Source organism: Sphingobacterium pedocola (genome assembly GCF_015209965.1).
Taxonomy (GTDB): Bacteria; Bacteroidota; Bacteroidia; order Sphingobacteriales; family Sphingobacteriaceae; genus Sphingobacterium; species Sphingobacterium pedocola.
This window is the reverse complement of sequence record NZ_MU158690.1, coordinates 762,857-878,199: the sequence shown is the minus strand read 5'-3', so window position 1 is coordinate 878,199 and position 115,343 is coordinate 762,857. Positions and strand designations below refer to the sequence as shown.

Below are 115,343 nucleotides of genomic sequence, written 5' to 3'. Positions count from 1 at the left end.
TTCAATTTTTGGATCATATTTACGTAGGGCAATTATGTGCTTTTTAGCAATAGACCCCAACCCAATTATTAATACTTTCATATCAATTCAAACGGCAACTTATCATTCTTTAACAAGAAATCCATAAACTCAAAATCTATCGGATGGTCAAGATCAAAGCATATATGAAACATATTGTACACTATTGACTTATCGGTTACAACACCCTTCCAAGATGAATCAAAATAAGCACGACTGTAAATATAAAATGAAGCATTCAGTTCAAAGACCTCTGGAGCTGCTTGACGCGATAATGTTGTGGTATCTCTAATTTTTGAAAGGGAATAATATCCATCCTCATTTACTTCCACCATATTAAAATAAGGATTTTTATTTGCCTTATTTACCGAAAACAATGTTAAAGCCTCACTGTCATTTGTCATTATTTTAAAAGCTTCAATTACGTCGCTAACCGTTCGCAACGGGGAACTCACATCGAGATCTAGTATATAGTCAAATTTTACTTTATAGATATTTTCTGCATATTTTACCACATCACGAATTACATCGACTTTACCTGCGGTATCAGAGGCCAAATGTGCTGGCCTAATGTACTGAGTAGACAGTCCCAACTGATCTGCAACATCTCTTATTTCTTGATCGTCTGTAGATAATTCAATAATTACGTTAGTATAATGCGCTTTTATTTCTTTTGCAAATTGAATACTATAGTCAATTAATGGTCGGCCATTTAATTCTTTTATATTTTTTCGCGGAATGCCCTTAGAACCTCCCCTTGCACATAATGTAATTAAGATATTCATAGCGTCTACAATTTTATGTGTTTAATATCTTCCTGAGCTTTCTTAAAATCTTCATGCTTCCCGATATCCAACCAATACCCATTAATCGGATATGTGATTAGCTTTAGATTCATTTCGAGGATCCGATCCATTAAATCTGTAATATCAAAAAACTGATCCTCAGGTATCATTTTTAATAAGTCTTTCTTTATAAAATAGATACCCGCATTAGAATAATAGGTATACCTCGGCTTCTCCTTTAATGATTTAACGGTATTCTGCTCATTAATTTCTAAAACAGCATAAGGAACATCTACATGATAGGAAGTTGCCGCTACAGCCATATCGGCATTAGTCTCCTTAAAAGTACGATAAAAATCAGCAAAATCAATATTGGTTAACAGGTCTGAATTCATCACAATAATGTCGTCATGTTCAAAATTTTCAACTAAAAGAATTGATCCAATAGTGCCCAGAGGTTTACTTTCTCGAACGTATTGAATATTTAAGTTTCTGCTTTGCCCATCTCCAAAATAATCGACCAACTGTTCGCCGAGATAATTAATACTTAAATTCACATTCTTGACACCTACCTGTTGCAACCTATCCATATTATATTCGATTATAGGCTTTCCGCCTACTTTTAAAAGAGGTTTTGGCGTGGTCTCCGTAAGTGGTCTCAAACGTTTTCCTTCCCCCCCTGCCATCAAAACTGCATCTGCAGGGATAAGAGTTGTCTTAAATTTAAAATCTAAAATGTCGATGATTCGATGCTCTGCATCAACAATGGGCACAATTTTTATTAAATTTTTTCTAAACTGATCTAATTGATCTAAGTCATATTTATTTTCTGTGATAAATACAGGATTAGTTTGTGTAAAATCTAACAAATCATTATCAAAGTCTAATCCTTTTATGAAACCCCTTCGCAAGTCCCCATCAGTTAGAGAACCCAGTAAAACATTATCTTCTCCCACTATAAATAGAATAGATGATGGTGCAATTAAATCTAATTTAATTAAGGCTTCCCGAACTGATTCCGACCGCAGAATCGTGTGTCTTTCAACAATATTCATTATCTATGTTTTATATTGTAAAATTTCTTTGTTTTTAACTGATTAAAGTCTAGTGAAGACAACGCATGCATTATTCGAGCAGCCGTACCACCAGTTCCGTAGGGATTTTCGATCTTAGCTACAGTATCTTGAAACAGTGATTCCTTCGCGCGCTGAAAACTATCAATAATCATCTCCTCTTCAACGGCACAGTTGATGACGCTCCCAGCTTGCGTCCTACCTTTCTGTCGGTCGCCAATATTGATCGTAGCTGTATTCAATGATGGAGCTTCGATAATTCCGCTAGAGCTATTACCTACAATGGCATTACAGATTTTCACAAGAGAAAGAAAACGAATACTTCCCAAAGAACTGTATGCAGCGGATGTTTCTGGATTTTTACTGACGAAATCATCAATTAGCTGGTTTATAATTCTACCGTCCGTGTCCGCATTAGCTTTAGTAAAGACGAAATAGCTATCCTTTTGCTGTGAAATCGCCCGTAATAATATTTCAAACTGCTCTTTGGCTGATTTCCCACCTAATGTCTCTGGGTGGAAAGTCACTTGATAATTATATTTCTTGAATCTAATGCCAAGACTCTGCTCAAGGTCCTCTTTTGTCAAAAGAGGAACATTATAAATATTGTCTAGTCCAATAGCCCCAACATTGAAAACGCGATCAGGTTGTTCACCCATCTGAATGACCCTTTGTCGATATTCTTCTGTAGATGTAAAATGTAAGTGACTAAGTTTTGAAATAGCGTGCCGGATGGCATCATCATACGCACCTTCTGTAATCTCGCCACCATGTAAATGAAATATTGGTATGGTAAAAATTGACGCGACAGAAGCAACAGAGAGCATTTCATATCGATCACCGAGAATAATAACAGCATCGGGATTCAATCTTGAAAAAGCGTCCGCGTAGCCAATCATCCCTAAACCCATTGATTTAACTATTGCATTTGATGTATCAGACGACACAAGCATCTCTACTTTTTCGTTAATGATAAAACCATCTTGCTCAATAAACTTGTAGGTTAATCCAAATTCCGGAGAAAGGTGAGCTCCTGTCGCCAAAACCTGCAATGTAAACTGATCGCTTTTTTCGATTAGCGTCATCAAAGGTTTTAATAAACCATATTCCGCCCTTGTTGCTGTAACAATACAAATTTTCTTCATTATAGACTAATTAAATCATCTACATCAAAGTTTTTACTGGCAATCTGTCCAATTATTTCATCCCATTGCATAGGAGAAATACCCGAACCAGGGCGCTTGACTGTCAAATTTTCTTCAGTAAGAACCTCTCCCTTTACTATTTGTTCTTTTGCCACGATACTTTTCCGGGCAATTACCATATTCTTTAATTCAGAAGGACTAGGTTCCTTTAAACCGGAGCCTGCAGTTGCCAGTTCGATATTTCGAATTGCAGCAACCATTGCCTTCAATTCCCTAGGCTCCAATGATGCTGCGTGATCAGGCCCTTCCATCGTATTGTCTAAAGTAAAATGTTTTTCAATTACCGAAGCACCCAAAGCAACTGCTGCAATAGGAACTTCAATCCCTAACGTATGGTCAGAATATCCGATTTCTGTTGCGAAAGTATCCTTTATCGTATTCATTGCTTTCAAATTTACATCCATCATAGGCGTAGGATATTCTGTATTGCAGTGTAATATCGTAATATTCTTAATATCGATTCCTTCTTTAACAAACACATCGACTGCCAATCGAATATCTTCCAATGTACACATTCCTGTCGATAGGATTACTCTATCGAATAATCCTGCTGCCTTTCTCAAGTAAGGAAGATTCGTTATTTCTCCGGAGGGTATTTTCACTAAATCTAGACCGATATCTTTCAAATACTGTAGTGAATCTAAATCAAACGCGGTAGAAAAAAAACTAATTTTTTTTGAATTACAGTAGTCGATAAGACGCTCATGATCCTCATGAGAGATCTCGAGCTTTTTTAGCATTTCAAACTGCGAATCATTTGCATTCTTTGTATTTGTAATTTGATATTCAGCCTTTTTTGCCGATTTGGCAACTAACTTATCCGCTTTAAATGTTTGAAATTTTATATAATCGACACCAGCATCAACCGCAGCATCAATTAATTTAAATGCGTTTTCTATTGAGCCATTGTGGTTTACACCTGCTTCTGCAATAATTAAAACTTTTTTCATTGTGTACGTATTTTTTTTGCTGGGTTTCCTACTACGATCTGATTGTCTTCCACATCTTTCAGTACTACACTCCCTGCTCCTATAATTACATTTTCACCTATTCTAACACCCTGCTTAATCACGGAATTTGCACCGACAAAACTAAAATTCCCCACTGTTACATTCCCCGCAAGTACAGCGCCGGGAGCAACATGTACCGCGTTGCCTAATTGGCACTCGTGTTCTACAATGCAACCTGTATTTAATATGCAATAATCTCCGATAGTCGCAAAAGCATTAACGCACGCATTGACGTTAACAAAATTTCCATTTCCTATTTTAACAGAACTGCCTATGTTGCTCGCCGGATGAATAACGTTTAATACCCTTCCGTTGTGTTTGTTAATTCGTTGTGCGCTCTTATATCGCGTAGCGTTATCACCTATCCCGAGTATAAAATCGACATCATTATTCCACGAAAAAGCTCCATCACTCTCATTTCCAAAATATTTTAAGGCATGCGGATTAAATACAACTGCAGTAGGTTCACAATAGCCATGGATTTCCAATCCCATAGCAATAGCTGCATCTAACACAACCAATGCGTGCCCTGAATAACCTATTATTACAATCCTATTATCTAACACTACTTGGTATATTTACAATTCTTTCTTCCAAAAATATGGCATTGCTTTGCGCATCGCGTTGACAATGTTCAAACATAGGTAAACGGTACATCAATTGCCAAATTGGTCTCGTCATTACTTTTTGTACATTCGTTTCCTTTAGAAATAAATCGCGTTCTTCTTTGTTATTTAATTCTACACACATTAACCAATAATTGGCTTTGGTATCTGGTAGTTCTTGTCTAAAATTGACACCAATACTATTAAAGAACTTTGCGTAAAGAGATGCTAGTTCTCGTTTATTGTCAACGAACTCATCCAACATTTCCAGTTGCGCACAAGCTAATGCTGCATTGAGATTAGGCATTCTAAAATTGTAACCAATTTCATCATGAAAAAACTCATACGGATGTGGCTTTTTCGCTGTAGTTGTCAAATATTTAGCCTTAGCTCCTAAAGTCAGATCATTCGTCACTATAGCTCCTCCACCTCCGCAGGTGACCGTTTTATTGCCATTAAATGAAAATGCACCTAATAAGCCGAAGGTGCCGGTGTGCTTTCCTTTATAATAAGACCCCAAGGATTCTGCAGAATCCTCTACTAAAGGAATATGCCACTTCTCACATACCGCGATAAGTTCATCAATGTGAACAGGAAAGCCAAAAGTATGCATAGGCATACATGCAGCGATTCGCTTTCCTGTTGACTTATTAAAACAACCTTCTTGTCGAATCTCGCCAAACTCTTCTAAGAAATTATCCATAGCACTTGGCGATAATCCCATAGTATCCAGATCCACATCAACAAAAATCGGAGTAGCTTGGTTATATGCAATGGCATTGGCGGTAGCTATGAATGTAAGTGCTTGTGTTATAACCTCATCACCGGCCACCACTCCAGCAAGACGTAAAGCAACTTGCAATCCGGCCGTCCCATTAACAACTGCAATTGCCTTTTCTGCACTGGTTATTGCCTGCATATCCAATTCGAACCGATCTACGTAAGCTCCTACAGACGAAACAAATGTAGAATCAATTGTATCTAATAGATATTCTTTTTCATTACCTCGGAAACGAGGCTCATGCAAAGGTATAAACTCTTTGGTTTGAAACTGTTCCTGAACAAATGATACGATCTGATTAATGTTCTCCATTTTTTTACATTTTTGCATCTAAATACTTACCTGTTTCTTTATGTCCAAAATCAGGTATCATTTGAAAAAACAAATCAACTATTTCTTGTTTATCCCATTTTTTATTGATTTTAAGACCTGCAATAGTCTCTTCAAAAAGTTCTAACTTAGCAGATTCAATATTCAGATCATTTTTAATAATTCCTAAATTTTCAAATCGTTGCATATCCAAGGTCTCTTTATCTGTAAAAAATTCTTCAAAATCTTTTTCACCTGTAGTATCACTGCTTGTAAACAGACATGGCCATTTCCCTTCTTGAGGTAAACTGCGAACTAAATCACGTGCTTCATCTTCAGTCTCACATAGATGAGGTTCATATCCTAGTTTCCGTAAATATTTTTCTGCAATTTCGGCAAACGTGATCAAATGTAAACTCTCACTTAATTTCGGAAAAAATACATCTCTATTTTCACCAAATATGCACGACATCAAACAAAGCTCACCGGATTCCTTTGGTATAACAAAATAACGTTTAATATCATTAGGTGCTACGATGGGCTGCAATTTCTGAATACGTTGATTAAATCCATGCAACAATGATCCATCTGAAAATGCTACATTGGCAAACCGTGCAGTCGAAATTTTAATATCTGTACTTCTGCGCATCAAAAACATTTCCATTATACGCTTAGATGCACCCATCATATTAACGGGATTTGCAGCTTTATCCGTGGAAACACAGAAATATTTTTTTACACCTTTTGTAATGGATTGTTGGATTGTTTTATCCGTGTTGAAAATGTTCACATCAATCATACGCATTAACGTGTACGGATCTTTTTCACTACGTACATGTTTCAGCGCAGACAGATTTAATACATAATCATATTCGCCATCTGCCTCAAAAAATGCATCGTATTCGATTGAACCAATATCTAATGCAAACGTCTGAAAATCCCCATCTATATAACCGAAAGAACTCCGAATATCGCGCACCAGTTCGACCATATTGTTTTCACTTATATCAACCACATGTAATTTCTTCGGATTTCTTTTAAAAATCTCCTTTGTTGTGGCTTGTCCAATTGAACCCGCGCCACCAATTACTAAAAATCGTGATGTGGAAACAATTTGGTTTAATTCTTTTTCACTACTTTCAATATCTTGTGCAAAAAGCTCCTGTTCACGACCAATTAAATTTAATATATTCATATCATTTATTTGTTACGCCGCAAAAGTCAAGAATGACCTGACTGTTATTAAATTCTAATGTCTTAAACTCATTATGCGCGACCAAAAAAACAACAATATCTGCCTTCTCAACAGCATCTTTATAATTTGTTAATTTAAACACTTTATGCTCTCGAACGTTAGGCTCAACAATATACATATCTGCATCACCTGAATCCTGTAATACGCGTTCTGCAATATGAATGGCAGGCGATTCTCTTAAATCATCAATATTGGGTTTGAATGCCAATCCCATAATAGCAATAGATGGCTCACGACCTTGTTTTAATTCGAATTCTAGTCTTGCTGATTTTACTTTCTCCGCACACCAAAAAGATTTATAATTATTTGTTTCACGTGCTTGGGCAATCATACGAGATTCCATTGGGAAATCCGCTGTTAAGAAGTATGGATCTACCGCAATGCAATGACCACCAACACCGCAACCTGGTTGCAGGATGTTCACGCGGGGATGTTTGTTCGCTAAACGAATTAGATCCCACACATTGATGTTCGCTTTGTCACAGATTAAGGACAACTCATTCGCAAACGCAATTTGCGAATCCCGCGACGCATTTTCAGTTAATTTACACATTTCCGCAGTCCGCGCATTTGTCGGATGTAGCTCGCCTTTTACAAACCGGCGGTAAAATGATAAAGCCTTTTGTGTTGAATCTTCATTTACGCCACCTATCACCCGATCATTATGCACTAACTCGTACATGACATTACCGGGCAATACGCGTTCCGGGCAATATGCGAGATAAATCTTACCTTGTAGTTCTGGTCGCTCTGCAAAGATATAATCCATCATTTTTTCGGTAGTTCCCACAGGTGATGTAGACTCGATAATATAAAGATCCCCCTCTTTCAATAAAGGTAAAATTCCCGTAGTAGCAGCCTTAACATATGAAATGTCTGGTTGATGGTCTCCTTTGAATGGTGTAGGTACAACGACCAAGTAGGTGTCCGCCTCTACCGGTTTCGTGTCCGCCTTTAGATAGCCTTCCTGAACAGCTTCTGCAACAGCCTTATCCAGATCCGGCTCTACAATATGAATCTTGCCAGCGTTGATAGTATCCACAACATGCTGTGAAATATCTACACCGTGTACATGGATTTGATTGTTTGCAATTAAAGCGGACGTTGGCAAACCGATATATCCCAGTCCTATGGTAACAACTTTTGTATTCATATTTTATCTTATCTATTTATAATAAAATTAGCTATTCTCTCACAAGCTCTACCATCTCCATACGGGTTGTGTAAAGCAGACATACTGTTATAACGTTCCTCATCAATTAACAGTGAACGGCATTCACTCACAATCAAATTTTTATCAGTTCCTACTAAAATAACTGTTCCGGCGTCAACGGCTTCTGGACGTTCGGTCGTATCTCGCATTACTAGTACCGGCTTTCCTAGACTAGGCGCTTCTTCTTGCACCCCGCCAGAGTCGGTAATGATTAGATACGATCGGTTCATTAACCAGACAAATGCTGGATACGCCAGCGGATCGATAAGTTGAATATTATCGATACCTGATAATATGGCGTAAACCGGCCCCTTGACATTCGGGTTTAAATGCACGGGGTAAATAATTTGAACATCCGAATTATTAAGCGCGATCTCTTTTAACGCTTCACATATATTGATAAAACCCTGTCCATGATTTTCGCGGCGATGACCTGTTACTAAGATTATTTTTTTAGATGCATCTACGAGTTCTTTTAATTTATTGATTTCTACATTATCCAAATCTTTAACCCGTTCGGAGCTATCAAATAAAGCATCGATAACCGTATTGCCCGTAACTAATATCGTGTCTTTATTCACATTCTCCTGAAGAAGATTTTGTTCCGAAGCCATAGTAGGCGAAAAATGAAAATCCGCAATTCGACCGGTAACCTGCCTATTAATTTCTTCGGGAAATGGTGACCGCTTATTATGAGTACGCAGGCCTGCTTCCACATGACAGACTTGGGCACCGGAATAAAAAGCGGCAATACTTGCCGCCATCGTGGTGCTTGTATCGCCATGCACATAAACATAATCAGGTTGGTACTCCTCCAAGATTGGCTTAAGTCCGGTGAGGATATCTGCAGTGAGGGAGTAGAGGTTCTGATTTGGCTTCATCAAATCCATATCGTAATCGGGCGTGATATCAAAAAATTCCAGCACCTGATCCAACATTTCGCGGTGCTGTGCCGTTACGCAAACTTTGGTATCTAACTCGGGATGCTTTTTGAATTCTTTTACTAAGGGAGCCATTTTAATAGCTTCTGGCCTTGTACCAAAGACAATAAGGTTTTTGCTCATAAATATATTCTTTTTACAATCTTGCGTCTACGTTATTTCGGTCTAAACAACCTTTGATATCAAATACGACACTCGTATCTCTTGTTAATGATTTAATATTATATGTTAAAAATTCATGATGCGCTACAGCCAATATCACCGCTTCATACTTGGTGACTGGTGATTCGCTTAGCAACTTGATGCCGTATTCGTGAGAAACTTCTTCGCGATCCGCCCACGGATCGTAAATATCGACCTCAACACCATATTCAATCAATTCTTTACGGATATCTATTACTTTGGTATTCCGTACATCGGGACAATTCTCTTTAAACGTAATACCTAATATCAATGCTTTTGAATCCTTGACGTTGATACCCTTGCCGATCATTAATTTAACCACTTTGGAAGCGACAAAGCGGGCCATAGAATCATTTACCCGACGACCGGATAGAATCACATCTGGATGATAACCCAGTTGCTCCGCTTTATGCGCTAGATAATACGGATCAACGGATATACAATGTCCACCAACCAAACCGGGTCTATATTTCAAAAAGTTGAATTTGGTACCTGCTGCCTCCAACACATCATTGGTATCAATACCAACACGGTCAAATATCAATGCCAGCTCGTTAACGAACGAGATATTGACGTCGCGTTGGGCATTTTCGATTGCTTTTGACGCCTCCGCTACTTTAATTGAAGGTGCCTTATGCGTGCCAGCCAATATAATTTTTTGATATAATTGATCTATTTCCTCGGCAATTGCGGGTGTGGAACCCGAAGTCACCTTTTTTATGGTTGTCAGCGTATTTACCTTGTCGCCCGGATTGATCCGCTCGGGTGAATAACCAACAAAAAAATCGGTGTTAAAGGTTAATCCGGAGATCTGTTCCAATAGCGGAACACACTCTTCTTCGGTGCAACCCGGATAGACCGTGGATTCGTAAATCACGATATCTCCACATTTAATCACTTCGCCTAACATGGTAGTCGCTTTCAGTAACGGTTGTAAATCCGGCGAGTTGTAACGATCAATAGGCGTGGGTACAGTCACAATAAAAATATGTGCTTCCCGAATGTCATCTAATGAAGAAGAAGCACGATAGCCCTTTACAAAATTGGTATCTCTCGCTGTTTTGATAACCGTCTCCAGCTTGTCTAAATCTGCTTCACGTGTACTATCTTTGGCTTCATTCAATTCCGCAACACGATCTGCATTAATATCAAATCCCACCACTGGAAAATGTGATGCAAATTCAATGGCCAACGGAAGACCTACATATCCTTGCCCGATAATGGCAATTTTTTTAATTTGCGTATTCGCGAATTCGCCTACTACGGAGTTTTGTTTATTCTTTATCGCATCCATGAACTCGCTTCGCTCGGTTTGCATATTATTTTATTTATTTCTAACCCCTAATCTCTAACTCCTAGTCACTAACCCTTTTTTCCATTCTCCTTCTCTGCAACCACCTTTCTTAATCCAGAACTCGAAAAACGGTGATCGCGTGTATTGAAATAAAGCTCTATTCCTTTTTCTTCACAATATGCTCTGCCCGTAAAGTCTCTATCTTTATATTCATCACCTAATATACGCACATCGATTTGAAATGAACGCAAAACATCTTCCAAATCCTGCTCGGTTAAATAAGGTACGATCTCATCGACATGCTTACAACCCGACAGTTGGATATAGCGTTCTACAACGGTCTGGCTGGGTTTATTTTTTTCTGGACGATCTAAGGTAGGATCTACCTGCAAACCACAAATGAGGTAATCGCATTGGCGTTTGGCCTCTTCGAGCATCTTGATATGTCCTGCATGTAACAGGTCGAACGCCGAAAAGGTAATACCAACGCGCATACTATGTCTATCGCTTTTAATGTTTGTGTCCAAGTTTTTACTAGTTTCCGATTTCATAAACTGCTTATTTGCCTAACTGCATATTTGCTTATTTGCTTAACTGCGGATTTGCTTAACTGCATATCTGCGAATCTGCGGATCTGCTTAAAATAATAAATGTACTAATACGGTTGTTTCTCAAAATAAAGTTAACGGATTTTTGTAACATTCCGATGACTTGCCTGCTAACAACAATTTCTATGCCGTATTTCTTGTTTAATTGCACGTTTGCCTATTTGCAGATTCGCATATTCGCGTACTCGCCTATTTATTAAACTTATTATACAAACTATTCAACTGATTCGTAATCTTTTCTGTTTTTTCTCGTAATTTTATATACACTTCATCTGTCAAAAATTCTAAATCGTTTGCCAACACTAAAAAATTGACTACCTCAATAGCTGAACCAAAAGCTTGATTGATAACGTGCTTTATCCTTTTCTGTCCCTCTCGACATACCTTCCGCAATATTAGCGGAAATACTTAGGGCAGCTCGTCTTATTTGTGATATTAAGCCAAACTTTTCTTCCACCGGAAAACTTTTGGTCTCCAAATATAGTTCTTTCACCAAAGCTCTAGATTCTTGCCACACCTCCAATTTTTCGAAATAGAATATTCTCATCTTTTTTTATTTGCGTAGTCGCGAATCTGCGAATTAGCCTATTCGCGTATTTGCTTCTCCTTTATAAAGTATCCCCCTGTCTTGGGCGCTCCTTTAAATATGATTTTATCTTCGTCTCTCAATTGTTTTAGCCAACGCTCCAAAGTACGGTCGGCTACATCAAAATACTGAGCTATTTTTTTTGCATTTATTCCGGGGCTATTCCGAATGATCTCCAACAATTCATTTAAACCGACATTTACACCGACATTTACACCGACATTTAATCCCTCATTTACACCGACAGGCTCTATGCTGGGATTAATTGGAAAACTCATTCTGATAAAATTGGTCGAAAACTGAAAACACTCTTTTGCATAGGCGCGTAAAATTCTCGGCACAGCAGATCCCAACTGTTCTACCAATTCCATATCCCGAAAGATCCGCATACCGTCTTTAGCAATACCAAGATAAATCATCCCACCGCCAAGATAATTCAAGAACGCAACAACCTCCTTTTCGAGATGGTCAGTTAACCTTTCTTTGTGTTCTATGCGGTTAGTTTCTATCATTTTTTCTTTTTGCGTATTTGCGTATTTGCGTATTCGCGAATTTGCCTATCTGCGTATCCGCCTATCCGCCTATTTTTTTAAACAGTATGATCTGATGTACGGCTACGGGCGACTTTTCAAAATAAAGTTTCACGGATTTTTTTAAAAGCTCCGATGACTTATTTGCTAACCGCGATAAGTAATCCGTATCGAGATCATTTCCTAATATACATACTTCTAATGTTCCAGAATCGATGCCTCTTGCGTAATCACCCATCAAACTGATCTGTTCAATGTCGCCCGCCTTTGCAAATATATTATCAATCAGCTCATCCATTCCCAGGTAATCCCGGATCAGTCGCTGAAGAGAATTGAAAAGTGGGTGTTGGTTGTTCGCTTGGTATATCACCTTATTGTCTTGCTGCTCGCGGGTTAGGTAGCCCGCATCTGTCAACTGATTAAGTTCTTTACGGATCGCATTGGTCGATTCATGAAATTCTTCCGCCAAGCCTCGCAAGTAACCCTTGTTGGTAGCATAGACAAAAAACTTAATCAAAAGCTTTAGTCGCGTCTTGGACGTAATCAGGGTTTCTAACATAGCATCAGTAGCATTGAGCAACAAAAGTACTCGGTTTTATTTAAAAAAACAAGACCTCCAAATTAAATATTACGGCTGTCCAATATCACAGCCTTCAGTTTATCAAAATGGAACTGCCTAAACAGAATCATCGGAGGACTTATGGATATTTTACTGCAAATATTTCGCTCACAAAACGAAACTTTTTATATATTTTGTATCTCACTCAGTGAAACTTTTTATAAATTTAGCTTCCTATGAAAGAAACTCTCAAGGAAATATTATCTCAAGGAAATATTATCTGTAAACAAGCTCGAATTACTTAAAAAACCTCTTACACCCCGCGAAATTATATCGGCTGTTTGGAAATATTTACGATACCAATATTTATTATTTTAATGAATCTGGTGAATGTGACTTCCTCATTTATGGCGACGGCCAGGAGCCACTACCCGTGCAGGTAAGCTGGACAATTGCCAACGCTGATACCCGGAGCAGGGAATTAAAAGGGCTCCTAAAAGCTGCAGCATATTGCCACGCACCACAAGCTTGGATTATTACCGCCGAAGAAGAAGAAGAATTCGAAATTGACGGTGTAAAGATATTGGTCATTCCAGCGTGGAAATGGCTGCTCACAACTTAGGTGCTATAACATTGTACTTTAATAAAAAACGAGACGACCATAATAAGTCGTCTCCATTTTACGGATGTAGACATTATAATTAAGATTTAAACATATTAAATATACTTAAAGTTGTAATCATACTTACAACTCTATAAAAATTAAATATGAGATTAAAAACGCACCACTTTTCGCGATGCGTTCTAATTGTGGCTAATACCTATGTTATTTGTCTTACTTCTTTCTACCCTGCAATAGCCGCGTCAGTAGGTAACTCACCAATGTGCCTACGATAGCTAATACCACCGTCTGCAGGAGGTTGTGCCAAGGAATTAAACCCATGATGCTGCAACAGCTTCCGCCCAGCACGGGAAACCAACCACCACCATGACTATTCATCACTTACCTCCTTTTCTGCAGCCGTGTTCGGCCGCACGATATCCGATTGTGCAGAGTAAGCCGCCTGCTCAGTTTCTACACTTGCGTCATCATCAAGGTTCACTTCCGCAGGCGGATGGGCAATGCCGGTTGAAGCGCCATCGTCTCTGCTCTCTTCGCCGCTATGTTCCTGTTTCCCTTTCTGGTCTCGGGTTTCCGATTCCGGCTTCCCATTATCCAGAACGGATTCGATGATGCCTAAACCGACAGCTACGTATTTTAGAATATTCAATGCCTTCCCCGGCAACTTGATTGGAGCAAGTAGTACCACCTGTACCGCTTTGCTGATTTTGTTTATAATGTTACGCATAATAGTATTAAGTATTAAGTATTGAGTATTAAGATGTTATACATTAGATTTTAGATATTAGATGTGAGAACCGGAATCGGGAATCAGAAATCCGATTCCCGTTCTCGGCTACCCGATTCCCGCTCCCCGATCACCTAGCTCCTAACCCCTGATCTCCAAGTAAACTTCTGCTCCCATATCCCACAGCCCGTAAACGAGGGATTTCAGCTCTTTGAGGGCTTTTGCGCTTTCGTCGCCTGTACCTTCACCTGTCAGCGTCGTAACCGGGGCAATGCAGCCTCTTATTTCCGTCGCAGCGTTGTTTGCGGCATGGATCAGGATCGCTTCGCGTCCCTGTACAGATGGAATTCCAACCTGCTCCCCATTTTTGGGATAAACCCTTTTTTCGAGCTTGTAGCGTCCTTCGGGAATACAGCTTTTGTTTGGCGTATTGTCCTGCCAGGGCAGTTCTATCGTGTGGCAGATCGGTTCTCCTAGAAAATAGATCGTGCCGTTACGTTAGTGCCCCGCTCCCCGTATTTCCGCCGGAGATGGAGGGTTATCGTTGTTGTCATTTTGTTAGTATTAAGTATTAAGTATTGAGATCGTAGATGTGAGACTTTAGATGTTAGATGTATGACCGTTACAACGTCATCGCGAACCTGAGGTACGAAGGTGTGGCGATCTTAGTACTTAAAAAGACTGCCGCGTCGTGCCTCCTCGCAGTGACGACAAATACACTCATAGTCACTAGTCTCTAACTCCTAGCCTTCTAAGATTGCCGCGTCGCTATGCTCCTCGCAAAGACGAGAACAACAGTTCTGCCCCCTGGTTTCTAACCCCTAGTCACCAGTCACTAATCACGAGCCCCTAGTCACTAATGCTCCCCCAGATACACAGTTCGTGAAAAATTTTTCTTGTGGCGGCAGTGGGCCATAGCGTACACATGCACAGGCTTATCGACCAGTTGTACAGGCAACACCAGTTCCGTTCTTCCATCGCTTCTTATGGCTGTCGTTTCATTGATACCGGCCACGGCACTTTCGACATGATAAGCGCAAACAATGACACCATCGTCGTGAAAGCACGCGATGCCGTCGGAATCAGGACGCCAGCTGATCTGGATTACACCGTCCTGTCGCAGCGCTACAGCGTCAAGCGGTATGACTGCACTTCCATTGCTAAGCTGCACCAGTTCAGGATTGACCCGGATATCCGGATACGTCCCCTCCATACAGCCCTTTAGGGTATAGGACATTGCTCTTCCCAGCGGAGTTTTCCCACGCTTCTTCGTCGCGAAACCCATGTTGATGAGCCGCGTCAAGGGCGTCAAAAACTGTCGGGCCACCTTAAACCGCAGCCACACTTCCAGGCGACCATCTGTGCCATCACCTGTCTTCTTTTTTGCAAAGTTTGATATACATTCCATCGCTTCTGTATTAAAAAGGGGCTACCGAAATCCGCTAGCTGATCTGCGGCAGCCCCTCTGATTAAACCTCGCCTAGAGTGCCAACTCGCCTAGGTATGAACTCTTGGATACCTTCACATTTTTGCGGTCTGCAAAAAATATCCACACATGTGCCGCAGCACCTAAGAAGTGGTTGGGGAGCGCAATGCTGACCGAACCGTCGCCCCGAGATGGAGGTTCGGGCGCGGTCAAGAATTCGTCGATCGTGGGTTGATAAACGAGGATATAAACCTTATCGTCTTCCCGCGTATCATACAGTGAGCTCAGTGTCGGGTCCCAGGTTACCTCAAGGTTGCCCGCATCAACTAACGCGGTGGGTGCTCCACCTGCCAGAAAAAAGCCATCGCTGATGCGTACCTTGGCGTAATCCAGGGCATAATCCGGATAGTCGCCGGTCAACGCAAGTTGCAGGTTTGCCTGTAGGGCCATATTTCCCGCCGTGGCCTTATCCGCCTTTTTTTGCCCAAATCCAATACGAACCAATGGTGTGGCAGGCAGTAGAAAGCGCATGACCGTCGTGAATTTCGCCTGCTGCATCAGCTGCTCTTCAGTGGCCGGCTTAGTACGCTTTTTGTACAGCCCCTTGATGTATTCAATACTTTTCCAGCTGCTGCCGATTACACTGCCGGCTTTACCTTTGAAGCCGCCGTTGATTCCATTTCTAATTGTTCCCATTTTGTTTTTTTTAACTTGTTAAACCATAATGTGAAGCACTTTTTCATACCGGTATATGTTGCTTTACGAAGACAAACATAGGGGTGTATACAAGCGAAAACAAGGGTTTGAACACGGTTGAAGCGGCATTGAAGCGGGTTTCCCAGTAAATTGAAGCGCAGTTGAAGAGACCTTTTAGTATGGAGTATGGAGTAGTGAGTAGTGAGTAGTGAGTATTAAGTAGTGAGTATGGAGTATGGAGTATGGAGTAGTGAGTATTGAGATGTGAGATGTTAGATATGAGATTTGAGAACTGGAATCGGGAATCAGAAATCCGATTCCGGCTACCCGGTTTCTGATTCCGGCTACCTGATCCCTGACTCCTAACCCCTAGTCACTAGTCACCAATCCCTAACCTTCTTCTGACCAATAGGCGGGCATCTTCGGCCGAGATATTAGGTTTGCCTTAGTCGTATCTTAGTATTATCTTAGGGCTATCCACGAAAAGGTAAGGCAGCCCTAAGATATGGGTAAGGCAGCAGTAACGCACTGGCCGAAAAACGGGCGAAGAACGTCCGAAGAAAGGGAGAAGAAAGCCCCTACAAACCGGGGTTTTCTGTCGCCAGCCCCCAGTAGAGATTTCGGAGGCGCTCGACGGCCGCGTCGGTATAATATTTTTTGCCCCCGCGACCTTCCTTAGCAACGGCAATATTTCCTTTGTTCTGCTCGCGGAGAAGGGTACTCTTGCTGATACCCACCCGTTCAATGGCATAGGCGGCATCGCGGTAAATAATGGCCTCCGCTTTCTTTTCACGGAGCATTTCGCGGATTTCGCGCGATGTAGATAGGCATTCTTCTAATTTTTCTAACAGTTCTTTTTCAAAATTTGTCATGGTCTTGACGTGTTAAGACCAGCCAGTGTACAAGCACAGGAGTTACCTTCCCTCCGCTTCCAGCATAAACATTCCACGTGAAGCGGATTTGACCAAGTCCATACATTTTTTTGGAAAGAAAGCCCATCAGCAGATGGTGTAGTTTATAAAAGTTTAAATCCGGATTCGGTGCTGTGCACGGCGAAACCGGACTTAAGATAGTAAAAAATATTAAAAATATACATTACCCTACCAGCGAGATCGGTGTACGCATAGTGATACGTATCCGAAACCGGTTGCCATTATCTTGTATTTCGACCGTATTGCCTTCGGGATTAAGCAGGTGTAGTCGCTCCCGTAACTGGGTGAGCCCCTTGCCCGAGCGTGTCACTTCGGGCAGCACCTCGCCATCGTATTCGTTTTCCACAAGAATATATACAGCACCATCCGCAAGTCTACTGACGCGGAGATTCGCCGGTCTCAGTGGGTCGGTCAAAATGCCGTATTGGCAGCAGTTTTCCACCGCGTTTAACAGGAGCATCATGGGAATCAAGACATCCTCCAGATCATCCTCCGTGATGTCAATATGAAAAAAAATCGGCCTGCCCTTTCGTATCTGATAGAGCAAAATCAGGCGTGTTATCTGGCTGATTTCTTCCCAAAGGGGTATATTAGATTGCTTTCGGTGCAATAGGTATGTTTTATTGATATCGATAAGGATGGACATCGCTTCGACCGCCTTTTGGGGATCGTGCAGGGCAAGTGTCTTCACGGTAGCCAGTGAATTTCCCAAAAAATGGGGTGGCATTTCCTGTCCTTCGTAATTCAACTGTAGCGTTCGGAATTTCTCTTCTAACCGCTCAAATTTACGCATGGCATCCTTTCTAGCTTCGTCGGCTTCCTCTTTCGCTGTAAGGGCCTCTTCCCTTTCCTCAAGTATAGGCAGCTGCCCTTTCCAGCCATAAAAAGAAATCCCGAGCACATAGGTCAACAGGAGGGGAAACACAGTCTCTGCTAAGTTGCCGAGTTCGATGCTGCCAAAGCCGCCATCCCACTCGGCCCTACCGGCACATAAGCTGATGATCAGGATCAGCATTAAAGGTGTGATTGTCAGGAATGCGCCAGCCGTTATGATCCGGATGGTGATCCAGCGTTCGTGGTGGTAGATCCACGGGCCCAACGATTTGCATACCGTTAGAAAGATGAGGAGTTGTGCGCCGAATAGCACTAGAAAATCGGCAGAGCCGATGAAGGAATCGGGTACTAAGAAAGCCATGTAGTAGTAAAGTAACATGACCATGCAGGCAGCAGTAATGATCTTCTGCCGGATGTAAGCAGCTTTATGTTGATCCAACATCACCGCCTCCTTTCAGGTTGTATCTACGGAGGTATTCTTTAAAATGGGGTTCGCCCAGTGCTTTAATAGAAATCCACTCTTTTCTTCCGGTTAACAAAACCCCTTTTTTTTTCGCATCCGTCCGCACTTTCTGAATGTAATCGACTGCGACAATTTCAGACTGATTCGCATATAGAAAAAGTTCTGTATCCTTTACCCGTTCGTACACTTCACGCATGGTCATGGATACACTGTCTAGCAGTTGCAATTTACCCTCCTTTAATCCGTAAATATTAACCACCGGGCTTTCCATTGCAAATAAACAGATGTCCTGTATCGGTGTTGGTTCCCACTCCATGCGGTTGGGTTTCTTAATGAGAAAATAACGCACGGATTTGTCAGAAGTATTGCCCGCGCGCATATTTGCGACCTTTGTCAATACACGCAGCAGATCACTGCGGCTGGCAGGTTTTACAATATAGTCGGGCACGTTCAGTTTAAAACTTTCTGCAGCGTAATCGCTGTGGGCAGTGCAAAATACCACCATTCGGGCGAGCTGACGCAGATCGGGCAGCGCGTCGATGCCCAGCACATCCGGCATCTGGATATCACAAAAGATCACATCCGGTATATCGGTCATCAACGTGATGCCAGCGGTTGCCTGACCTACAGATTCGTAACAGCCCAGTACTTCAAATACCGGCAAGGTAGCAAGTTCATCTTGCAGGCTACCCATCGTTGACAGCTCGTCATCGATTAAAACAACTTTAACTTTTTCCATAAAATATGTTTTTCAATAAGGTGAATAAGCGTTTAAATTACCCAAAATGATTTTAAACAAGAGAACGAAAATCATTTTTAGCGATATTTTTTTAAAAAATAACCAAGAATTATTACGAAAAGTACCAGAATAAATGATTTTTCTTACAGAATTCGTAAAGGTAACCAAGGTTACAAACCTGTTTTTGGAGCTTCGTGTAACGTTTTAAAAACAGGTATTATGAAAATTATGCAACCAATTTTGGCAGGTTTGGCCGTTACGCTGACCCTGCTCGTAAGTAACAAATCTCAGCACGGGGCAGACCTCTACACCGAAAAAGCAATCGTGATCCCGGCATCCGAGGTTGACTTAGATCTGATCGGCATCAAGAAAAATTTGATTACAAAGACAACCGACGATGTACAGACATTGTCGATTGAGGAGTTCTTGGCCAATTACGAGAACTAGCAGCTGTGATGAGGGGGCAGCATCTTTTTGTACTCACGTTGGTCTTTCTACATTTGGCCATCAGCGTATTAAACAATGTACAACAGCTGTATGCTGCAACGTCGCAGACGGCAGATTCACAAGATACCAATGGCCTTGCCCGGCTGATGCAGCTGCCCCTTCTTTCACATTACGCCCAGTTTACGGGGATACATGGAGGCTACGGATTTTTTGGTCCTTCGGTGGGCAGTACCTTCCATACCCGTATCCAACTTTCCTTCAGCGATTCTGAAGAAATCCACACGCTGTCCGATCCTGGACTACGGAGCCGTGCAGGCAAGCTGCGTTACAGCAGCTTTTTAGACATCAATGAAGTCTTTATCGACTCGGACAGGCGGAAGTCCACATCCGAGCTTAATCTAGCCAAAACCATCAAGCGATCGCTATGTAAGCGTTCGGCCGAAAGATACGGCGCATCCACCGTGCATGTCAGTATTCTAGCGAAATCACCTCCAAGCCTGTCCAGTATCCGCGAAACCGGATCGTTACAGCTACACTATATCCAACTATTTAACCAACACTGTTGCCATGAACCTAGCGAACCTTAACGCCAGCTCACAGGCTGCAGACGCTTTGCGCATCTTCCCGCGCGGCCTCGGCTTGCTATTGGCGATCGAGATGATTCAGCTCTGGGTCGATCTGCCTTTATTGTACGGACCCAGCGGACTGATAGACCCGGCACTGCTGCAGTTACGGCAGCGCGCTATTGGCTGGAGCATTTACGACTTAACAGATGCTATCCCCCATTTACAAACATTGACCTTACCAACCGTCCATCTTTTGGCGGTTCTCTATATTGGCCTGTGCGTTGCACTGGTACTCAATCTGCAGGTTAGGCTAAGTAGCCTGCTGTTACTCTTTTTGCATCACACCCTTTTTATTGCCGACCCCAATTGGGCGTACGGTGTGGATTACCTGGCGCTAACCGGACTATTTTTTTCCTGTTGCTTTTACCCCGGGCGTACGGCATCCGGTACGCAGACGTATTGGGCAACGATCGGGCTGTTCGCCTTACAGGCACAGCTTACCGTGGTGTACCTGTTTGGTGGCTGGAGCAAGCTCATGGGCGGCAGCTGGCAGAATGGTGAAGCCTTGTGGAAAGCCGTACAGCAAGCTTACCTGGGCAGTGCTGTACCCATATCCGTATCATGGGGCAGCTGGCCGTTCATCTGGATAGCGACGGGTTGGGCTGCAATGCTGGTCGAGCTCGCCTATCCACTCGCCTGGTTCGGTAGGCGTACACGCCACGGCATCTGGATCGCGATAAGCGGTTTACATGCTGGTATCGCCCTTACGATGGGGCTCTATCATTTTGCCATGATTATGATCTGGTACAACTGCTGTGCCTGGTACATTCCCTATACGAAATTGACCAAGTCTATTAACCTACCCCTTGAACGTGACGGTTCTGCAATAGCAAGTACAAACGGATCACCGCCACCCTCAATACAAGGAAAGGGGGTGAAAAAATAACCCAAAAAACACCAACTAACCCCTTGTGCATTATGCGCTTTCTTTGTCATCCTGACGAAAGGAAGGATCTAAACCACAACGGGTCAACTAATGAATTTATAAATCAATAGATAACCAAAAATCTAAATGAAAAAAACCTTCTTTCCCGAACTGGACGGCATCTTTGGCCGGCCAATCGATCCGCGTCAATCCAACATGCCCGGTCCTTCATTACGTTTCAGCGATGGGGAGATCGAATTCCGAAAAAAAGAAAACCACAGCTGTACTAAGCAACGGTTTAAGGGCTGGTACGGCTACCTGCAGCATTACGATATGGTGCTCGACGAACCTGTATGTATCCCCATTAACGTCACGCAAAAAGATGTGCATGTATTCTACCTGATGCAAAAACGTGGAACAGTAGCATTATGGGATGACAAGAAACAGTTGGTATGGCAACTGGAGGGACAGCGCGCGGTGTATGTATACTTAACACCCGGCAGTTACGAACTTCGGCTATCTGCGGGAAAGCATCGCCTATTCAGCTTTTATTTTGACACGGGGATATTCCGGTATGGCGCAGACGAGGAGTTCGCGTTCATGCAGCCTCCTTTGCGGGCGCATCTAGAAAATCGCCCCTATCCGGTATGCAGCATAGACTTTGCCGTAGACCCTGTCACCGCAGCCTACATCGAGCATATATGCCGCAACCTCCGGAAAGGAAGTATGGACAATAGTATCCTAATCAGCGAGCAGCTGCGGACGATGCACCACCTATCGCGAGACAGCGTGCTCCGTGGGCAGGGCGGCGACAATCACAAACAGCATCTTGCTATCTCTGCCAAAAAGATTATTGAAATAGAGGTAGCGGACTATGGCATTAAGCTGGAACTGAAAGCTGTAGCCGAAAGGCTGAACATCAGCCTGAGCCAGCTTGGTGACGTATTCAAAGTAGAATGTGGTATTACGATCAACGCGTACAAGAAACATTGCGTGATCGAGAAAGCAAAGAAACTACTCAGGAACCTCCTCACTACAGGGGGCTTGGGCCATACATGGGATATTGCCACCGCCTGCGGCTTTGATGACCGCACAGCGTTTCACCGGTTTTTTAAACGGGAAACGGGAATGACGCCAATGGCTTATACAAAGTCGATGGTATTCGGAAGCGGCCGATAGCTAAGGCATGATTTCAGCAAAAAGGGCAACACCGATTCCGCAAAACGGCAACACTTTCGTGCTTTTTCTGCCTTTTCTTTGTAGTGTAAACTTTGAGATAATAGACGAGCACGATGAAAAGAAAACAATTAAATACAATAGGCTTATTAGGCGGAGGCATCCTAATAGTAGCCGGCTTATTCTATTTAATCCTGCGAACAGAAACCTATGGTTGCGTTATTCAATTTATCGACGCTAATGACACGACAAAGGTATTCACCGTGCGGGGAAAGTGCCGAAACGACAGCAGTACCACCGAGCAAAATAGATGGTTTGAAAACGCACTCTACGATTTGGATACGTTCAGTACTGAATAGAAGTTATATAAAACAAAATTAACACAAACACCATGGACAGGAATCAAAAGAGAAAACGATTAATTCATTGAAAATAACGACAAATCATGAAACTCAAAAACATCAAACGAAAATTTGCATTGTTCCCGGGCGGGCCCGTTACGAAAAGCAACAATGATTCGGCGGCTGCAGCAGTCAAGGGATCGCATTAACAACAAAGATCATAATACAACGCAATTAATGGAAAAGCACCTCACAACAGTAAAAAGCCGTATCAAAGCAGGGACAGAACAGGTCTGCCAGTGGATTATACGTAAAGCCCGCTGGCTATTTCAACAGCGCCATTGGGTAGTTGTCTACGGCTACGCCTTTCTGTACATGTTTACGGGGCATAACAAATTAGTGAATATGGAGACCTTCGTAAAGGGTAACAAACGCATCCCGGTGTTAGGACAATATGCCGAGTTTATCGGCTGGGGTATCCCCCTTCTAGAAATCCTACTGGCGATCGTGTTGGTTTCCCCCTGGCGAAAGATGCAGCGATGGGCGCTGTGGACATCTACGCTACTCATGGGCGTCTTTACACTCTATATTGCCCTGATGCTGCTCTTTGCTGAGAAGCGGCTTTGCCATTGCGGTGGCGTGATCGAAACAATGGGATGGCATACACATCTGGGATTCAATGCAGTTTGGGTTGGGCTAGGTATTTGGGCTATCAAACGACTAAAAAATTATACAATTTAAGTTTACAAAAATGACTTTAATCAAAAAAACAACAAAAACATTGGTGCTGGGAGTAGCACTATTAGGTTTAGCAGTAGGTGCTAGTTCATGGGCGAGTGCAAAAGCAACGTTGGCACAGGATGAAACAATGTGGGGAAGAACACAGGACGGAAACTGGGTGGAACTTCAAACGCCCGAAGAGCAACAAGCGGACTGTAACCCTGATCCAAATATTTGCAAGGCTGTGTATCTTACAGGATTTACGCCAACCAATGGTAGCGCTAGCGAACCAGGCTTTGTGCGGATCGAGCAAAACAATGGCCATATTGATTTACCATAGGCCAGATGTTTTAGATTAGAGGGGATTTTCCCCTCTAGTCTTTTCAACATTCTTAAATATCCGGATTATACATGATCTCCGAGGGCGGAACAGGAAAATGATAGAAGTCGCTAAGCGGTCCAAAAGTAAATACTTCACCGTTATATTCCCGGGTAATAGTTTCAGAAAATTGTGGATCATTTCGTAATCTTCTTAAATCAAACCAGGCCAATCCCCGAAACGGCAACTCTCGCTTTCTTTCCAACAGTACAGCCTCCAATAAATTATCGACGGACAATTCATCTAATGGCTCATAGGGCACCTCTGTACGCCAGCGAGATATTCGAAGCCTATTTATCAATAGCAGCGCGTCTTCAACTTTACCTAAACGAATTTTCGCCTCTGCACAAACCAGGTACATTTCGCTACTGGTTAATCCTGAAAAGGATGTTAACGTTGTGCCGCGATAGGTAGACTTCATCTTATATATATCCGAGTTGGATACGGAATAATAAAGTTCGCGCCGTAGATCACCACTTGTGTACAGGCCAATATGACTCCTGTCGATCATCGCGTTTCGGGTAAGTGTTGCAGCATGTAATATTGGAATCGCATAAAACAAAACTTCTTTGTTGTTATTTTGTAATGGATCCGGAAACCGGCCCGTCAACGCATTATAATCCATAAGTGCGTTATTTTCCGCTAATGAAAGCTCGGCGTACCGTTCTACATTCTGATAATCGTACATGCTCATATAGACGCGAGCTAACAGCGCGTATGCAGCAGCTAGATTTGGTCTTGAGGGTACCGGTACCGTTTTCGGCAATGCAGTGGTAGAGAATTCGAGATCAGCAATAATCTGGCGATAACATTCCGAGATAGAAGATCTCCCTAGTTTTTCATTAATATCAGCTTCCAGTTTAAGTACTATTCCCGGTTCTACTTCTGCGGTTACCGGATTGTACGGGGGGCTGAAAGTGATTAGCAGATGGAACAGGTGCCATGCCCTAAAAAAACTTGCAGAAGCCCTTATCTGTTCGTATCTTTTTACATCAATATTTTGGCCGTCTAATTTTTTAAGTTCTTCCAATACGACGTTGACACGCAGTACCTGTTCGTAAATCCAATCCCAGTCGTAGTTTGATATGGTTGCATATAGATTTCCGCGCTGCCATAGATAGGTATTCGTTACATCCATATTTTCCCGACCTAAACCATTCTCAGCCACTACTATTTCAGGTGCAAACAGTTCTGGAAAGCCCGGAGTCTGATTGATCTGTTGGTTGACGTCATCCAACAGCGCCTGTAGATCATCCAATGTGTGTGGAATAGCCAGTGCCTTATCCGGCTTTGCATCCAAAAAAGCGTCGCTGCAACTTGCTACTAGTATACACAGCATTATCATTAAGGTATTTCTCATAGCTATCATAATTTGATGTTGATTCCAAGGGTAAATATTCGCGGAGGTGCGTAATCCGCGTACGGATAGTCGGGATCGAGATTCACACTGCTTTTTTTCCAGAGGACGCCGACATTATTCACATACAGGTACAAACTCGCTGATCGAATGCGTGCAAGGCCTGTCCAATCGGATGGGAAATTGTAAGCCAGGTTGATATCCTTCAACCGTATATGATCACCGGGCTCTACGAATACGTCAGTATTTGCATAGAAGTTGTCGCGGTTGGCATCGATCACGGCAGGCATTGACGGAATGGCGGTAAAAGCTTCGTCGCCTGGTTGCTGCCACCGCATTTCGTAATCTCCGTGCTGGTCGGATGCTCTAAGGACGGATGCAAAACTAACGGTATTACGCCTGTAGAAATAACCGGTACGGTAGACGATATTGGCAGTTAATACCAGTCCTTTCCACTGTATAGTATTGCGAAAACTACCAAAGGTAGTCGCACGTTCGCTTCCGTGATAGATGATGTTATTTTCATTTATATCCTGCAATATCGCGGCATAATCCTGACTTGGTTCTTCCGCAACAAACCCAACCGGATTGCCGCTTTGCGGATCCAGCCCAGCATGCGGATAAGAAAATACCGCGTACTGTGGACGACCCACGATAGGCGTGGACATGGTTATAAAATTATTCGTGCCACCCAAATAGTGCGTAACCTCGTCTCTTACCAGCGAAAGCATGAAGTCGCTATTCCACTGCACCACGCGACCGATGGTCTTTCCGCTCAGTTGTACATCAAGGCCATGCGTCTTGGTATTTGCGTAATTCTCTGTAAATGTTCCCACTCCCGAAGAAGGGGCGTACGGGATTTCTCCGATCAGATCCAGCCCCTGTTTCCGATATAGCTCTATGTTACCATTGATCCAGTTGTTGCGTGATCTGAATTCAAGCCCGGCATTGTAGACTTTCACCCGCTCCCAACGGAGCTCCGGGTTGGGCGGATTAACAATACGTGCATATGGCAATCCAGTAGAGATTGCTGTGCCCTGATAACGGACGGTGGTGAATGCCGAAATTGATTTGTTAATATTGCCGTTATAGCCATAAGAAGCTTTCAACTTGAGGTAAGGCAGAACTGTTGAACGGTAAAAACTCTCTTCGGACAGAACGTATGCACCACCGACAGACCATAACGGTACCCCCTTTTGATTTGTACGGACGCCGAAAAGATTTGACTGATCAAGGCGCACACTACCGTATGCTATATACCTGTTCCGAAAACTATAAGAAGAATTACCATAGAAGGAGCGGTGCCTATCGATGAGTCCCAGCATCTGTTCATTGTTGGCAATCCGTTCCCTCAATCTTGCATCCACGTAACGGGGATAGGTATTCATCATGTCCACGTTGGAGCCAATCCCCAAGTTGTTGTCATAGCCGTAAAGGAGATTGGAATATGAGTTGCTCTGATTATCCCGTACTTCAAAACCTGCCAATGCCGAGATGCTATGTTCGTCGGCAAGCACGCGATTGTAGTTCAACTGTGATCGGAAGGCGTAGTTCCATACTTCTCCGGTCGTCGTGCCCAATATGCCGCCCAAGGGTATCGGTCTGTTGAACGTACCATCGGGATTCACAGTGGTGAGGTTATTGATCATATTCCGTGTATAATAGGTTTCCTGTGGACGGTGGTTTCGATGACGGCTCAGGTTGTTGCCATATTGAAACAGGACGTCGGCTTCAAGCCCGTCGAGCAGCTTGACCTTTACATCTGCGTTTACCCTGTATAGGGTATTGTGCGTGCCTCTTTTGGTATACGCTATCTCGTCTAAAGGGCGGTAGCTCCAGTCGAGCAGTCCCTGCTGCTGGGCCTGATCAATAAAAGAGAACGGATGGTTGGTGACTAGTCTTGCATGTCCGCCATCATCATTTACAAGGCGCGCATAAGGATAAACCTTGGACTGGCCGCTCATGGTCAAACTATGTACACCTATATTGGGATTGGTAATACGCCGGTTGCTTAGATCCAGTCCGAGCGATGCCCTTATCCGGTCCTTCAGGAAGTATAGGGTATTTCTCGCGTTTATACTTACTCGCTGCAGGCTATTACCTATGAGTTCTTCCCGGTTACGATCATATCCGAGCGACAGGTAGAAACTGTTTCGCTCGCCTCCGCCCTGTATATTCAGCGCGTGCTGTTGATTAACGGCCGGGCGATAGAAATACCGCGAAAGATCATCGCGCACATCTATGCTGGTGAGCCGTTCAATTTCCCGATCTATAGTCACCGCCTGCTCCGGATCATCCCTTTTACGGATTAACAGATCTACAATAGGCGTATAAGGACTCTTTTGAATGGAGTTTTCGGTGGCCGTATAAAAACCGTTTGCAAAAAGCATCTGTTCCAATTCCACGAAACTAGCAGTAGACATCTTCGGCTGGTAGAATAGGTTGGGTGATTCGGCGATGCCGATATTACTTCTCAAGTCTATCTGTAGCGCCTGGTTTCGTTTTCCTTTTATAGTGGTAATGACGATAACCCCATTGGCTGCCTGTGCTCCCCAGATACTTGCCGCTGCCGCGTCCCTGAGCACTGTGATATTTTCCACATCGTTTGGATTGATGTCCATAATATCCCCTTCGTACGGAAAGTTATCGAGTACAATAAGTGGGTTCGAATCCGAGAACAAGGTACTTTGACCACGTAGTGTAATTGCCCGCGTGCTGTTACGATTAAATAACATGCCCGGCACAAGACCATCGATCTTACTTATAATATCAGTTGCTACCACCTTGTCCAAACGCTCACGATCTACTGTAGCATAGGATCCGGTAGTTCTTTCTTTCGGAACGACCTGATAGCCAGTTGAGACGAGCACCTCCTCTATGTTCTCCGTTAATGGAGCCAGCCTAATTGTGTATTGATCCGTAATATCGTCTATCGAAACTGACTGTGTTCTGAAGCCGATATAAGCGATAGTCAATTTGGCACCGGGCAATCGTACGCTGCTGGGAATCGTACATCGCCCCATGGTATCCGTCTTAGCCGACCAGTTCATCGCAGCAACAGCGACACTCGCATTTCCGATTGGATCTCCCGCATTTGTAAGAACAGTCAGTACCATCGCTTGTTGGGTTGGCTGTGCATTCGTAGTAAGGAAAAACCAACAGCAGGCCAACAGTAAAAAATTTCTCATCGTATTCTCGTCTTAAAGATTTCCATTCTGTTTGGCATCACGGATTACCAATACTTCCCTTTCGTAAACTTGCTCTACGATTTGTAGGCCGTAAACACTTAACGCCGTGTTGACACTTTTTAGGTCGCCTAGATCAGCTTTGATTTCCATATTTATCAGAGATGAATAACCCGTCAGATCTATCAGCGGTTTCTTATACCGTTTAAGCCCCTTGTCGTTTAGTTCACGTAAAAGGTACGGTATGGTATAACCTTTGATCGTTCCGCCATAAGGGCCAATGTCCAGTAAGCGCTCATCGCCTAGGTATTTCATTTTTTCAAGTGGCTTTGTCGTGACAAGACATAGGGACGGTAGATCTCTTTTTTCGACCATCGCCGAATATTTCGGAAAATGACGTATCAGGTCGGCCTTCATCACCTCCCATGCCTCATCCGCCCTGTCCTTTGGCAGCAGTAATTCATAACAGAATGCATTTCCCGTTTCCCACCACTTGATCAGTTCGCCTCCGCTGACGAAGCGCTGAAGTTCGTCGGGATTTTTGACGTCCAAAATGGTATTCTCCCAACCAAAGTGTCTGTTTCCATCCGTAAAAGCCAATTGATACAGCTGGGCTATACTGAGATTTCGTGCCGATATGCGTCGGTATACATTTCCGTTTACCAAGGGATCCTCGTCGTTGATGATACTCACAGTCTGTATATATCCACTGCCTACACCTTCAATATATCCGACCAGTGCACTGCTGGCTAGAAGTTCTGCGCCATGAATATTCGCGGTATTAAAAAGAAACGGCCTGGTTTTATCGTATGTCGCGGTAGCAGAGTTTCTCGTTGGCAGGCTAAGCACCTGTTCAGTTATGGCCTTTTGGATATTTTCACCGTTGATTTCTTCCATGCCGGTTATCGCAATAACTTTGCCCCGGCCGTCTATCCAGACATAATGCGGAATGGAAGCATGCGGAAACATCCGTTTCAGTAGTCTGTCTTCTACGACGTAGGTCAGACTGGATTTTTTGCTGTGTACAGCCTGCATCCGGTCCAGAAAGGAACGAACCACTGTTTCTGTTTCGGAAGTAACCGACAGGAACTGTAGTTTATCGCTATATGTACACTGAAGGCTGTCCATCTTGGGCAGCATCGCTATACATGGCGCACACCAGGTGGCCCAAAAATCCAGTATGATTACCTTGCCACTAAATTCGGATAGCCGCGCAGTGGATTGGCCGGTATGCGGATTTATTGTCTTATCCAGTTGGATGTCATACATCAAATCCCCTATTTGAAGGGCTTCAATTCCTTCTTGCCCGTCGGCAGTCGAGCGCACCACTCCTCCGAGGGTACGACCCGACTGCGCCTGGGCATCACTAAACAACACACATATAAGACTTAATACGAAGATAAACAGTGTTCGGCTTCGGTTATTTTTGGATTTGAAAAGATGGGATAGCCGCTTCAAATAGCACAGTCCTCTCCCACCCTTGTAAAAATTCTTCATTTTTTCATGGTTTTAATTGAACCTTAATGGAATGAAAGAGCTCGTTTCACTCGGTTTTAAGGTTTTAGGAGGTGACCTGTTCCTGTTGCGTCGCTAGACTTTATAGCGCTATTAATTTCTACCTAAGCCTAAGGCTCAGGCCACCTATAAATAAATTGATTTAGAACCGGATGCCGAACGCTGTGCATAATAAGGTTTAACGGTTTTCTTCTAGGCATTCACCGATCTTAGAAATGTCCGCAACCACGGACACGCCCTGCCGAGATTACTCGGGGGCCGATATTTTGTTCTTTAAAAGTTGTTTTTTATGGCTCATACTCGTTATAGTTAACGAGTCTTGATGGTCAGTAACTTTGATACATGTGGGGCTACAAACCGTGGCTACTTTTCAGTTCTCAGGCCTTACGTAACACGGATTTACAGTAGCCCCACATCTACCTTATACATGCAAATATAACATAATAAGCATAGACGTGGGTATTTAAACTACTGCCCTGCGTTACGGCCTGAGAAATTGTAGCCGCAAGACTCTTTTTAAACACCTAATCAATTACAAAACAAATGTACATAAAAATTTTTACAAAAGTAAATGTGTGATAATTATTAGCGTAAACTTATCTATCCCTTTGTTGAATGGAACCCAAAAACAGAGAATATCTAATTGCAATAGCAAATAGAATAATAACTATTATGAATATCACGGATTTAGATATTGCTGGATTCGCTGAATTTTTCAAAAAATCTACTTCTCATATTTATGGCATTTTAAATCACACTAGACCTCTTAGTGAAGTATTTGCAACAGAAATTGGAGAAAAGCTAAATTTTGATGGAACTAAAATATTCAACCTTAATACACGCATCCCTTCTTCCATTTCTAAATCAGATATGTTGATAAAATTCAAGGCTGATCATAAACATAATCCAGAATATTTCTTAAGTTCGAAATCTGACAGAAGTGCTAACACATTTGTCACAGAAATCCTGACCAAATCCGACTGTTTTGCTGATGGCTATAAATATCTAAAAGAAATTAAACAATACTGCAAGGCAGAACTAAATAGAGAATTTATTGAGGATCAATTGACCAAAGCACTTCAATATGCTGTTAGAACCAACAAACTAAAATCTACTAAGAAGCCTATTAAACTAAAAAATGGTAAATTTGGAACTCGCGAAGTAGATGTATACTTCTTATAATTATGTATGATGTGCTAAGCTATCGTTTTCCCATTAAATCGCATATAAACAACTTTAAGCAAGAAAACTTTGCAGTTGAGTGATAAAGAACAATAAAGACTAAGCAAGGATCACAGAACTCGGCAGTTTATAAACACGGAATAGTATCCTGTCAAAGAAAAAGGATACTAATTGTCAAGCTACAAGAGAAACTCGACCAGAAAAAAGGTTAACGTATCCTGACAATAGTTTCTTTATATTTCCATAATTTTGTAGTGTATTTAAAGACAAACAAATATAGGGTATTATGGAAACAAATCAAGTTAAACTATTATCAAGCTTGGCCAAAAAGATAAAAGCCGAAAAGAAAGATAAATCTACTGTAATTGTTTCTCTTCAAAATGCTAAAATCTTAACAAAAGAGGGGAATCTGACGGGAAACTATAATAATCTTAAGAGGATTGTCTCCACTGTTAAATAATTTACAGTAAAAGACCAAACCTGACGATTGGATTTCATGGCTGTGATGAAACCGTCAGAAATAAACTGGTCAACTCACCTAATAAAATAAAGAAAAGCGAAGAGAAATTCGATTGGTTGGGCAATGGATTCTATATTTGGGAAAACAATTACAGCAGAGCACTTCAATGGGCGAAAGACAAAAAAGCTCGAGGTACCCTTGAAAACCCATCTGTAGTAGGGGTAATATACCAACTCGAATACTGCCTTGACTTTACAGACTCACAATTTATCGACCTTCTTCCTATATATTTTGATTTGCTTAAAGCTGATTTGCACACTGCTGGAAAAGATTTTCCCCGTAATAAAGATGTAAAAGTAAGAGGCAGCTGGAAATGACACCGGAAACATTTGCACATAAAGCACTGGAAACATTCCAGCGCTAGCTGGGCGAAATAAGCACAAAAAAAGCGCTCCAATCTGGAACACTTGCTATCTATTATAAGCATGAAGCTTTATACTAAATTATTAATTTCTTCGACGGAAAGACCTGTTCCCTTGGCTATGTCAGCTACAGGTATCCCCATTTTTTTGAACTCCAATGCCATCGCTCGTTTCTCGGCTAATTTCTCTGCCTCAGCTTTCGTGCGTTCTTCAAGCTTCCCTTGTTCAAGACCTTGTTTCTTTGCCTTCTCCAGTAAATATTCACGTGTTCCCATTGTAGTGTTCCTCCCTAGTTTTTCTGAATGTGTTTGCCCTATATGGCCATCAAGAGCCCCTTCGGGGGTTTGATTTCTACTTCTTTCTCAAACTTAGTTAAAAATTGTGTAACAAAACAATTTTTAACGTTCTCTCATCGGCCTATGAAAAATTAACTCTTCGATGAAACTTAATAAACATTTCTGGTCTTTTAAAACTCACATACCGTGCCAGAAAGTCGTATATCCCCTGTCGTGTGTCCTTATCCATCTCACGCTTAATCATCTCTTCGTATAGATCGTGCTTGATATCTTTCAGCTGTTCATCTGTAATATTACGATGCAATATCGCCAGCAAAGCCGTAAGCACAACGACCGCAAACGGATTGCTATCTCCACGGAGCACAATCTCATCCTGATCCAAGATCTTATAGCTGTTGAATCTATAGGTTAAACTTGTACCCATAAATTCCTGAACATAGATGCCGGGCCGATAGTTCTTGCTGCCATCTGCAAGGATTGCTAGTGCCGTGACGGGGACTTTATATTTATCAGAAATCCGATAGAAGTACTCAAACATACGCTGGGCAAGGTCACCGTTTCCTTTACTCGATTGCACTTCGACATGCACTAGTACAAACTGCTCACTTCCATCTCGCAGCTGGAAATGACACCGGAAACATTTGCTCTGAGGCTAATTTGTAAGCAGCACATAAAGCACTGGAAACATTCCAGCGCTAGCTGGGGGACGGGGAGCGGCCGGTAGTGGGAATAGAAGTTTAATCTTGCTTGCATTAAACAAATTGCTTACCTTTGCGTCTAACATTGTAAACGACAATTTATTATGGCTATTGCAATAAAGAACATTCCTGTGCTCAAAGAAGATGCTGCTATTACATTCGACAGCAATGCAAAGGCTGCTATTGCAAAAAAAGCATCCGTTAAATTTACAAAACAATTAGCTGTCTCTGCCAAAATTTTAGCAAAAGCTAAAATCTAACAATCTCTACATTGGGATTTCTATACGACAAATGCACATTAAGGGCATACGATGAAAATATTCTTCGTGATTGTAAACCCTTTGATTGCGGAAATGCCGATTTAAATGAATTTTTCGCAAAAGATGTCCTGAATTACACCTCACAATTATTAGGAAAAAGTTATTGTTTCACTTTCGATGAGGATGACTCTCAGATAGTTGCTGCGTTTACAATTTCTAATGACAGCATAAAAACATATACTTTACCAAATGCTAGAAAGAAAAAAGTAATTGCTGATATTCCAAGACCTAAGCAGATGCGAAGTTATCCTGCTGTTTTGATAGGTAGGTTAGGCGTAAATATAAATTTCAGAAAAATTGACACAGAAGAAAAATCCATTGGAGACCAACTGATGGACTTTATAAAATCATGGTTCGTCGATAAGGCCAATAAAACAGGCTGTAGATTTATAGTTGTGGATTCTTACAATTCCATTGCACCTCTTAAATATTATAAAAGAAATGAGTTTATAGAACTGTTTAGTTCTGAACAACAAGAAAAGGAATTCACTGGCCTACCTCTAGATAACAACCTGAATACAAGATTATTATATTTTGACCTTATCCTTTTAACTGAATAAACAGCTTATATCTCAAGTCGGTTCACAAAAATACTATAGACCCATTGCTGGCGCTGGTTTGTAACCAGTGCCATAGCTTCTCGTTCTTAAAGATCTGCCAGTTCCAAAAAACCTTTTCCTCCACTATAGTCAAGGGCGCTACTATACTTCCAATAATATGGTTTGATCGATTACATCAACACTCCAAAGCTCAATCGGCTTGTTGTGCTGCTGCCAAAATTGATAGTCCTGTCCGATTTTCCTACCCAATCGACCCATCATGCAAAGAATCCATTGTTTTCTGCTCTCTTGTGTATTTTCCCGAATGGCTGACAATAGACGCTTAGCTGTAAAACGCTTAAAATCCTGCAATAGCTTCTGAGGTTCATTGCTCCTTGACCTAAATATCAAATGTACATGGCTTGGCATCACACACCATTAAAAGTAAGAGGCAGCTGGAAATGAGGGAAGAAACATAAAGCACTGGAAACATTCCAGCGCTAGCCTTTAGATTTTTAAACTGTCAGGTTTTTATGCGATTGTCGGCATTTTTCGTTCCCCAACTCGACATCAGAACGAGTATATTCTCTAAAGTCTTTCCCTTATCCGACAGTTCATACTCCACTCGTGGTGGAACCTCAGGATGCGCAATCCGGTTGATCAGGCCATCCTTCTCAAGTTCCTTTAGCTGATTAATTAACATCTTTTCAGATATCCCAATCAGCTTTCTTTTCAGTTCACCGTATCTTAGTTTACCGTTATCTAGCAAAAACCCCCAAATACTTTGCTTCCATCTTCCCGACAATACCGAAATGGCATAAGCCATACCGCAATTAGTTTCTAAATTGTTTTTGTTAATCGTATTGCTGGAGGTTTGTTTTCGCATTTCTAACTTTTTTGTTAGTACCTGATTATTTGGTAGGTACTTGTCTATTATAAAAGTACACAATACTTTAGCAAAAAAAAGATTATGATTATACAAATTATTCACTGGACCGCATTTACTTATTATGTATACCTATTCGGTTACGCAAGTCTTTTCAAAGTTTTTAAGAAACAAAGCATGATGGATGGGATGAAAGATTTAGGGTTCAATGAAAGTTGGACTTTACTTATTGGCTATGCCGAACTTTTAGGTGTGGTAGCTTTAATCATTGGCATATTTCATCATGAATTAAAAAATGCTGCTGTAATATGGTTATTCCTTTTTGCTGTGGGAGCCTTAATGGTTCACTTTGCACATCATGATTACCAATATTATTACAGTTCATTGTTCGGGTGTATCGCCGCTGTAGTAATATTATATACCGACAAACATTTTACGTTAGTTTTATAATGAAGCTCCATTTATATTTATCCGCGGGCGTATTGAAATTCTTTTTAATTGTTATTTTTAGGACAGCGTCATATTGCATGTAAATTAGAACGCTTATTTAATCTTCTCCCTAATGCAGACGGAAGCGTATCCAAGCGATCTTCAAATTGAAACACTATTTATTCGCCCCAGCATTCCATCAGTTGCGAAGTCACGGATTCATAAGTATCTTCTGCCTCCGGAATAGTTTGGTAAATCCAAGAATCTACTCCAGAATTATCTACAATTGTATGGATGAGCATCAAAAGGCGCTGATGCTTATTTTGCAGTTTATAAACCCTAAAATGGAGTAAAAATTGCAGTATTGAAACGGCAATTTTTACATATATTTGCAGTATACAAACAACAATATGCAAACATTACTCCATTTCCAAGATATTTTATTACGAAGTGTAACTAACGAGTTCAGACGATACCTCCATGATAAAATCAACTGGAACCAGCATATGATTGGCATTAAGGGTCCTAGGGGGGCGGGTAAGACAACGCTGTTATTGCAGCATCTCAAATACGGACTAGGCCCTATCAAAGAAAATGCTTTGTATATTACGGCGGATCATACTTGGTTTTATAACCACACATTGCTTGATACGGCAATGGAGTGGTATCAACAGGGAGGGCTGGTACTCCTGATCGATGAAGTACATAAATACCCAAACTGGTCGAGAGAACTAAAAAACATTTATGATGGCATCCCTCAGTTGAAGGTTATATTCTCCGCTTCTTCGGCACTGGATATTTATCGCGGGCAGGCAGATCTTAGCCGCCGGGTAATTAGCTACACACTCGCAGGCCTTTCTTTGAGAGAGTATCTGATGTTTACCGGTACTGCTAATTTTCCGGCCATATCGCTTCAAGATATAAAAAATCATCACCGTGAAATCACACTGGACATTACCTCGAAAATGAGACCCCTTCCTCTTTTTGCCAAGTATCTCCAGATAGGATACCTCCCTATTTTCACAGAAGGGGAAAGTGAATATTTACCAAAGCTGGAACAAGTAATAAATGCGGTGGTGGATACAGACTTAGCTTATATTGCATCTTACAATTCGGGAACAGCAGCGAAGGTAAAAAAGCTGTTGGGCGTCATAGCTGAATCGGCTCCTTTCAAACCTAACATCTCTGCCCTAGCGGGAAAACTTGATATTTCCAGAGATCGAATTTTAGAGTACGTATATCAGCTTTCTGACGCCCGTTTATTGAATGTACTTTCCGTACAAGGAAAAGGTGTATCAAGGTTGCAGAAACCGGATAAAATATTCCTCGAAAACACCAATCTCTCTTACGCTATACATACACAGCCTGACCCAGGAAATATACGGGAAACTTTTATGCTGAATCAGTTAATCAATGCCGAATTGCAGGTATCCGAACCGGAGACGGGTGATTTTCTCGTTAATGATATTAATGTTGAAGTGGGCGGTAAAAACAAGACTTCAAAACAGGTACGGAATACAGACACTTATCTCATAGCCGCCGACGATATTGAGACAGGCTTCGGTACAAAGGTGCCGTTATGGCTGTTCGGGTTTTTGTATTAATGTTCCAAGATATGAGCTACTTACGAATATTCGTCAACGTCAAATTTTACACCTACAGATAGTCCAGATGCTTAGACCTTGGGATCTTCAAATCATCATAAACACAAATTGCTATAGAGCGGTGTATATTCAGATTGCTGATGCAATTATTCATGCTATAAAGAACGGAAAGCTTAGTAGTGGAGATGCTTTACCCGGCAGCAGGCAATTAGCTGCCAAATTAAAAGTAAACCGCAATACGATTATTGATGCGCTAGATATACTACTGGCGGAAGGATGGTTGGACTCTAAGCTGTTTCTATATGACAAAGTTTACATTCATTAGATGTGATTGTTTAATCCTGCTGCCCCTTTGAAGCCAGGTAACGTGCCCCCACTCGGTAGACGACAGACTCCACGACATGATCTTCTACAAGGATATCAAAATGCATAATCTGTCCGTCTCTTTTAGTTACATATGTATCCCAGACTGCTACTTTCATTTCGTTTTTGATTGAAGAGGACAGACCTCGGTTGCGCCTATCCCCGGTTCGTTAAATTTAATAATACTATCCTTTTACGTCTGATAAAGAGGCTCCGAAGTTAATGTGCAATACATTTCCGTTGGGCGTTACCAAAGCAGGAACAGATTTTACTCCTGAATTTTCAGCATCGTTGATACGATTTTTATCTTCGCCCAGGTGAACTACTTCCACATTAGATTCACCGATTAAACGAACAATATCTTGTTCTGCGCTCACACAAACAGGACATCCTGCGTGATAAAAAATTGATTTTTCCATTGTTGAATTGATTACGTTTGCTGACCCTATTGTCAATACAAACTTAGCGAGCGTGATCTGCTATTGACTGATCCAGATTTTTGATATATTGGTTTAAACTGGAGTAGATGAAAACTTAGACAAGTTTAATTTACATTTGTGCAATAGCAAAATGGAATGGGGACCGAATAAGAAACTCAGCGGTTTACGGTTCTTATTCGCTATTTAAAGGCAAGCTAAACCAGAATGTACTGCCACGACCGAGTACGCTATCGACCCAAATTCTACCCTGATGTCGGGTTATAATTTCGTGGGATAAAAATAATCCCATCCCCAGTCCGGAAATATTCTGGGTGTTTTCTTCTATACGGTAAAAGCGGGAGAAGATCGTATCCTGCTTGTCAATGGGAATGCCGATACCGAAGTCTTTCACACCGACTAAGACTTCACTGTCGCTGATAAGGAGCGACACCTCGATCTCCGTCTTTCCGGGGGCATATTTGATGGCATTAGTCAATAGATTGAGCATAACCTGCTCAATACGGTGGCTATCGGCCTTAACCACACACGACTCAGCCACTGTTTTGAACGTGATATGATGCTTGTTGCTATTTAGAGCGACCAAATCTATAGCTTCCTTAATCGTATTGAGTAGATCGAAATCAACTAAGGTTAATTTTAGTTTTCCGGCTTCAATCTTCGAAACATCGAGTAGGTCGTCGACTAACATGGCTAGCTTTTTAACCTGCAAAGTAGCTCGCTTTAAAAACAAATGATGTTGTTCATTTTGGTTAGATCGCTCTAAAATCTGAAGGTAGCCATTTATACTAGTAAGCGGGGTCTTCAGTTCGTGACTAGCCAAGCCGATAAATTCATCTTTCTTATCGTTCAGACTTTTCACTTTTTCATAGAGTTGTGCATTATCTAATCCGACCGCAGCATGTGCTGCAATGGAAATAACGAGACTTTCATGGTCTGAACTAAAGCGTTCTGGATCAGGGTGTCCAAAAAACAATCCGCCGATAACTTCCCCCGATCGGGATACAACGGGGACCGCAAGATAACTGGAAACGTGAAAATCTACGGATGGCATGCCGAAAAGATATTTGTGCAACTGATAACGGGGGTCCTCGTCGGTGTTTGCCACGCGATTCACTTGCAAATCGGTAAATACCCCGGAGAAGAAAGCTTGGCTTGCCGCAATATCAGAAGGGGTGAATGAAACAGTGCCCACGGAAGAAGTAGCATACACAAGATCCACCTTCCCATCTATATCTTTTTTGGCATAAAAGAAGCTTCCAAATGCTGCGCCAGTAAGTTCGCAGGTGGCAGCGATCACTTTTTGCAGGATACGATCCAGATCCAATTCCTCAGCAACCGTTTGAATCATCTTGTTGAGCACCTCCAATCGCATGGTATAACGACGAGCTGCCTTCTCCGCTGCCTTCTGCACGCTGATATCCCGGGCAATCTTGGAGGAACCTATGACCTGACCTTTCCCGTCTAAAACAGGCGATACCGTAATCGAGAGCTGCTTCTCATTCCCTTCTTTATCCAAGCGAACTGTCTCAAAGTTAACAACCTGCTGACCTTCGCTGACCAGGGAAGCCAGATAGGTCGCTTCTTCAAAGCGTGATGAGGGATGGATAAGGGATATGTGCTTCCCGACAGCCTCTTCCGTCGAATAGCCTAAGTGGCGCTCGGCGGCTCGATTCCAGCTAGTAATATATCCCCCCAGTGTTTGGCCAATGATAATGTCGTCGGTAGAATCTATGATTGCCGCTAGTCGGCCATGTTTTTCCGCATTCTCTTCTATCCGGATTTCATGGAGTTTTTGGTCGGTGATATCCAGCACAGAACCAATCAACCGTAGCGGCTTAGCATCTTTGTCGAAGTAGGCTTTGCCTTGGGCCTTTATCCAACGTTCTTGCCGATTAGCACCCGTAATGGTACGGTACACTGTGGAATATATGCCACCGGAGCGCTCTTCATCCATTGCCCTCGATATTGCCCAGAAAACACGATCCACATCGTCGGGATGTAGCGCTTCTTTAAAATCTTTTTCTAAGGTTACAGGACGATCGTGAGTCACCCCAAAAAGCTCCCTACATCTCCTATCCCACTCGAGTATACCGGTTAAAACATTAAAATCGAAGGTACCCAAGGAAGCAGCTTCCTTGGCTAGACGCGACTGCTCGTAGACCCGCTCGAGTTCTAAGCGAGCTGTAACCTGCTCGGTGACGTTAACCGAAATAGCCAATACGCCAAGAATAGATCCATCTGCATTATAATAAGGCTGGTATACAAAGCTTTGATATACAACATCAGGTACCCCGTGACGGATAAGAGACACTGGCTGCTCTATAGCCTGATAAGGTATACCCGTATTATACACCTGCGCCATAACTTCTTCCAACCCCTGCTTCCGCGCATCGGGCAATGCTTCGAAAAGCGGGCGGTGCAACACCTCGGTTCTGGCTTTGCCCCATATATCGATCATGGCATCATTGACCAGTGCAACGGTATGCTCGGGTCCCAGAAGTAAACACATGGCGACTGGAGCTTGTTGTATCATATTGTAAAAATTCCGTTCGCTCTGTTCGACCTTTTGTTTGGCCTGATAAAGGTCAGTCACATCGGCTGCCGTATTCATGACTCCGTATATCTGGCCTTCATGATTGCGTAGCGGCGTAAAACTATAATTAAAATAGAAATCCTGAGGTCTGCCCTCGATATGCAGGACGACGAGCTGATTGCGTGTATGAAATGGAATACCAGTTGAATAGACGCTATCAAGCTGCGGATAGATTTCTTGGTCTGCCAGTTCGGGCAACACTTCTGCGTACATTTTCCCTACAACCTCGTCACCTTTTCCCCAGACATCTTTGATTGCCTGGTTCGCGTGGGTTATACGCATTTCCTTGCCAATATATACGCCGATTGGAAAAGGAGCCCGTTCTACCATTTCGCGCATCTGATGTTCGCTTTCCGTGAGCCTTTCTAACGATATATGTAACTTACGTTGGGTAAATTCCAAGTCTTCATTGGTAGTGATTAGTTCTTCGTTAGCGGAAGCTATTTCTTCGTTGATGGCCGCCATTTCCTCGTTCGTCTGTTCCAACACTTGTTGTGCAGTGGATTTTGCGGTTACATCGATAGCAACAATCATAAGACCGATAATTTGTCCTCCTGTGTCACGAAGCGGCTCATACACGAAATCAACGTAAACAGTTTCGGGTATGCCGTTACGAATGAGGGTAACCCGGTGCTCTTTGGCCTGATAGCTTTGACCCGTCTGAATTACGCGAAGCGAGATAGGTTCGTACACGTCCCTGATTTCAGCATTGACGTCCCAATACGGAAGGCGAAAGAAATCTTCACGTTGCTTGCCGGTGATTTCCACGAATGCGTCGTTCACCTCGATCGTGCGTAAAGGTGTCCCAATAACAATACAGATACCTACGGGAGCCTGGTGAATCATTAAGTCAACATTCTGCTTATAGGACCGCAGTGTCTTGAGTTCCTGTACCGCCGGCGTGCGATCGGCAAATGTAACACCTACACCCTGTACTTTACCAAGCTCGTCTCTTATAGGGGTAAAAGATATATCAAAATAGCAGTCGGCTAGCGCGTCGTGTTTGCCTTTCTTTACTTTGTACTGATTCCATTCGCTGGCCTCGCCCTGCAAAGCCTTCGTAAAAAGAGGACTGAAGGCATGCCAATCGGAACGAAACGTCTGCTCGGCCGGAATGCCTAAAATAGGCGCCTGTAGAAAGTAGTGATCTAATATAAACTCAAAGTGTGCATTGTACAATTGTATCAAGGAACTGCCCCAACACAGAAGGGTTGGAACGTTGCTGCTTAGCATCGTAGCCGTTGCTTGCTTTAATGCGGGTGGCCAGTTAGCTATGGCACCAAGCTCGGTACGCTCCCAGTCAAGGCTTGTTAGGTGACGTGCACATTCTCCACTGCCTCGTAAAAAAAGTAAAAATCCATTCGGCTGATCTGAAGCCCCTGTTTTTTGTTGTGAAGAGATCATAAACTATGCTACATTTTGTGGATTACACCCGAATTTATTTAACAGCTTATCGTCCGATTTGTTTACAATATCCGATTAATTGTATTACTACTCCATGCTTAAAATTGAGTGAGAAGAGACTTCAAGCGGGTATTTTTTCACCACAAACCTAAATAAACGCTTCGAATTTACAAACTGCTCTATGCTATGTTTTATTAGGGGAAAAACACCAGCCTTTTTGTTGCTAACAAACTTGCTTATTTCAAGGCCGCGTCAAGTTGTTCCACGTCTAATTGATTCTCCCATTTCGCAACGACAACAGTCGCCACTGCGTTACCGACTAAATTAGTAAGTGCCCGACATTCGGACATAAACTTATCTATACCTAATATCAGCGTCATACCGGCTATGGGGACTTCAGGCACTACAGCTAATGTAGCCGCCAGCGTGATAAAGCCTGCTCCAGATACTCCTGCGGCTCCTTTGGAACTCAGCATCGCAACTAACAACAACAGGATCTGTTGTTCGAGGCTGAGATCAATATTACATGCCTGTGCAATAAACAATGCGGCAAGCGTCATATAGATGTTCGTTCCATCCAGATTAAAGGAGTAGCCTGTAGGAACGACCAGCCCTACAACGGGCTTCGCACAGCCCGCTTTTTCCATTTTCTGCATGAGTGACGGAAGGGCCGATTCTGAAGAGCTAGTCGCCAAAACTAACAATAGCTCGTCTTTGAGGTATCTTAATAGTTTAAAAATTGAAAATCCGTTGTACCGCGCTACGGCCCCTAATACAAAAGCTATAAAGAAGGCCGAGGTCATATAAAATGTAGCGACCAACATCACCAGATTACTCATAGAACTTAACCCATATTTGCCGATGGTAAAGGCCATTGCGCCGAACGCACCAATTGGAGCCAACTTCATTAAAATACTAACAACTTTAAATATTGGATACGCAAGCGCATGTAAAAAATCGAGAACAGGTTTGCTTTTATCTAATGTTAACGAAATGCCTACACCAAATAAGATCGCGGTAAACAATACCTGCAATATATTGGTACCAGTTAAGGGGCTTATGAGTGTTTGCGGAATTATATTTAACACAAAATTCAGCAGACTCGAGTCTCTTGCATTGGTCACATAATCCGAAACACTGTTGAAGTCTAATGTAGCGGGATCTATATTCAATCCCTTACCGGGCTGCACTAGGTTGCTTACAATTAGTCCCAGTATCAGTGCCAATGTAGAAAACGTGATAAAGTAAATAAAAGATTTGCCCGCGACACGACCTATTTTTTTCATATCACTCATCGATGCAATACCTGTTGAGACAGTGATAAAGATAACCGGAGCAATAATCATTTTAATCAATTGTATAAAACCATCACCAAGCGGCTTCATTTGTTCTCCCAAAGCTGGATAAAAATGCCCCAGTGACACACCGACCACTATTGCAAATAAGACTTGGACATAAAGCAGTTGATAAAATTTAGGTTTCTTTTTGAACTTTGCGGGTGTTGAACTTTCGTTGTCAATTATCATACGGGTTATGCCGTTTAAAGTGTTAAGGAACTAATCATTTTGGTTACGACTCCTTTCATTATGGATGTTGGTTAATCTTAAACGTGTACTTTCCGGATCCAAGCTGTAATTTATATTGTACACCTACTTGTTCAACTGAAGATGCCCATTCACTTAGCCCGAGTACTTTTCCATTGATATATATATCCTCCAAAGAACGAGCCTCGATATAGAAGTAAGCAGTGGTATTTACCGGTATCTCCAGCTCATGGATCCGAACATTATCCTCATATCGCCATGCGGCCTGAATGCGACCTGCAATAGAGTGGTATGTACCTTTTACACTTTTTAATGGGATATTTTTCGGCGGTAATTCGGGTTTGATCGTAAAAGAGCGAAAACCACGATCAATAGGTTTGATACCTATCATATACTCAAAGATCCATTCGTTGATCGCACCAAAAGCATAATGGCTGAAGGAGTTCATCGCTGCGTTATGTACAAAGCCTTGATCTTTTGTATAGCTATCCCAGCGCTCCCAAATAGAAGTAGCTCCATTCACAACCTCATATCCCAACGACGGGTATTCGGTACTGAGCAGGAGTTTGTACGCTTTATCTGATGAGTTGGTACGCGACAACGCTGGCAATAAAGGCTTAAAACCTAAAAAGCCCGTAGTCAGTTTATCATCGTTTTCTTCCACTAGCTGTCGCAAAAGTCTACCAGCATATTCCAGATCTTCCTCTTCTAATATAAGCATGTAAATAGCGTTTGCATAGGCCGTTTGCGTATGTCCTGAAAACCCGTTTTGCCCTTCGACGTATCCTGCTCCGTCACCGTATCGAGCGGAGTCTGTCTTAAATTTACCGGCATCTGTATAGTGAGCTAGGAATCCACTGTGAATGATTTCCGCAGTTTTACCGTAACGTTGCGTAAGTTCGTCTTCTTGGATCGCTTCACACATTTCTTTCATGAGCTTCGCACAATAGAAATAGTAGAGTGTGGCCAACAAATCCGGGCTTGTTTTTTTACCGATCGACAGCCAGTCACCAAAGCCTCCATTGGGTTCAATCTCTTCGAAGATCCCCTCCGGCAAAACACCCAGATTGTTCGCTTTAGTAGCTAAAAAATCCATGAACTTCACCATGTAGGGCAATGAACGCTTTACCATTCGAAGGTCGTTATACGCGCGGAATATTTCATAGGTGCAAATGACACCTGCCTCCGACCAACCTGGAGAATAGGTATCTGAACTTCGTATGGCGGGTATCCCCGCTTTGTTAACAGGCATTGGGGCATAAATAGGAAACGCCCCATTAGGCCATTGCGCATCATTTAAATCTTGTATCCATTTGGTGTGGAAAGCAGCAATGTTGTTATTGTAAACTGCAGAACGAATATATACCTGCGCATCCCCGGTCCATGCCAAACGCTCATCACGCTGTGGGCAATCGGTAGGAATATCCAAATAATTTGCCCGTTGAGTCCAGACGATATTACGATAGAGCTTATTCAACAGCTCATTATCTGATTCAAAATAACCTGCTGTTTCGAGATCCGAACTAAGTGCTAGTCCCACTAAAAAATCTGCAGCCGGGGCCTCTTTTAATCCTGTAATTTCTACGTATTGGAATCCGTGGTAGGTGAATCGCGGACTCCATACTTCGCCCTCCGGATTCCCTTTTAAGATGTAGGTGTCTGTCGCCCGCGCACTGCGCAGGTTTTCGGTCACCAAGGTACCATCAAGGTGCAGCATCTCTCCATAACGGAATACCAGGGTGTCATGGGCTTGACCGAGCATACGTGCGCGTATAATACCCGCAAAATTCTGACCAAAGTCCACTATATATTTACCATTATCCAAACGCCTTATCGACTTTATAGGCAGTTCCTCGACGACCCTTACCGGCTCTCCAGGATAAAGTTGTATTTTCCTTGTGCTGTTATCTTCCATCACCTGAGCCGGCCTCCAATCTGTATCATCAAATCTGGGCCGATCCCATCCCGCCATTTCTTTGGTAGCGTCATATGTTTCGCCTTGGAGAAAATCTGACTCCATCAGCGCACCAGCAGATGCCTTCCATTGCTCATCGGTCGAAATAATATCGCTACTTCCATCGGAATACTGGATCTCAACCTGTGCTTTCAACAACGGAAAATCTCCATAGAATGCACGGACTTGTGGACTTCCTACAAATAGCGCGTACCCGAGATAACCGGCATACCAACCGTTAGAAAGTACGGCGCCAAACGTGTTGCCCCCCTGTTGCAGGTGTTTTGTAACGTCATAAACCTGATAGTACACCCGCATATCGTAATCTGTCCAGCCCGATCCGAAATAGTCCCTACCTACTTTATCGCCATTGATATAGAACTCGTGAAGACCTAAAGAACTGATATATAGACGCGCGACCCGGACTTCTTTTTGAACGCGAACTTCTTTGCGCAGGTAGGGTGACGGCGGCAAATGATACGTTCCGCCTTTTGCAAGGTGGTTTAAATCATAACCAATCCACTTTGCGTGCCAATCGGACTGATTAAGCAACCCCATCTCCCAGTGATTAACCTCGCTCCATTTACCCTGCCGATTGTTCGCGTCCCACACCTTGACTTTCCACCACACTCTTTGTCTGGAAGACAGTGCAACTCCATCATAGACGATCTGGTTGGTGGCCTGAGACGTTTGCTTGCCGCTATCCCATAAATCTCCTTCGTTTCTTTTCAGTTTCTTTAATGATGACGCTACGATAACCTGATATGCAGATTGAAACTGATTGTGCTTTTTAGCGGTTAGCTCCCAACTGAGGCGAGGCACTCTTTCATCCACAAACGGGCGATCCTTGTATTCTACTCGAAGATTCACCGGCTTTAAATCCGACGCGAAACTTAGCCCTGCTGTATGCAGCAAACAAAACAAAATGATGTATCTCATTGTCTAATTAGCGATGTTTAATTTTTTAGATGTCTTGCTAACAGGCTGAATAACGGTTATGGTATCCGGTTTTTTTACAGCGGCGTGTGCTGCCCTTTGCATGATGGCTAGCTCTTCCGAACCGATTCCTGCCGGACTATATGGATTTCCTATAACATCCTGTCCGGTAAGTTTTTCAAACCACACCGCGGCAGCAATGTAGCGCCCTGTTGAGGGAGATAAATGAAATCCGTCGGTGGTTAAATCGCTTCCCATTACCGATGTTCGTGCATTCTGTATTGCCGTGCCTGCCGGGATAATAGTCTTAATCTTTACCAATTTTGCTGCTTGATTGACCGCCTTAACAATCGCTTTATACATGGTCAACTGATCATTATTGTAGTTTGGAAAACCTGGATGGTTTGAGGTTTCGGCATACGCCCACGTTTGATGAAGAGCAAATTTCACGCCGTCATACTTTATGCTGTCGCGAACATAGTTAACGAGTTTTGGTAGATTCTCGCCAAAGGTTTCATATTTACCGGCATAGTGACTGACTTGTTGAAAGGTAATGTAATCCCACTTCTCGTCTTTCAATGCCATTCCAAATGATGCATTCCTAGTAACCGTCTTCGTTCCGTCCAATACAATCTTCGTATAGAGATATGGGTTAGCAGACGTTTCAAAATTTTTGACGTGAAAATCAAGAGGTGCACCTGGCGCTGCTAGATTACCAATAATAACACGTACCCCGGCTGCTTGCGCAATACCAAAAAAATGTGTTTCCAGCGCGTCGGCAGAAAAACTGTTCCCTATAGCGAGAATATGTATTACCTTTTTTTTCTTTCCTGCGGGCTCTGTTTCAACCAGATCCACAATATGTTTTTTACTTGCTCCGCCCGTCCCATGAGCGTTTATAAAATTCCCGAACATTAAACCCAGTATCAGGATTGCATAAGAACGATACTGTAACAAGCTGTTAATTTGTATTTTCATAAGAACACTTATTTATTCATTAAAGCTATAGTTACCAAAGGTAACTCAAAAACAATTTTTCCGCCTTGGATCTTTTTTCGTGTGATCGCACGTTCTGGAAAATTATGGATTACTCTAACCACCCGGGGTTTTGCCAGTTTTGCCCGGTCAACTGAAACATTTTGTTCACCTCGGCTTGATCAATAGGGTATAATAAATATTTATCGCTGGAGGAATTCCTGTCGGCAAATTTAAACCGATTATAAACAAGTTCCCCATTTTCGATTTCGATCCGCATACCGGTAACAAATTGATCGGTGTCGGCAAGGATTTTCCATCGGCGTACGTCAAAATAGCGATGCTCCTCGAAAGCCATCTCTATCTTACGTTCATTCCTATACCGTATCTCAAATTGTTCGGCAGATAATCCTCCAGGTAAAGGGGGCATTTTGGCGCGCGCACGAACGGCATTAACCGCATCTCGGGCACTGATACCAATATTGGATGCTTGGATAACAACATCAGGCCCGGCAGATTGATACGCAGACTCCGCAAAATTTAAGTACAGTTCCGCCAGGCGAAAAAGGCGGGTGGCACCGTCTGCATTATTATTCTGCCCGGAGCCGGGATTGCTAAATTTGCGAAGATAATAACCTGTCCGCGTATGTCTTCTGTTTGTGGTGGAGATCCCTTCATCGCCGCCTACGTAAGTTTCAACAAACTCATTGGCAGCGTTAAAATATCGGGGAGCACCATTGTAGTAAATAGAAGCATAAAATCGGGGATCCCTTCCCGCATAAGGGTTATTCGGATCATAGCCTGAAGCTGCGTTAATGATTGGAACCATTCGCTGGCTGTCTTCGTATCCTATAATCGGGGGCTCGCCATTTGCCATTTCGTAGCTATCTACCAAACCTTGCGTGGGATTGGGTCCTGCGCGCTCCATCCCCGCAATAGTTGGCAGACCGGCATAACGCCAAACCTGCATTTGGATGCCAAGCTGGTAGATTGTTTCTTTGTCGACTGATCGTTGATCGTTTGAAGAAGTAACAAAATAAAGCCCATAGGGATTTGGCGCCCCGCCGGAAGCGGGCTCTACATTGAACAGCCGATAGTCGTTTGCCAAGCACTGCGACAAAGCTTCTGCATTGATCTGCGTGGCGTCTTCCCAGGTAAATGAACCGTCTGACCACAACGGGCTTACTGCATAGGTGACAGCCTGAGATTTGATTGCATAGGCTACCGCTCGAGTCATCTTTCCAGCCTGGTTATCATAAATTGCCCAGGAGAAGCCGTCTCGCGTATCTGGAATTTTCAATGCTTCATCGCAATCCTGTAGGATGAAACGAACAATATCGGAGAAAGAAGACTTCTTGTCTTGCGAGAAATCGTACCCGACTGGCAACGGCCTGTCAAAAAAAGGAACCGCACCATATCTTTTAATGAGCTGCAGGTAATAGAGTGCCCGCAAGGTATGCGCCTGCGCAATCCACCCGCTTTTTTCCTCTTCAGAAACGTATACTGATCCACCCTTAATATTTTCTAAGAAAACATTGCATTTACGTATCCCCTCATATAATTGTGCCCAAGGGCTACCATCTGCCGAATGGTCTGGAAATGAGGAAACGGTCGTAGCACCTCGGTACCAAAGGTTGTATTTAGAGCCTGGTGTAATATCATCTGCGTCTTGTGACTCGTCGGTAAAAGACGACCGATCCATATACGGTCTTGGTGCATAACCATAACACGAATTAAGATACCCTCGCGTATGGTTATAGTCGTTGAATATCTCGTCTAGGGTGATACGTCCATCCGACGGCAAGTCGAGTTGTTTCTGACAGCCGAAGAAAAGCAGGAGGCTTAACATCGCATGGCAAATAACAATTTTTAATTTTACGTTTGCTTTCATCTTACAGTTTCTTACATAACAATATTAACACCAACACTATACACCCGATAGGCTGGGATCGCGAGGAAGCCGCCGCCCTCAGGCCCGAAATCCTTCGACTTCATTTTGTCCCAGGTTATTAGATTTTGACCACTTAGTGTGAAGCGAATCTCATTCACACTTCCCATCCTCAATTTCTCCTTTCCCAATGTATAGCCAATTTCGACGTTTTTCAACCTTAAATAGGAACGGTTGAAAAGAACAAAATCACTATTTTCATGATTAACAGACTTCGCTAACGACAACGCTGGCCACGTAATTTTCTCCCCGCTTTCATACCGTTCCGCAGTCCACGAATTCTCGTGTAACGATCCGAAAATCCCATCGAATTCGGTTTCCCATATACCGGCTCCAGTGTAGCTTGAAGCATATTTGCCTAACCCCTGAAAGATAAAGTGTACATCAAACGCTCCGTGTGATAGACCTCCTGCAAAAGAATAGTTTATGCGTGGGATAGCCCCGTATCCCAGGGGTGCTTGATCTCGTTCATCAATCGTGCCGTCGCCGTTTAGATCGCGGTATTTTAGATCGCCTACACGAGGTGTTCCAAAGCCATAATCTAAGTTTGATGCTTCAATTTCACTTTGTGAATTAAAAAAACCGTTGCCATTGCTATTATCGACGAGATAGCCGAACGACTGTCCATGCGAGAACCCTTCTACTCTTTTTCTGTAAGCAAAATCATCTGTCCTAAACGCCTCATTGGAGTGAACAATTGTATTTTTATTGTAGGAATATAATCCTTGTATATAGAAAGAAGAACGGGCATTGAGGACGTTCTCATAGCGCAATCCTAGTTCATACCCTTTATTTTCGAAGATCCCTCCGTTAACTTTTGGGTAATTTGACAATGGAACACCTTGATAAGACGGTATCGCTGCTATGGCACCTACCACCATATTTTCCATACGCTCCTTAAAGAAATCTGCCGTAAGGGTAATTGCGTTAAACAATCCTAAATCGATACCTATGTTTGTTTTCGTTGAAACTTCGGCTTGTATCATAGGGTTTCCGATCTGGAGTTCATTGGTAACATATTGCAAATAGCCTAAGGTTCCCCCCCCGCCTACTGTAATATTGTCGAGGTAGGCAAACCGCAACAAATCGCTTTGATCATTCGCTGTTTTCCCCCAGGAACCACGCAGTTTGAGGAGGGAAAGCCATGCACGTTGCTCTTCCAAAAAGCGTTCATTGGAAGCAAGCCAGCTAGCTCCCAGTGCCGGTGTAAAGATAAAGCGGTAGGCACGCGCGTACTGTTCTGATCCAGCATATCCCGTGACGGCCTTAAAGAAATATCGGTTATTATAGTTATAATTGACTTCCGCACCTGTACTCAGCCGTTTGTATGGCAATAATTCAGGGGAAGTGGTGTTACTTTTGCTCAGATCTTGGAACAACATATAGGCTGTCCCATTAATACTGTGTGCTCCGAATCGACGTTGATAGTCAAGTTGGCCTTTATAGGTTAAATTATAGTAATAGGTTTGTCCCTTTTCATATCGTAGCGGTGTGTTTTGTTCTCCACCTTTTTTAGTAAAATCCAGCACATTCCAGTCGTCTTTCCGTTGATATCGTTCAAAATCCTGTAGCGTACGTAAACTTCCCATAGAATGCGTCTGGTAAGCGAAAAGGCCAGATAGGTTAAGTCCTTCCGCTAAGAATCCCATATCGAGGTCTAGACCGAATTGCGAAACAATATTAGTAGTCGTATGGTTGGTATATCCACTACGATTGAGCAACCCATAGGTTGGCGCCCCTACCCTTTCGGTCGTTATAACCTCATTTCCGACGTGCGACACCTCTCCGTTAGTCGGATCTATGACCTCAGGGGTAAGCGGGCCATACATCGTTGATGGTAATTGGAAAATGCTGCTGTAAACGGTCGCACTGGACACATTACCAGGAGTCCTTTCTCTTTTGATATTTCCGCTAAGCCGCACATAACCTTGTAAATAATCGTTAAAGCGCAAATCCACATTCGATCGATAATTGACCCATATGTTTTTAGTGTTTGTGCTATATTCGTCCTGATCGGTCTTGAACTGCCCCCCCTGATGCATAAAGTTCACGTTGGAGTAATAAGATACACGGTCATTCCCTCCTGTTACATTCACGCCTGCACGTTGCATAGTTGCGTAATCTTCTACGTATCGATCATACCAGTTGTTGTTTGGATACAGATCAGGAAGATCGCCTGTTCGAAAGTGTTCTAGCTGTTCTGCGCTAAATTGGCTAAATTCTCCCATTCCATCGTTAAACCCTGCCAGGTTCCTAAGTTCGGCATATTTTGCTGACGAATAGAATATCGGCTTAGTAATTACTTGCTGAAAAGACTGATCTACTCGTCCATTTACTGTGATTGCCCCTTTCTTCCCCCGCTTAGTTTTAACTACAATAACCCCATTAGCCCCCTGTATACCATAGATAGCTTGTGTAGAAGCATCTTTTAACACAGATATAGTTTCAATTTCGCTCGGGGTGATGTGGGTTAACGATTGGCTACTATTGTAAGAAACTGGTAGCCCGTCGATAACAATAAGTGGTTCAGACTGTCTTCCCGCTGAGATACCCCTTACAAATAAGTTGGTATTCGCCCGAGACAGCTCCGATGATATTTCTGGAGACGTTAGCCCTGCTAAACGTCCAGACAACGTTTGGTCGAGATTAGCAACAGGATGTCGTTCCAACACCGTCCCGGAAACGGTCGACACGCTTCCCGTTAGCTCCCCGAGGCTTGTATGGCTATATCCTAAATCTATTCGCTTGTCCACACCGTGGATATCGCGTACCATCACCAATGTGAATATATTGCTTATACCAGTAACAGTTGTGTCTTTTGTACGGTACTGCAGGCTTTCAAATCTTATCCTGGTACTACCATCAGAAATGGACAATTCAAAATTTCCATCACGGTCAGTAGAAGTACCATTTTTGCCGAGCTCCGTGTTGATCACAACGTTATTCAACGGTTGCTGATATTCGTTTATTACCCTTCCCTTGATTGTCACGGCGTCGCTTTGCGCGAATGAGACGGTTGTCATGAGACAGACAACCAGCGGGAGAACGGATGTCTTGAATACAATTTTATAATTTATCATTTTGTATACCTTTTTCTAGTTTTACCATCCTGGATTTTGCCAATTATCTCCTGTTATCGCCCTGAGCCTGTTGGCTTCATTCAATGGAATTGGTAGCCACAGAAATCTGTTGGTATAATTTTGTCTTCCACCTTCTCGCACCAGTCTTCTCTTATACGTAAAAGTACCGTCTTGACCTCTGCTTATTTCCATAGCCGTAATCCATCGATCTGTTTTTTCCAGATCTTCGTTAGGTTTTGTCCACCTTCGCACATCAAAATATCTATTTTCTTCTAAAGCCAATTCCACACGACGCTCATTCCTAACCCGAAGGATAAGTTCTTCTTTACTTAAACCTGTAGGCAACGACGGCATCCCCACACGTTTACGGATCTCGTTCACGGCTGTTCGTGCCTCGTCCAAATGACCTGCTTCCGCCGCTGCTTCGGCAAAATTCAGTATGACCTCTCCTAAGCGAAAAAGCTTGGTTCGTGTACCCCAAACGATTTGATTCGTTCCGGCGGTAGGGTGCAAGAATTTTCGTTGGTAGTAGCCTGTTCTAGTGGCGCTTCTTTTTGTCGGATTGATACCCGTTTGAGGTTCACCCATCCAAGTTGCTATTACCCTAGTTCTGGCGCCTATCGGAGCAGGGAAATTCTCCACAGATCCGGGCGCTTCCGCAAAATTCCAAAACGCATAACGCTTAGAGCCATTATAGTAAATCGAGGCATAGAAGCGCGGATCGCGGTTTGCATAGGGGTCAGCCGGATTATATAGACTATTTTCTGTATTATAGTTTGGTTCAAGATGCTTTTCATCCAAATAAGGACGCTCAAGATTTAACACGGGCTGGCCGTCTATCGTTTCGTATGCATCTACGAGCTCCTGCGAGGGGCATGTGCCAGATTTATAACCATTCTGCGCACCGACGCCATCCAAATGAGCCGTTTGATCATGACTCAAGTAACTTTGATAAATCGTCTCCCTGTCTACAGGGGTTTGCGAGAACTGCATTTCTCGTGTAAAATACTCGTTATAGCGGGACGCATTTTCATCTTTTACCGGGCCAATATGTGACAAATCGGACAAATAGGTTTGTGGAAAATTCACTTTATCGTATAGGACGTAGCCGTTCTGGCGAAGATTTTCCAAGGATTGCTTATTGATCTCGTAGGCTTCAGTCCACAGATCTTGCCCGTCATTGTTCTGTGGGCTTGCAGCAAAGAGGATGACTTTGGATTTAATGGCCTCGCCGGCAGCTTTAGTTATACGATGCGCTTCTGCTGCCATCGTAATCCGCCAAGGGAGTTCAGGTGTTGAAAGGGCTACGTCGCAATCTTCCACTATAAAATCTACCAATTCCTTATACGTCGCTTTCTCAATGAGACTGAAATCGCCGTCAAACGCATAGGGTTCCCGCATAATCGGCAATACAGCACCATACCACTTGAGCAATTCATGGTAGTAATAAGCCCGAAGTAAATGCGCTTCGGCTTTCCAACGCTGCCTATCGGCGGGGTTGCTGACAACAGCATCGTCTATGCGTTGGATAAACTCCGAACAGTTTCGAATCGCTGCCCAATAGCGATCCCAATAGTTCCCGTTACCGCGGCTGTCACTGACGTTTACTATTGGATGATTCGCTGCCGAAGCATTTCCATTATATAGCCTTCCTGCCATGAAAGAGGCCGCGGACTCCGCGTCAGTATCCCAAGCTTCGTCACTCCACACGACGGGGCCTCTGCTAAAAAAGTAATATCCAAAACCCTTCCCGGGAATGTTGCTGTAGCATGAGTTTAAAAACGCAGCTACTTGTTCGCTATCGGCAAAAACATCATCCAGCGAAAGACGACCATCCGGCGCCATCTCCAATGCTTTGTTGCAAGAGGCAAACATGCCTAAACACGTTAAGAGCACGATTAACTTTGTTATATGTTTTTTCATTGTTAATATCATTTCTCGGTTTCTTTAAAAAGTAACATTCAGGCCCATATTCCATGTTTTTGGCACCGGATAACCTAAGGGATCTATATACTCGGGATCTAAATGGTTCATCGGAAGCTTGTCCCAAAGCGCTAGATTATATCCGCTGACATAAGCCCGAAGAGCTTCAACACCAATTGATTGGAGCCATTTTTTTGGCAAGGTATACGCTAATTCAATGTTGCGCAATCGCAAATACGATCTATTCACGACAAAAAAATCGTTATTCGTATGGTTTGTGCTATTTCCTGTACTGAGGGCTGGGTAAGTAATTTGTTCGCCGTTTGCGTAGCGTTCGGGTGTCCATGCGGAGGTATGATAACCGTAATAAGTACCCCCATACAGATATTCATGGACCCCTTGGTTAGCTGTCCATGCTGCAGCGTAGCGCCCTACACCCTGAAAAAAAACGGATACATCAAATCCGCCATAAGCTACCGATAATCCGAAGCCGTACGTTTCGCCTGGTATGGAGCTAAAGCCGAGGGGAACCTGGTCCTTATCATCTACAACGCCGTCCTTATTAAAATCCATGTATTTAAAATCTCCCAAACGTGGGCTACCAAAGCCATAAGTTGTTTCTGCTAAATAACTATCCAACTCTTCTTTCGAGTTGAACATGCCATTTCCATTGCTATAATCTATTTTATAACCCCAGGATTGCCCTAAAGAATATCCTGTTTGCCGGTAGCGATGTATGTATGACTCATCCCGGATAGGCTCATCCATAAACTCAACGATGTTCTCGTTTCGTCCATAATTAGCCATCAAGTTAATCCGGAGTTTTTCGCTTATCGTTTTCTTGTAGTTTAATTCAATCTCGAACCCTTTGTTATTAACGATTCCCATATTCACTCGTGGAATATTCCCTAATGGAACACCTTGTAAAGTCGGTACAGATTGACGTCCAATCAGGATATCACTACGGTTCTCTACAAAATAATCAAGTGCAACATTCAGGCTTTGGAACAGTCCGAAGTCGACCCCGTAGTTTTGCTTCAACGCTACTTCCCAACTGATATTAGGGTTGGCCAGCAGGCCTTGGGTTACGGTCTGCCCCCTACCTAGACTGGGTAACGGACCTCCAGTGGCCATCTGTGTATTGGACATGTATAAAAAGCGATAATTTCCGATACGGTCGTTACCAACTTTTCCGTATGAAGCCCGAAACTTTAATTGATCCAACCAGTTAATAGTTGGCATGAACTTCTCATTTGTTACGACCCAACCCACGGACGCAGCTGGGAAAAAGCCGAACCGGCTACTCGGAGCAAATTGTTCGGAACCGTTGTATCCCACATTGAACTCGGCAAGATAACGATTATCATATGCATAAGTAAAGCGTCCGGCAACACCAATTACATTGAATGGTATTTCGGCTAGCGTGGACTCCCAATAATCCCTTTGTCCTAAAAACATAGCACCTACGTCATGTTTGTCCGCAAATGTTCTGTTATAATTTAAGGATCCTTGCATGTTGATGTTATAACGGGAATCTGTTCTTTTGGATAGACCGAGCATTGTCTCTTCGCCCCGGCTAACCGCGTAGTTTAAGGTATTGGCAACCGGGTCTACCTGCGCAAGATATAATCTTTCCTGTTTACGGGCTTCCATAATGGTAGTCGCACGCGTATCATAGGATATCATTCCTTTAACGCTCAACCCTTTTACAATACTTGCTAACGACACGTCTACACCGAACGACGCGTTTAAATTTGACCTGACTTCATGCTGATAGCCTCTTCTATTCATAACCTCAAAAGGGGAACGGTCGAGATAAGCTGGGTAAACGACTTGTCCCGGTTCCACTCCAAATCCATCAATAGTAAGAGGACCCGGCGTTATGGGGCGCATAGAATGCGCCTGAGATATCAAATCGCGTATCATCCAGTTTGTATCTCCGCCATACACGCCCGCCGACGGCATATTTACACGTTCAATATAGCTACCGATGTTGAGAAATGACTTAACGTATTTGCTCACCTTATAGTCGAGGTTTGAACGAAAGTTATATCGTTGCATATGAGATGAAGGGTCGTAGCCCAAAACAGATTCAGGCTGCGTATTTAAATTACCTCCTTGATGTAAAAAAGCGCCGTTGACAAAATAGCTGAGCTTTTCCGTCCCCCCTAGTGCATTTACATTGACGCGACTTTGCGGTGTGTTTCTAGCAATCAACTGCCGGTAATAGTCATGGTTGGGATACATGTAATTCCGTATTTGGACTTGCTCATCATAATTCGGTGCATTAGGATCTAATCCAGCTAACGGATCGGCATAGCGGGCTATCGTCTCTTCACTATAGGGCAGTGCTGCACCGCTATTTAGGGCGGCTTCATTAGCCAAATTCATGTATTCGAGAGACGTTATACGCTCAGGTTCGCGCGTAAAAGAAGTCCAACTCTGATCAAGACTTGCGTTCAGCTCCATCTTTCCTTCTTGTCCTCTACGGGTGGTGATAAGGATTACACCATTGGCACCACGGACACCAAATACCGCAGTGGCAGATGCATCTTTTAGAACTGTTACCGATTCGACCTCCGTAGCATCTAAGGTTCGGATATTATCACGCGGAACACCGTCTATCAAAATCAACGGTTCTTGGCCATTGAGGGTAGCAGCGCCACGAAGGTACATCGTCGCATCATCCCTGCCGGGTTGTCCTCCGCCTCGTTGCATAGACGAGAGGCCCGGTAATCTACCGGCTAATGCAACAGCTAGACTAGATGAAGGCGTTTTACGCAACTCGCTTGTTCCTACACTGGAAATAGCTCCGGTTACTGAGATCTTTTTCTGCTGCCCATACGCGACCACGACGACTTCGTTCAGATCTGCTTCCAATATAGATAGCTGTACATTTACCTGAGTGCGCGTGCCCACGTTGATTTCCTGAGCAACGTACCCCACGGACGTGAACACCAACACTGTATTTGGTGGCACGGAAAGCGTGTAATTTCCGCTCCCATTCGTAGTCGTCCCTCCCGTCCCTGTCTTCAACGCTACACTGACGCCGGCCATGGGATTATCCTGTTCGTCTGTGACCCGGCCTGTAATTGTCTGTTGTTTCGGCGCTTCAATATCCGCAGCTAAAACGCCGACGGATATGGCTTTTTTTTGAGTCTCGCCCTGCACGATAGCGATGGTCTTGTCCTTCACAAAATAAGAGAGTGATAAGGGCTTCAATATAGTTGTAAGGACTTCTTCCAAAGGCCTATTTTTTGCATGAATAGACACTTTGGCAGTGGGATCTACAAAACGATCATTGTAGATAATATAGTATCCTGATTGTTTTTCTATTGCTTCTAAAATTGCCGCCAAAGGACGGCTCTCGACGCGAAGCGTGATTGTTTGCGAAAGCGAAGCCGCACTTACGTGCAAACTAGAATACAATAACAACAACGAAGTTAGTTTCATAATTCGTAGCAACTGGTTATACATTTTGTGTGTTTTTATCATCTTCCAATGACACAATTCGTAATTTATTATTACGTTTGTACGTTTGGATATTTTATAATCAATTAGTAACGCTGGTTTATAAGAGGCTTTATCTGAACGATTGGGGAAGTGTTGGTAGCGCTTCCCCTTTGCCTATATGGATATATTCCCTAAATTTTGCTAAGTTTTCTTTCTTTCATATTGTTTAGTTTTTAGTTAATAGATACTTTTTAGTTAACGACAACACTTTTTCCTTTTATCTGTACATTCACGCTAGACAAATTCAACAGTTCTAAGACAGTCATCAGCGAAAGGCTTCGGCTCATTTTGCCACTAAAGGTATCCTTAGGAACCTTGCCCTTATATATGACGTCTACGTCGTACCAACGTGAAATCTGCTTCATCATATCCGCAAAGGATGTATTTTTGAAATAAAACAAGTCATCTTTCCAAGCCGTGTACTGGCTTGTATTCACCTGTCTTATGGATCTGCCATTTATACTCACTGCCGATTGGTATCCCGATTTCAGAAGAAACGCATTTGCTGAGGTGTATTCTGGCATGATAGACACACTGCCTTCTACCAAGGTGGTCACCACCTCTCGTTGATCGGTATATGCCGAAACATTGAACTGTGTTCCAAGCACTTCTATTTCCTGTTGACGGGTCTTCACTACGAAGGGATACCTCCGGCCTCCTTTGTTCAAAGAACGGACGGCAAAATAGCCTTCCCCTTTCAATTCTACTGCTCTTGTTGAACCAGCAAATCGTGCAGGATACCGCAACTGAGAAGAAGAATTAAGCCAAACTTCAGTTCCATCTGACAGGACCACCTGATAGACTCCACCTTTGGGTACAGAAACCGAAACGAAATCGGTATCAGCGATACTCACTTCGCCATCCGCGAGCACAGTGCTGCCATCTGCGTAGTGCATAGAACCATTTTCTAGTAGAATGGATCCCTGGTCTTCACGTAAGGTAACCTTCCGGCCATCTGCAAGTGTCAATACCGCCTTTCGTCCTCCTGGCTCTATATCCGTCACAACAGCTGACTGGCTTTCTACTTTACGAACTCCATTGACCTCCCAGACGGCAACTCCTGCTATCAGGATTAGAAAAATCACGGCTGCATATTGTTGCCATCTCATTCGATACAAGCGCGTTTTTTTCGTTGAGCTTGCCTTGTTGATACGCTCCTTTATACGTCGCTTTGTCCGTTTTATCGCCCCGCTTTCATTTTCACCATATACCTCCTCGAAATCTACCAACGCGCTTAACAGCAATTTCGGATCAGAAACCGTGTCCAGCAAATGCCGGTACTCAGGAGATATATTAACCCAATCATCCAGCTCCAGTTGCTCTTCTTCAGTTAATGTTGCCTCTATATGACGACGTAATAAATATACGACACGATCAGTTTTTTTCATGTTTATAAAAGGTGCTCTATATACAATGACAAGGGAAATAATGATATCTTACATGCATTTGTTTTTTTTTGAAAAAAAAAACAGGAAGGGATTAAAGGTGTGCCAGCGTGACTGATCAGAAAAAATAAGATAAAATCTATCAGTGCTTGGACAACAGCATTTGCAATACGACAAGACCCAGCCACATGTTTTTTTCTTTGAAAACAAGGCGTAGACTCTCTAGGGCGCGGAAGCGGTTTGTAAATACTGCAGGAGCACTCATGTTTAGCTTTTCGCAAATCTCTTCTGTCCCTAGCTCTTCAAAATATGTCAACTTGAATACTTCCCTTTGCTTTTCGGGAAGCTTGCTTACTTCATCATAGATGGATTGGAGGAGTTCGGTCCGAACAATTTTGGCATAGGCATCTGGATCGAGACTTTCGAGGGTCTCCGTAAGTTCATAATCGTATTCCCGGGACGCATACGAAGATTTGATATAATTTATGCCAAGGTTCTTGATCACAACGTAAAGGAAAGCACTGACACTATCAGAAGTTTCGAATGTCTCGCGGTGCTCCCACAACTTAACCATGCTATCTACCACTACTTCCTCAGCGATTTCCGGCTTTTTGACGATAGACTGCGCAAAATACAGAAGCTTCCGACCATGCTTTTTCAAGATCGTATCTAATGCAGACTCACTCCCTATGCGTAAAGCATCAAGGAGTGAGTGATCTATCTGTACCGGACGAAATTTTCCCATGATCTGCACTGAAAACCGTTAGTGTCCAAGTTAGTGATAATTTATACGATTTGGCAAAACAAAAAGCATTTCTTCATATCAATCAATCCGACTATAATTCAATACATCAATGGGCAACGTAAATACATACGGTGTTCAAAAAATGAGGAATAATAAATAATGCATCGGCGCTACTTGTTGCCACACATGAAATCGTCAAACTACTTAATAATATAGACCGGAAGTAATGCTAAAGCTTAATTTTCATCAACAAAAACACGCTTAACAGCCTCCAAATATGCCATTCCGTTTACTTTGTCCGGCTCTAGATAGCTTCCTTCAGTCCATTCATTCCAGCAATTGATATTTAACATACGAGGACCAGATGGATCTTGAAGAAGCTTCTCCTTAGTCAATCGTAGCGCATTTTCGAAGTTTTCCGGTGTATTATTTCCTATCGTATTCATGTAGGGATACTCATCTGTTTGCCACGGCGTATTTATATCGCAGCGAGGTGTTGAGTCCCATCCCATTGTAACATTTGGATAATAGGGTACACCGTACTCTTTGGCCGCACTATCCCAATGGGTGAAATAATGCTGTCTCACTTGTTCGTAGTCTGTCTGCTTCTCGGGTAGATCAACGTGATGTATCCATACATAAGACGTAGCTGAGTTGAAACCCAACTCCCGAATTAAACTAGGTGTATCTTCGGGAACCTTCTCGCCCGGAAGTATTGGACTGCCCCAAGCTACAATATTCCAATGAATACCTTCGAAACCAGCCTCTACTGCTTTTTCTCGCAATCGATCCATAGCCTTGCGGGCTGCTTCGTGACTTCCAAAACCTTCGACGAAACGTTGCACATCATACAACGAAAAATACGGCTTACCGTCAATCTTCAGATAGTTTGGCTGCTTGAAATATGTTTCGATCAAAAAATCGCCGATTTCTTCAAAGCGTTCAGGCGACACTTTTCCGGGATAGAGAATACGCTGTGGATCGCCGAGTTTATAAGGGTGAATATCCATCCAATCGTGATTTGCCCACATCAAAGCAAACTCCATATCTGTTGCATTCCTCGCCTTTAAAAAGCCGCTATCCAGGGCTAAGTTCAAGAATGGTCCATCTTCATACATATACCAATCGAAGATAAAGCAGTTGACTCCGTGTCCAACCGCAGCATCAATTTTTTTCTCCATGACTTTAGGGTCCTTCTCGTCTAAATATCCCCATTCAGGCACTAGGGGCTGATGATGTTGGTCAAACCGCGGAACAGCTTTTTTCACCAATTCCCACTCGGTCCAGTCTGATCCTTTATCCGGGTTAGCGGCATGCCGCGCATCTCCTGAATGATAGTTAGGGAAATAATAGGCAGCAACGATCAATTTATCATCGTCTTTCTTTTTTGTCGTGCTACAGGCAGCAGCAATTACTACTACTAATACAAGTATAAGAACATTGACTCTTTTCATAATCTTCTAATGGCGCAAAGCTTTATGCGTCTTTTTTATTTTAGTATTAACTATTTATTCGTTATTCTCAGTACATACACCCAGTCTTTATCGTCGGGCTTATTAGGCAGCGTATACCCCCCTTCCCGGTCAGGACGCACGACAGAATCGGCAGCGGCATGATACGTACCTTTTCGAGGATTGAACCAAAAGGCAGCGTACGCAGCATGAGGTCGCATATTGACAATACGACCAGACAATATTTTGCCCGTTTTACTATACAATACATAAACTTTATCTCCAATAGACGAAAGAAAATGCTGATTATGATCCAGTTCCTTAACATATTGGTTGTCTCCGAAGCGAGGCTCCAATAGATGGAAATCTAACGCACAATAGAACTGTTTCATATACCCCATCTGGAACGACCCGGGCAAATCTTTCGCTTCATACCAACTCAATTTTGACCAAGTCTCCCATCCCTGCCCATCTCCGGCTTCCCAATTCATGGCCCAAATACCTGATGCTCCATAGGTATACCCATAGCTTCCCGATTGTAACGCACGCCAAGCCGTTTCACGAACCTGATCGGCCGATATTGCCTTTGGCCAATGCAATTGTTCGTAGTTGGCTTCGGTTTCTATAAATGGCTTTCTCGGCGTCGCATTCCAGTATTTTTCGTAATAGGCCTGCGATTGATTCTCCGCCGAGTTATCATGAAGATGCCCTCCCTGCATCGCCCAGAACTGGTGCCAGGAGATATCTTTCATCTCATTAAAACTAGGATATTTACCCGGATAATCCCGATCCGTATGCATGGACAAGGGTCTTTTATAACCATCCAGTTCACTAATTAGCTGGGCAACCTTCATCCACTTTTCATAGGAACCGTCCTTCGGCGAGGCATTTACTTCTTGAGCCGTAATCCAGATCACAGGGTAAGCGGCATATCGTGCAACCAGGTATCTCGCCCAATGCAATAACGACTGTTGGTGCATCTTATTGGCATTAGCCTGATGAACGCCAAAACCCAAAGCAATGGTCATCCCCCTATCTGCAAGGTAATCCATCATAACGTCAAAATTTTCTCGGAATGCCTCGGGGTTTACCTGAATAGCATCAGGAGCGGTAAGTAGCATCTTCCGGTCCACCCACCAATTGAAGCGTCGCGGGTTGCCTCCGCCATCATTTTCCGCGGCGTCAGGATATGTTTGGTAGATATTAAAGCCCTTTCGCAACCTATTTTCCACCAGATCTTTGAACTGACCAAGACCATTAACTGCATTGGGATCGTTATTGGCATCTAAACGTTCGTAATCCGGAGCCTGCCAGTGGGTATCCCCCAACCAAAAAAATGGATGACCGTCGGAATAAGTGAAATATCGATTATTTGATGAAAGCTGTACAAAGCCCCGACGATCCAATTCAGTACTACCATGATTAGCAACAGCAAGAAGATCCCCCGCCTTTGCCAATGCGACGTTAGCACTGTCGTTCGAACGAATACTATAGGTCCATTTCCCAAGTTGATTGGGTGAGAAACGCACAATCCATTGATTCCCTCCGTTCCAAAATCCGGGTATAGCTATCTGTTGACCGCTTTCATGGGTAAAAATAGCATCGACCATCACGTCTAAAAAAGGGTTACCATAAACTTTGTCACTCGTCAACGGAATATCAATCCGCTTCCACATTGGAACGGTCTCTTGCCTTGCCAAAACTTGGGCATGTACGGGGGAATATAAAGCGTGGCTCGCTAAATGAAGGACGACACATAAAATTATCGAACAATAAAAAACACTTTTCGGATTTTTTATTAATAAAAACAGTTGGTACATATTGGCGTATGCTTATAAATTTATAATCTGTGACAAGTATAGCTACTCTCACGAGCTCTCCTGTCATGTGCTATCCTGTCGTTATTGTCGCAGAAGTGGTCGTATAAACCCCGTCTTTTATTTAAATAATGTTTAAGTGATCTAATAAGCGATTCTGCTGCGGAGACATTTGTTGTCGTAACAAGATTGTTTCACTTTCAGAATAGAAAATTACGTAAATTCCTTTGCATCAACATCGCTATTTATGTACAATAGCCAATGCGTTTGCAACGGCTCTTAGTGAAGCGTCGGAATACCGATTGACAACTTTTAGGCTTCCATCTTGTTTTACAACCATTGTACTGGAACCTCCTCCATCGAGATTCAAGGCATAAGTAACACCCAAACTACCGATGATCGACGCTAGTTCGTCGATCGTCATCCCAACGGAATAGGAAGGCTGTCGTCCATCCACAACTACGAAATACACTTTTTTATCGGCGGTAAATCCTACCATGGTGCGTGGATGGCGATCGGTATCGTTAAAGACCTGCCTAACACCGTTGTTGTATAGCATGTGTGCACCGCCGCCCACCAAGTTTTGAAAGCGTTGATAATCCAATGCTGTCAGAGGAGAAGCATAGCCAATAGATAAGCTGCCATCTTTCCTCGTCCCAATATAAGTAGAACCCGCTCCATCCCTGACATAATCCTTCACAATAGAGCCGTCTATTATTACGGGACCCCAAGGCAAACCGGACCAATCAAAGAAATCTGCGTTGACGGCAGCCACCACCTGGCTCCCGGCATTCTCCCGGTGCTGGCTCATGCCTAAAACTGTCTGAAGGCTAAATTGGGTGTCGTTATTGGGCATCAAAGTGCTTAAACCCAGATTTCCGTTGTTTAGATCGGCCTCCAATATAAAAAGACTAACAGGGTTCCGGTCAGCTTTCTGAAATTGGAGTGTAGAATAATCTACGCCCTCGTGGAGACTAATGGTAGATTGTGAGACAATCTGGCTGACCAGACCCGATTTTTCCGCGACATGTTTATTCGTTATGCTACTGTAGTATGGAGGCGCTGCTAGTTGCACTTCGGCAGCATACAACGTATCTATAGCGTGGAGTTCGGGCAAGTAAGCCGTGCGATAAGTTATCATACCCCCCGCTTTGTATTCGGGTAATTCGACGACAGATGCAGCTCGTTCAGAAAATTTCATGCGCGGGCTATTGTTCTCACGCTGATACCTTATCGCTATGCCTAAGTCTTGTCCGACCGTTGGCAACCATTCGATATACGGAATGGTGTTCCCGATAAAATATATATCCCGTACCGAGCGATTGGTCAGTGAAGCCGCGTAATTATCACCATACACGGTAGTATGTACCCGAAGCGTGAGATCAGAGATCACGCCGTTAGCGTCATAGGTGATCACGTCAAAGGTATACTTACCTTCCATCAAATCTTCGATAACCGTATAAATGGTATCATTGGAAGACTGCTGTATATCAATATTGATACGCTGCTTTGGATTACCCCAAGCCACTTCACAGCGACTCACATCCGCTTTATCGGCTACGAAAGAGAGCCCCATTCTATAATATCCTGGATGGGCGCGCAAGGTTGTCGCCGAGACCAGTCTTTGACCATTGATGGCATCATCGACGGCCGTTGTCTTGCTACAGCTGAGCAGACAAAGCATGGTCATAAAAAAAATTAACTGTTGTTTGTAAATACGTTTCGTCCTGATCATGTTATTTGATATTATTCCCAGTTTATCCTAAGTGTTTCTCCCGCTTTTCTAGTGTATTTTAATAGACCTTCGTCCAGTTTTGACTGACTTTTCTGTTTCTCGCCATCGACCCACATCTCGGAAACCTTCGTAGAGAATCGAATCACTAACTCCGTGTCCGACCCAATTTGGACAGTCAAGCTATTATTTTCCAAAACGACATCATTAAGCCATCCTGTTGACGATACAATTGATATTCCTGCATCGTTATTTCCTAAGATGAAGGCTTCTCGCGTATCATCGGGCATTACAAATTGAAAAGGTAAATGGAGTCCGTTCTCCGTTAGCGAATAGCTATGATTGAGCACGGCCAATAACTGTTTCCCGACTACTTCAACGCGGTGATCATACGATAATGCAGAACCACTAAACCCGACAACTTGTCCAAATGACTTTTCCCTATCTATACTGCTGTATAATTCTGGGGATGCGCCGACTTTTCCCATCACTTGGATAGGCAGGTGGCTGATATGTGGCAAGACCCGCTTTTGTTTGCTCACTAGCGCGTATACGGACGATCGCTGGCCTTCATTAAGTTGCTTAAGGTTACCCCAGAAACCTCGTCCTGCTACCAGCGCGGTATTGACATTATAGCGCTGTGCGTAAAAGGGTGCAGCATTATGGGGATATACGGCAAAGGTGAATACTTGCAGCGGTAATATCCCGGAAAACCTATTGATTATACCGCGCATTGACTTCGCACGATGGGTGCTGTAGTCCCCGTACGCCGAAGCTCCATTATTCATCCAAAAAAACTTACCTTCCTGTAACGGCATCAACCCCACTAAACAACGCTGCGGCTCGGTAAGATCGATTTCTACGACCACGTCGGGATGGTATTCTCTAAGCTCGCGCATCGCTTTTGTCATGTAAAAAGGAACTAAATAATCATAGCGATCTTTGCGTTCTTGCGGACTATGCAGATCATCGCCATGATGTAGCCCGGGAAGCGAGCTAGGGAATGAATTGACGGCGTCCCACTTGAAGAAACGGGCACCCTGATCGATGAGCCATTTGCAGTCATCCACAAAAACGTCGTAAAAATCACTGACAACGTCAAAAACCGGATGATTCCACTGCCCTTTGACAGGATTACCTTGCTTATCCAATATCACCCACTCCGGATGTGCCTTGAAACGTTCTGCGGTAGCGTCGATCCCCATGGGAGACATCCATATCCCCGGTATCATCCCCTTTTGTTTGATCTCCTCAATCAACGGTGCTATTCCCTGTACCAAACGCTCGTTAGGAGTCCAAACACCTTGCGTCACTTCCCAGCCGTCGTCCAAGACAAATAGGTCTACGCCTAAAGAAGCTGCATAACCAATCTCTTCCTTGATACGTTCTTCGGTGTATATAGCTCTGACATCACCTGCCGCCCGTTGCATACCCCAGGTATTATAGTAATACAGCGGTTTTCGGGATAGGCTATGATCTGTAATTTGTTCTAAAACATACCGATGGACCACTTCGTTAGTTTGGGCTACATCTTGATAACATGCTATCGCTGTCCATACCGTTTCATATGATTTGGCACGGGTAACTGGTTCGTTTTGAAGATATCCTCCTCTCAAAATCTTGGTAGCCAACGTTAATGTATGACCCTTTTTCGTGGTTTCCGTACCCAGAAACCATAGGCTTTCGTCGGTACTATCCAAATTGCTTTCGCCTACTACACCCTGTGCATCATCGTTTTTGAAAGCGTTATCTGAATTCGCCTGGTACATCGTCTGAAAGCCTCGTCTTGTATCTTGCGAAGCGTGTTCGTAGGCCGACAAGATCGTATAACCATCCAATTCTACTGTTTGGAAGGGTCCTTTTGTAAGGGAGGTCTGCCCCTCATGAAGGGTAAAGTGAAGCGAGTCTGGCGCAAACATATGTGCATACGCTAAGTTATTTACCGGGTTACGCTGATCCCATGTACGCGAAGGATCGAAATCCGGAAGAATTTCCTGTGCATACGTACCTATTCGTGTCTCCTTTACAGCAGCAGAGACACCGTGGTCTACAAAAGCGTACTGCGGAAATACAAAATGGAGCTTCCCGTCCAATTTTTGGAGGTGGAACGATTGTTTGTTCACGACTTTTAGCCGGAGCATTTCCCGTGTCAAAGACGATTCCGGAAAATATTGCTTAACGATCTCTACGATCAATCCCTTCCATTGCTTCTGCCCCACAATCTGGAGGAGCAATTCTTCCCCTCCATTGCTCAAGGTACGCACGGTATGATGGTGATACTGCCACGAAGATTGCAAAGCATTGACTACTTTCCCATCTAAAACGAACTCAAACCAGGGCACATCACTTCCTTGGACCAAGAGCTCCCGATTCAGGTCTTTAAGCCAGATAGTGGTGGGAAGGACCTTCCCGCGGTCAAACGAAATAACTTGTTTCATCTTATCGTTTTCGATAGTTAAGGATCTACCATCCCATTTTATCTCGCCAGAAACACGAGTTACCGCAGCGACAAACGCTATAAACAAACAAACTCTTTTTATCAAAACAAAACTTGAAATTGTGTAATTCATCATAATTAAATAGGCTCAGGGCCCCACAAATATAGTGCACCAGCACGCACTGCTTGTTGGCCAGTCGTAAAATTAATCAATATACCGATGGAAACTTCTGTTTCTTCTTCTAATGTGAATTCTATCTTAACGTTGAAACGATCGACTCCGGTTACAAACGAGATGTGGCCCAAAGCGCTATTTAAGTTGGCAACGTCAGGCAGCACATTTCCTGCCGCAGCGACCAAATACCGCTCCCCGGTTCCTCGGTTAGCAGCCCCAGAATTACCCTCTGTCGTCCAAATAACCTCATAATCGCCCGCCGGCAGGATAACAGTTTGATAAACTTTCCCGTTAACGATGGTAGGGTCACCATTACCCCATTTTTGAAATCCAAATGAGGCGGAATTGTTGATATTATCATAGCCTCCGTATATTTTATTCCCAGCAGGACCTTGGTTGCGCACGGCTGCATTGGTGGTCCAATCACTCAATGTTCCCCAACGTGCACCGTCATAACTGGAACGTTGGAATGGAATTTTAAAGTTCTTGAGATAGCGACTGCTCAGATCGACTTTCTTTGGAGGAACAAATTCCGCGACAGCTTGCTCCACAAAAGAGGTATAGAACGTATCTAACGCATTGGCTGTTGGTAAGAACAAGGTTCTATAAAAGATAGATGTCTCTTTTTTATAATCTTGAAAAATCGTTGTATCCAACAGGAAGTCCGTTCGCTTTAAGACCGTATCACCTAGCAAGTTCACATACTTTATTTCGGAAGCAAAAGCCCCCGACACGGTATCAGCCTGTCCCCAAGCAATAAACATTGTTCCGTTCCTCATTTGTGCAGCGGTCAAGATGGGTCTATCTAAAAGGCGAGCCTGATACCGGTTGCCATATGTATTTCCGAAAATCTCAAGGGGCACTGAGCTGTTTCCGTCCTGATCGTAAGTGACGATTACAAACGAATAATTATCTTCTGTTAAATTGTCAATCGTATGTGAGATAGTATCCAACGACGGAACTATCGCAATATCGGCAAAATCTGCGTTTGTGTTCCATGATATGCGTGCTTTAACAATATTTGGATCAACTCCGCGAGGCCAACTTATCTTTATCCGGTTTAGGCCTCCTTGCACGGTGACATTACTAGGTTTTGCAGTGTAAATCCGTCCGCCTCGTTCTACATATTGCTCGTATGTACTATCCATTTTTCTGCATCCTGACAAAAAAATGACCACAAGTATAGCTAATAATAATATTTTCCTTTCCATGTTTTTTACAGATTAAATAGTAGTCTAATGAACTTGTCCCCAAAACGATATCTCGGATGTCTGGACTCCCCCGCCCGGTGCCCAAGTTTCCAATGTTTTGAATCGAATATAACGAACTGGTACGGTCATCGTGCCATCGAAATCAAAATCTTCACCGTTCACTACGGCGTACTGCACATCCTCAGCGCTAACGGATCCGAAAGGAAGCCCCGAAGGTTTGACTGAGGTAAACGAGCCAAGCAATTCCCAACCTTCCCAACTTCCATCTGTGCTGGGGTTATTCGTTCCATAGATCTCAAAAGATTTAATCATTGCGGCGATGTAAGGATACCTCTGCCGTTGGTAAACCTTCATTCTACTAAAGGTGACAGGCACCCCTAGATCAACCGTAAACCACTGTGGAACAGCATGCGTAGCCGATACGATCCAAACATTTTCAGCAATATTTGTAATCCCGTCCCAAATTTTTTCGATATTGTAAGTAAACGTATGTTGCCAAGTGTCTGATGGAAGCTTGAGCAGTTTAAAGTTGTTTTTAGGGATAAACTCCTCGTACAAAGGCGTAAGCGTTTTAATCAGTGTATCCGATCTATTGCCCCACCGGTCCCGAACGAATAACGCAATCCTTTGAGGTTCGTTATCCATGCCGCGGGCGGCATAATGGGCTCTTTCGCTGCTGGTAAAAAATGTTCGAATCGGTGCCCAGGTATCGTTTCCTGTCGAATCAAACATCACTACAATCGCCAAATTGGCTCTGCTCTTGTTTTCAAAAGAAACTTTAACGCCGCCAAATGTGGCATCCATTTCTATTGTCTCAAATACCGATAATACCGCAGGTTTTTCTGGTGTGACCGTAATCAACAACGGCTCCGATAACTTCTCATTCCGACCTACGCTATACAATTTTACAGTCTGGGTAGCTGTATTTCCAAAGCCTTCGACCCTTAACGTGTCATAATAGCGGGAAGCTTTTGTCTCATGCGCTACGCCTGGCTGGATTTCATACACGGCCTTTACATAGGATAAATTCGGATCACTTGGCAAACTATAGCTGATAATAGCACCACCTGGAGTCGTGGTGACGATAACATCTGACACCTGGCTAGGCGCTGGCATATCCATATCGAGATGATCCAGACGATCCATTTCAGAACAACTTGTTAACCTTATCGCCAATAAGACAAAGGCGATAAAGATGCTGTGTTTTGTTTTCATATTCTTCATTTATTGAAATATCTATTTCATTTTTACCACCCTAAATTTTGAACTAAGTTCCTATTGACCACAATATAAGAATCTTTGATAGGCCAGAAATAATCCTTAGTTCTAAAGCGTTGTTCAAATACTACGTTCGACCTGTAGTAAGCGCCAGCCGCTTCTTGTTTTAAATCCCAACCTGTGATCGGTTGATTAAGTACTTGGGCAGATTCTTTCCAACGGCGAAGATCCCAGAACCGCTGGCCTTCAAAAGCAAACTCTATCAACCGCTCCTGCCTTATGATCTCTCTTAATCCGTCCTTAGTTGAAGGTTTGCTGGGTTGGTTTGAAAAGTCGCTCCATGATTGTTCCACCCCTTCAAGTCCCGCCCTGGCTCGCACCGCGTCAATGTACTCGAACACTTCAGGAGAGGGTCCCGAATACTCGTTGAGGGCCTCTGCATAAAGCAAATAAACATCTGCAAGGCGGATAATAGGCCATGGATACCACGTAACGGAATAATTGGTGCCTTCTCCAATAACATTCTGGTAATGTATGTACTTTTTAATAAAATAGCCTGTAACGGTACCACGATCTGCTAGCAAGCTACCGTTACGCTGTCCCGCCTTCCCCTCTAAAAAGAACAAGTTGTCTGGTTCTTTATCGTCGTATCTTCCTTGTCCGTACCAAACACCGCCGTCAAATCCTAAATTGGCATAGAATCTCGGCTCCCTATCAAAATGAAGCCCCGCCGTCAAAAAATTTCGACGGATGTAAAGCTCATCCTGTTCGGTAGCTTCTCGAAGTTTAAACCGATCGCTGTAAGCCCAGGTCTTATCTTCGGTAATGGGCACGCCATTCTCGGAGTAGAATAATTCAGCCATCTTCATGGGTGGGGAAAGTTCGCCGCGCAGTATCCAATTATCTAGATATCTCGGATCTATATGCGGAGTACTTATTATTTGAATACTATTGGAACTCGTTTGCGTGTTTGCCCAGACGATTTCACTATTCCATCTTTCTGTGAAACTGTTGCGGATATTCATTTGTGTTGTCATACTATCCGTCAAATCATAGGAACTAATCTCGGGCCTAAAATAATAGAGACTAAAACCACTGGCACGACAAGCCTCCACGGCCTCTTTGCAGGCTTGAACTGCCCGTTCCCATTTGTCCGGATCGTGGGTTGGATTAAATAGCGCTTGTCCATCTGGATTTTTTACCGTTATTTGATCTTCATTCCCATTAAAGAGTGGGCTAGCGGCTGTCACCAAAACTTTCGCCTTTATGGACAGTGCTATAGGAATAGTCACGCGCCCTAACTCATTCATTGGATTGACAATCTCTTGGGGCATGTGCTCCAATGATTCGTCAATCAGCTCGACGATGTAATCGAATACCTCATCCATAGGTGCACGACTTACTTTGACTTCTTCCGGAGTGGCTCCTATCGGGAGGTTTTCACGAACAATTGGTATAGGCCCATACATTCTTGCCAAGTAGAAGTGATAATATGCTTTTAAAAACATCACTTCACTCGCCCACCTAGCACGCTCAGGAGCTTCCATATCGGTCACGTTTTCGATGTTTTCCAGAAAAATATTACAGTCCCTAATACCGCGGTACATAGACTCCCAATTATCTCCGTACGGACTGACTATGTTCATCAGTCCACGGGCAATATCAAACAACCCCGTCTGACCATTTACCCGCCAAATTTCGTCACCACCTAACATTGCAGGATCGCCTCCTAAATCCCCATTTTTCGGCATGTAGGAATAACAGGTATGTAAAAACTTCTCCGCCTGTGTCCTAACCGTAAAAGCATTTTCCAAAGTTGCAATATTGTCTGGAACGATATCCAAATAACTATCACAAGCAATTAGTCCCTGTAGCATTAGAAACAACCCCACACACCTAATTTTCATTTTTTTAGCTATCATAATTATAGATTTTAAACTACTAATCTTAAAAATTAATATTGACCCCAACATTGAATACGCGCTGGATAGGATACCCTAGCCCATTCCCTCCCATCTCAACATCCCACAGCTTGAAAGAACTGAATGTTAAGAGGTTACTACCACTCAAGAATATACGAAAATTACTTGTTCTCAATTTTTTTTGAATACTTGCCGGCAAACTATATCCTATCTCAGTTTGCTTTAGTCGCAAAAAGGTTCCGTCTCTCATAAACCATGTACTGCTTTGTGTATTATTCGGAATAATGGTCGTACTCAAACGGGGCCACAGCGCATACACGTTTTGGTTATCTTCTGACCAATGACTATCCGCATAAGCGTCAAGCAATTGCGTGTGGTTTGCAAAAGGATGGGTGAGGTTAGGATCTATCCAAAATGATTCGTTGGTAAGACCTTGAAAAAATGCAGAAGCGTCTAGACCTTTGTAACCAACAGAAAAACCAAAACCATACACAATTTCGGGAACTATGGGATTGCCAATAGGTACCATATCATCCTCCGTGACTCTGCCGTCGTTGTTTACATCAAGGTATTTAATATCCCCTCCGCGATGCTCTCCAAAGGGCTGAGAAGGCGAGTTATATGCTTCGTAATCATCGACAAAAAGCTTTTCGGCTATATAACCATACGACTGGCCAATGGAGTTTCCTTTTCTATAGCGATATTGCTCATTATACTGAGGTTCCTCATAATTTTCATAGCGATTGGTGGCATACGTAAAATTGCCTCTCGCCGAAAGCCACCAGCCATTGTACCAAGATTGCTGGTAATCTACTGATACATCTGTCCCTCTACTGGATGCTTCTCCAACATTTGCCCGTATAGGTGCGTTCAGTCCCATCGTAACCGGTACATAATTCCTTGTCATTAGAATATTCTTCCGGTATTCGGAGAAATACTCTGCCTGCAACGTGACACGATTGAACAATCCTAACTCTAAGGCATAATTCTGCTTGACCGCTGTTTCCCAGGTAATATCTTGATTGGCATATCGTTCTATAGAAATACCGTCCCTAGTAAACGTTCTATCCCTGCCAAATACTGCCCTACGGGCAGGATTGTCCATATCTATGTTAGACAGATAAAAAAAGCGGTCCTGCGGCGAGCCGATAGCGTCGTTACCGACCATCCCATAGGTAGTCCTTAACCTTAAGTTTGTGATGACATCCTTTATCGGCTCAAAAAACTTCTCATTGGACACGCTCCAAGCTAAACCTGCAGAAGGGAAGAAACCGTACCTTTTGGATTGATGGAAACGTTCTGACCCATTATATCCAAAATTGAATTCTGCAAAATACCGATTGTCAAATGAGTACGTGGTTCTGCCTGACACCCCTAGATTCCGAAAAGGGAGCGATAGCTGAAGATCGTCGGCATTCGCATCCAGATATTCGCGCATCATAAATACCAACAGCCCGCTAACCCCGTGCTTCTCATTTATTCTACGGTTATAGTTTAAAATGGACTGTAAATAAAAGGAAGAATTGACCGTCTTCGCTCCAGGTTCATAACTCAGATATTCTGTAGACGTCGCTGGGTTTACATGCGAGGTGTAATAGGTATCCGTGAACTGGTCATACCCATTCAACGTGTAATAGAACGGCTCATAAGACCGCAGCATATCGAAGTAGGCATATCTATTGGTATTGAACATAGTCTCTATGGACAAGCCCTCTGTCAAATAAGAAAAATCGTGTTTCAATTCCACTTGCGCCGCCATCGTAGAGGAGGAGTAGTCCTTATATCCTCGCGTCATGTCTGCATAGGGATTACGGTAATCCCCCGAATCAAAATTGCCATACATAATGTGTTTGACATGACGTGTCCGGTCGTCTTCAGGAAAATATGCTGGAAAAAGAACTGGATTGGATCGTACCACGCGCTCATACATGGCAGCACCTCCATATATGGGACCTCTGTAATCATCAAAACTACCATTTAAGCGTACCACCATCTCTGTTGTCTTGGTGAGGTTAATATTTACATTGGTGCGGAGCGCATAGCTTTTCAGATCAATATTATTGTTAAAATTGTTCCGATGGTCGACTTTTAAGACGCCATTATCCCGATTGAGTGTACCCGATACAAAATATCGGGCTACCCCACCGCCACCGCTTACGTTGAGATTCATGCGTTGATTCATCGCGTAATCCTTAAACATCATCTCACGCCAGTCATTAGCAGGATAAGCATAGGGATTCTCCCCTAATTCAGTGTTCATAATCTTTTCATCTGAATATAACAAAGTATTGGGGTTGATATCGCCGAGAGGTGTACGTGTATAGACGGCTTCATTGTGTTTTCGCATATAAGTGACCGGATCTGCCAAGTCCACATTTCGCGTAGGCGTGGAGATGGAGTTTTCGATTCTAAAATACAGTTGCGCATTTCCGATTTGCCCTTGCTTGGTTGTAACCAAGATTACGCCATTGGCACCCCGGGCGCCATAAACCGCTGTAGCCGTGGCATCTTTCATAATACTAAAGCTTGCTATGTCATCGGGTTGGAGACGGGCTAATTGCGTTGTCGTTACCTCCATATTGTCTATTAAAATCAAGGGGTCTACCTTATAACCGAAAGTTGTCACCCCCCGTATGAAGAAATCTGCATTATCCTGACCTGGCTCTCCACTGCGTTGATACGCAATCATCCCTGCCACTCGACCTGCTAGGGCTGTTGTGAGATTACTGGACGGGTTTTTCTTTAGTTCACTGACGTTCACCGATGTGACAGACCCGACCATATCACTCCTCTTTTGCTGACCGAATCCGACGACGACAATCTCATCTAGATCTTCCGAATCTGCTTGTAAAGTCACATTGATTTGCAATTGCTCTCCTACTTGTACCTCTTGGCGCAAATATCCCACAATGGAGTAGACTAATACCGAGGACTCCGAGGGAACATCGATGACGTAGTTACCATTTACATCGGTCTGTGTGACAGTAGGAGCTCCCTTAATACCGACAGTTACACTTGACAATACGCGCGTACTATCGCTTACATTTCCCGTGATTCGTAAAGCCTGCGCAAACGAATCCGCGCTAACAAAAAGCATCCAGAGCAGAAGCAAGGGAACGAGTGTCTTAAAAAAAAATTTATTTTCCATAATTTAAATTTAATTGGGTTATCTCAAAATCAAAAAGTTATCGTTAATCCACCATCTACCGTCAATACCGACCCCGTTATATAACTTGCATCCAGACCTGCCAAAAAATAAACTACCCCCGCGACCTCCTCCGGTCGTCCCGCTCTTCTCAAAGGTAGATGGTCATACTTGACATAGTTGTCCTTAAACCATTCCGATTCCAGTTCGCTTCTGCCATCCACTTTTACCGACATGGGCGTATCAATAAAGCCTGGCGCAACGGTATTAGCTAATATACCTCGTGGTGCTAGTTCAAGCGCCAATGAGCGGGTAAACTGCGTAATCGCAGCTTTCGCCATCCCGTAAGCAGAACTACCTTGTTCTACCCTTTCATGGTGTATGGAGGTAATATGGATCACTCTCCCTCCGTCGACCATCAATGGAAGTAATTCGCGACAACTGTGCACAGTGCCATATAACATAATTTGCAAAGAATCATTCCAATGATCAAAACAACTATCTAAGATTGTTCCTCCTTGAGAAACACCGATACTATTGACGAGTACGTGAAATCTACCATAAATTTCCTTCAGCTTCCTTGCCAATTGCCGTATATGTCCGATATCTCTAACATCCACTTTCATTCCCAAATGCCCTTCTCCATAAAGTGTGCTGACAACACTGTTTACTTTTTCTGATGAAGACGATGCCACCACGACTTGCCAACCTTCCTTCGCAAATCGTTGCGCTGCAGATTTACCAATCCCAGACGATCCGCCCAATATCAATACTGTTTTCCGCTCCATAGATCAGTAAGTCGCCCTCCCCCCGGAAACATCAAATACAAATCCTGTCGAAAAGCTCGCTTCTGGAGACACAATCCAAGTCGCTATAGCAGCGACCTCTTCAATCGTACCTAATCTACCCATTGGAATCTTGCTAACCATATACTCCAATTGCGCTGGAGAAGTGTCCACGTTCATTGCTGTTTTGATAACGGCAGGTGCCAAACCGTTTACCGTAATACCTTTATCTGCATATTCCTTACCGACAGCTTTTACGAGACCAATGACCCCCGCCTTCATGCTGGAATAGCCAACCATAAATGGATTTCCTTCTTTACCTGCAATAGAGGCAATCAAAAGCACACGCCCGTAACCGTTCCTTTCCATGACTTGAATCCCATATTTAACCACCAAGAAAGCTCCACGTAAATTTACCTGGTAGATATTGTCATAAGCAGCTGTATCAAACTGTGTGATCGGTGTACTCGTGGGACCCACAATCCCAGCTGAATTAACCAATATATCCAGTCTCCCGAATCGACCCGACAGCTGTGCAAAGGTCTCTTTAACCATCTCCTCATCGCTAATATCCAGTGGCACTCCCATCACATCGAAGCCACTTTGTCGAAATGTATGAACCGTCTGCGCTAATTGTTGTTCATTCTTGTCCATCAATACGACCGATGCTCCCTCATAAGCCAATCTCCAACCAATTCCTTTTCCTAGACCATCTGCGCCCCCTGTTACAGCAGCAACCTGACCTTCAAATCGTTTATTCATCCTTTATTCTAAAATTAATGGTGTCTAATCCTTTCACATAGATGTGATCAGTAGCGAACAGCGCTCCCGACAGTGGCTGTTGTGCTAACTGATCTGCGCTGAGTCCCGCCCGTGCCGAAGTAATGTATAGCACGTCCAGATCTTTTCCGCCAAAGGCGCATGATGTAGGTCGTGAAACAGGAAGTTTAATTTCTGCCAACTTTTCTCCAGTGTCTGGATCGAAGCGAGCCACTGCCCATCCATCCCACAAAGCAACCCATAGCTTTCCTTCCTGATCTATTGCCATACCGTCTGGCCATCCATCATCGGCTGGTATCTGTATAACGGTAGTCGGCTGACGGATTGCCCCTGTCGTTCGTTCATATTCATAGGCAACAATCGTACGGGTGGGTGTGTCGATATGATAGAAGCGCTGATGCGAGGTATCCCAAGCCATACCGTTAGAAATCGTTACAACGCCAAGAACCTTTGTTAATCCGCTATTCTCTTCCAGCCGATACAAAGAACCCGCACCTGCTTGCTCATCCATCCCCATTGTACCGATCCAAAATCTTCCCTCGGGATCACATTTTCCATCGTTGCAACGCGTACCCGGAAAATCCTGCCCCATGGGGTATTCTAAGGTAAAGAGCCCTGTCTCAAAGGATAAGGTACCAATCCCCTCCTTTACCGCTAACAGGAAATCCCCAGAAGCCTTGGGTACGAGTGCACTTGGATAAAAAGGTGTATGGACAAAATCGACGCAGTGCTTAACGGTGTCATAACGATAAACCTTATCGGCTAAGATATCAACCCAATAGAGACAACGTTCTTGCGAATGCCAGATCGGACCTTCGCCCAATTGATTGGAATTATCAGCAACTACCTCTGCGCAACCTCTCGTGATCATAATTGTTTCAGTTTATAGCCGTGTTAGCTTATGCTAAGATAAAAGAATCATCTTTCAGCAGAAAACACCTCTTTTGCATATTATAATACAATATTTACATAGAACTGTTCAAAACTTGCAGTTTACAAACATTTTCGCTAATTATGTACTACAATTATAAGATCTCAGTTATATGCAACAGAACCATCATAAGAAAAGTGTATTTCAACACCAGAGCGCCATAGCGGACATGAGCTTTGTCGTAAGAGAGTATGTACAGCCCTATTTTGATTCCCCCTTTCACTTTCACGACACCTATGAGCTCATTATGATACCAAAGAGTCACGGGAAACTTTACACAGATAATAGAATAATTAATTTTTCGGAGGGAGAGATTTATATGTTCGGCCCCGGTCTATCTCATTGCTTTTTGAACGACCGCTCCTTTAAAGAATCTGAAGATACAGCACATGCTATTGTTGTTTTTTTTAAAGAAGATTTTATGGGAAGAGACTTTTTTCAGAAAGCAGAACTACGGGGTATCGTAGAGCTATTAAACTTGTGTAGGAACGGGCTTAAGCTGACAATACACAATCCCTATCTATCAACAAAATTTCAACAAATTACACAAGCTAAAGGGATGAATGCATTAATGCTGCTATTGGATATCCTACATCATCTCAGTTTGGATCAAGAATATCTCCTAACTATCGGCAGCACGACACCCCGCTTAAAAACCAAGAAACAGGATTCTGAACGATTAGAAAAAATTATCCGCTACATAGTTGATCACTATAAAGAGGAATTAGACAGTAAGGAAGCCGCTTCAATTGCCTGCATGAATGAAGCAGCCTTCTGTAGATATTTTAAACGACGTACGGAAAAAACATTTTCCCAATTTGTGAATTATGTCCGAGTGACGCATGCAACCGAGCTTCTGGCGAAAGAGAACTGGAATATTGCCAGCATTTGTTATGAGTGTGGCTATAGAAATGTCTCTTACTTTAATAGGCAATTCAAGAAAATCATGGGTAACACACCACTTGAATACCGGTCTACACACTTAAAATTTTCAGAAAGTATCATAAACACCATTGACTAATGGGAATCCCTCCCCACCTCGCTGCCAGAACATCCCCTCAGAAAATCAAAGTCCGCTCCTAAATGGGCCTGCTGTACATGCTTTTGGTAAAGGTGGGTATACCCCCGTTGATGCATATCGGCAAAAACCAGGGCTTTTTTTCGCTCGTTTAGTTCCGCTGTAGTCAGTTCGACTTCCAACCGTCTATTAGGCACGTCCAGTAGGATCATATCCCCATCTTTTATGACGGCCAAAGTACCTCCAACCGCAGCTTCAGGAGAAACATGGAGAATCACAGTACCAAACGCCGTTCCGCTCATTCGTCCGTCAGAAATCCGGACCATATCTGTCACCCCCCTATCCAATAGCTTTTTAGGAATACTCATATTGCCTACCTCTGGCATACCGGGGTATCCTTTAGGCCCAACATTTTTCAAAACCAGCACGCTGTGTTCCTCTACATGAAGCAGGGGGTCATCTATCCGAGCTTTATAATCTTCTATATTTTCAAAAACAACAGCAGGCCCCCGATGAACCATGAGCCTTGGGGTAGCCGCAGACGGCTTGATCACAGCCCCATCACTACAGATATTCCCTTTTAACACCCAGATTCCGGACTGCGGGTTTATAGGCTCTTCCAACGAGCTAATCACCTCCGAATTGTAGGATATCGTGTTCTTCATGTTATCCTCAACAGTCTTACCGTTGACTGTCAGTAATTCTTTGTTGAGACGAGGCGACAATATTTTCATTACGGCAGGAATACCACCTGCATAATACAAGTCTTCCATAAAAAATTGACCCGAAGGCTGCAAATTTACGATCAACGGCACTCCTGTTGCTATTTTTTCAAAGTCTTCCAACGCAAGTGGTACACCAATTCTACCGGCAATCGCCAACAAATGAATAATAAAATTTGTAGATCCGCCGATTGCCGCGTTTACAATAATCGCATTTTCAAATGCTTGAGGTGACAATATTTGGGAAAGTCGAATATCTTCTTTGACCAAACCGACAATACGTCTTCCGGAGAGCTCTGCCAATACCTTTCTTCTGGAGTCGGCTGCCGGTATCGCCGCATTTTCCGGAAGAGAAAGGCCTAGCGCCTCGACCATACTCGCCATGGTCGAAGCGGTACCCATTACAGCGCAATGCCCTCGGCTGCGGCACATGCACGCTTCTGCCATTAATAGCTCCTCTTGGAGCATACTTCCTGCTCGATTGGCCTCACTAAAACGCCAAATATCTGAGGTTCCAATGTCCCGTCCCTGATATTTTCCAGTCAACATGGGACCGCCCGATACAACAATTGTCGGCAGGTCAACGCTACAGGCTCCCATAAGTAAGGCCGGTGTTGTTTTATCACAACCGCAAAGTAGTACAACTCCATCTAACGGATTAGCCCGAATAGATTCTTCGACATCCATGCTTGCCAAATTTCGATAGAGCATTGCCGTAGGTTTCATGAGTGTTTCGCCGAGTGACATCACCGGAAATTCTACCGGCAGTCCTCCGGCCGCAATCACACCCCTCTTTACAGATTCCGCCAATTCACGAAAGTGAGCATTACATGGCGTTAGTTCGGACCAGGTGTTACATATCCCGATGATAGGTTTTCCATCAAACTCATCTGCCGGGATCCCCTGGCCTTTCATCCATGCACGATAGATAAACCCATCTTTTCCGGTGCGTCCAAACCAGTTACGGCTTCGTAATCCCTCTTCTTTATTTTTCATGTTATGTCTTTTACCGATTTTAACTACCAAAACATCATGTACAATGCCACTAGAATACCGCAGACCAGTAATCCTCCGACCGCAAATACTCTATCTACACCAAACATCTTAGCACTCACTTCCAACCCATTAACTTCCACATCTCTCCGCCTATCCCACCAACTGATGATAACCATCCCTAAGGCACATAGGATAAATGCAATACTCATTCTATCCAAAAAAGGAATCTCAAATCTATTGGCTTCATTGAGCTTTGCAAACCCTATCGGTTCTAAAAAAGACCAGTTTATCCAGTTGACCGAAAACTTCAACCCTATCGAGAGCAGAAATCCCCCAACTATAGCAAACATGGCCGCGTTAGATGTCGTGCGCTTCCAGAAAAAGCCAAAGATAAACATGGCGAAAACTCCGGGCGACACAAAACCTGTATACTCCTGGATGTATTGAAACCCTCCTTTCTTGTCAATCCCAAGATAGGGAGCAATAATAACAGCAATCAACATAGCTACTACCACAACGATTTTACCGACCGACACCATGCGCTTTTCCGATGCCTCCTTATTTAACAACCGTTGGTAAATATCAAATGTAAAAATAGTAGCTATACTATTCGCTTTTCCAGCCAAGGATGCTACTACCGCCGCAGTCAACGCTGCGAAGGAAAGACCTTTAAGACCTGAAGGCAAAAGGTTTAACAAGACAGGATATGCTCTATCGGGGTTCAACGTATTATCTTGGATCATTTCGGACTGGAAGTAACCCTGCTGATAAAGCACATATGCTGCAATACCCGGCAATACCACGATTAACGGCATCATCAATTTCAAGAACGCGGCAAAGAGAATACCCCGCCTAGCTGTTTTCAAATCCGCTCCTAATGCACGTTGCGTAATATATTGATTACAGCCCCAATAGTTAAGGTTGGCTATCCAAAGACCTCCAAATATGACCGTTAGTCCAGGCAGGTCGAAATAATTTGGATTATCCTGATGTAAAATCATTTCGAAATGTCCATCGGCATACTGCGTCATCAACTGAAATCCCTGAATAACCCCCGATCCGCCAAACTGTTTGGCCACTAGGTCTAATGATATGTAAGTCGTCAACAGCCCACCTAAAACCAAAAATCCTACCTGGATAACATCCGTGTAGCCGATCACTTTCATTCCGCCCAAAGTGATTAAAATGGAAAATATGGCTAAAAAATACATACAGAGCGTCAGATCAAATCCTGAAATACTACTGATGGCCAAGCCGCCTAGAAAAAGAATGGAGGTTAAATTAACTACGATATAAAGCAACAGCCAAAAAACCGCCATGATTATTCCGATATTACTGTTATATCGTTGGGTTAAAAACTGTGGCATGGTAAAGATTTTATTCTTTAAATACACAGGAATGAAAAAAATCGCCACGATGAGCAAAGTCAATGCAGACATCCATTCATAAGATGCAATAGCCAGCCCCATCTTAAACCCCGAACCACTCATGCCGATAAATTGCTCGGCAGATATGTTTGAAGCAATTAACGAAGCGCCTATCGCCCACCAGGTCAGCTTTCCTTCGGCAAGAAAATATTCTTTCGTGGATACGACTTCCGATTTTTTCCGAAGGTAAATCCATAATCCATAGCCAGCTACGACAATGAAATAACAAATAAAAATCACATAATCCGCTACAACTAACTCGTTCATTGGTTTATAAATTGGTTAAGCTCTAAAAACAAAGATAAGATTTATCGGAAGGCATCGAAAGCACACTATTTGCCAAATCTAACACTGAATTTGCTGTTTATGGTTAGGTGCACCGTTATTTTGGAAAATGATGTGTGAATTTCCCACAAAATGGGGAGGCACCTCCTATCCTTCGTAATTCAACTGTAGCGTTCGTAATTTCGCTTCCAATCGTTCAAATTTACGCATGCTTTCCTCCCTCGTTTAAATCGCGTCCTCTATCTCGACAACGGCCTCCTCCTTTGCGGCTATAGCTTCTTCTGGACGTGATCTTTGTAACAGAGGAAATAACAAGCTCATACCTCGAGCGATTTTAAGCTCAAAAAGCAATGTATTTGAGCTTAAAATCGCTGCAGTTTGAACTCATCGTTAAAATAGGCCCAAAAACTTAATAAATTAGCTCATTTATCAGTATACTTTGAGCTTATAAAAGAAAACATATGAGCTTCACTATGCCACAGATCGACAACGACATTTTTCAATTCTGGCGAGATAACCCATTAAGTTCTTCTCCTGAAATCCATATAGGCGTCGGGAAAGGTTTTTATGCTACAGCGAAGTGTGCCATTGCTAATTTGCTAAAAAACGGACAGATTGTATCCGAAGGCCAGCGTCGTGCAACATTAGGTGATTGATATACGATATTCCAAGTATATTTTGTGTGTGTTTTTTAAATAGTCGATTTAATAATTGTGGCTGAGAAAAGCCTAAACGTTCTGCTATTTCTGCTACAGAAAGGTTTGTGCTTGCTAAAAGTTGTTTCGCAACATCGATGACTTTAACTTCAATTCTTTCCTGTGCGGTCTGGCCGGAAACTATTTGGGAAATATCGTTGAGATAGCAACTCGTTAGCTGAAGTTTTCAGGCAAAAACAGGTAGACTAGGTAATCTACCGGTGTTTTTTTTGGTTTAAAGTGTGGATTAGTTACTCCTTATATTCACGATCTATTGCACGGATCTCCTCTAACCTGTCATTGAACCATCGTTGATAAAACCTATTCATATGCTGTAGAAGCAATTCGACATAGGAAAATAAAATATCGGCAATCATGCCGTCGGCATCATTTTTTGACTCTTCAGCAATTAAATGGAGAAGAGCTTTTACTATATCCTGTTCTTCATCTGTCAACAACAATGATCCGTGATTTCTATACCGAATCGCGCCGGATAATAAAAAAAGGATTATTGATGTGTTCGCTCTTTCCTTCGCGGATCAGCTGGGCAACTGTTCTGCCCATCTTTTCAAAGTCTGTAGTAATAACGGTGACATTTAACAGCTCTTTGAGCACCGTCTCGTTAAACGATAATATCCCGATTTCCCTACCGGGCGTAAATTTCTGTGTCCTGGTCTTTTTAATCAAGATCGCCAAATCGTCCTCAATCAATACGATATACAATGTTCCTCTCTCCAGATCCTCCTTGTCTGCATCAGCAATGACACTGAACTCCTTTCCCGTTTGTGTACAAAATTGCAGAACCCCTTCATTGAGTTCGACAGGGTGATTACTGTATCGCGGAAATACGACGACAATCTTCTCGTACTTTTCCATCAGATCGTTGGCAGCTACAAATGCATGATATATATCCTTTTTAAAATCCTGATAGACCGCTATTCCCGAATGGGATAACTGCGGGAGATCTTTATCCAACAGCACAAGCTGATCGGATGGAATCTTTTGGAATGTTTTTAGATAGGTCGCCTCCTCCGTTCCGTGGACGAAATGGGGCATAATCACGTAATAATGATAATGCCCTAAGCTTTCGTCCACAATATCAGCGAGGAGCTGCGGATTGTAATAATGAATCTGGAGGTCAACCTTGGCTTTGCTACCTAGCTCCGAAATGATCGCATCGTAGACTATTTTTTTGTACGAACTCAGCTTATTAAAAATCAAAAGCACCTTCAGACGCGTATCCTGCGTGCCGGCAACAAAATTCCCTTTGCCCCGGAATGCTTTGACATAGCCTTCCCGTATCAGCTTCTTAAACGCCTTCTCCACTGTATCACGGGATATAGCATGTGCTTTGCTGAAAGCGGTAATCGAAGGAAGTTGGTCATTCCGTTTCAAATTACCTTTTTCAATCTCTAATTTAATAGCCTCAGCGACCTGCTCAAACTTAAGTAAAGTGCTATTATTTGCGATATGGATTGATTTCATATAAAGTTCTTAACAGACACTAAGTTACTTATTTTGCGTTAATTCAAGGCACATACCGACGAGATGGTGCTGCATTTGTCTATTTTCTAACCACTTTCGATAAATCGAAGGCCTGGATTTCGAAACCTACATCGAATGTACCGGGCACTTCCCAACCGATATTCATACCCGAAATCCGAAGATCATGATCAAATGAATCTTTGAGGTAACCGCGTTCCTTTGCATAGGTAACCGCTTTAATAATAAAGGGGTAAAGATCTTTCTCGATTGTGATCTGCTGCCCTTGGTGAAAGCTTTTTCCCTTCATAAAGTCGTCTGTCCCGATACTGTATATAAACTTTCCGGTTGCATCGTCTTTACCGATATCCTGGGAAGCATAAAGTGGGATGTGCTCGTAGCGGACATCGTAAAGCGGTATCCCGAACCATAAGTAATCGCCATAACCTGCCGAACTTGTATTTAAATTCTGGATCGTCAAAAAAAGCTGGAACTGTGCGGCATGCAGATTTTTATCAAACTCCGCTCCATTCATCTTGTTCTCTGACTTGGTCAGCTTGCCCGCAAAATTAAAAATCAGCTGTTCGATGTCCTTGATGTATGGCTTGTCGGGGAACGATTGCTGAAGCAATAGATGAGGCCAGTCTTCACCGCTCGCTCTCGGTGCGTCGTACTCGTTGGAAGTTGTGAGGTCCATACGTACGTTCACCGACTCGTTTCCCTGCCGTTTAAAGGAGATTAATTTGCCTGCGTCTGCGTACGCAATAGTCCCATCAGATCCCACCTCTTTACTAGATTCGGACAGCTGATACTTACTACCCCACTCGGCCAGCTCCCACAGCGGAGTACTGCTGGGGGAGAAAGGAGATAAATTACCGGGCGAAGGCGTGCCGCCTGCTCTGGAAAGACGGAGTCCCCGTATAAAATTGGGATCGCCCAAAATGGATAGCTTGTCGACAACTTCAGCGTTATTATCGGGCGTTCCTGAGCCGTTATTCGAACCCACCCGTTCGTTTATATTGCCGTCGCCGGGTTTGCATGAAAGGCTATAAAGGGCAAGTAATATGATTCCTATTGGTATGATTAAAGTCTTCATAGTTGATATCATTATAATATTTCTAAATTCAAGTTGTCGAAAGCGATGTTGACGGGGTTTGCTAAGCCAAAGTAATAAAAGCCCGGAGAACCTCCGAGGTATGGACTAGCGTCTTCCACGGACCGCTCAAACAGGATCGCATTCGTCGTGCTATTGATTATCGTTATATTGAACACACCAGGCTGGGATGAAGTGATCGTAGCCCGATAGGATGTGTTTGGGGCAAAGCCCTCAAAATTCTCGTTGACCATAACATTCACCCAGTGACCAACACCGTTTTCGCCGGACTTGAGCAACTGCAGCATGCTATTGGTCGTGCGCAGGAGGTAAAAGCGTTTGTTGTCGCTCTGCGCATTAAAGATAATGCCCGCAAAAGACTCGGGCGAGCTTTGCATATCGGCCGTCAACTTGAAATAGCTACCGTCTCCAACTTGCATATTCAATTCTGCATCGCGGTACAGCACGTAGCTTTCCAATCCGCCCGCTGAGCTAAACAGACGATTGTCCGTTAAGCCAAAGCTACCCTGTATGATTTGCCAGTTTGCACCTAGCGGATTGGGGATTATCGAAGAGGTAACGGGCTCTACATTGGACCGGTTGAAATCGTCTCCGAACACCTTTGCCCTGACCAGCACCAGCTTCGCTTTGTTGGATACCTTACCGCGACTTCTTACCGATACGCCTACTTGGCTGCCCGTGAGTTCTGGTACAACGACTTCGATCTCGGTTTCCGTGGCGGAAAGGATCTCAACGGTCTGTTGTCCAAACCGGACGATATTCTCCGCCATGTTTTCGGAGAAATTGAGCCCGACAAGCGTGAGCTTGTCGCCGGCGGCGGCGTTGGCCGGGCTTAATTCCAATATCCGCGGGATAGGCGCGTCATTCGTAGGGCCTTGCACTTCTTCCCTGCTGCAGGCGCTGCAGAACAATCCCACGAGAAGGCACATAAAAGTTGATTGTTGTATGATAGATTTCATGATCGTATTTTTTAAAAACGTTAATTAATCCCAGCCTGGGTTCTGTTTCCACAACGGCATTAATGCCAGTTCGCCAAATGGGATCGGCAAGATAAGGTGGTTATCGGTGTGGGATTTCCGCCTGCCCGTAACGATCCGTTTGCCCGTAAAACTTGGGCCAACTTCCGTCCACTCCATTCCGGTCGTCAGCTTATCGGTGCTACCAAGAATCTTCCAGCGACGCACATCCCAAAAGCGATGCTCTTCAAACGCCAGTTCGACCCGACGTTCGCGGCGGATACGTTCTCGCATCTCCTCTTTGGTAAGATCTTCAGGCAAACCAGGCATATCTACCCGATCACGAACGGCATTGAGCGCATCATAAACATCTTTCGTAGGCCCATACGCTTCGTTGGCTGCCTCGGCATAATTCAGATAAAGTTCACCCAAACGGTACTTTTTAAACCTTGCTGTCCCTGTATTTGGATCAAGTTGCTTTGGATCACGAAACTTGCGTAGGTAATACCCATTGCTCGTGCGCTGCATGATGTTGGAAATCCCATCCGCTCCGCCGAGATACGACTGGATATGATAGGGCTGCCCATTTACTTCGCCATAGTACGCATTATTATACCATACCGTGGCATAGAACCGCGGATCGCGATTGGCATAGGGATTGGATTCGTTATAACCCGATCCGGTATTGATGATAGGATACAGGTGATCTTCGTCGTAATAGCCCAATATAGCGGGCTGGCCGTTTGCCATATCATAGGCATCTACCAGTTCTTGCGACGGGCTAGCCCCCGCTTTATCTCCGCCGATAGAAGGAATTGCATGCATACGGAAAATCAAGTGGCTAAATTCGTGCGCACGATGGGGCTTGATTTCAAAGATAGTCTCGCGGTCTGCCGGATTGACACTAAGATCGGTTCTGCCGTAAAAATAAGATTCATAATCGGGGAAGAGGTGGTAGTTGTTGGCCAGGAGATCGTCTAAAGCACTCTTGCCAGCTTCGGCAGCAGCCTCCCACAATGCCTGATCATCGGCTTCATTCCATAGTGGACTTGCGGCATAAAGAAGCGCCTGGGAACGCACCGCGTGGGCTACGGCTCTCGTGAATCGGCCACGCTCGGGCTCGGCGGTAATGCGGTACGGTAATGCTGATTCTGCAATGGCTTCCTCACAATCGCGCTGAATGAGTGCTACACCTTCGCGGAAGGACTGCCGAGGCAGCACTTCGAACTTAAAATCACTATCGAAGGGCTTATCGACTACGGGCATACCACCGAACATCTTGATGAGTTCGAGATAAAAGAAGGCCCGTAAAACCTTAACTTCGGCAATGAGACGCGCCTTGGTTTGCGAGTTAGAATAGGGCGTATCACCGATGCGCTGTAGAAATACGTTTGCCTGCCGTATGCCTGCCCAGTTTTTTCGGTAATAGTTGCCGTTTGTTTCCGGATCTGTGGTATTGGTCGAAAACTGGATATCGAGCGGATTCCAGTTGGGACGCAGCTCGCCATTATACCAGCGAGATGGCGCCCGTTGCATATCCTGGGGAAAATCGTTATCGTGCGCTTCGTCTGAAAAGCCAGCCAACAACGTATAATAATTATACGACGAACCGTATGGATTGATGTTGTCGTACATCGTATTGACATATTCGGACGCCATCAGCTCATCCGCAAAAACCTGCTCTAGTGTAAGACGGCCGTCAGGCATGATATCTAGCGGATCTTTGTTACAGCCCACTACAAGCAATAATGTATATACTAATATGATGTTAAGAATATTTTTCATGTCTATTCGCTTTTGTCGTGTACTAATATTAAAAGGTGATATGGAGACCGCCATTAAAAATCTGATAGACCGGATAACTCAACGAGTTATTGATTTCGGGATCAAAATCTTTAATCCGCATCCAATCCCACGTGATCAGGTTAAGTCCGTTTACATAAAAACGAACTTCACTTGCTCCGATTTTCTTGCTGAGGCCGCTTGGCAGGCGATACCCGATCTCTGCATTTTTGAGGCGTATGAAACTTCTGTTTTCGATAAAGAACGCGTTGTTGTCGCGCTCGCTTACCGAACTTCCAAGGCTCAACCGGGGATACAGAATTTCTTCGCCCGATGCTGCCCGCTCCGGGGTCCAGGCTGCGAGATGGCGCTCCCGGAAATCGTGGGATCCAAATGTACCGAAGGAAGACAGGGGCTGTGTAACATTAAACATACCTTGGAACAGGAAAGATAAATCGAAATTCCGATACGACACGTTGAAGGCACCGCCAAAGGTATATTCAGGTACGGATGAATAACCGATGGGTACCATGTCCCGCTCGTCGACGATCTGATCGTTATTTGCATCGACATATTTGAAATCTCCGGGTCTAACCGTGTATCCGACATAATCTAACCCCTCATTAGCGATTTCCTGTTCATTGGCGTAGTAGCCATCACGCAGTTCATACCCGAACACCTGCCCAATGCGGTAGCCGGTCTGTCTGTATCGGTAAGCAAAATCTTCGGGCAGTTGCAATTCATCAGAGAACTCGACGTTATTGCGCGCAAAATTCCAGTTGAGCTTGGAAAGGATGGACCAGTCCTGGTTAAGCCGCTTGTTGTAGTTAAGCTCGATCTCGTACCCATAGTTCTTCACAATGCCCATGTTGACCGGGCTCATCCGATTTGGCTCGACACCATAGACCATCGGTATGGTCTGCCTGTTGATGAGAATGTTATCGCGGTTTTCATGAAAAAAATCGGCCGTTAAAGTCCATTCATTAAATAGCCCGAGTTCGATGCCCAGATTGGCTTTCTGTGCGACCTCCCATTGGATCGCGGGATTGCCGATGTAGTTTTCGCCGATCTTACCGCCGCGACCCAGTGATGGGCTATATCCACCGCCGGTTTGTCGCTGTATGTCGTCGAGGTAGAGGAAGCGGCGGCCTCCCAAGCGATCGCTGCCGACGCGCCCGTAAGAACCTCGTATTTTGAGTAGATTAATAGCCGCGTGATCTTTCAGGAAGCTTTCGTTGGAGACAACCCATCCGGCAGATACCGTTGGAAAAAAACCGTAACGCCGACCTTTCGCAAACTGTTCGGATCCGTTATAACCTGCATTGAATTCGGCAAAGTACTTATTGTCGTACCCGTAAATAGCGCGCAGGGCTACACCGCGCAGGTTGAATGGCAGGCGGTCGTTAGGCAACACGCGCTGCTCTTGCTGTGCAAGTAGCATCCCCGTAACGGAATGCTTCTCGTTAAATACCCGGTTGTAATCGGCCGAAAGCTGAAAATTGAAGAAGGACTGAAAGTTAGAGCCGCTACTGATGCTCAATGGGGTATTTTCCAATTCTAAAAACATACGCCGGTATTCGACCTTGTCTACACCCCACTCGTTTGGCGTATTAGGATCTATCAGCTGTATCCAGCGCTGGTATTCCTTGCCTGCCGTAAGCGAGTACACCGTGCGTGTATCGAAGGAGGTCATAAACTTCGCGGAAAGCCCTTCGGTAAGCATACTGAGGTCCTGCTTAAGCCCCCATGATGCCATGATATTGTTCCGTGTCTCCTGTCGGTAGCCAGAACGGTTGATCAAGGCCCATGGCGAAACATTATAGTTGCCGGGACCGATAAGCACTTCGCCATCCGGGCTGAGCGGCCCTGGTAATACGACTGGGAAGAAACTGTAGGTGCGGCGAAAAATCTCATCTGTATTCGCGTTGGGCGAATTGACCAGCTCGAAGTATCCGGCGGCATTCAAAAAGGTGCTTAGCGATCCTGATTTCGTAAGCTTCGCGTCGATATTGGACCGAAAATTATAGCGTTTCAGAAATCCGGACGGATCATAATCTTCGACCTCGGGGCTGATACGCCACTGGCCTCCCTGGTTCAGGTACCCGACATTAACAAAGTACTGCACATAATCTCCTCCGCCATTGATATTTAGGTTATACCGTTCCTGTGGCACCCAATCGTTAAACAATAGCTTTTGCCAGTTGGTATTGGGGTAAGCCTCGGGATAATCCTGAAACATGAAGCGATCGAGCGCATACTCCGAATACGGAGGTTGATTGACGGGATCGTCGGGCGATACGTTTGGATTGTCATTTGCCCAGGCCTCATTCCTTAGTCGCGCCCAATCGTATGAATTGATAACCGAAGGCGTGCGGGTAAAACCCTGCAGGCCACGTTCGTATATTAGGCCGATGGATGGTTGACCACTGGTACCCCGTTTGGTGGTTACCAAGATGACGCCATTTGCTCCGCGCACACCAAATAAGGCGGTCGACGATGCATCCTTTAGGATGGTCACACTTTCTACCTCGTTGGGATCGATGTAGGTCATCTCCCGCTCTACACCGTCGACCAAAATAATAGGTGCCGTGGCGTTCAGCGTTCCCATACCACGCAGGAAGAGGGCAGTATGGTCGCGCCCAGGTTCGCCGCTACGCTGTAGGGTTGTTAAACCTGGTAGGCGGCCAGCCAAGGTAACAGCGAGATTGGCGGCTGGACTTTGCTTAATCTCTTTGGTCTGAATGGATGCAATCGCCCCTGTGACGGACACCTTCTTCTGCGTACCAAATGCAACCACTACCACTTCATCAAGATCGGAAAGGGCCTGTACTAAACTGATGTGCACGGTAGTCATTCCGCCCGTGAGCCTTACTCGCTGGGAGGTATACCCCACGATACTGAAATCCAGTGACTCGCCCGGGCTCGCCTCAATCTGATAGGAACCGGAACCATTTGTCGATGTACTTCTATCTGTACCGACTACCGTAACGGTTACACCTTCTAGGGCCAAGCCGGTAGAGTCCTGAACCGTACCGCTAACCGTTTGCTGTCGATCTGTTTGCGGAGATGCATGGTTAGGCGGTCGATTTAAGGGAGGCTTATTTTTTTCGGTGGCCTCTGCTTTTTTATTTAATACGACAACCTTATTTTTGATCGTGTATCCATAAGGCTGGTTTGCAAACAAGATGTCCAATGTACTGGGCAGCGTTTCGTTTGTAACGTCCATACTTACGGATTCCATAACCACATCGCGTTTATTGTAAAAAAATTTGAGCCCGGTCTGCCTTTCAATTTTTTTAAGTACGGAGCTCAAGTCGGCCTTATGTTCACGCAGTGTGATGCGCTGCCCAAATACATTGGCAGAGAGCTGCGCACTGAGAAGGCTGATCATTAGGAAAGTCAACTTTATTCGCATAATGATTTGTCTATGAGGTGACAACAAAAAGTTTAAAAATGGTTTTAATTGCATACTTTTGTATGGTTTGGAATTAATAAATGTAAACTGTTAGCGCTAAATTTATAGTTGCGTTTGTTTGTCTGAGCTGTTGCTGGAAATGTTACGAGCATTTCCGGCTTTCTTTTACAAACGTCTATTTGGGTACCAGTACCCAAACACTACTTGTCGGTCGGTTTATCTTTTTTTTGCTTTACGATAAGGTTATTTTTAGAGGTTAGTTCAAAATTCACTCCCGTTATCTCCAGTAGACCCAAAGCCTCTCCTAGGGATACGTCTTTGGGAATATAGCCCGAAAATAGATCATCTGAACGCGATATTTCGTAGGTTACCTGAATATCATACCACCGTTCAAATTCGGCCATCACAGCGTATATGTTGGCATCGTTAAAGTGGAACAAGCCCTCCTTCCATGCCATATACTCTTCGGTATCGACCTGTTTTTCGTTGAGGCTGCCGGTCTGACCCACAATGGACTGTTTTCCAGCAGTAAGCAATGCCTTTCCCTTAACGCCTCGCTCGACTGTCTTTGTAGGTGTAACTGCCACGGAGCCTTCGGTAACTGTCGTCACAACCCCGTAACGTGGATCGTACGTATTGATGTTGAATTGGGTTCCGAGCACTTCGACAGATTGCTGATCAGATCTAACGAAGAACGGCACACGATTCCCTTTTTTATCAGTCTGCTTGCTCACCTTGAAGTAGGCCTCCCCCGAAAGCAGCTCTATTTCCCTGCGACTACCGTCGAACTCGGATGGAAAGCGTATGGATGACAGTGCATTGAGCCATACTTCAGTGCCGTCGGACAGTCTTAATTGATACTGCCCGCCTTTTGGTGTTGATAGCACGGCGTAGCTTATCTTACCGTTCAGCTGCGCTTCTGGGTCAAATAAAGTCGTACCATCGAGGTATTTTACGTCTCCATCAACGATCAGCGACTGTTGCTCATCTAAGTTGATGACTTTTCCGTCGGATAGGGTCAAATTTGCGCTGCTTCCTATTGGACGAATATCATACAATCCTACTGTCTCTTTATCTAACGCCGGTTTAATTACGGTGAAATAGGAAACTCCCGCTACGAGAGCAAGGACAACCGATGCAGCAATTAACCTTACCTGCGTAAATAAGTGCCGAGGTGTATTGCGGTGCTCGATTACGTCTATAGACGCATTAACCTTATCTAAAATTCTGTTGCGCAGCTGCTGCTCATTTTGCACGTACGAATCTGGAATTTCCTTGTTGTCATCGGAAAAGCTATTGTACCATCGCGACAGTTCGGTCTTTTCCGACGCTGAGATTGCCCCTCGTAGCCATTTTTGGATCAGTTCCTGATATCGGTTTATATCGTTCATATTTGGTGTCTCTTTACTATATAAGTCTAGCGATTTCCTCACATCCCTTAGTCGGGTTACACTTTTTTTTTGTGCATCATCATTTCTGTAATTTGTCGATTATTTAGCAGATACATGTGGGTACAGGATAGATGTTATGGGAAATTTTATCTATATTGTGATCCCAAAGGTGGCTGACCAAAAAATAAACTTTCTATGACTGCATATATAAATAAAAGTGATCAGGAACTGGTGGAACTTCTTTATCAAGGAGACGAAGGGGCATTCACTGCAATATATGACCGGTATTGGAAAAAATTATTTATTATCGCATCAAATCGTTTATCTGAATTGGAAGAGGCCGAAGAAATTGTGCAGGATATATTTGTATCGCTATGGATACGCCGGCATCGGTTGAATCTGACATCGACTCTTTCCCGCTATCTGGCCGTATCGGTAAAGTATCGCGTATTTACGGCAATAAATAAGTCCTATACGCAGAAGCAATACTTAGATATGGTTTTAGCGCTAGATGCGTCGCAGATTGATGATTCTACGCAAGAGCTACTGGCGTTTGAAGAATTGCAACGTGAGCTCGAAAGCTATGTATCTGACCTGCCCGAAAAATGTCAGCTCGTTTTTAGGATGAGTAGGGAACAGGGGTATTCGCAGAAGCAAATCGCAGCGCAATTACAGATTTCGGAAAAGACTGTTGAAGCGCATTTGGGAAAGGCTTTTAAAACCCTGCGCACAAAGCTAAGTAGTTTTGTAACCCTACTGCTATAGCTAAAAAAACTGCATTTGCTATCCCTTCGCCTAGTGTTCTACAGCTACCGCACGGGACCTGTTACTGTTCTATATTATAAAGTTAAGCTGACGAAATCCGCCCTGATTTCGGAACTGGGCTCAATTTTCCATCTGTCTTAGAGGTTTATGGAGAAAATTTTATAGCGGCGAATAAGGGAACACTCACTTTCAGTAGACCTATATATACATAGCGCATTACGCAAACTGATCGAAGATCAATAAATCGGCGATGCTTTCTATGAAATCAGTACGTCTATGACCATTAAAAACTATAACACCTTCCGCATTATCGGCTGCTGCATACTTTGCTGGCAGCTACTTGCCTCGACTGTTTATTCGGCTTTTGCTTCGGTACCGCAACACTTCTTCGATGTCCTAACGGATAAACGATGGACGGCCCATTGGATCGGACCGGCCACCGCATCGCCATACGACTATGGTGTACATCTTTTTCGGAAAGAATTCAGCCTGAAGGATAAGCCCAAGCAGTTTATCATTCACGTATCTGCCGATCAACGGTATGCGCTTTTTGTCAACGGCCATCTGGTGGGCCGGGGCCCTGCTGCTGGCGGGCTGCTGACATGGAACTATGAGACCTTTGATATCGCAGCGCATATGCAGCCGGGACAAAACCTGATCGCAGCGCAGGTCGTTAATTATGGCAGATGGACGCCCGGTGCGCAGATGACACTTTCATCCGGCTTATTGGTTCAAGGGGATTCAGATATGGAGCAGCTTGTGAACACGGGTACCGGTTGGCGAACGATCAAAAATGATGCGTACAGTCCGTCGCTAGCAAATATGAGCGCAATCGACATTGAACCCGCTGATCAAATTACAGGAAAGCTGTATCCCTGGCATTGGCAAACCTTGGCATACGATGACGCGCATTGGGAAGAAGCAGCGGTTAATGACCGGGCGCAGTCGTTAGGATCTGGTACACAGTATCTAAGGGCGCTACAACCCAGGTCGATCCCGCTACCAGAGTTTAAAGAAGAGCCTGCGATGCAAATCCGGCGCAGTACAGGTTTAACGTTAAAGGGTGCGTTTCTGGCCGGAGGACCTATCACCATTGCGCCGCACACCAAAGTGAGCCTTCTATTGGATCAGGGATACCTCACTAATGCATTCGTAGAAACGCTAATCGGTGGTGGTGCGGGAAGTATGTTCTCTATTTCCTACGCGGAGGCACTTTACGATCAACTGGACAAGAAAGGAAATAGGAACGAGGTCGATGGAAAAACGCTAAGGGGTGTGCAGGACATTATATACCCGGCTGGTGGGAAGTCACGATCGTACCATCCGCTAAATTTTAAGACCTTTCGCTACATTCAATTGGATATAGAAACGAAGAAAGAGCCCTTGACGCTCGAAAAGTTTGCACGCACTTTCGTGGGGTATCCTTTTGAAGAGATAGCGCGTTTTGAGAGCAGTAATAAAAAACTGGACCAGATCTGGCGTACAGGATGGCGCACAGCGCGGCTGTGTGCGGTTGATCTATATTACGATTGTCCGTATTATGAACGGCTACAGTACACGGGCGACACGCGCATACAGTCGCTGATCTCCTTGTACGTAAGTGGCGACGAGCGTTTGATGCGGAAAGCTATTTCGGATCTGGCGTCTTCTATGGTGGCGGAAGGGATCCTGCAAAGTAGATACCCGACACATCACACCCAGATTATCCCTCCCTTCTCGTTGTATTGGATCAACATGCTGCATGATTACCACATGCATCGTGCGGATCCGGCATTTGTGAAACTGTACCTTCCTACCGTGGAGCGCATTATACAATGGTACAGCAGCCGGATCAATCCGCAGACCGGTATGCTGGGCGCTATGCCCCACTGGAACTTTGTCGACTGGCCGGATGAGTGGCCCTGGTCTAACGAACGTCCTTCTGGGGGAGTACCTCCGGGTGGGATTGAAGGCGGCTCAGCGATCTTAAGTTTGCAACTGGCCTATACGCTGAAAGAAGCTTCGGCGCTCCTGTCGTACTTTGGCGAGGAGGCTAAGTCAAGCAGTTACCTTGCTTTAAATAAAAGTCTGAATGCGGCGGTGATGACGCACTGCTATGAGGTGCAAAGGGGTTTGATTGCTGACGACATCAGCCGGAGCAGCTATAGCCAGCATGCTAATATTATGGGAATATTATCGGGTGCAATTCCCGATAATTTACAACGAGATGTCTTCTTGAAACTGGATTCCGACAGCTCGCTTATACAGGCTACGGTCTTTTACCGGTTTTATTTAACCCGAGCCATGAAGAAGGCCGGACTTGCAAACATGTACGTGGATAATATGGACATATGGGAAAATATGCTTGATCTGGGTCTATCTACCTTTGCTGAACGACCGGAACCCTCTCGGTCAGACTGCCATGCCTGGAGTGCTAGTCCGAATTATGATTTCCTTGCTACGGTTTGCGGTGTGGAGCCGGCTTCACCCGGATTTGAAACCGTGTTGATTCAGCCCAATCTGGGTAGCCTTTCTTTTGTTAAAGGGGAGATTCCACATCCGCAGGGAATAATTAAACTTCATCTTCGTAAAACCAATGCTAACCTTACGGGAGAGATTACCTTGCCGAAAGGTTTATCGGGAGTCTACCGCCATCAGGGAAGAAACATCAAGCTCTTAGGAGGAACGAATAACATCTAACATGATAAACTATGAAAAGAAAACACCACCTTCAACAAAATTACGCCGGTCGTTCGGCAGTAATCCTGTTTATTGGTTTTGCCTTGGGCACGCTTTATAGCTGCCAAAAGACAAACCCGCTCTCCGAAGGAAGCGAAGCGGCGTTAAACACTGATGTGGAAATGCATGAAGTTGCGAGCTTGAGTTCACCCATATCTCTACTGACTGATCAGACTTTTCAACAGGGATTGTCGGTACTCCACCCCACAGGTGGTGCAATCCAGGATACCTTGCAATACCCAGGAGCCGCATCGTCTCCGCAATGGAAGTTAGCGCAATGGTATAGCAGCTCTTCCTTATACGGCGCGTCGGCCACGGCACTGCCTTCTGGATCGTATCGCTTTGCCGACAGCAACAAAGCTATTACCCTTGGGCCGTCACCTTCTGCAGACCGCGATCTTATCTTTGCTATCAATGGGCAAAATGATTTTGGTAACGTATATCGGACCTCCTCCCAACCGTTCCCGCATTTGCTTGTTGATCAAAAAATTGCCGATCCCGATGGATGGCTCGGTACCGCTACACCTTTTATAGGGAGTATGAACAGTCTTGATTTTAATGTAGATGCTTATTTGGAATACCACACCCGGAACCAGAAATCAGGATACAATTCGTCTATACATGCCCTGCAATTCAGCTGCGTATTTTTGGTGCAGAATCTGCGGTCTGGTAATGCTGGATACGGGAAATCCATGTACTTTTCTATCATGCTGTTTGACGATAGGTACAGTCTTCCCGGGCTGGCTATCAACTCGGATATATTTAGCGGACAGCTTATCTACGACGTGGGTCTCGCAGCTTTCAGCAGTTCTGGACTCGTGCAGGGGCAATGGAAAACCGTTCAGGGCAACCTACTTCCAAAGATCAAACAGGCGCTGGATGAAGCATGGAATCGGGGCTTTTTACTTGAATCACAATCTTACAACGATTATAAGGTGTCGCTATTTACCATGGGATTTGAATGTTCAGGACTCAATATCGGTACCATGAAAATACGGAATCTAAGCTTGGTTGCCGATTAGTTGGTTGCCAAGTGAGCGCTTAACACTAAAATCCACCGTTATAGATCGTTGTCTTCTTCGTGTGTAAAAGACATACGAAGAAGACTACAATTGCCCCTAAAAGTGGAGACTCCATCTCAAGCGAGTATTGCTCGTGGCGATGTGGTTTTCAGATGGATGTCTGTTTTAAGTACTTTTTTTTGTTTTCGATTTTGAGAAGGAGCGTATTTCAAGAGATAAGCCTGTCCCCTTCGCTAGATCAACCGGGTCGACAGCTCTTATTGCTGTCTGCCAATAGCGGCAGTTTGAGCACGAAGATGTTTTCTCGTTCCTCCGTGCGCATGATAAGTGTGCCGCCATGCAATTCAGTAAGTGATCTGGCAAGTGATAACCCCAAACCTGTGCCTTCCACTTTGCCGACGTGCGCTTTCGCTCGATAGAATGGTTTGAACAAATGCGCTATCTCATCTTTCGGAATCAAATTGCCGTCATTTTTAAACGTAATACAAACTTGATTTTCAGGTATCAGTTCTGTGCTTATGTGAATATTCTGTTGAGAGTACTTGATTGCATTGTCCAACAGATTTGATATTATTTTCGAAACAGTCTCTTTGTCAAGCAGCAATGGTTCAGGAGCACCGAGCTGCAAGGATAACGTAAGTTGTCTGTACGTGATCAGTGGACGGTTCTCCTCGACGATCTCTTTTAACACTTGGTTGATGTACATGGGTGTAAAATATAACTTGAAGCCATTGGATTCAATCTTTCTAAAATCTAACAGTTGCGTGGTCATCAGAACCAACTTATTTGTGTTTCGTTGAATGGTTTCGAGCAATCTCATTAAAGGAGAATCCGCACCAACCGTGGAGATGATCTTGTCTAATGGAGCCTTGATAAGTGTAAGCGGAGTTTTTATATCGTGGGTAATACCGGTGAAGAAATCTATCTTCGCTTTATACAGTGCTCTCTCGCGATGCAGTTTAAGTGCTTCCAATCGCTTTCTGTTTTTTTCTTCGATACGCCGGTCATAGGACCAGATCATGTATAAGATCATCGCCAGTACGGCAGCTCCGTATACGAAATAAGCGGATGGAGACAGCCAAATAGAAGGACGTATAGTGATTTCTAAATTTCTTTCCAATGAGAGCGGCGTACCGTCAATTTCGGCAAGTTGCACACGGAGGGTATATTTGCCCGCAGGCACCTGTGTGAAATAAGCGGTGTTACTGTTCTTAAGCGTAATCCAATCTTTATCGTATCCTTCAAGTTTGTAACGATAAACTTTTGACTGCGGAGAAAGGAAGGTAATAGCCGCAAATTCGATACTAAATGTGGACTGCTCATGCGATAAACGTAACGCACGTGTGTAAGCGATTGCGGTATCTAAAATAGCATTCGGTGTTGATGCAGAAACCTCTTTATGTTGTACCTGCAGACCCGTGAGGTAAATAGGCACCTGCTTAGGAAATGGATGCTTTATGATGGCTGCTGGATTAAACCTAATCATTCCACCTGATGCACCAAAATATACAAAATGGTTGTGATCGCGAAAGACCGAATTATAATTGAATTGTAAACCTATAATCCCCCGTTCTTTGTTATATATTTTCAGACTTTTTTTTTGCGTATCGTAACTCACTAATCCATGTGAAGTTGATATCCAGACGATATTAAAATCATCCTCGGTGAGCGCAAGTATTTGATTGCTAGGGAGGCCATCTAAGGTGGTAAGCCGACGGAAGTCAGCTTTATTATTAGCCAAGATCGCAATTCCATTCTCCGTAGCAACCCATATTTCTCCCCCCCTCGTTTCGTAAATATAATTTACCCGATTACTATTTAACGAATATGGCTGATTTGGATTACGCATGTAACGCCTTGTTTCCCCGGTCTTGGGGTTATAGTTAACCAAACCGTCTCTCCATGTACCCAGCCATATATTGCCCTGCGAATCTTCAAAGATATTGGTGTAAAAAATATGCGTTGGAACCTCTTCAACTCGGGAAAAAGTTTCCGTATGTATATCAAAGGTATAAAGACCTCTTCCTGTAGCAAGGTATATCGTCCCCCCTCGGGTCCGGCGGATATGACTGACGAAATTATTACCTAGTTTACCATCGGTATTATAGCTGTCGTAATGTCCTATAATTTTACGTTGATGGACATCAAACAAATCTAACCCCCTGTCAAAAGTGCCGATACACAAGGTATCACCCACTAACAGTAGCCCATGTATATTGTCGTGTGACAATCCTTCTCTCGTTCCATAATGATCAAAAGTTCCAAGTGCTGGATTCCAACAGTTTAACCCTTCATCTTCCGTACCTATCCAGATATTGTTGTAGGCATCTTCTACTATTTCCCGAACAGCATTGCCGGTAAGAGCATCTTTTTGATATCGCGGAAATATCTTTTCAAAAAGATCCATTTGTGGATGACAGTAATTAATCCCACCGAAATAAGCTCCAATCCATACACCTCCTTCATGGTCTGCACATAAGGTGTATATGGCATTATCCGAAAGACTCCAGGGGTTATCGTTTTCATGATAGAGATGCCTTACAGAAGATGTGTTGGTATCGTAGATAAAAACTCCAGATTCTGTCGCCAACCAATAATTATGGTTTAGGTGCAGTATATCGCGTACGAAAATAGGGTCCCCTTCAATATCTTTCATTAAGAGGCAATCTACCGATAAGTCTTTCGGCGAAACACGTAACAATCCACTTCCTCTAGTTCCAATTAACAAATAGCCTTCTTGGTCTGTGTAGAGCTTTTGAACCCACATGTCTTTCGTGCCGATTGCTTGGTTGAGATTGATCGACCGTTTATCCTGAACACAGGTAAGGATCCCTTTATGGTTAGCATACCAGGTGTTCCCATCTTTATCAATAGTTAATGCATACACCAAAAAATCTTTTGGGCTTGTAAGTTGCCTAACTTTTTTAGATACAGGTGAGTAATGATACAACTTGAGGTTTGCGATAAACCATATTTCGTCGTTTTTATCTTTCTCTATAGCTAAAACTTCACCCGTTATATCGTGGTTAAATGTGTTGAATTGTTCTTTCTCTTTGTCAAAGAGATAAATGCCTTGGTCTGTACCCACCCAGATCGTACGATTTTTATCGATTAATAGATTTCTTATAAAATTGCTACCTATTTCGTCAGGGTTGGTAAGATCGCTCTGATATATTTTGAAATTATTTCCATCAAACCTGTTTAATCCATTTTTGGTCCCAAACCATAAAAATTTATCTTCATCTTGTACTGCACATCGAATAGAGTTATTAGACAAGCCTTGATCTACCTTATAATGGTTAAAATAATACTTTTGACTATATCCTGGTGAAAAATAGAATAAGCTAAAAAAAAGGATAATGGTATGTATTCGCATGTTAGCTATGGATCAGGAATAGGTTATAATCTTGTTGTCACGCTTATTTATTGGTTCTGGCTACATTATTATTATTTACGTATTGCATATATTCACTTGGCGACATATTGTAATACTTTTGAAAAATACGCCCAAAATGGGTATGTGAACTACAACCTACTAAATAGGAAACTTCAAATATCTTATAATCGTGCAAAAGCAATAGTTCTGTAGCCTTCTTTAGCCGCGCCATATTGATTAGTTCGTTAGGGGAAATATCCGATATAGATTTTATTTTTCTATATAAGGTGGGACGACTGAGGTTCATCAAATCGGCGAGTTTTTCGACATCTAAATTTGAATCAGCAAGATTTTTTTCAATAACACCATACACCTTTTCTAGGAACGCTTCATCACTTTTGCTAATATTGGCCGTATTAACATGAACAAAAGGTGAAGAGATAAAGAACTCCTTGATCCGATTTCTATTCAGTAACAAGCTATGGATTTGGGCACGGAGGTGATCGCGCGAAAATGGCTTTTCGATATAAACATCAGCACCAATCTGTAACCCTTCGATTTTAGCACTCATGGAATTGTTAGCAGTGAGAAGAATGATGGGTATATGGCCGTTTTTAGCAGTTGACTTGATTGTCTTGCAAACTTCAAAACCATCTATATCCGGCATCATGACATCACAGATGATAAGGTCAAGGAGGCTGCGACCTGATATTTCTAGTGCAGCTAGGCCGTGAGAAGCTCGTACGATATCAAACTCATCATTTAAATCATCTTCAAGAAAGTCTAAAATTTCCATATTGTCATCGACGATAAGAATCCTAGGCTTACAGGCTTGATACATCATATTTTCCATAGCTGTGTTTTTGTTTATATGTTGGTTATATCGTTAACTCTTGTTACTACGTCTATTCGTAACTAGCTACAATCAAAAATACATAATTGTTTACCATTTGAAAAGAACCTCGGAAGTGGTTTCGTTGATAAAATACAAAATAGCGAAGTTTTGATACGATACGTGGAATTTTCCGTTTGCATTTTTTCGTACTTCGTGCATCTAATCAGGAAGATAAAAACCTTATAAGCTATTTTACAAGGATATCGATTTATTTATAACACGGACACTGTTTCAAATAAGAATTGTTATCGATACAAAATGAGGAAAGTTTGACACAAAATGTGTTTGGTAACCATGAGCCGAAGTGCAACTTTGTTTTGTGAATTTGAATAATTTACATCGGTTATAAACGGTGTTAACAATTAACCAAATAATAATAAACGCTATAAACTAAAAAAAGAAAATGAATGATAAGCTTAGAATTATGACACTATTGCTGGTGTTCCTACCCTTGTATCAGCTTTATGGGTATACCGCAGTGGATAAAGAGTGGGGAGAAGTTCTTCGGCGGCCGATCAGCGGTATCGTTAGTGATGCAGAAGGCAATCGCATAGCCGATGTTGCAGTTTTTACCAAAGACACCTCAGCGTCAAAGGCAGTAACCGATGACAAGGGTAGCTTTACGATCAACGTAGCCGATGATGATGTCTTAGTTTTTTCCAAGGAAGGGTTTGAACCTTTAGAAATACCTATAAAGAGTATTAATCAGCTCAACATTACATTACAACGCTTAACGGCCGTCGATATAAGAAAAGACACAGCGGTGGGGAATATCGAAATCCGAGGAATGGTCACAGATTCTACCGCGCAAAAAATTAGTGGTGTTTCCGTTGCCGTAAAAGGCAGTTCTTCTATTTCTACCGCTACGGACGGCAATGGTATGTATATTCTAGAGGTACCACAGGGTTCTACTTTGCGTTTCTCCGCAGTTGGTTTTCAGGATACAGAAACGACTGTACAAAGCAACCCAGTCATTAACATTGTGTTATATCAGTCTACGTCGATGATAGAGGATGTCGTTGTCACAGCGTTTGGTGGACAAACAAGAAGAGCAGAGCTCGTCGGAGCGGTGACAACGGTTAAACCGGAGGATCTGAAGATACCTTCAAGTAATTTGACGACGGCGCTGGCGGGTCGCGTGGCGGGCATGATTGCTTTTCAACGTTCCGGTGAACCAGGAGCCGACAATGCTTCTTTCTTTGTTCGCGGTATTTCAACCTTTGGATCCAATACGAACCCGTTGATATTGATTGACAATATCGAATTAACGGCTACGGACTTGTCCTATCTGCAGCCGGATGATATTGAGAGTTTCTCCGTGATGAAAGATGCGGCAGCGACAGCATTGTATGGTGCGAGAGGGGCTAATGGTGTTATTCTCGTGACGACCAAGCAAGGGCAAGTCGGTAAAATAAACACGAGTGTCCGTTATGAACAGTCGATATCGGCGCCGACCCGAAACCTAGAGTTTGCCGATCCTATTACGTATATGCGGTTGCACAATGAAGCGATTGTGACCCGGGAGCCGCTCGCTAATTTATTGTATCCACCCGAGAAGATCGACAATACCGTGCTTGGATCAGGATCGTTTCTGTTCCCATCCACGGATTGGCACAAAGAATTGTTACAAGACTATGCGCTAACACGACGGGCCAATATGAGTGTGAGTGGGGGAAGTCAGCTCGCGACATACTACATTACCGGAGCATATACACACGATAGTGGTATTTTGAAAACGGATCGCCGTAATAATTTCAATAATGGCATTAGTAACGACGTTTTTACGCTGCGGTCTAATGTCGTCATCAGACCGATCAACACCATGGAAATTACAACAAGATTCAGCGGAACCTTTAATAATTATAATGGTCCGATGTATACGGGCTCGCAAATGTATGATTTGATTAAGCGTAGTAATCCTGTTTTATTTCCGGCGTATTACCCGGTGGACGAACAGCACCGGTTAACGAACCATATCTTATTTGGAAATGAAATGGCGCCGAGCGGATCTTATTATATCAATCCGTACGCCGAGCTGGTAAAAGGCTATCAGGAACGGGGCCGGTCAAACCTTTCTGCCCAGTTTCAGATCAGCCAACGGTTAAATTTTCTGACGGAGGGATTGCGTGCAAGAGCATTGGTCAACCTACTGCGTATCGCCTCCCATTCTATTTCCCGGTACTATGATCCATTTTGGTATGGGCTTAGTTCTTATAACCGACTGGATGATACTTACTCGATCTTTAACCTCAACCCTAATGATGGTACGGATTACCTAGGATACGACAGTTCAATCGGTGTGCCTACGGCAAACTTATATTTTGAAGGCCATTTAAATTATAACCGCACATTTAACGATAAACACAGTATAGGTGGTTTGTTGGTGTATATGCTGCGCAACAATGTTTCGTTGGGCGCCAGCGATGTACAGGGATCATTGCCCTACAGAAACGTAGGTTTATCCGGACGGGCGACCTACGGTTATGACGACCGGTATATCGCCGAATTTAACTTTGGTTACAATGGTTCGGAGCGGTTCCATCCCGATCATCAGTTTGGTTTCTTCCCATCGGCAGGCGTGGCATGGAATATTTCTAACGAGCCTTGGTTTGTCGGTTCAAAACTGAACAACACGATCTCCATGCTCAAATTAAGAGCTACTTATGGCATCGTCGGAAATGACAATATTGGCTCCGATAGATTTTTATATCTGTCGAATATCAATATGGAAAACACGAGCCTGACACAACGTTTTGGTATTCAGCGTGGGTATAGTAATTCCGGAATTTCTGTCGGGAGGTATTCTGATCCCGATATTCTATGGGAAAAAGCGAAAAAAGCGAATTTCGGTGCCGAACTGGAGTTTACTAACGGACTCAAGTTGATCGGGGAGTATTTTTTCGAAGATCGAACCGATATTTTGATGACGCGGTCGAACATTCCCCGTACCATGGGATTGTGGGTAACACCAAGTGCAAACGTTGGGGAAGCGAGAGCATGGGGAATAGACGGACAGTTGTCATACAACCGATCGTTCACTAATTCGTGGTTACAGCTGATGGGGAACTTTACCTTTGCTCGAAACAGTTACAAAACCTTTGATGAGCTACATTTTCCGAATGAACCTTGGCAATCCCGCGTCGGCTATTCTATTAATCAACGATGGGGCTATCTTGCAGAGCGTCTCTTCATCGATGAGAATGAGGTGGCCAACTCGCCGACACAGTTTGGCGTTTATGGCGCGGGTGATATAAAATACCGGGATGTAAACGGCGATGGGATTCTTTCGGAACTGGATCAGGTGCCGATTGGCTATCCAACAGTACCCGAGATTATCTACGGCTTCGGCGCCTCCTATGGTTATAAAAATTTTGATGTGTCGGTGTTTTTTCAAGGACTGGGCAACGAGTCTCTCTGGATAAGCTATGGTGATAACTCTCCGTTTTTCGCTAACAATACGAATAGTGGTCTGGTTGGTCATAATCAATTGACGCAATTTATTGCAGATAGCTACTGGAACGAAGATACGAGAGATATCTATGCGCTCTGGCCGAGACTTTCCACATCGAGTGTGGAGAATAACCGGCAGGTCAGTACATGGTTTATGCGAGATGGCTCTTTTCTACGATTGAAATCGGCCGAGATCGGGTACAAGCTTCCCGAAAGTATATCATCCAGAGCCGGGCTCAAATCAGCTCGTATCTACTTTAATGGGTTGAACCTGTTTACGTGGAGTAAATTTAAGCTATGGGATGTTGAACAAGGTGGAAATGCATTGAACTACCCGATACAGCGTGTCATAAACGTGGGGATTAATGTTTCACTTTAAAAAGCGATTGAAAATGAAAGAATATTTTATTTATATGCATTCAGTTATTATGGACAGGTTTAGATTTTTATTACACCGCAGGGGAACACTCCTACTCTTTATATCTCTTGTTACCATCACGGGATCGTGTAGAAAATACCTCGATATTGTTCCTGACGGAATAGCCACCATCGATAATGCCTTTACGACAAGGATTTCCGCAGAGAAATATCTGTTCACTTGCTATTCTTATATGCCACAACAGGGGAGCGCTTCCTCTAATCCGTCCTTTTCGGCGGGAGAAGAGTTCTTCACGGCGACCAGCGAAATTAGTACCGACGGCGCATTGGGCGGAGTAGGAGCCAATATCCAATATGGCAACCAGAATGCCAATTCACCCTATGCCGATGCTTGGATCGGGTATACTAATTTAAACGCACCGGGACGGTCTCTCTACCAAGGTATTAGTGATTGCAATATTTTTTTGGAAAACATAGACCGTGTGCCCGATATGATGGAGGACGAAAAGGAAAAATGGAAGGGCGAAGTGACCTTTCTGAAAGCGTACTACCACTTTTGGTTAGTCCGGAATTACGGACCCATTTATATCATGGATCAAAACCTTCCGGTCGGTGCGAGCATTGCGGAAACTAAAGTGTATCGGAATACATTGGATGAGTGTTTTGAATATATCGAAAGTTTATTCGATGAAGCTTTGGCGAATGAATACCTGCCGGAGTATACGATGAATGAAGCAGAAGAGTTGGGACGTATTAACAAGGGAATTGTACTGGCCTTCAAAGCATATGTGCAGGTAACCGCAGCTAGTCCTTTATTTAATGGTAATACAGACTATGCAAGCATTGTCGATAACCGTGGCATCGCCATATTCAGCCCAAATAAAACAGATGAAGAGAAAAGAGCACGTTGGGTAAAAGCGGCGGCAACGAGTAAGGAAGCTATCGATATGTTGGAAATACAAGGACGGTCCTTATATACCTTTGAAGGTGGATTGACTTTACCCATATCGGATATCACGAAGACTAAACTGAGTATCAGTGGTGCGGTAAACGAAAATTGGAACCGCGAAGTGATATGGCCCAATACAAATTGCTGGGTAGGGGGCACGTCATCTTCTAATGGACAGTCGGCTATCGCCGGACATAACTGGCCGAGAGGGTTAGTGTCTACTTCAACCAATACCAATTTCACGGCGCGCCTGAATGTCCCTTTGAAGTTTGTCCAGAAGTTCTACACCAAAAATGGTGTGCCGATTGAAGAAGATATTACCTACAATCGGAATGGCATGTACGACTTGCGGACCGCAGCGGCAGACCATCGATTGAATATCCGGGAAGGATATACTACGGCTGGATTGAATTTTGATCGTGAGCCAAGATTTTATGCAGATTTAGTTTTTGATGGAGGGATATGGTTTGGTTCCGGGTTTTTGGACGAAAGTAATCCTCTTGTAGCCGAGATGCGCTATACGGGCAGTGCCGGTAGTTTCCGCGCCAACAGCCACAATCTTACCGGATACTCCGGAAAAAAGCTAAATAATTACCAGACGACGGTATCGACGGGGTCCAGTGCAACAGCTGTTTATTACGCTTGGCCGGTCATGCGGCTGGCAGACCTCTATTTACTTTATGCAGAGGCATTAAATGAGGCGGGAGGGAGTAAAGAAGAGGTATTGGAATATGTGGATCTCGTACGAGAAAGAGCGGGGCTCGAAGAAATAGAGAGGTCATGGAGCTTGTATTCCAGTCGGCCGGATAAACCTAATACCTTGGAAGGAAGAAGGGAAATCATACAACGGGAGCGTACCATCGAACTGGCATTTGAAGGAAAAGGCTATTGGGATCTGCGTCGTTGGAAGATGGCTTATGAAGAACTCAATAAGCCGATTACCGGATGGTACGTATACGGCTCCACAGAAGAAGAGTATTATGTTCCGGTAAACCTATACCAACCATTGTTTACGATGAAAGATTATTTTTGGCCAATCGCGGTTAACGAGTTACAGAAAAATGAAAATCTCGTTCAGAATTTCGGGTATTGATTATAGAATCTAAGATATATGTATATAAAAACTTATCATAAAATCAAAAGTGAGCATAAAAAAGCATATGCTTTTTTGATGCAACATATCATACTTTTGCTGTCGGTTGCAATGTTGTTTTCATGCGGTGATGCTGATATGAACAGCCCCATTGGAAAAGGAGATGGTATTCCGCAACCTGTAACGGTCTCGGGTGTTGTAAATGTTAGTGGTGGTGCTATTGTTAAATACGCCTTGCCCAATGATGACAATGTCAATTATATAGAAGCCGTATACGAGATAAAAGGCAAAAAAACCACCAAAAAGGGGTCGTTCTACACGAATGAGCTGGAGCTTGACGGGTTTCCGGAAGAGGGAGAATATAAAGTTTCGCTTTATTCAGTGAGTTTTTCGGAAGTGCGGTCCGAACCGGTAGAAGTTATGGTTTATCCTACCACACCTCCTTTTCTAATAGTAGCGGAAACATTAGATGTAGAACCAGTTTTCGGTGGCGTGAAATCGATATATAAAAATCCGACGGGAGCTAACTTACAGCTTATTTTTTATAAACTAAACGATGGCGGTATATGGCAAGAATTAGAAACTTTATACACTAGTTTAAAAGAGGGCGTGTTTTATGTCAGAGGGTTGGAAAGTGTAGAAACAACCTTTGGCGTAGTCTGTAGGGACCGCTGGCAAAATGTATCGGATACGTTGGCGATTCAAGCGACACCTATTTATGAAGAAATGGCAGACAGAACACTGTTTGCAAATTTTCCATTACCGGGGGATATTACACATGATCTTCCGAATAGAACACCACCGGTACAACCGTATCATACGGGCGCAGGTTCTGGCGTAGGAAATATTCATGCGCTTTGGAGTGGAAATACAACGCAGCCATTCTCTGGTACTAACCCATACTTCTTCTTTTCCAATACCACTACGGTACTGCCGACCAGTATAACCATTGATTTGGGGAGGGAATATGTGATGAGCAGGTTTGTCTATTTCCCTCGGCAGGTACGTAATAGCAGTAATCCTCCTGCCCACACGTTCGCCGCTACGCATGTGAAACGGTTTGAATTATGGGGAAGCAATGACCCTAACCCCGATGGCTCCTGGGCGTCCTGGACGTTGATCGGTTCCTTCGAATCTGTAAGGCCTTCAGGGAGCCCGATACCCGGCGATGAAAATAGTACAGCGGAGGATCGGCTCGTCACGACAAACGGCGAGAATTTTGATATGCCGGAGGGTATTGAACCTTATAGATATGTTCGTTATCGTGTATTTTCCACGTGGGGAAATATACCTTATTGGGCTTCCCTACAATTTCAATTTTTTGGGAATCCCGTCGAGTAATGCATATTTGTTAATAAACTTTAATGTTATGAAAAGATATTTTGCTGTTATAATAATCTTATTGGCGTTGATCGAATCAAGCTGTAACCAGATGGACAGCACCTACAGAGATTTCCTAAAAGACGGACCGATTACCTATACAGAAAGCGTAGATTCGGCCAGAGCATATGCCGGACGGGAAAGGATGCTGTTAACTTGGAAGCCGATTAAGGATCCGCGGGTAACCAAGGTGGTGATTTCCTGGTCATCGGGAAGCGGAAGTATTGAGGTTCCGATTACGTCTGAAAAGGATACGCTCACGTTGATAGAAGGACTGGAAGAAGGTAACTACGTATTTAATCTTCACACTTATGATGCCGCTGACAATCGCTCGGTGAAGACCGAAGTTGTTGGGCAGGCTTATGGGAATGTTTATGAAAGAGGTTTGATTCTACGAAGTGTCAGCCAGATGGCCGTAGCAGGGAATACACTGCGGATTCGATTCCGGCCGATGGAGGGGATGAGAGGGTATGACAGTGAGGAAGTTACCTACATATCGTCTGCGGACGGTCAGGAAAAGACAATCCTACTGAAGGCAGGTATTGATTCGGAACTGATTATCGCAGATTTTTCGGGCGAAGAATTTACCCATAGGAGTATTTACAAACCCCAGGTGCTTTCTCCTGATTTGTTTTATTCGATTAGTGCATCCGTTAATATATTTGCTAATCCGGCTGAACTGGAGTATACGAACCCGGTCTTTACCCCGATCTTGGCAGATCCTTCCGTGATCAGGGATCCATTGACGGGATACTTCTATGCTTACGGTACGGAAGATCGCTGGCCTAGTGGCACGAACCAAATTGTCCCGATTGTGCGTTCACAGGATCTGGTAAACTGGTCATATGTCGGGAATGCGTTTTCCAACAAACCTGCATGGAAACCTTCTGGTGGGGTCTGGGCACCGGATATTGCCTATGTTAACGGTAAGTATCACCTATATTATTCGATGTCGATATGGGATGACCCGGATCCGGGTATTGGATTGGCAATCGCGGATTATCCCGCAGGTCCATTCTCAGATTACGGCAAATTATTTCTTTCGTCAGAAATCGGTGTGCCAAACTCCATTGATCCGTTCTATTATGAAGACGATGGCAAGAAATATCTGTTTTGGGGAAGCTTTGACAACACTTCCGAACAGGGAACCCATGCTGTCGAGCTAACGGAAAACGGAAGAAGCGTTCGAGATATGTCTCAGAAATTCAAAATTGCCGCGGGAGACTGGGAAGCAGTCAACATTTTCAAGAAAAACGGATATTATTACTTTTTCGGATCGAAAGGAGGCTGTTGTGACGGGGCAAACAGTACGTACCGTGTCTTGGTAGCGCGTTCTACTAACTTACTTGGGCCATACCTCGATAGAAATGGGAATGATATCGCTGACAGAGGTAATGGTACATTAGTATTGCAGCGGAATGCACAATACGCAGGACCGGGGCATAACGCACCGATAATGACGGATAATAATGGTGATGATTGGATATTATATCATGCTATTGACGTTAACAATCCGATGGTTAACGGTGTCAATCAACGGGTGCTCATGTTGGATAAAATACACTGGGATACCCAAGGTTGGCCGTTGGTCAATAATGGATATCCTTCTTTCGAGAGTATGTTGAAACCGGTGTTTTAATTTACATTATATTAATAATGTGTTGTTCAATTTAAATTTATTGTGAAGAAAAAGTTATGACAAAGAGAATCTTAACCCTATTGATGCTGGTCGTCGTTACCGGAATGACGTTTGCTCAACGTACAGACAAAAAAGTATTCAGTAAAAAATATATTAAAAATATAATGCTGAAGGCTACCGACTGGCAGCTTAAACATCCTAAACATGATCCGAAGGATTGGACCAATGGTGCATTATACGCTGGTGTGGTGGCGACATGGCAAACCACCGGATCGAAAAAGGTCTATAATGCGATGCGGGATATCGCTAGCACGCAGGATTGGATGCCGTTCAAGCGGTGGTACCATGCAGATGATATTGTCGTGAACCAAACGTATCTGGATTTATATCAAGAGGAACGAAAACCTGAAATGATCCAGCCCACTATTGAAGTAGTAGATAAGCTATTAGCAAACCCTTACCCCACAAAGGGAGAGGTCGACGTGATTAAATGGTGGTGGTGCGATGCGTTGTTCATGGGACCGCCTACATTGGTGAAGTTAGCAATGATCACGGGAGAAAAAAAGTACCTGGATGCAAGTGATGAATATTTCGAAGAATCGTACGACTTATTATACAATAAGGAAGAACGACTATTTGCCCGTGACCTTAATTATGTTATCAAACCAGATGGTTCGGGACGTAAGGAAGCTAACGGCAAGAAAATATTCTGGTCGCGCGGCAATGGTTGGGTAATGGGGGGATTGGTTCGTATTTTAAAAGAGCTGCCTCAAGATTATCCGAAGCGTGCCTTCTACGAAGGTCTATTCATGGAAATGGCAAGCCGTATAAGGGAATTACAGCAAGCTGATGGTTTATGGCGGGCCAGTCTTTTAGATCCGGCATCTTATCCGGGAGGAGAAGTGAGCGGCTCGGGTTTTTTCTGCTATGCTTTAGCGTGGGGTATTAATAATAATTTATTGGATAAAAAGGAATTTTTGCCGATCGTCGAAAAAGCTTGGGTAGCACTTACAACATGTGTGAATGAAGAAGGACGCGTGGGATGGGTGCAGCCTATCGGAGCAACACCGCAGAAAAATTTCAGTGAAAACAGCTGGGAAGTGTACGGGACAGGGGCATTCTTATTGGCCGGCAGCGAAGTAATTAAATTGAAGAGATAAAGAATTTGATATAAATAACATGAAAAGTAAATATCATATCTACATCGGATTGGCGCTAGTCCTTTGCCTTTTTTCAATAAAAGGCAGTGCACAAAACGATGCTAAAAAAGATAAAATCTACGGTGATGCCAAACTATTAAATAAACCTGCAAATGGTTTTAATGGCATCTGGTACATGATTGCTGGAGCAGGTTCTGCGGGAAAGATAGCAAACGAATACAAATACAAGTACAGTGGTGGAATGGCGACCTACTGCGCCAATCATTATCCTTTTTCTGTTTATACGCCGGAAGTAGACAAAACATTCTTCTGCTATGGCGGGACCGACGAGACCGGTAAAACGCTGATTCATACTGTATCCTATTTCGATCACAAAACAGGTGAAGTGGCGCGACCTGTTATGGTCGTGAACAAGGCAACGGACGACGCGCATGATAATCCGGTTATACAGGTAGACAAAGATGGACATATCTGGATTTTCTCTACATCGCATGGTACAGGTAGGCCTTCTTTTATCCATAAGAGCATAAAACCTTACGATATCAGTACGTTTGAGCGGGTAGAAGCCACGCGATTAGAGAACGGAAAAAAAGTTCCCCTGAACAATTTTTCTTATTTACAGATGTACTACACGAAAGAGAATGGCTTTTTGGGCTTGTTCACACGCTACGAAAAAGATAGTGGACGGGTAATCAAATATATGAGCAGCTCAAATGGAGTAGAATGGTCTGAATGGAATGATTTATCGAGGCTTGGTGTAGGCCAATATCAAACCAGTGGGCATCGGGAGAATCTGGTCGGAACTGCGTTTAACTATCACCCAAAACGCCCAGTACGCGGGGGGTTGGATTTCCGCACCAACTTGTATTATCTACAAACAAAAGATTTTGGTAAAACATGGCAAACGATCGACGGCAACGCTGTTACCTTGCCGCTTATGGATATTGATAACGCGGCGCTGGTGCAAGAATATGACAGCAAGGAAAGAAATGTATATATCTCCGATGTCAATTTTGATGAAAAAGGCAATCCAGTTATTCTGTATTTGACGAGTAAAGGGCCGCTTCCAGGTCCGGAACATGGTCCACGAGAATGGCATACCGCTCGCTGGAATGGAAAATCATGGGAAATAAGGCCTTTCACGACTTCAGGCAATAATTATGACCTTGGTTCGCTTTACATTGATAAGCGGAAATGGGTAGTCATCGCTCCAACCAGCATGGGACCTCAAGAATACAATACAGGTGGAGAAATGGTGCGTTGGGAATCAAAAAATGAAGGCAAAACTTGGAAAAAGAGCAAAGAGCTTACAAAAAACAGCGTACATAATCACAGTTTTGCGCGACGCCCCGTGAATGTCCATCCTGATTTTGTTGCGCTGTGGAGTGACGGTAATGGTCGAGAACCCTCTAATTCTAGACTTTATTTTACGGACGAAAAAGGAAATGTTTATCGGCTACCAGAAAATGTGGATAGCCCATTTGTAAAACCGGAAAGAATATATAACACGAATGGAAAGTAATAGAACATCGGATTTGTTGCCTGATAGTATGGACGTCAACATCCCTAATGTCGCACAAAGTAAAGGAAAAACAAACGTTCAACATCTGTTATCTATCCCGGTTATTGTGGCGGCATTGGGATATTTTGTAGATATCTATGATTTACTCCTGTTTGGTATCGTGCGAATTCCAAGTCTCTTGTCATTGGGATATACGGATGCGCAGGTTTCTATCATTGGTGCGAGTATTATCAACTGGCAAATGACAGGACTAATATTGGGCGGTATATTATGGGGTGTGCTGGGAGATAAAAAAGGTCGCCTATCGGTATTGTTCGGTTCCATATTGACGTATTCTCTTGCTAACATAGCTTGTGGTTTTGTGCAAGATGCCGATACGTATAAAATTTTACGTTTTGTAGCTGGGATAGGACTAGCGGGAGAACTGGGCGCCGGTATTACCTTGGTTTCTGAAATACTGCCGAAAAGATTACGGGCAATAGGGACATCTTTGGTCGCTTGTATCGGTTTACTTGGAGCCGTATTCGCTTATTTCACGGTAGAACTGTTTGATTGGAGGACGGCCTATTTCATTGGCGGAGGGATGGGTATGTTGTTGCTTGCGTTGCGTGTAGGTGTATTCGAATCGGGTGTATTTAGCCATATTAAAAATAAGAAACACGTAAAAAAAGGAAATTTTCTGATGCTTTTTACCAACAAAGATCGCCTATTTCGCTATCTGCGTTGTATAGGCATAGGCGTCGTTACGTGGTTTGTCATCGGCATACTTGCTACGTTCAGTAACGAGCTGGGTGTAGCCCTCGGGATAAAAGAACCTGTCCAACCGGGTTTAGCTATTATGTGGTGTTATATTGGATTGTCTTTGGGCGATCTTTCAAGCGGACTGATTAGCCACTACCTCAAATCACGAAAGAAAGCGGTGTTGTATATGATATTGTTTACCCTTGTATTTACCATAATACTTTTGTATGCCCCTATCAATACGAGTTTTATCTTTTATACACTGATTGCATTGCTGGGATTTGGAGTGGGCTATTGGGCCATGTTTGTTACTATTGGTGCAGAGCAGTTTGGTACGAATATGCGTGCTACGGCTGCAACCACTATTCCTAATATGGTTCGCGGTACGGTCATCTTAATGACAAGTCTTTTTGTGGGTCTAAAAGAATATATTGGCGTAATAGAGTCTGTAACCATTATAGCAGTCATCTGTTTTATCGTGAGTATATACTCCATCTCCAGTATTTCAGAGACACATGGACGAGATTTGGATTTTTTGGAAGATGATTAGCATTATTCTGAGGTAGCTGGCGGACAAAAGGATCAGGAAGGGCTATTGCCGAGCGTTTAAAAAATGTAGATGCAAAAGTGATCATTCCGTCCAAAAATCCGCCAGCGTCTCCCGATAACGACCTTCATTTCGTAGCAGTAGACCTGAAGGTACAGATATCCTCTCTGCAGAAGCATGTGGGAAAGCGTCACAAACGGGCGGTTCCAAAGCTATAATATCGAATGCAAACCCCGATCTAAAATTAGATCGGGGTTACGTTTTAAAGCTAATACATCGATATATAATGACAAACTAACAACAGTATAAAATGAAGTCTGATCGTAGGGACTTATTTTGCTAAATTAGACTTTGAGTTCTTCCATCCATCCTGCAGTTCGGGGTCGCGAACAAATTCTTTAAATTTCTGCTCTTTTGCATAGGTGTCTTTCTATACATTATAAAAATACAGAAAAGTCAGTTCTTCAAAACGCATTCGCATAGGTAGCGTAGCGGCATAACGATACTGCTGAAGAATAAAGAGGCCCCAGATTGAATGATTGAAATTAAATAACAACACGCACCTGAAAAAATAAGTTCCTTCGTGTTTACTAGCGTTCTCCTTTTTCTAATAACAGCGTATTGGCAATGTATACGACCAGATAGGGCGATACCTTGTCGCTTTTTTTCATCATGATATAGAATGGCTTGTCAAACCGGAGCATTTTCGGTTTCGGCATATCATCCATGGGCACACCGCCCATACTGACGATAATCTCCGCTCCCGTTTCCATACTTACGCCGTATTTATTCATGACGAAAGCAACACTTTGGCTCACTTCCTCAACAGTATATTCCGCTTGTTGAACACCAAATATTTGCCCCGCAAATTGGGCATAGATAGTGCGTTTATCAAATCCAACCGTTGGGATGAGGAGCTCGTCCACATCCGTAAGCTGATAACGCCACTGTTGTGTGGGATCTATCTGTTCTTTTTCACCCCGTTCGCATTCTTCCAATAGTACCTTATACATTTGTGCGAAATCATCAAAAGAGCGATCGGCTTTAAAAAGCAAAATCTCGTGATCCTGCTCCGCAGGGTTTAAGCGTACCGCAAAATGCTCGTCGCTTCGGTATACCAGTACTTCGACTTGATGTGGATGTATTGCATTTTGTTCCTTTGAGGTTCCAAAAGCCG

The 115,343-nt window shown here is 43.6% G+C and carries 92 protein-coding genes and 1 pseudogene (2 of these 93 running past the window's edge); 27 read left to right on the top strand and 66 right to left on the bottom strand.

Features of this window, described 5'->3' with window-relative positions; genetic code table 11:
- The 15 genes from C4F40_RS13800 to C4F40_RS13725 all read right to left on the bottom strand — a co-directional run.
- Positions 1 to 81, bottom strand: partial view of a Gfo/Idh/MocA family protein gene (locus C4F40_RS13800; RefSeq protein ID WP_196939964.1) — the 5' portion only. The gene continues 822 nt to the left of window position 1, outside the view; the window shows 81 of its 903 coding nt (coding positions 1-81); the start codon lies at positions 79 to 81; its stop codon lies off the left edge, out of view.
- Positions 78 to 803 (bottom strand): acylneuraminate cytidylyltransferase family protein, encoded by a 726-nt coding sequence (locus tag C4F40_RS13795; RefSeq protein ID WP_196939963.1) that lies wholly within the window; start codon positions 801 to 803, stop codon positions 78 to 80. The genes C4F40_RS13800 and C4F40_RS13795 overlap by 4 nt, the downstream gene beginning before the upstream one ends.
- 5 nt (positions 804 to 808) lie before the next feature.
- Positions 809 to 1,858, bottom strand: a complete 1,050-nt coding sequence (locus C4F40_RS13790) for a nucleotidyltransferase family protein (RefSeq protein ID WP_196939962.1) — start codon at positions 1,856 to 1,858, stop codon at positions 809 to 811.
- Positions 1,858 to 3,021, bottom strand: a complete 1,164-nt coding sequence (gene neuC / locus C4F40_RS13785) for a UDP-N-acetylglucosamine 2-epimerase (RefSeq protein WP_196939961.1) — start codon at positions 3,019 to 3,021, stop codon at positions 1,858 to 1,860. Before neuC ends, C4F40_RS13790 begins: the two co-directional genes overlap by 1 nt.
- The gene (gene neuB, locus C4F40_RS13780; RefSeq protein WP_196939960.1) at positions 3,021 to 4,031 is read right to left on the bottom strand and encodes an N-acetylneuraminate synthase; all 1,011 of its coding nucleotides are present in this window, start codon (positions 4,029 to 4,031) and stop codon (positions 3,021 to 3,023) included. Before neuB ends, neuC begins: the two co-directional genes overlap by 1 nt.
- A complete protein-coding gene (locus C4F40_RS13775; RefSeq protein WP_196939959.1) occupies positions 4,028 to 4,657 on the bottom strand; it encodes an acetyltransferase in 630 nt (209 codons plus the stop codon). Before C4F40_RS13775 ends, neuB begins: the two co-directional genes overlap by 4 nt.
- On the bottom strand, positions 4,647 to 5,789 hold the full coding sequence (locus C4F40_RS13770) for a LegC family aminotransferase (protein WP_196939958.1): 1,143 nt from the start codon (positions 5,787 to 5,789) through the stop codon (positions 4,647 to 4,649). The genes C4F40_RS13775 and C4F40_RS13770 overlap by 11 nt, the downstream gene beginning before the upstream one ends.
- A gap of 4 nt (positions 5,790 to 5,793) precedes the next feature.
- A complete protein-coding gene (locus C4F40_RS13765; RefSeq protein WP_196939957.1) occupies positions 5,794 to 6,981 on the bottom strand; it encodes a UDP-N-acetylglucosamine 4,6-dehydratase in 1,188 nt (395 codons plus the stop codon).
- Between the two features lies 1 nt (position 6,982).
- On the bottom strand, positions 6,983 to 8,194 hold the full coding sequence (gene wecC / locus C4F40_RS13760; protein WP_196939956.1) for a UDP-N-acetyl-D-mannosamine dehydrogenase: 1,212 nt from the start codon (positions 8,192 to 8,194) through the stop codon (positions 6,983 to 6,985).
- Positions 8,195 to 8,202: 8 nt separating this feature from the next.
- Positions 8,203 to 9,318 (bottom strand): non-hydrolyzing UDP-N-acetylglucosamine 2-epimerase, encoded by a 1,116-nt coding sequence (wecB, locus tag C4F40_RS13755; RefSeq protein ID WP_196939955.1) that lies wholly within the window; start codon positions 9,316 to 9,318, stop codon positions 8,203 to 8,205.
- A 13-nt stretch (positions 9,319 to 9,331) separates the two neighbouring features.
- The gene (locus tag C4F40_RS13750; protein ID WP_270049219.1) at positions 9,332 to 10,696 is read right to left on the bottom strand and encodes a nucleotide sugar dehydrogenase; all 1,365 of its coding nucleotides are present in this window, start codon (positions 10,694 to 10,696) and stop codon (positions 9,332 to 9,334) included.
- Positions 10,697 to 10,740: 44 nt separating this feature from the next.
- On the bottom strand, positions 10,741 to 11,223 hold the full coding sequence (locus C4F40_RS13745) for an adenylyltransferase/cytidyltransferase family protein (RefSeq protein ID WP_231390067.1): 483 nt from the start codon (positions 11,221 to 11,223) through the stop codon (positions 10,741 to 10,743).
- A gap of 376 nt (positions 11,224 to 11,599) precedes the next feature.
- On the bottom strand, positions 11,600 to 11,827 hold the full coding sequence (locus C4F40_RS21830) for a four helix bundle protein (RefSeq protein ID WP_196939953.1): 228 nt from the start codon (positions 11,825 to 11,827) through the stop codon (positions 11,600 to 11,602).
- 38 nt (positions 11,828 to 11,865) lie between these two features.
- A complete protein-coding gene (locus tag C4F40_RS13730) occupies positions 11,866 to 12,378 on the bottom strand; it encodes a hypothetical protein (protein WP_196939952.1) in 513 nt (170 codons plus the stop codon).
- Between the two features lie 61 nt (positions 12,379 to 12,439).
- Positions 12,440 to 12,955: a helix-turn-helix domain-containing protein gene (locus tag C4F40_RS13725; RefSeq protein WP_196939951.1), complete on the bottom strand. Its 516-nt coding sequence runs from the start codon at positions 12,953 to 12,955 to the stop codon at positions 12,440 to 12,442.
- A 433-nt stretch (positions 12,956 to 13,388) separates the two neighbouring features.
- Here C4F40_RS13725 and C4F40_RS13720 point away from each other — a divergent pair, with 433 nt between their 5' ends.
- Complete coding sequence (locus tag C4F40_RS13720; protein ID WP_196939950.1) at positions 13,389 to 13,577, top strand: hypothetical protein; 189 nt, start codon at positions 13,389 to 13,391, stop codon at positions 13,575 to 13,577.
- A gap of 213 nt (positions 13,578 to 13,790) precedes the next feature.
- Here the strand turns inward: C4F40_RS13720 and C4F40_RS13715 are convergent, their stop codons facing one another.
- From C4F40_RS13715 to C4F40_RS13685, 8 genes are all read right to left on the bottom strand, one after another.
- Positions 13,791 to 13,955 carry a hypothetical protein gene (locus tag C4F40_RS13715; RefSeq protein ID WP_196939949.1) on the bottom strand — a complete coding sequence of 55 codons (165 nt, stop codon included), beginning with the start codon at positions 13,953 to 13,955 and terminating at the stop codon, positions 13,791 to 13,793.
- A complete protein-coding gene (locus C4F40_RS13710) occupies positions 13,948 to 14,304 on the bottom strand; it encodes a hypothetical protein (protein WP_196939948.1) in 357 nt (118 codons plus the stop codon). Before C4F40_RS13710 ends, C4F40_RS13715 begins: the two co-directional genes overlap by 8 nt.
- Positions 14,305 to 14,445: 141 nt before the next feature.
- On the bottom strand, positions 14,446 to 14,790 hold the full coding sequence (locus tag C4F40_RS21785; protein ID WP_390881651.1) for a DUF5675 family protein: 345 nt from the start codon (positions 14,788 to 14,790) through the stop codon (positions 14,446 to 14,448).
- Positions 14,791 to 15,160: 370 nt separating this feature from the next.
- Entirely contained in the window at positions 15,161 to 15,712 is a 552-nt protein-coding gene (locus C4F40_RS13705; RefSeq protein WP_196939947.1) for a DUF6266 family protein, read from the bottom strand.
- A 72-nt stretch (positions 15,713 to 15,784) separates the two neighbouring features.
- A complete protein-coding gene (locus C4F40_RS13700; protein WP_196939946.1) occupies positions 15,785 to 16,426 on the bottom strand; it encodes a DUF6266 family protein in 642 nt (213 codons plus the stop codon).
- Positions 16,427 to 17,004: 578 nt separating this feature from the next.
- Entirely contained in the window at positions 17,005 to 17,298 is a 294-nt protein-coding gene (locus C4F40_RS13695; protein WP_196939945.1) for a MerR family transcriptional regulator, read from the bottom strand.
- 223 nt (positions 17,299 to 17,521) lie between these two features.
- Positions 17,522 to 18,634 (bottom strand): sensor histidine kinase, encoded by a 1,113-nt coding sequence (locus C4F40_RS13690; protein ID WP_196939944.1) that lies wholly within the window; start codon positions 18,632 to 18,634, stop codon positions 17,522 to 17,524.
- Positions 18,618 to 19,394 (bottom strand): LytR/AlgR family response regulator transcription factor, encoded by a 777-nt coding sequence (locus C4F40_RS13685; RefSeq protein ID WP_196939943.1) that lies wholly within the window; start codon positions 19,392 to 19,394, stop codon positions 18,618 to 18,620. Before C4F40_RS13685 ends, C4F40_RS13690 begins: the two co-directional genes overlap by 17 nt.
- Before the next feature lie 219 nt (positions 19,395 to 19,613).
- Here C4F40_RS13685 and C4F40_RS13680 point away from each other — a divergent pair, with 219 nt between their 5' ends.
- The 7 genes from C4F40_RS13680 (at position 19,614) to C4F40_RS13650 (ending at position 23,909) form a co-directional block, all read left to right on the top strand.
- Positions 19,614 to 19,841 (top strand): hypothetical protein, encoded by a 228-nt coding sequence (locus C4F40_RS13680; RefSeq protein WP_196939942.1) that lies wholly within the window; start codon positions 19,614 to 19,616, stop codon positions 19,839 to 19,841.
- A gap of 8 nt (positions 19,842 to 19,849) precedes the next feature.
- The gene (locus tag C4F40_RS13675) at positions 19,850 to 20,428 is read left to right on the top strand and encodes a hypothetical protein (protein WP_196939941.1); all 579 of its coding nucleotides are present in this window, start codon (positions 19,850 to 19,852) and stop codon (positions 20,426 to 20,428) included.
- 313 nt (positions 20,429 to 20,741) lie between these two features.
- A complete protein-coding gene (locus tag C4F40_RS13670; RefSeq protein WP_196939940.1) occupies positions 20,742 to 21,353 on the top strand; it encodes a hypothetical protein in 612 nt (203 codons plus the stop codon).
- A 195-nt stretch (positions 21,354 to 21,548) separates the two neighbouring features.
- A complete protein-coding gene (locus C4F40_RS13665; protein WP_196939939.1) occupies positions 21,549 to 22,511 on the top strand; it encodes a helix-turn-helix domain-containing protein in 963 nt (320 codons plus the stop codon).
- 113 nt (positions 22,512 to 22,624) lie between these two features.
- Positions 22,625 to 22,867 (top strand): hypothetical protein, encoded by a 243-nt coding sequence (locus tag C4F40_RS13660; protein ID WP_196939938.1) that lies wholly within the window; start codon positions 22,625 to 22,627, stop codon positions 22,865 to 22,867.
- Between the two features lie 219 nt (positions 22,868 to 23,086).
- Complete coding sequence (locus tag C4F40_RS13655) at positions 23,087 to 23,590, top strand: MauE/DoxX family redox-associated membrane protein (protein WP_196939937.1); 504 nt, start codon at positions 23,087 to 23,089, stop codon at positions 23,588 to 23,590.
- A gap of 10 nt (positions 23,591 to 23,600) precedes the next feature.
- Positions 23,601 to 23,909, top strand: coding sequence for a hypothetical protein (locus tag C4F40_RS13650; protein WP_196939936.1), 309 nt, complete (start codon positions 23,601 to 23,603; stop codon positions 23,907 to 23,909).
- 52 nt (positions 23,910 to 23,961) lie between these two features.
- On the opposite strand, the gene C4F40_RS13645 is transcribed toward C4F40_RS13650, so the two are convergent.
- Genes C4F40_RS13645 through C4F40_RS13635 form a run of 3 tightly spaced genes read right to left on the bottom strand, consistent with a single transcriptional unit; the run spans position 23,962 to position 29,987 of the window.
- The gene (locus C4F40_RS13645; protein ID WP_196939935.1) at positions 23,962 to 25,308 is read right to left on the bottom strand and encodes a RagB/SusD family nutrient uptake outer membrane protein; all 1,347 of its coding nucleotides are present in this window, start codon (positions 25,306 to 25,308) and stop codon (positions 23,962 to 23,964) included.
- 5 nt (positions 25,309 to 25,313) lie between these two features.
- On the bottom strand, positions 25,314 to 28,493 hold the full coding sequence (locus C4F40_RS13640) for a SusC/RagA family TonB-linked outer membrane protein (RefSeq protein WP_196939934.1): 3,180 nt from the start codon (positions 28,491 to 28,493) through the stop codon (positions 25,314 to 25,316).
- 12 nt (positions 28,494 to 28,505) lie between these two features.
- Complete coding sequence (locus C4F40_RS13635) at positions 28,506 to 29,987, bottom strand: TlpA family protein disulfide reductase (protein ID WP_196939933.1); 1,482 nt, start codon at positions 29,985 to 29,987, stop codon at positions 28,506 to 28,508.
- Between the two features lie 690 nt (positions 29,988 to 30,677).
- Here C4F40_RS13635 and C4F40_RS13630 point away from each other — a divergent pair.
- Positions 30,678 to 31,187 carry a hypothetical protein gene (locus C4F40_RS13630; RefSeq protein WP_196939932.1) on the top strand — a complete coding sequence of 170 codons (510 nt, stop codon included), beginning with the start codon at positions 30,678 to 30,680 and terminating at the stop codon, positions 31,185 to 31,187.
- Positions 31,188 to 31,473: 286 nt separating this feature from the next.
- On the top strand, positions 31,474 to 31,647 hold the full coding sequence (locus tag C4F40_RS13625) for a hypothetical protein (RefSeq protein WP_196939931.1): 174 nt from the start codon (positions 31,474 to 31,476) through the stop codon (positions 31,645 to 31,647).
- Between the two features lie 493 nt (positions 31,648 to 32,140).
- On the opposite strand, the gene C4F40_RS13620 is transcribed toward C4F40_RS13625, so the two are convergent.
- A complete protein-coding gene (locus C4F40_RS13620) occupies positions 32,141 to 32,344 on the bottom strand; it encodes a hypothetical protein (RefSeq protein ID WP_196939930.1) in 204 nt (67 codons plus the stop codon).
- A 142-nt stretch (positions 32,345 to 32,486) separates the two neighbouring features.
- Complete coding sequence (locus C4F40_RS13615; RefSeq protein WP_196939929.1) at positions 32,487 to 32,942, bottom strand: hypothetical protein; 456 nt, start codon at positions 32,940 to 32,942, stop codon at positions 32,487 to 32,489.
- 225 nt (positions 32,943 to 33,167) lie between these two features.
- On the opposite strand from C4F40_RS13615, the gene C4F40_RS13610 reads away from it, so the two are divergent.
- Positions 33,168 to 33,323, top strand: a complete 156-nt coding sequence (locus C4F40_RS13610) for a hypothetical protein (protein ID WP_196939928.1) — start codon at positions 33,168 to 33,170, stop codon at positions 33,321 to 33,323.
- Between the two features lie 11 nt (positions 33,324 to 33,334).
- Entirely contained in the window at positions 33,335 to 33,943 is a 609-nt protein-coding gene (locus C4F40_RS13605; RefSeq protein WP_196939927.1) for a hypothetical protein, read from the top strand.
- Between the two features lie 141 nt (positions 33,944 to 34,084).
- On the opposite strand, the gene C4F40_RS13600 is transcribed toward C4F40_RS13605, so the two are convergent.
- Both C4F40_RS13600 and C4F40_RS13595 read right to left on the bottom strand, forming a co-directional pair.
- Positions 34,085 to 34,351: a hypothetical protein gene (locus C4F40_RS13600; protein WP_196939926.1), complete on the bottom strand. Its 267-nt coding sequence runs from the start codon at positions 34,349 to 34,351 to the stop codon at positions 34,085 to 34,087.
- A 94-nt stretch (positions 34,352 to 34,445) separates the two neighbouring features.
- Complete coding sequence (locus tag C4F40_RS13595; protein ID WP_196939925.1) at positions 34,446 to 34,808, bottom strand: winged helix-turn-helix transcriptional regulator; 363 nt, start codon at positions 34,806 to 34,808, stop codon at positions 34,446 to 34,448.
- Positions 34,809 to 34,892: 84 nt separating this feature from the next.
- Between C4F40_RS13595 and C4F40_RS13590 the strand changes: the two genes are divergently transcribed.
- The 3 genes from C4F40_RS13590 (at position 34,893) to C4F40_RS13580 (ending at position 37,166) form a co-directional block, all read left to right on the top strand.
- Positions 34,893 to 35,258 (top strand): DoxX family protein, encoded by a 366-nt coding sequence (locus C4F40_RS13590; protein ID WP_196939924.1) that lies wholly within the window; start codon positions 34,893 to 34,895, stop codon positions 35,256 to 35,258.
- Positions 35,259 to 35,647: 389 nt separating this feature from the next.
- A complete protein-coding gene (locus tag C4F40_RS13585; RefSeq protein ID WP_196939923.1) occupies positions 35,648 to 36,841 on the top strand; it encodes an ATP-binding protein in 1,194 nt (397 codons plus the stop codon).
- A gap of 67 nt (positions 36,842 to 36,908) precedes the next feature.
- A complete protein-coding gene (locus C4F40_RS13580; protein ID WP_196939922.1) occupies positions 36,909 to 37,166 on the top strand; it encodes a GntR family transcriptional regulator in 258 nt (85 codons plus the stop codon).
- Between the two features lie 10 nt (positions 37,167 to 37,176).
- Here the strand turns inward: C4F40_RS13580 and C4F40_RS13575 are convergent, their stop codons facing one another.
- The 23 genes from C4F40_RS13575 to C4F40_RS13465 all read right to left on the bottom strand — a co-directional run bounded on the left by C4F40_RS13575 (position 37,177) and on the right by C4F40_RS13465 (position 77,188).
- On the bottom strand, positions 37,177 to 37,323 hold the full coding sequence (locus C4F40_RS13575) for a DUF2024 family protein (RefSeq protein WP_196939921.1): 147 nt from the start codon (positions 37,321 to 37,323) through the stop codon (positions 37,177 to 37,179).
- A 66-nt stretch (positions 37,324 to 37,389) separates the two neighbouring features.
- The gene (locus tag C4F40_RS13570) at positions 37,390 to 37,623 is read right to left on the bottom strand and encodes a thioredoxin family protein (protein WP_196939920.1); all 234 of its coding nucleotides are present in this window, start codon (positions 37,621 to 37,623) and stop codon (positions 37,390 to 37,392) included.
- A gap of 193 nt (positions 37,624 to 37,816) precedes the next feature.
- Entirely contained in the window at positions 37,817 to 41,641 is a 3,825-nt protein-coding gene (locus C4F40_RS13565; protein ID WP_196939919.1) for a PAS domain-containing protein, read from the bottom strand.
- Positions 41,642 to 41,877: 236 nt separating this feature from the next.
- Positions 41,878 to 43,167 carry a dicarboxylate/amino acid:cation symporter gene (locus C4F40_RS13560; protein ID WP_196939918.1) on the bottom strand — a complete coding sequence of 430 codons (1,290 nt, stop codon included), beginning with the start codon at positions 43,165 to 43,167 and terminating at the stop codon, positions 41,878 to 41,880.
- A gap of 58 nt (positions 43,168 to 43,225) precedes the next feature.
- Positions 43,226 to 46,078: a family 78 glycoside hydrolase catalytic domain gene (locus C4F40_RS13555; RefSeq protein WP_196939917.1), complete on the bottom strand. Its 2,853-nt coding sequence runs from the start codon at positions 46,076 to 46,078 to the stop codon at positions 43,226 to 43,228.
- A 3-nt stretch (positions 46,079 to 46,081) separates the two neighbouring features.
- The gene (locus tag C4F40_RS13550; protein WP_196939916.1) at positions 46,082 to 47,053 is read right to left on the bottom strand and encodes a DUF4886 domain-containing protein; all 972 of its coding nucleotides are present in this window, start codon (positions 47,051 to 47,053) and stop codon (positions 46,082 to 46,084) included.
- A 109-nt stretch (positions 47,054 to 47,162) separates the two neighbouring features.
- Positions 47,163 to 48,941, bottom strand: coding sequence for a RagB/SusD family nutrient uptake outer membrane protein (locus C4F40_RS13545; protein WP_196939915.1), 1,779 nt, complete (start codon positions 48,939 to 48,941; stop codon positions 47,163 to 47,165).
- 11 nt (positions 48,942 to 48,952) lie between these two features.
- Positions 48,953 to 52,078: a SusC/RagA family TonB-linked outer membrane protein gene (locus C4F40_RS13540; RefSeq protein WP_196939914.1), complete on the bottom strand. Its 3,126-nt coding sequence runs from the start codon at positions 52,076 to 52,078 to the stop codon at positions 48,953 to 48,955.
- Positions 52,079 to 52,099: 21 nt separating this feature from the next.
- Positions 52,100 to 54,001, bottom strand: a complete 1,902-nt coding sequence (locus tag C4F40_RS13535; protein WP_196939913.1) for a RagB/SusD family nutrient uptake outer membrane protein — start codon at positions 53,999 to 54,001, stop codon at positions 52,100 to 52,102.
- Between the two features lie 24 nt (positions 54,002 to 54,025).
- The gene (locus tag C4F40_RS13530) at positions 54,026 to 57,454 is read right to left on the bottom strand and encodes a TonB-dependent receptor (protein WP_231390066.1); all 3,429 of its coding nucleotides are present in this window, start codon (positions 57,452 to 57,454) and stop codon (positions 54,026 to 54,028) included.
- A gap of 251 nt (positions 57,455 to 57,705) precedes the next feature.
- Positions 57,706 to 58,902, bottom strand: coding sequence for a FecR family protein (locus tag C4F40_RS13525; protein WP_196939911.1), 1,197 nt, complete (start codon positions 58,900 to 58,902; stop codon positions 57,706 to 57,708).
- Positions 58,903 to 59,041: 139 nt separating this feature from the next.
- Positions 59,042 to 59,644 carry an RNA polymerase sigma factor gene (locus C4F40_RS13520; RefSeq protein ID WP_196939910.1) on the bottom strand — a complete coding sequence of 201 codons (603 nt, stop codon included), beginning with the start codon at positions 59,642 to 59,644 and terminating at the stop codon, positions 59,042 to 59,044.
- Between the two features lie 236 nt (positions 59,645 to 59,880).
- A complete protein-coding gene (locus tag C4F40_RS13515; RefSeq protein ID WP_196939909.1) occupies positions 59,881 to 61,098 on the bottom strand; it encodes a glycosyltransferase WbsX family protein in 1,218 nt (405 codons plus the stop codon).
- 50 nt (positions 61,099 to 61,148) lie between these two features.
- The gene (locus C4F40_RS13510) at positions 61,149 to 62,795 is read right to left on the bottom strand and encodes a DUF5060 domain-containing protein (protein ID WP_231390065.1); all 1,647 of its coding nucleotides are present in this window, start codon (positions 62,793 to 62,795) and stop codon (positions 61,149 to 61,151) included.
- Positions 62,796 to 63,153: 358 nt separating this feature from the next.
- Positions 63,154 to 64,647, bottom strand: coding sequence for a phosphodiester glycosidase family protein (locus C4F40_RS13505; protein WP_196939907.1), 1,494 nt, complete (start codon positions 64,645 to 64,647; stop codon positions 63,154 to 63,156).
- 11 nt (positions 64,648 to 64,658) lie between these two features.
- Positions 64,659 to 67,169, bottom strand: a complete 2,511-nt coding sequence (locus tag C4F40_RS13500) for an alpha-galactosidase (protein WP_231390064.1) — start codon at positions 67,167 to 67,169, stop codon at positions 64,659 to 64,661.
- Between the two features lie 50 nt (positions 67,170 to 67,219).
- Entirely contained in the window at positions 67,220 to 68,467 is a 1,248-nt protein-coding gene (locus tag C4F40_RS13495; protein ID WP_196939905.1) for a DUF4998 domain-containing protein, read from the bottom strand.
- Between the two features lie 24 nt (positions 68,468 to 68,491).
- Complete coding sequence (locus C4F40_RS13490; protein ID WP_196939904.1) at positions 68,492 to 69,682, bottom strand: DUF5000 domain-containing lipoprotein; 1,191 nt, start codon at positions 69,680 to 69,682, stop codon at positions 68,492 to 68,494.
- Between the two features lie 32 nt (positions 69,683 to 69,714).
- Complete coding sequence (locus C4F40_RS13485; protein ID WP_196939903.1) at positions 69,715 to 71,592, bottom strand: RagB/SusD family nutrient uptake outer membrane protein; 1,878 nt, start codon at positions 71,590 to 71,592, stop codon at positions 69,715 to 69,717.
- Between the two features lie 40 nt (positions 71,593 to 71,632).
- Positions 71,633 to 74,755: a SusC/RagA family TonB-linked outer membrane protein gene (locus tag C4F40_RS13480; protein WP_196939902.1), complete on the bottom strand. Its 3,123-nt coding sequence runs from the start codon at positions 74,753 to 74,755 to the stop codon at positions 71,633 to 71,635.
- Between the two features lie 29 nt (positions 74,756 to 74,784).
- Entirely contained in the window at positions 74,785 to 75,540 is a 756-nt protein-coding gene (locus C4F40_RS13475; protein ID WP_196939901.1) for an SDR family NAD(P)-dependent oxidoreductase, read from the bottom strand.
- A gap of 3 nt (positions 75,541 to 75,543) precedes the next feature.
- A complete protein-coding gene (locus tag C4F40_RS13470; protein WP_196939900.1) occupies positions 75,544 to 76,299 on the bottom strand; it encodes an SDR family NAD(P)-dependent oxidoreductase in 756 nt (251 codons plus the stop codon).
- Positions 76,292 to 77,188: an SMP-30/gluconolactonase/LRE family protein gene (locus C4F40_RS13465; protein WP_196939899.1), complete on the bottom strand. Its 897-nt coding sequence runs from the start codon at positions 77,186 to 77,188 to the stop codon at positions 76,292 to 76,294. The genes C4F40_RS13470 and C4F40_RS13465 overlap by 8 nt, the downstream gene beginning before the upstream one ends.
- Positions 77,189 to 77,360: 172 nt before the next feature.
- Between C4F40_RS13465 and C4F40_RS13460 the strand changes: the two genes are divergently transcribed.
- Entirely contained in the window at positions 77,361 to 78,269 is a 909-nt protein-coding gene (locus tag C4F40_RS13460; protein WP_196939898.1) for a helix-turn-helix domain-containing protein, read from the top strand.
- Here C4F40_RS13460 and C4F40_RS13455 read toward each other — a convergent pair.
- Positions 78,266 to 79,984: an IlvD/Edd family dehydratase gene (locus tag C4F40_RS13455; RefSeq protein ID WP_196939897.1), complete on the bottom strand. Its 1,719-nt coding sequence runs from the start codon at positions 79,982 to 79,984 to the stop codon at positions 78,266 to 78,268. The two genes, C4F40_RS13460 and C4F40_RS13455, sit on opposite strands and share 4 nt — an antisense overlap.
- A 23-nt stretch (positions 79,985 to 80,007) precedes the next feature.
- Positions 80,008 to 81,678 carry a sodium:solute symporter family transporter gene (locus C4F40_RS13450; RefSeq protein ID WP_196939896.1) on the bottom strand — a complete coding sequence of 557 codons (1,671 nt, stop codon included), beginning with the start codon at positions 81,676 to 81,678 and terminating at the stop codon, positions 80,008 to 80,010.
- 479 nt (positions 81,679 to 82,157) lie between these two features.
- Here C4F40_RS13450 and C4F40_RS13445 point away from each other — a divergent pair, with 479 nt between their 5' ends.
- The gene (locus C4F40_RS13445; protein WP_196939895.1) at positions 82,158 to 82,352 is read left to right on the top strand and encodes a hypothetical protein; all 195 of its coding nucleotides are present in this window, start codon (positions 82,158 to 82,160) and stop codon (positions 82,350 to 82,352) included.
- Here the strand turns inward: C4F40_RS13445 and C4F40_RS21780 are convergent.
- The 8 genes and pseudogenes from C4F40_RS21780 to C4F40_RS13405 all read right to left on the bottom strand — a co-directional run.
- A pseudogene (locus C4F40_RS21780) lies at positions 82,288 to 82,560 on the bottom strand (helix-turn-helix domain-containing protein); the annotation flags it as partial. The gene C4F40_RS13445 and the pseudogene C4F40_RS21780 sit on opposite strands and share 65 nt — an antisense overlap.
- Positions 82,561 to 82,642: 82 nt before the next feature.
- Positions 82,643 to 82,852 carry a hypothetical protein gene (locus tag C4F40_RS13435; RefSeq protein ID WP_196939894.1) on the bottom strand — a complete coding sequence of 70 codons (210 nt, stop codon included), beginning with the start codon at positions 82,850 to 82,852 and terminating at the stop codon, positions 82,643 to 82,645.
- A 13-nt stretch (positions 82,853 to 82,865) separates the two neighbouring features.
- On the bottom strand, positions 82,866 to 83,876 hold the full coding sequence (locus C4F40_RS13430; protein ID WP_196939893.1) for a GntR family transcriptional regulator: 1,011 nt from the start codon (positions 83,874 to 83,876) through the stop codon (positions 82,866 to 82,868).
- 79 nt (positions 83,877 to 83,955) lie between these two features.
- A complete protein-coding gene (locus C4F40_RS13425) occupies positions 83,956 to 84,969 on the bottom strand; it encodes a hypothetical protein (RefSeq protein ID WP_196939892.1) in 1,014 nt (337 codons plus the stop codon).
- An 11-nt stretch (positions 84,970 to 84,980) separates the two neighbouring features.
- Positions 84,981 to 85,946 (bottom strand): IPT/TIG domain-containing protein, encoded by a 966-nt coding sequence (locus tag C4F40_RS13420; protein ID WP_196939891.1) that lies wholly within the window; start codon positions 85,944 to 85,946, stop codon positions 84,981 to 84,983.
- 24 nt (positions 85,947 to 85,970) lie between these two features.
- Positions 85,971 to 87,728: a RagB/SusD family nutrient uptake outer membrane protein gene (locus C4F40_RS13415; protein ID WP_196939890.1), complete on the bottom strand. Its 1,758-nt coding sequence runs from the start codon at positions 87,726 to 87,728 to the stop codon at positions 85,971 to 85,973.
- Positions 87,729 to 87,756: 28 nt separating this feature from the next.
- Positions 87,757 to 91,140, bottom strand: a complete 3,384-nt coding sequence (locus C4F40_RS13410; protein WP_196939889.1) for a TonB-dependent receptor — start codon at positions 91,138 to 91,140, stop codon at positions 87,757 to 87,759.
- A gap of 200 nt (positions 91,141 to 91,340) precedes the next feature.
- Positions 91,341 to 92,531: a FecR family protein gene (locus C4F40_RS13405; RefSeq protein WP_196939888.1), complete on the bottom strand. Its 1,191-nt coding sequence runs from the start codon at positions 92,529 to 92,531 to the stop codon at positions 91,341 to 91,343.
- Between the two features lie 195 nt (positions 92,532 to 92,726).
- Between C4F40_RS13405 and C4F40_RS13400 the strand changes: the two genes are divergently transcribed.
- The 3 genes from C4F40_RS13400 (at position 92,727) to C4F40_RS13390 (ending at position 97,036) form a co-directional block, all read left to right on the top strand.
- Entirely contained in the window at positions 92,727 to 93,296 is a 570-nt protein-coding gene (locus tag C4F40_RS13400; protein ID WP_196939887.1) for an RNA polymerase sigma-70 factor, read from the top strand.
- Positions 93,297 to 93,572: 276 nt separating this feature from the next.
- Positions 93,573 to 95,975: an alpha-L-rhamnosidase-related protein gene (locus C4F40_RS13395; RefSeq protein WP_196939886.1), complete on the top strand. Its 2,403-nt coding sequence runs from the start codon at positions 93,573 to 93,575 to the stop codon at positions 95,973 to 95,975.
- 11 nt (positions 95,976 to 95,986) lie between these two features.
- On the top strand, positions 95,987 to 97,036 hold the full coding sequence (locus tag C4F40_RS13390; RefSeq protein ID WP_196939885.1) for a hypothetical protein: 1,050 nt from the start codon (positions 95,987 to 95,989) through the stop codon (positions 97,034 to 97,036).
- A gap of 238 nt (positions 97,037 to 97,274) precedes the next feature.
- Here the strand turns inward: C4F40_RS13390 and C4F40_RS13385 are convergent, their stop codons facing one another.
- Positions 97,275 to 100,412: a ligand-binding sensor domain-containing protein gene (locus tag C4F40_RS13385; protein ID WP_196939884.1), complete on the bottom strand. Its 3,138-nt coding sequence runs from the start codon at positions 100,410 to 100,412 to the stop codon at positions 97,275 to 97,277.
- Between the two features lie 43 nt (positions 100,413 to 100,455).
- Complete coding sequence (locus tag C4F40_RS13380) at positions 100,456 to 101,265, bottom strand: response regulator (protein WP_196939883.1); 810 nt, start codon at positions 101,263 to 101,265, stop codon at positions 100,456 to 100,458.
- A gap of 445 nt (positions 101,266 to 101,710) precedes the next feature.
- On the opposite strand from C4F40_RS13380, the gene C4F40_RS13375 reads away from it, so the two are divergent.
- From C4F40_RS13375 to C4F40_RS13345, 7 genes are read left to right on the top strand one after another with little or no spacing between them, the layout of a single operon-like run.
- The gene (locus C4F40_RS13375) at positions 101,711 to 105,136 is read left to right on the top strand and encodes a SusC/RagA family TonB-linked outer membrane protein (RefSeq protein WP_196939882.1); all 3,426 of its coding nucleotides are present in this window, start codon (positions 101,711 to 101,713) and stop codon (positions 105,134 to 105,136) included.
- 13 nt (positions 105,137 to 105,149) lie between these two features.
- Entirely contained in the window at positions 105,150 to 107,177 is a 2,028-nt protein-coding gene (locus C4F40_RS13370; RefSeq protein ID WP_196939881.1) for a RagB/SusD family nutrient uptake outer membrane protein, read from the top strand.
- Positions 107,178 to 107,195: 18 nt separating this feature from the next.
- Positions 107,196 to 108,518, top strand: coding sequence for a DUF5000 domain-containing lipoprotein (locus C4F40_RS13365; RefSeq protein ID WP_196939880.1), 1,323 nt, complete (start codon positions 107,196 to 107,198; stop codon positions 108,516 to 108,518).
- A 28-nt stretch (positions 108,519 to 108,546) separates the two neighbouring features.
- Positions 108,547 to 110,196 (top strand): family 43 glycosylhydrolase, encoded by a 1,650-nt coding sequence (locus C4F40_RS13360; RefSeq protein ID WP_231390063.1) that lies wholly within the window; start codon positions 108,547 to 108,549, stop codon positions 110,194 to 110,196.
- 56 nt (positions 110,197 to 110,252) lie between these two features.
- Positions 110,253 to 111,356 carry a glycoside hydrolase family 88/105 protein gene (locus C4F40_RS13355; protein WP_196939879.1) on the top strand — a complete coding sequence of 368 codons (1,104 nt, stop codon included), beginning with the start codon at positions 110,253 to 110,255 and terminating at the stop codon, positions 111,354 to 111,356.
- A gap of 19 nt (positions 111,357 to 111,375) precedes the next feature.
- Entirely contained in the window at positions 111,376 to 112,878 is a 1,503-nt protein-coding gene (locus C4F40_RS13350) for a BNR-4 repeat-containing protein (protein WP_196939878.1), read from the top strand.
- The gene (locus C4F40_RS13345) at positions 112,868 to 114,169 is read left to right on the top strand and encodes an MFS transporter (RefSeq protein ID WP_231390062.1); all 1,302 of its coding nucleotides are present in this window, start codon (positions 112,868 to 112,870) and stop codon (positions 114,167 to 114,169) included. Before C4F40_RS13350 ends, C4F40_RS13345 begins: the two co-directional genes overlap by 11 nt.
- 587 nt (positions 114,170 to 114,756) lie before the next feature.
- Here the strand turns inward: C4F40_RS13345 and C4F40_RS13340 are convergent.
- Positions 114,757 to 115,343: the 3' portion of a hypothetical protein gene (locus C4F40_RS13340; protein ID WP_196939877.1), read on the bottom strand. 460 nt of this gene lie beyond the right edge of the window; the window shows 587 of its 1,047 coding nt (coding positions 461-1,047); the start codon falls outside the window, past its right edge; the stop codon is at positions 114,757 to 114,759.

Bases quoted from the DNA above. Each gene is read 5' to 3' on its own strand.
- C4F40_RS13495 (WP_196939905.1), bottom strand. From the start codon at position 68,467: ATGGAAAGGAAAATATTATTATTAGCTATACTTGTGGTCATTTTTTTG.
- C4F40_RS13625 (WP_196939931.1), top strand. From the start codon at position 31,474: ATGGAAACAAATCAAGTTAAACTATTATCAAGCTTGGCCAAAAAGATA.
- C4F40_RS13475 (WP_196939901.1), bottom strand. From the start codon at position 75,540: ATGGAGCGGAAAACAGTATTGATATTGGGCGGATCGTCTGGGATTGGT.
- C4F40_RS13515 (WP_196939909.1), bottom strand. From the start codon at position 61,098: ATGAAAAGAGTCAATGTTCTTATACTTGTATTAGTAGTAGTAATTGCT.
- C4F40_RS13730 (WP_196939952.1), bottom strand. From the start codon at position 12,378: ATGATAGAAACTAACCGCATAGAACACAAAGAAAGGTTAACTGACCAT.
- C4F40_RS13540 (WP_196939914.1), bottom strand. From the start codon at position 52,078: ATGATAAATTATAAAATTGTATTCAAGACATCCGTTCTCCCGCTGGTT.
- C4F40_RS13690 (WP_196939944.1), bottom strand. From the start codon at position 18,634: ATGTTGGATCAACATAAAGCTGCTTACATCCGGCAGAAGATCATTACT.
- C4F40_RS13385 (WP_196939884.1), bottom strand. From the start codon at position 100,412: ATGCGAATACATACCATTATCCTTTTTTTTAGCTTATTCTATTTTTCA.
- C4F40_RS13550 (WP_196939916.1), bottom strand. From the start codon at position 47,053: ATGAAAATACAAATTAACAGCTTGTTACAGTATCGTTCTTATGCAATC.
- C4F40_RS13685 (WP_196939943.1), bottom strand. From the start codon at position 19,394: ATGGAAAAAGTTAAAGTTGTTTTAATCGATGACGAGCTGTCAACGATG.
- C4F40_RS13465 (WP_196939899.1), bottom strand. From the start codon at position 77,188: ATGATCACGAGAGGTTGCGCAGAGGTAGTTGCTGATAATTCCAATCAA.
- C4F40_RS13655 (WP_196939937.1), top strand. From the start codon at position 23,087: ATGGAAAAGCACCTCACAACAGTAAAAAGCCGTATCAAAGCAGGGACA.
- C4F40_RS13790 (WP_196939962.1), bottom strand. From the start codon at position 1,858: ATGAATATTGTTGAAAGACACACGATTCTGCGGTCGGAATCAGTTCGG.
- C4F40_RS13410 (WP_196939889.1), bottom strand. From the start codon at position 91,140: ATGCGAATAAAGTTGACTTTCCTAATGATCAGCCTTCTCAGTGCGCAG.
- C4F40_RS13400 (WP_196939887.1), top strand. From the start codon at position 92,727: ATGACTGCATATATAAATAAAAGTGATCAGGAACTGGTGGAACTTCTT.
- C4F40_RS13485 (WP_196939903.1), bottom strand. From the start codon at position 71,592: ATGAAAATTAGGTGTGTGGGGTTGTTTCTAATGCTACAGGGACTAATT.
- C4F40_RS13745 (WP_231390067.1), bottom strand. From the start codon at position 11,223: ATGAAATCGGAAACTAGTAAAAACTTGGACACAAACATTAAAAGCGAT.
- C4F40_RS13725 (WP_196939951.1), bottom strand. From the start codon at position 12,955: ATGTTAGAAACCCTGATTACGTCCAAGACGCGACTAAAGCTTTTGATT.
- C4F40_RS13750 (WP_270049219.1), bottom strand. From the start codon at position 10,696: ATGCAAACCGAGCGAAGCGAGTTCATGGATGCGATAAAGAATAAACAA.
- C4F40_RS13675 (WP_196939941.1), top strand. From the start codon at position 19,850: ATGAGGGGGCAGCATCTTTTTGTACTCACGTTGGTCTTTCTACATTTG.
- C4F40_RS13415 (WP_196939890.1), bottom strand. From the start codon at position 87,728: ATGAAAAATATTCTTAACATCATATTAGTATATACATTATTGCTTGTA.
- C4F40_RS13590 (WP_196939924.1), top strand. From the start codon at position 34,893: ATGATTATACAAATTATTCACTGGACCGCATTTACTTATTATGTATAC.
- C4F40_RS13620 (WP_196939930.1), bottom strand. From the start codon at position 32,344: ATGGGAACACGTGAATATTTACTGGAGAAGGCAAAGAAACAAGGTCTT.
- C4F40_RS13610 (WP_196939928.1), top strand. From the start codon at position 33,168: ATGGCTATTGCAATAAAGAACATTCCTGTGCTCAAAGAAGATGCTGCT.
- C4F40_RS13445 (WP_196939895.1), top strand. From the start codon at position 82,158: ATGAGCTTCACTATGCCACAGATCGACAACGACATTTTTCAATTCTGG.
- C4F40_RS21830 (WP_196939953.1), bottom strand. From the start codon at position 11,827: ATGAGAATATTCTATTTCGAAAAATTGGAGGTGTGGCAAGAATCTAGA.
- C4F40_RS13345 (WP_231390062.1), top strand. From the start codon at position 112,868: ATGGAAAGTAATAGAACATCGGATTTGTTGCCTGATAGTATGGACGTC.
- C4F40_RS13490 (WP_196939904.1), bottom strand. From the start codon at position 69,682: ATGAAAACAAAACACAGCATCTTTATCGCCTTTGTCTTATTGGCGATA.
- C4F40_RS13585 (WP_196939923.1), top strand. From the start codon at position 35,648: ATGCAAACATTACTCCATTTCCAAGATATTTTATTACGAAGTGTAACT.
- neuB (WP_196939960.1), bottom strand. From the start codon at position 4,031: ATGAAAAAAGTTTTAATTATTGCAGAAGCAGGTGTAAACCACAATGGC.
- C4F40_RS13700 (WP_196939946.1), bottom strand. From the start codon at position 16,426: ATGGGAACAATTAGAAATGGAATCAACGGCGGCTTCAAAGGTAAAGCC.
- C4F40_RS13425 (WP_196939892.1), bottom strand. From the start codon at position 84,969: ATGAAGACTTTAATCATACCAATAGGAATCATATTACTTGCCCTTTAT.
- C4F40_RS13795 (WP_196939963.1), bottom strand. From the start codon at position 803: ATGAATATCTTAATTACATTATGTGCAAGGGGAGGTTCTAAGGGCATT.
- C4F40_RS13715 (WP_196939949.1), bottom strand. From the start codon at position 13,955: ATGAATAGTCATGGTGGTGGTTGGTTTCCCGTGCTGGGCGGAAGCTGT.
- wecC (WP_196939956.1), bottom strand. From the start codon at position 8,194: ATGAATACAAAAGTTGTTACCATAGGACTGGGATATATCGGTTTGCCA.
- C4F40_RS13570 (WP_196939920.1), bottom strand. From the start codon at position 37,623: ATGGAAAAATCAATTTTTTATCACGCAGGATGTCCTGTTTGTGTGAGC.
- C4F40_RS13580 (WP_196939922.1), top strand. From the start codon at position 36,909: ATGCTTAGACCTTGGGATCTTCAAATCATCATAAACACAAATTGCTAT.
- C4F40_RS13575 (WP_196939921.1), bottom strand. From the start codon at position 37,323: ATGAAAGTAGCAGTCTGGGATACATATGTAACTAAAAGAGACGGACAG.
- C4F40_RS13520 (WP_196939910.1), bottom strand. From the start codon at position 59,644: ATGGGAAAATTTCGTCCGGTACAGATAGATCACTCACTCCTTGATGCT.
- C4F40_RS13635 (WP_196939933.1), bottom strand. From the start codon at position 29,987: ATGAAGAATTTTTACAAGGGTGGGAGAGGACTGTGCTATTTGAAGCGG.
- C4F40_RS13535 (WP_196939913.1), bottom strand. From the start codon at position 54,001: ATGAAAAAACATATAACAAAGTTAATCGTGCTCTTAACGTGTTTAGGC.
- C4F40_RS13665 (WP_196939939.1), top strand. From the start codon at position 21,549: ATGCCCGGTCCTTCATTACGTTTCAGCGATGGGGAGATCGAATTCCGA.
- C4F40_RS13455 (WP_196939897.1), bottom strand. From the start codon at position 79,984: ATGAAAAATAAAGAAGAGGGATTACGAAGCCGTAACTGGTTTGGACGC.
- C4F40_RS13460 (WP_196939898.1), top strand. From the start codon at position 77,361: ATGCAACAGAACCATCATAAGAAAAGTGTATTTCAACACCAGAGCGCC.
- C4F40_RS13405 (WP_196939888.1), bottom strand. From the start codon at position 92,531: ATGAACGATATAAACCGATATCAGGAACTGATCCAAAAATGGCTACGA.
- C4F40_RS13765 (WP_196939957.1), bottom strand. From the start codon at position 6,981: ATGAATATATTAAATTTAATTGGTCGTGAACAGGAGCTTTTTGCACAA.
- C4F40_RS13595 (WP_196939925.1), bottom strand. From the start codon at position 34,808: ATGCGAAAACAAACCTCCAGCAATACGATTAACAAAAACAATTTAGAA.
- C4F40_RS13360 (WP_231390063.1), top strand. From the start codon at position 108,547: ATGAAAAGATATTTTGCTGTTATAATAATCTTATTGGCGTTGATCGAA.
- C4F40_RS13650 (WP_196939936.1), top strand. From the start codon at position 23,601: ATGACTTTAATCAAAAAAACAACAAAAACATTGGTGCTGGGAGTAGCA.
- C4F40_RS13600 (WP_196939926.1), bottom strand. From the start codon at position 34,351: ATGCCAAGCCATGTACATTTGATATTTAGGTCAAGGAGCAATGAACCT.
- C4F40_RS13505 (WP_196939907.1), bottom strand. From the start codon at position 64,647: ATGATCAGGACGAAACGTATTTACAAACAACAGTTAATTTTTTTTATG.
- C4F40_RS13390 (WP_196939885.1), top strand. From the start codon at position 95,987: ATGAAAAGAAAACACCACCTTCAACAAAATTACGCCGGTCGTTCGGCA.
- C4F40_RS13630 (WP_196939932.1), top strand. From the start codon at position 30,678: ATGAATATCACGGATTTAGATATTGCTGGATTCGCTGAATTTTTCAAA.
- C4F40_RS13705 (WP_196939947.1), bottom strand. From the start codon at position 15,712: ATGGAATGTATATCAAACTTTGCAAAAAAGAAGACAGGTGATGGCACA.
- C4F40_RS13480 (WP_196939902.1), bottom strand. From the start codon at position 74,755: ATGGAAAATAAATTTTTTTTTAAGACACTCGTTCCCTTGCTTCTGCTC.
- C4F40_RS13450 (WP_196939896.1), bottom strand. From the start codon at position 81,678: ATGAACGAGTTAGTTGTAGCGGATTATGTGATTTTTATTTGTTATTTC.
- C4F40_RS13365 (WP_196939880.1), top strand. From the start codon at position 107,196: ATGTATATAAAAACTTATCATAAAATCAAAAGTGAGCATAAAAAAGCA.
- C4F40_RS13355 (WP_196939879.1), top strand. From the start codon at position 110,253: ATGACAAAGAGAATCTTAACCCTATTGATGCTGGTCGTCGTTACCGGA.
- C4F40_RS13375 (WP_196939882.1), top strand. From the start codon at position 101,711: ATGAATGATAAGCTTAGAATTATGACACTATTGCTGGTGTTCCTACCC.
- C4F40_RS13370 (WP_196939881.1), top strand. From the start codon at position 105,150: ATGAAAGAATATTTTATTTATATGCATTCAGTTATTATGGACAGGTTT.
- C4F40_RS13645 (WP_196939935.1), bottom strand. From the start codon at position 25,308: ATGAGAAATACCTTAATGATAATGCTGTGTATACTAGTAGCAAGTTGC.
- C4F40_RS13660 (WP_196939938.1), top strand. From the start codon at position 22,625: ATGAAAAGAAAACAATTAAATACAATAGGCTTATTAGGCGGAGGCATC.
- C4F40_RS13565 (WP_196939919.1), bottom strand. From the start codon at position 41,641: ATGATCTCTTCACAACAAAAAACAGGGGCTTCAGATCAGCCGAATGGA.
- C4F40_RS13430 (WP_196939893.1), bottom strand. From the start codon at position 83,876: ATGAAATCAATCCATATCGCAAATAATAGCACTTTACTTAAGTTTGAG.
- C4F40_RS13560 (WP_196939918.1), bottom strand. From the start codon at position 43,167: ATGATAATTGACAACGAAAGTTCAACACCCGCAAAGTTCAAAAAGAAA.
- C4F40_RS13680 (WP_196939942.1), top strand. From the start codon at position 19,614: ATGAAAATTATGCAACCAATTTTGGCAGGTTTGGCCGTTACGCTGACC.
- neuC (WP_196939961.1), bottom strand. From the start codon at position 3,021: ATGAAGAAAATTTGTATTGTTACAGCAACAAGGGCGGAATATGGTTTA.
- C4F40_RS13555 (WP_196939917.1), bottom strand. From the start codon at position 46,078: ATGAGATACATCATTTTGTTTTGTTTGCTGCATACAGCAGGGCTAAGT.
- wecB (WP_196939955.1), bottom strand. From the start codon at position 9,318: ATGAGCAAAAACCTTATTGTCTTTGGTACAAGGCCAGAAGCTATTAAA.
- C4F40_RS13350 (WP_196939878.1), top strand. From the start codon at position 111,376: ATGAAAAGTAAATATCATATCTACATCGGATTGGCGCTAGTCCTTTGC.
- C4F40_RS13530 (WP_231390066.1), bottom strand. From the start codon at position 57,454: ATGAAACTAACTTCGTTGTTGTTATTGTATTCTAGTTTGCACGTAAGT.
- C4F40_RS13770 (WP_196939958.1), bottom strand. From the start codon at position 5,789: ATGGAGAACATTAATCAGATCGTATCATTTGTTCAGGAACAGTTTCAA.
- C4F40_RS13525 (WP_196939911.1), bottom strand. From the start codon at position 58,902: ATGAAAAAAACTGATCGTGTCGTATATTTATTACGTCGTCATATAGAG.
- C4F40_RS13395 (WP_196939886.1), top strand. From the start codon at position 93,573: ATGACCATTAAAAACTATAACACCTTCCGCATTATCGGCTGCTGCATA.
- C4F40_RS13420 (WP_196939891.1), bottom strand. From the start codon at position 85,946: ATGAAATCTATCATACAACAATCAACTTTTATGTGCCTTCTCGTGGGA.
- C4F40_RS13380 (WP_196939883.1), bottom strand. From the start codon at position 101,265: ATGGAAAATATGATGTATCAAGCCTGTAAGCCTAGGATTCTTATCGTC.
- C4F40_RS13545 (WP_196939915.1), bottom strand. From the start codon at position 48,941: ATGAAAGCAAACGTAAAATTAAAAATTGTTATTTGCCATGCGATGTTA.
- C4F40_RS13640 (WP_196939934.1), bottom strand. From the start codon at position 28,493: ATGAGAAATTTTTTACTGTTGGCCTGCTGTTGGTTTTTCCTTACTACG.
- C4F40_RS13710 (WP_196939948.1), bottom strand. From the start codon at position 14,304: ATGCGTAACATTATAAACAAAATCAGCAAAGCGGTACAGGTGGTACTA.
- C4F40_RS13695 (WP_196939945.1), bottom strand. From the start codon at position 17,298: ATGACAAATTTTGAAAAAGAACTGTTAGAAAAATTAGAAGAATGCCTA.
- C4F40_RS13470 (WP_196939900.1), bottom strand. From the start codon at position 76,299: ATGAATAAACGATTTGAAGGTCAGGTTGCTGCTGTAACAGGGGGCGCA.